The 115,343-nt window shown below is 52.8% G+C and carries 104 protein-coding genes (2 of these 104 cut by a window edge); 56 read left to right on the top strand and 48 right to left on the bottom strand.

Going from position 1 to position 115,343, the window contains the following annotated elements; translation table 11 throughout:
- The 3 genes in view from WHS46_02300 to WHS46_02290 are tightly spaced (at most 57 nt apart) and all read right to left on the bottom strand, a layout consistent with a single transcriptional unit that may run on beyond the window.
- Positions 1–324 carry the 5' portion of a rubrerythrin family protein gene (locus WHS46_02300; GenBank protein ID MEJ5347510.1) on the bottom strand. 195 nt of this gene lie to the left of the window's left edge, so only the first 324 of its 519 coding nucleotides appear in the window; the start codon lies at positions 322–324; its stop codon lies beyond the left edge, outside the window.
- 57 nt (positions 325–381) lie between these two features.
- On the bottom strand, positions 382–1,284 hold the full coding sequence (locus WHS46_02295) for a hypothetical protein (protein ID MEJ5347509.1): 903 nt from the start codon (positions 1,282–1,284) through the stop codon (positions 382–384).
- A 25-nt stretch (positions 1,285–1,309) separates the two neighbouring features.
- On the bottom strand, positions 1,310–1,642 hold the full coding sequence (locus WHS46_02290; GenBank protein ID MEJ5347508.1) for a hypothetical protein: 333 nt from the start codon (positions 1,640–1,642) through the stop codon (positions 1,310–1,312).
- Positions 1,643–1,867: 225 nt separating this feature from the next.
- Between WHS46_02290 and WHS46_02285 the strand changes: the two genes are divergently transcribed.
- The gene (locus WHS46_02285) at positions 1,868–2,161 is read left to right on the top strand and encodes a hypothetical protein (GenBank protein MEJ5347507.1); all 294 of its coding nucleotides are present in this window, start codon (positions 1,868–1,870) and stop codon (positions 2,159–2,161) included.
- Positions 2,162–3,292: 1,131 nt separating this feature from the next.
- Here WHS46_02285 and WHS46_02280 read toward each other — a convergent pair.
- The 3 genes from WHS46_02280 to WHS46_02270 all read right to left on the bottom strand — a co-directional run bounded on the left by WHS46_02280 (position 3,293) and on the right by WHS46_02270 (position 9,678).
- Complete coding sequence (locus tag WHS46_02280) at positions 3,293–6,358, bottom strand: DNA polymerase III subunit alpha (protein MEJ5347506.1); 3,066 nt, start codon at positions 6,356–6,358, stop codon at positions 3,293–3,295.
- A 3-nt stretch (positions 6,359–6,361) separates the two neighbouring features.
- Entirely contained in the window at positions 6,362–7,558 is a 1,197-nt protein-coding gene (locus WHS46_02275; GenBank protein ID MEJ5347505.1) for a hypothetical protein, read from the bottom strand.
- Between the two features lie 1,025 nt (positions 7,559–8,583).
- Positions 8,584–9,678 carry a lipocalin-like domain-containing protein gene (locus WHS46_02270; GenBank protein MEJ5347504.1) on the bottom strand — a complete coding sequence of 365 codons (1,095 nt, stop codon included), beginning with the start codon at positions 9,676–9,678 and terminating at the stop codon, positions 8,584–8,586.
- Positions 9,679–10,090: 412 nt separating this feature from the next.
- On the opposite strand from WHS46_02270, the gene WHS46_02265 reads away from it, so the two are divergent.
- On the top strand, positions 10,091–11,521 hold the full coding sequence (locus WHS46_02265; GenBank protein ID MEJ5347503.1) for an FAD-linked oxidase C-terminal domain-containing protein: 1,431 nt from the start codon (positions 10,091–10,093) through the stop codon (positions 11,519–11,521).
- A 227-nt stretch (positions 11,522–11,748) separates the two neighbouring features.
- Here the strand turns inward: WHS46_02265 and WHS46_02260 are convergent, their stop codons facing one another.
- Genes WHS46_02260 through WHS46_02250 form a run of 3 tightly spaced genes read right to left on the bottom strand, consistent with a single transcriptional unit; the run spans position 11,749 to position 16,515 of the window.
- Positions 11,749–12,966: a 4Fe-4S dicluster domain-containing protein gene (locus tag WHS46_02260; protein ID MEJ5347502.1), complete on the bottom strand. Its 1,218-nt coding sequence runs from the start codon at positions 12,964–12,966 to the stop codon at positions 11,749–11,751.
- A 41-nt stretch (positions 12,967–13,007) separates the two neighbouring features.
- A complete protein-coding gene (locus tag WHS46_02255) occupies positions 13,008–15,248 on the bottom strand; it encodes a hydrogenase iron-sulfur subunit (protein MEJ5347501.1) in 2,241 nt (746 codons plus the stop codon).
- A 4-nt stretch (positions 15,249–15,252) separates the two neighbouring features.
- The gene (locus tag WHS46_02250; GenBank protein MEJ5347500.1) at positions 15,253–16,515 is read right to left on the bottom strand and encodes a CoB--CoM heterodisulfide reductase iron-sulfur subunit A family protein; all 1,263 of its coding nucleotides are present in this window, start codon (positions 16,513–16,515) and stop codon (positions 15,253–15,255) included.
- A gap of 378 nt (positions 16,516–16,893) precedes the next feature.
- Here WHS46_02250 and WHS46_02245 point away from each other — a divergent pair, with 378 nt between their 5' ends.
- Together WHS46_02245 and WHS46_02240 are read left to right on the top strand one after the other, a co-directional pair.
- A complete protein-coding gene (locus tag WHS46_02245; GenBank protein MEJ5347499.1) occupies positions 16,894–17,091 on the top strand; it encodes a hypothetical protein in 198 nt (65 codons plus the stop codon).
- Positions 17,092–17,701: 610 nt separating this feature from the next.
- A complete protein-coding gene (locus WHS46_02240; protein ID MEJ5347498.1) occupies positions 17,702–18,865 on the top strand; it encodes a VLRF1 family aeRF1-type release factor in 1,164 nt (387 codons plus the stop codon).
- A gap of 299 nt (positions 18,866–19,164) precedes the next feature.
- On the opposite strand, the gene WHS46_02235 is transcribed toward WHS46_02240, so the two are convergent.
- Positions 19,165–20,472 (bottom strand): hypothetical protein, encoded by a 1,308-nt coding sequence (locus WHS46_02235; protein MEJ5347497.1) that lies wholly within the window; start codon positions 20,470–20,472, stop codon positions 19,165–19,167.
- Positions 20,473–20,648: 176 nt separating this feature from the next.
- Positions 20,649–22,016: a hypothetical protein gene (locus WHS46_02230; protein ID MEJ5347496.1), complete on the bottom strand. Its 1,368-nt coding sequence runs from the start codon at positions 22,014–22,016 to the stop codon at positions 20,649–20,651.
- Positions 22,017–22,307: 291 nt separating this feature from the next.
- Between WHS46_02230 and WHS46_02225 the strand changes: the two genes are divergently transcribed.
- Together WHS46_02225 and WHS46_02220 are read left to right on the top strand one after the other, a co-directional pair.
- On the top strand, positions 22,308–24,062 hold the full coding sequence (locus WHS46_02225; protein ID MEJ5347495.1) for a VCBS repeat-containing protein: 1,755 nt from the start codon (positions 22,308–22,310) through the stop codon (positions 24,060–24,062).
- 6 nt (positions 24,063–24,068) lie between these two features.
- Positions 24,069–24,917 (top strand): lysophospholipid acyltransferase family protein, encoded by an 849-nt coding sequence (locus tag WHS46_02220; protein MEJ5347494.1) that lies wholly within the window; start codon positions 24,069–24,071, stop codon positions 24,915–24,917.
- Here the strand turns inward: WHS46_02220 and WHS46_02215 are convergent.
- Complete coding sequence (locus WHS46_02215; GenBank protein MEJ5347493.1) at positions 24,914–25,324, bottom strand: hypothetical protein; 411 nt, start codon at positions 25,322–25,324, stop codon at positions 24,914–24,916. The two genes, WHS46_02220 and WHS46_02215, sit on opposite strands and share 4 nt — an antisense overlap.
- Before the next feature lie 230 nt (positions 25,325–25,554).
- Between WHS46_02215 and WHS46_02210 the strand changes: the two genes are divergently transcribed.
- From WHS46_02210 to WHS46_02195, 4 genes are all read left to right on the top strand, one after another.
- Complete coding sequence (locus WHS46_02210) at positions 25,555–26,094, top strand: biotin transporter BioY (GenBank protein MEJ5347492.1); 540 nt, start codon at positions 25,555–25,557, stop codon at positions 26,092–26,094.
- A gap of 75 nt (positions 26,095–26,169) precedes the next feature.
- Positions 26,170–26,916: an ABC transporter ATP-binding protein gene (locus WHS46_02205; GenBank protein MEJ5347491.1), complete on the top strand. Its 747-nt coding sequence runs from the start codon at positions 26,170–26,172 to the stop codon at positions 26,914–26,916.
- Complete coding sequence (locus WHS46_02200) at positions 26,901–27,725, top strand: energy-coupling factor transporter transmembrane protein EcfT (protein MEJ5347490.1); 825 nt, start codon at positions 26,901–26,903, stop codon at positions 27,723–27,725. The genes WHS46_02205 and WHS46_02200 overlap by 16 nt, the downstream gene beginning before the upstream one ends.
- 87 nt (positions 27,726–27,812) lie before the next feature.
- A complete protein-coding gene (locus WHS46_02195; GenBank protein ID MEJ5347489.1) occupies positions 27,813–29,258 on the top strand; it encodes a glycosyltransferase in 1,446 nt (481 codons plus the stop codon).
- 274 nt (positions 29,259–29,532) lie between these two features.
- Here the strand turns inward: WHS46_02195 and WHS46_02190 are convergent, their stop codons facing one another.
- Complete coding sequence (locus WHS46_02190; GenBank protein MEJ5347488.1) at positions 29,533–30,246, bottom strand: lipid-binding SYLF domain-containing protein; 714 nt, start codon at positions 30,244–30,246, stop codon at positions 29,533–29,535.
- A gap of 671 nt (positions 30,247–30,917) precedes the next feature.
- Here WHS46_02190 and WHS46_02185 point away from each other — a divergent pair.
- The 41 genes from WHS46_02185 to WHS46_01985 all read left to right on the top strand — a co-directional run bounded on the left by WHS46_02185 (position 30,918) and on the right by WHS46_01985 (position 69,779).
- Entirely contained in the window at positions 30,918–31,949 is a 1,032-nt protein-coding gene (locus WHS46_02185) for a U32 family peptidase (GenBank protein ID MEJ5347487.1), read from the top strand.
- A 460-nt stretch (positions 31,950–32,409) separates the two neighbouring features.
- Positions 32,410–34,746, top strand: coding sequence for a tetratricopeptide repeat protein (locus WHS46_02180; GenBank protein ID MEJ5347486.1), 2,337 nt, complete (start codon positions 32,410–32,412; stop codon positions 34,744–34,746).
- Between the two features lie 49 nt (positions 34,747–34,795).
- Positions 34,796–36,130 carry a sigma-54 dependent transcriptional regulator gene (locus WHS46_02175; GenBank protein ID MEJ5347485.1) on the top strand — a complete coding sequence of 445 codons (1,335 nt, stop codon included), beginning with the start codon at positions 34,796–34,798 and terminating at the stop codon, positions 36,128–36,130.
- 251 nt (positions 36,131–36,381) lie between these two features.
- A complete protein-coding gene (flgB, locus tag WHS46_02170; GenBank protein ID MEJ5347484.1) occupies positions 36,382–36,768 on the top strand; it encodes a flagellar basal body rod protein FlgB in 387 nt (128 codons plus the stop codon).
- Entirely contained in the window at positions 36,768–37,205 is a 438-nt protein-coding gene (gene flgC, locus WHS46_02165) for a flagellar basal body rod protein FlgC (protein MEJ5347483.1), read from the top strand. The genes flgB and flgC overlap by 1 nt, the downstream gene beginning before the upstream one ends.
- A gap of 23 nt (positions 37,206–37,228) precedes the next feature.
- Positions 37,229–37,525, top strand: a complete 297-nt coding sequence (gene fliE / locus WHS46_02160) for a flagellar hook-basal body complex protein FliE (GenBank protein MEJ5347482.1) — start codon at positions 37,229–37,231, stop codon at positions 37,523–37,525.
- A 26-nt stretch (positions 37,526–37,551) separates the two neighbouring features.
- Complete coding sequence (fliF, locus tag WHS46_02155) at positions 37,552–39,132, top strand: flagellar basal-body MS-ring/collar protein FliF (protein MEJ5347481.1); 1,581 nt, start codon at positions 37,552–37,554, stop codon at positions 39,130–39,132.
- Positions 39,133–39,135: 3 nt separating this feature from the next.
- Complete coding sequence (gene fliG / locus WHS46_02150; GenBank protein ID MEJ5347480.1) at positions 39,136–40,137, top strand: flagellar motor switch protein FliG; 1,002 nt, start codon at positions 39,136–39,138, stop codon at positions 40,135–40,137.
- On the top strand, positions 40,124–40,852 hold the full coding sequence (locus WHS46_02145; GenBank protein MEJ5347479.1) for a FliH/SctL family protein: 729 nt from the start codon (positions 40,124–40,126) through the stop codon (positions 40,850–40,852). The genes fliG and WHS46_02145 overlap by 14 nt, the downstream gene beginning before the upstream one ends.
- Positions 40,842–42,191 carry a FliI/YscN family ATPase gene (locus WHS46_02140; GenBank protein ID MEJ5347478.1) on the top strand — a complete coding sequence of 450 codons (1,350 nt, stop codon included), beginning with the start codon at positions 40,842–40,844 and terminating at the stop codon, positions 42,189–42,191. Before WHS46_02145 ends, WHS46_02140 begins: the two co-directional genes overlap by 11 nt.
- A gap of 15 nt (positions 42,192–42,206) precedes the next feature.
- On the top strand, positions 42,207–42,662 hold the full coding sequence (gene fliJ / locus WHS46_02135; GenBank protein ID MEJ5347477.1) for a flagellar export protein FliJ: 456 nt from the start codon (positions 42,207–42,209) through the stop codon (positions 42,660–42,662).
- Positions 42,631–43,338 carry a hypothetical protein gene (locus WHS46_02130; protein ID MEJ5347476.1) on the top strand — a complete coding sequence of 236 codons (708 nt, stop codon included), beginning with the start codon at positions 42,631–42,633 and terminating at the stop codon, positions 43,336–43,338. The genes fliJ and WHS46_02130 overlap by 32 nt, the downstream gene beginning before the upstream one ends.
- 250 nt (positions 43,339–43,588) lie before the next feature.
- Positions 43,589–45,556 (top strand): flagellar hook-length control protein FliK, encoded by a 1,968-nt coding sequence (locus tag WHS46_02125; protein MEJ5347475.1) that lies wholly within the window; start codon positions 43,589–43,591, stop codon positions 45,554–45,556.
- A 19-nt stretch (positions 45,557–45,575) separates the two neighbouring features.
- A complete protein-coding gene (locus WHS46_02120) occupies positions 45,576–46,292 on the top strand; it encodes a FlgD immunoglobulin-like domain containing protein (GenBank protein MEJ5347474.1) in 717 nt (238 codons plus the stop codon).
- Positions 46,293–46,356: 64 nt separating this feature from the next.
- Positions 46,357–47,538, top strand: a complete 1,182-nt coding sequence (locus WHS46_02115; protein MEJ5347473.1) for a flagellar hook-basal body complex protein — start codon at positions 46,357–46,359, stop codon at positions 47,536–47,538.
- A gap of 305 nt (positions 47,539–47,843) precedes the next feature.
- Positions 47,844–48,608 carry a MotA/TolQ/ExbB proton channel family protein gene (locus WHS46_02110; GenBank protein MEJ5347472.1) on the top strand — a complete coding sequence of 255 codons (765 nt, stop codon included), beginning with the start codon at positions 47,844–47,846 and terminating at the stop codon, positions 48,606–48,608.
- 32 nt (positions 48,609–48,640) lie between these two features.
- On the top strand, positions 48,641–49,156 hold the full coding sequence (locus WHS46_02105) for a flagellar basal body-associated FliL family protein (protein ID MEJ5347471.1): 516 nt from the start codon (positions 48,641–48,643) through the stop codon (positions 49,154–49,156).
- Between the two features lie 15 nt (positions 49,157–49,171).
- Complete coding sequence (gene fliM, locus WHS46_02100; protein MEJ5347470.1) at positions 49,172–50,161, top strand: flagellar motor switch protein FliM; 990 nt, start codon at positions 49,172–49,174, stop codon at positions 50,159–50,161.
- A 25-nt stretch (positions 50,162–50,186) separates the two neighbouring features.
- Positions 50,187–50,579, top strand: coding sequence for a flagellar motor switch protein FliN (gene fliN / locus WHS46_02095; GenBank protein ID MEJ5347469.1), 393 nt, complete (start codon positions 50,187–50,189; stop codon positions 50,577–50,579).
- Between the two features lie 4 nt (positions 50,580–50,583).
- Positions 50,584–50,889 carry a flagellar biosynthetic protein FliO gene (gene fliO / locus WHS46_02090; protein MEJ5347468.1) on the top strand — a complete coding sequence of 102 codons (306 nt, stop codon included), beginning with the start codon at positions 50,584–50,586 and terminating at the stop codon, positions 50,887–50,889.
- A complete protein-coding gene (gene fliP / locus WHS46_02085) occupies positions 50,886–51,656 on the top strand; it encodes a flagellar type III secretion system pore protein FliP (GenBank protein MEJ5347467.1) in 771 nt (256 codons plus the stop codon). The genes fliO and fliP overlap by 4 nt, the downstream gene beginning before the upstream one ends.
- Before the next feature lie 13 nt (positions 51,657–51,669).
- A complete protein-coding gene (fliQ, locus tag WHS46_02080; protein MEJ5347466.1) occupies positions 51,670–51,939 on the top strand; it encodes a flagellar biosynthesis protein FliQ in 270 nt (89 codons plus the stop codon).
- 44 nt (positions 51,940–51,983) lie between these two features.
- A complete protein-coding gene (gene fliR / locus WHS46_02075; GenBank protein ID MEJ5347465.1) occupies positions 51,984–52,757 on the top strand; it encodes a flagellar biosynthetic protein FliR in 774 nt (257 codons plus the stop codon).
- A gap of 66 nt (positions 52,758–52,823) precedes the next feature.
- Complete coding sequence (gene flhB, locus WHS46_02070; protein MEJ5347464.1) at positions 52,824–53,885, top strand: flagellar biosynthesis protein FlhB; 1,062 nt, start codon at positions 52,824–52,826, stop codon at positions 53,883–53,885.
- A 9-nt stretch (positions 53,886–53,894) separates the two neighbouring features.
- On the top strand, positions 53,895–55,997 hold the full coding sequence (flhA, locus tag WHS46_02065) for a flagellar biosynthesis protein FlhA (GenBank protein ID MEJ5347463.1): 2,103 nt from the start codon (positions 53,895–53,897) through the stop codon (positions 55,995–55,997).
- The gene (gene flhF, locus WHS46_02060) at positions 55,987–57,090 is read left to right on the top strand and encodes a flagellar biosynthesis protein FlhF (protein MEJ5347462.1); all 1,104 of its coding nucleotides are present in this window, start codon (positions 55,987–55,989) and stop codon (positions 57,088–57,090) included. The genes flhA and flhF overlap by 11 nt, the downstream gene beginning before the upstream one ends.
- Positions 57,091–57,105: 15 nt before the next feature.
- Entirely contained in the window at positions 57,106–57,993 is an 888-nt protein-coding gene (locus WHS46_02055) for a MinD/ParA family protein (protein ID MEJ5347461.1), read from the top strand.
- Between the two features lie 16 nt (positions 57,994–58,009).
- Positions 58,010–58,852 (top strand): FliA/WhiG family RNA polymerase sigma factor, encoded by an 843-nt coding sequence (locus tag WHS46_02050; GenBank protein ID MEJ5347460.1) that lies wholly within the window; start codon positions 58,010–58,012, stop codon positions 58,850–58,852.
- 15 nt (positions 58,853–58,867) lie between these two features.
- The gene (locus tag WHS46_02045) at positions 58,868–59,575 is read left to right on the top strand and encodes a hypothetical protein (GenBank protein ID MEJ5347459.1); all 708 of its coding nucleotides are present in this window, start codon (positions 58,868–58,870) and stop codon (positions 59,573–59,575) included.
- A 33-nt stretch (positions 59,576–59,608) separates the two neighbouring features.
- Positions 59,609–60,100: a hypothetical protein gene (locus tag WHS46_02040; protein MEJ5347458.1), complete on the top strand. Its 492-nt coding sequence runs from the start codon at positions 59,609–59,611 to the stop codon at positions 60,098–60,100.
- A gap of 325 nt (positions 60,101–60,425) precedes the next feature.
- The gene (locus WHS46_02035) at positions 60,426–61,103 is read left to right on the top strand and encodes a flagellar hook basal-body protein (GenBank protein ID MEJ5347457.1); all 678 of its coding nucleotides are present in this window, start codon (positions 60,426–60,428) and stop codon (positions 61,101–61,103) included.
- Positions 61,104–61,120: 17 nt separating this feature from the next.
- The gene (gene flgG, locus WHS46_02030) at positions 61,121–61,903 is read left to right on the top strand and encodes a flagellar basal-body rod protein FlgG (protein ID MEJ5347456.1); all 783 of its coding nucleotides are present in this window, start codon (positions 61,121–61,123) and stop codon (positions 61,901–61,903) included.
- Between the two features lie 42 nt (positions 61,904–61,945).
- On the top strand, positions 61,946–62,965 hold the full coding sequence (flgA, locus tag WHS46_02025) for a flagellar basal body P-ring formation chaperone FlgA (GenBank protein MEJ5347455.1): 1,020 nt from the start codon (positions 61,946–61,948) through the stop codon (positions 62,963–62,965).
- Between the two features lie 41 nt (positions 62,966–63,006).
- On the top strand, positions 63,007–63,774 hold the full coding sequence (locus tag WHS46_02020) for a flagellar basal body L-ring protein FlgH (GenBank protein ID MEJ5347454.1): 768 nt from the start codon (positions 63,007–63,009) through the stop codon (positions 63,772–63,774).
- Positions 63,775–63,792: 18 nt separating this feature from the next.
- Positions 63,793–64,899 (top strand): flagellar basal body P-ring protein FlgI, encoded by a 1,107-nt coding sequence (locus WHS46_02015; protein MEJ5347453.1) that lies wholly within the window; start codon positions 63,793–63,795, stop codon positions 64,897–64,899.
- Complete coding sequence (locus tag WHS46_02010; GenBank protein ID MEJ5347452.1) at positions 64,877–65,755, top strand: OmpA family protein; 879 nt, start codon at positions 64,877–64,879, stop codon at positions 65,753–65,755. The genes WHS46_02015 and WHS46_02010 overlap by 23 nt, the downstream gene beginning before the upstream one ends.
- A gap of 14 nt (positions 65,756–65,769) precedes the next feature.
- Positions 65,770–66,507, top strand: coding sequence for an OmpA family protein (locus WHS46_02005; GenBank protein MEJ5347451.1), 738 nt, complete (start codon positions 65,770–65,772; stop codon positions 66,505–66,507).
- 8 nt (positions 66,508–66,515) lie between these two features.
- Positions 66,516–66,875: a rod-binding protein gene (locus WHS46_02000; GenBank protein ID MEJ5347450.1), complete on the top strand. Its 360-nt coding sequence runs from the start codon at positions 66,516–66,518 to the stop codon at positions 66,873–66,875.
- Positions 66,876–67,110: 235 nt separating this feature from the next.
- Positions 67,111–67,530: a hypothetical protein gene (locus tag WHS46_01995; protein ID MEJ5347449.1), complete on the top strand. Its 420-nt coding sequence runs from the start codon at positions 67,111–67,113 to the stop codon at positions 67,528–67,530.
- A 2-nt stretch (positions 67,531–67,532) separates the two neighbouring features.
- Positions 67,533–68,894: a flagellar hook-associated protein FlgK gene (flgK, locus tag WHS46_01990; protein ID MEJ5347448.1), complete on the top strand. Its 1,362-nt coding sequence runs from the start codon at positions 67,533–67,535 to the stop codon at positions 68,892–68,894.
- A 15-nt stretch (positions 68,895–68,909) separates the two neighbouring features.
- Positions 68,910–69,779, top strand: a complete 870-nt coding sequence (locus WHS46_01985) for a flagellin (protein ID MEJ5347447.1) — start codon at positions 68,910–68,912, stop codon at positions 69,777–69,779.
- Positions 69,780–69,950: 171 nt separating this feature from the next.
- Here WHS46_01985 and flgM read toward each other — a convergent pair whose 3' ends face one another.
- A complete protein-coding gene (gene flgM / locus WHS46_01980) occupies positions 69,951–70,247 on the bottom strand; it encodes a flagellar biosynthesis anti-sigma factor FlgM (protein ID MEJ5347446.1) in 297 nt (98 codons plus the stop codon).
- A 56-nt stretch (positions 70,248–70,303) separates the two neighbouring features.
- Positions 70,304–70,540, bottom strand: a complete 237-nt coding sequence (locus WHS46_01975) for a DVU0524 family FlgM-associated protein (protein MEJ5347445.1) — start codon at positions 70,538–70,540, stop codon at positions 70,304–70,306.
- A gap of 448 nt (positions 70,541–70,988) precedes the next feature.
- Here WHS46_01975 and WHS46_01970 point away from each other — a divergent pair, with 448 nt between their 5' ends.
- On the top strand, positions 70,989–72,449 hold the full coding sequence (locus WHS46_01970; protein ID MEJ5347444.1) for a diguanylate cyclase: 1,461 nt from the start codon (positions 70,989–70,991) through the stop codon (positions 72,447–72,449).
- 61 nt (positions 72,450–72,510) lie between these two features.
- Here WHS46_01970 and WHS46_01965 read toward each other — a convergent pair whose 3' ends face one another.
- From WHS46_01965 to WHS46_01885, 17 genes are all read right to left on the bottom strand, one after another.
- Entirely contained in the window at positions 72,511–73,893 is a 1,383-nt protein-coding gene (locus tag WHS46_01965; GenBank protein ID MEJ5347443.1) for a protein phosphatase CheZ, read from the bottom strand.
- The gene (locus WHS46_01960) at positions 73,859–76,078 is read right to left on the bottom strand and encodes a chemotaxis protein CheA (GenBank protein ID MEJ5347442.1); all 2,220 of its coding nucleotides are present in this window, start codon (positions 76,076–76,078) and stop codon (positions 73,859–73,861) included. Before WHS46_01960 ends, WHS46_01965 begins: the two co-directional genes overlap by 35 nt.
- 14 nt (positions 76,079–76,092) lie before the next feature.
- Positions 76,093–76,476 (bottom strand): response regulator, encoded by a 384-nt coding sequence (locus WHS46_01955; protein ID MEJ5347441.1) that lies wholly within the window; start codon positions 76,474–76,476, stop codon positions 76,093–76,095.
- 114 nt (positions 76,477–76,590) lie between these two features.
- Positions 76,591–77,670, bottom strand: a complete 1,080-nt coding sequence (locus WHS46_01950) for a chemotaxis response regulator protein-glutamate methylesterase (protein ID MEJ5347440.1) — start codon at positions 77,668–77,670, stop codon at positions 76,591–76,593.
- Positions 77,671–77,680: 10 nt separating this feature from the next.
- Positions 77,681–78,124, bottom strand: a complete 444-nt coding sequence (locus WHS46_01945) for a chemotaxis protein CheX (GenBank protein ID MEJ5347439.1) — start codon at positions 78,122–78,124, stop codon at positions 77,681–77,683.
- Positions 78,081–78,503, bottom strand: coding sequence for a response regulator (locus WHS46_01940; protein ID MEJ5347438.1), 423 nt, complete (start codon positions 78,501–78,503; stop codon positions 78,081–78,083). The genes WHS46_01945 and WHS46_01940 overlap by 44 nt, the downstream gene beginning before the upstream one ends.
- Positions 78,504–78,516: 13 nt before the next feature.
- Positions 78,517–79,008 carry a chemotaxis protein CheD gene (locus WHS46_01935; GenBank protein MEJ5347437.1) on the bottom strand — a complete coding sequence of 164 codons (492 nt, stop codon included), beginning with the start codon at positions 79,006–79,008 and terminating at the stop codon, positions 78,517–78,519.
- A 47-nt stretch (positions 79,009–79,055) separates the two neighbouring features.
- On the bottom strand, positions 79,056–79,886 hold the full coding sequence (locus WHS46_01930) for a protein-glutamate O-methyltransferase (protein MEJ5347436.1): 831 nt from the start codon (positions 79,884–79,886) through the stop codon (positions 79,056–79,058).
- 217 nt (positions 79,887–80,103) lie between these two features.
- Positions 80,104–80,424 (bottom strand): hypothetical protein, encoded by a 321-nt coding sequence (locus tag WHS46_01925; protein MEJ5347435.1) that lies wholly within the window; start codon positions 80,422–80,424, stop codon positions 80,104–80,106.
- On the bottom strand, positions 80,421–80,879 hold the full coding sequence (locus WHS46_01920) for a hypothetical protein (GenBank protein MEJ5347434.1): 459 nt from the start codon (positions 80,877–80,879) through the stop codon (positions 80,421–80,423). The genes WHS46_01925 and WHS46_01920 overlap by 4 nt, the downstream gene beginning before the upstream one ends.
- A gap of 355 nt (positions 80,880–81,234) precedes the next feature.
- Positions 81,235–82,044: a HAMP domain-containing sensor histidine kinase gene (locus tag WHS46_01915; protein ID MEJ5347433.1), complete on the bottom strand. Its 810-nt coding sequence runs from the start codon at positions 82,042–82,044 to the stop codon at positions 81,235–81,237.
- Between the two features lie 4 nt (positions 82,045–82,048).
- Positions 82,049–82,675 (bottom strand): PilZ domain-containing protein, encoded by a 627-nt coding sequence (locus WHS46_01910; GenBank protein MEJ5347432.1) that lies wholly within the window; start codon positions 82,673–82,675, stop codon positions 82,049–82,051.
- Positions 82,638–84,272, bottom strand: a complete 1,635-nt coding sequence (locus WHS46_01905) for an HD domain-containing phosphohydrolase (GenBank protein ID MEJ5347431.1) — start codon at positions 84,270–84,272, stop codon at positions 82,638–82,640. The genes WHS46_01910 and WHS46_01905 overlap by 38 nt, the downstream gene beginning before the upstream one ends.
- Positions 84,269–84,985, bottom strand: coding sequence for a response regulator (locus tag WHS46_01900; protein MEJ5347430.1), 717 nt, complete (start codon positions 84,983–84,985; stop codon positions 84,269–84,271). The genes WHS46_01905 and WHS46_01900 overlap by 4 nt, the downstream gene beginning before the upstream one ends.
- 52 nt (positions 84,986–85,037) lie before the next feature.
- Complete coding sequence (locus tag WHS46_01895) at positions 85,038–85,436, bottom strand: flagellar protein FlaG (GenBank protein MEJ5347429.1); 399 nt, start codon at positions 85,434–85,436, stop codon at positions 85,038–85,040.
- Positions 85,437–85,440: 4 nt separating this feature from the next.
- Positions 85,441–86,106, bottom strand: a complete 666-nt coding sequence (locus WHS46_01890; GenBank protein ID MEJ5347428.1) for a hypothetical protein — start codon at positions 86,104–86,106, stop codon at positions 85,441–85,443.
- Between the two features lie 138 nt (positions 86,107–86,244).
- On the bottom strand, positions 86,245–87,870 hold the full coding sequence (locus WHS46_01885; protein ID MEJ5347427.1) for an ATP-binding protein: 1,626 nt from the start codon (positions 87,868–87,870) through the stop codon (positions 86,245–86,247).
- 429 nt (positions 87,871–88,299) lie between these two features.
- On the opposite strand from WHS46_01885, the gene WHS46_01880 reads away from it, so the two are divergent.
- A complete protein-coding gene (locus WHS46_01880; GenBank protein ID MEJ5347426.1) occupies positions 88,300–89,070 on the top strand; it encodes a DsbC family protein in 771 nt (256 codons plus the stop codon).
- A 222-nt stretch (positions 89,071–89,292) separates the two neighbouring features.
- A complete protein-coding gene (locus WHS46_01875; protein MEJ5347425.1) occupies positions 89,293–91,455 on the top strand; it encodes an STT3 domain-containing protein in 2,163 nt (720 codons plus the stop codon).
- A 182-nt stretch (positions 91,456–91,637) separates the two neighbouring features.
- On the opposite strand, the gene WHS46_01870 is transcribed toward WHS46_01875, so the two are convergent.
- From WHS46_01870 to WHS46_01845, 6 genes are all read right to left on the bottom strand, one after another.
- A complete protein-coding gene (locus tag WHS46_01870) occupies positions 91,638–95,339 on the bottom strand; it encodes a hypothetical protein (protein MEJ5347424.1) in 3,702 nt (1,233 codons plus the stop codon).
- A gap of 385 nt (positions 95,340–95,724) precedes the next feature.
- Positions 95,725–96,420, bottom strand: coding sequence for a pilus assembly PilX N-terminal domain-containing protein (locus tag WHS46_01865; protein MEJ5347423.1), 696 nt, complete (start codon positions 96,418–96,420; stop codon positions 95,725–95,727).
- A gap of 195 nt (positions 96,421–96,615) precedes the next feature.
- Positions 96,616–97,083 carry a hypothetical protein gene (locus tag WHS46_01860; GenBank protein ID MEJ5347422.1) on the bottom strand — a complete coding sequence of 156 codons (468 nt, stop codon included), beginning with the start codon at positions 97,081–97,083 and terminating at the stop codon, positions 96,616–96,618.
- Positions 97,070–98,257 carry a PilW family protein gene (locus tag WHS46_01855; GenBank protein ID MEJ5347421.1) on the bottom strand — a complete coding sequence of 396 codons (1,188 nt, stop codon included), beginning with the start codon at positions 98,255–98,257 and terminating at the stop codon, positions 97,070–97,072. Before WHS46_01855 ends, WHS46_01860 begins: the two co-directional genes overlap by 14 nt.
- A 1-nt stretch (position 98,258) precedes the next feature.
- The gene (locus WHS46_01850; protein ID MEJ5347420.1) at positions 98,259–98,891 is read right to left on the bottom strand and encodes a GspH/FimT family pseudopilin; all 633 of its coding nucleotides are present in this window, start codon (positions 98,889–98,891) and stop codon (positions 98,259–98,261) included.
- Positions 98,892–98,911: 20 nt separating this feature from the next.
- Positions 98,912–99,322, bottom strand: a complete 411-nt coding sequence (locus tag WHS46_01845) for a type IV pilin protein (GenBank protein MEJ5347419.1) — start codon at positions 99,320–99,322, stop codon at positions 98,912–98,914.
- Positions 99,323–99,683: 361 nt separating this feature from the next.
- Between WHS46_01845 and WHS46_01840 the strand changes: the two genes are divergently transcribed.
- Complete coding sequence (locus WHS46_01840; protein MEJ5347418.1) at positions 99,684–104,741, top strand: PilC/PilY family type IV pilus protein; 5,058 nt, start codon at positions 99,684–99,686, stop codon at positions 104,739–104,741.
- 21 nt (positions 104,742–104,762) lie between these two features.
- Here WHS46_01840 and WHS46_01835 read toward each other — a convergent pair whose 3' ends face one another.
- From WHS46_01835 to WHS46_01800, 8 genes are all read right to left on the bottom strand, one after another.
- Entirely contained in the window at positions 104,763–105,338 is a 576-nt protein-coding gene (locus WHS46_01835; protein ID MEJ5347417.1) for a hypothetical protein, read from the bottom strand.
- A 13-nt stretch (positions 105,339–105,351) separates the two neighbouring features.
- Complete coding sequence (locus WHS46_01830) at positions 105,352–106,344, bottom strand: hypothetical protein (GenBank protein ID MEJ5347416.1); 993 nt, start codon at positions 106,342–106,344, stop codon at positions 105,352–105,354.
- 76 nt (positions 106,345–106,420) lie between these two features.
- On the bottom strand, positions 106,421–106,843 hold the full coding sequence (locus tag WHS46_01825) for a prepilin-type N-terminal cleavage/methylation domain-containing protein (GenBank protein MEJ5347415.1): 423 nt from the start codon (positions 106,841–106,843) through the stop codon (positions 106,421–106,423).
- Positions 106,833–107,351 carry a GspH/FimT family pseudopilin gene (locus WHS46_01820; protein MEJ5347414.1) on the bottom strand — a complete coding sequence of 173 codons (519 nt, stop codon included), beginning with the start codon at positions 107,349–107,351 and terminating at the stop codon, positions 106,833–106,835. Before WHS46_01820 ends, WHS46_01825 begins: the two co-directional genes overlap by 11 nt.
- Complete coding sequence (locus tag WHS46_01815) at positions 107,348–107,920, bottom strand: hypothetical protein (GenBank protein ID MEJ5347413.1); 573 nt, start codon at positions 107,918–107,920, stop codon at positions 107,348–107,350. Before WHS46_01815 ends, WHS46_01820 begins: the two co-directional genes overlap by 4 nt.
- Positions 107,921–108,135: 215 nt before the next feature.
- The gene (locus WHS46_01810) at positions 108,136–108,666 is read right to left on the bottom strand and encodes a prepilin-type N-terminal cleavage/methylation domain-containing protein (GenBank protein MEJ5347412.1); all 531 of its coding nucleotides are present in this window, start codon (positions 108,664–108,666) and stop codon (positions 108,136–108,138) included.
- A 286-nt stretch (positions 108,667–108,952) separates the two neighbouring features.
- Positions 108,953–111,223, bottom strand: a complete 2,271-nt coding sequence (locus WHS46_01805; protein MEJ5347411.1) for a hypothetical protein — start codon at positions 111,221–111,223, stop codon at positions 108,953–108,955.
- Between the two features lie 208 nt (positions 111,224–111,431).
- Entirely contained in the window at positions 111,432–111,857 is a 426-nt protein-coding gene (locus tag WHS46_01800; protein ID MEJ5347410.1) for a prepilin-type N-terminal cleavage/methylation domain-containing protein, read from the bottom strand.
- Positions 111,858–112,425: 568 nt separating this feature from the next.
- On the opposite strand from WHS46_01800, the gene WHS46_01795 reads away from it, so the two are divergent.
- Entirely contained in the window at positions 112,426–113,022 is a 597-nt protein-coding gene (locus WHS46_01795; GenBank protein ID MEJ5347409.1) for a hypothetical protein, read from the top strand.
- 84 nt (positions 113,023–113,106) lie between these two features.
- On the opposite strand, the gene lspA is transcribed toward WHS46_01795, so the two are convergent.
- Positions 113,107–113,691: a signal peptidase II gene (gene lspA, locus WHS46_01790; protein ID MEJ5347408.1), complete on the bottom strand. Its 585-nt coding sequence runs from the start codon at positions 113,689–113,691 to the stop codon at positions 113,107–113,109.
- Between the two features lie 3 nt (positions 113,692–113,694).
- Positions 113,695–115,343: the 3' portion of an isoleucine--tRNA ligase gene (ileS, locus tag WHS46_01785; protein MEJ5347407.1), read on the bottom strand. It continues 1,141 nt past the right edge of the window; the window shows 1,649 of its 2,790 coding nt (coding positions 1,142–2,790); its start codon lies beyond the right edge, outside the window; its stop codon occupies positions 113,695–113,697.

Raw genomic sequence — 115,343 nt, 5'->3', positions numbered from 1 at the left:
GATGGCCGCTTTGTCATCGAGAGCCCAAGCTTCCTTGAGAAGTTTTGGGTAGGCCACCTGGTTTACAAAAGATTCAGACGCAAAAGCTGCTTGTAAGTTTTCTTCGGTGGACCGCACCTCATCCAAAAGGGATGCATGATTTCCGGCATGAACCCTTTCCGCTTCGGCAATGGCACGAAACAGGCGAGCGATCTGAGGATAGCCTTCTTCGTCCGCCTTTCGAGCGTAAGCCAAAAGCCGAAAATGGGCTCTGGCTTCCCCAAGGAAAGCTTCAAGCATCAATTCTTTGCGCTCTCGAGCCATTGTCTTTGACTCCAGTATCATTTTGTCTCTTCACGAAACCTTCATGGGTTCAGCCTTCGGTGTCCGATTTTCCCTCTTTCAAGGATGTTTTTGAAAGAGCACCACCACATGGCGCCACACGGCACCGGCAAGCAGCGGCGGCCGAAGGGCTATGGGCACAAATTGGGTCTTATACTCCATGAAGGTCGGCGGGGCGAGCTCTTTCACAAGACGTCTAAAGTTTTGAGTTTCAATTCCCTGGCATACATAAAACGCCGCGAAGCCTTTGGGAATCAAAACACGGTGCAGCGCCTGCCAGAAGGAAACCATGAATTTTCGAAAGGATCCCAGACCGAAATGCATCACATGAAAAGCTCTCAGGTATTCCACAATGTTCGACGTGTAGATGATGTGAAAAGCCTCGTTTGTGGAAATTAGGAAATCTTCAAGCGAAGAGGCGATGATGGAAAAAGGACGGTGTGCTCCTTGAACCCACAAACGGTAGAAGGCATCGCTTTTCAAACAAGGCAGCAGTCCCAGGTGAAATCTGTCTGTCGGACGCAGGAAAGCCGTGAAAGGGTTCTTTAGGTCGGAATCACGTAAAATCAGCGTATCGAGAAATTGCTGCGCCTCGAAGCTGATTTCTTCTCGAAGCTTGCCGTACAAAGCGAATCTTTGGGTGGATGTCGGGGGATCTAAGCCCCAAAGGGTCGTCCACAACTTGTTCGCTTCGGGAATGCCGTGAAAGAAAAATTCACAAAACTCCTGACGGTTCAAACGCCGATAGGCGGCTTTCTTGAGCTCTGTCAAGGCACAGGCCTGGATCGATACATCCACCACCGTTAGAGAATCGGGTTCAAAGGATGAAAAATAGACCGGAATATCACCGCTTCCCGCAACACAGAGCCCTTTTCGGCCTTGTACGGGAAGCTTTTGCAAGACTGTCCATGGGTGTTCGGTGGGCACAAGGTACGGCGTGGAACCTTCGTGAAAAACCTTCACCCCCAATTCCTTCAGCCTTCGGCCGTTAAAGCCTGATTCGCAATCTGTCCAGCATGCCGTCGGCGTATTCGATAATGTAATCGCGCTGAGCCTGCGTGGCGTAGCCGATGCATGCACAGCGCAGACTCTTTCGGCTTCGAATGAGCCATTCAAAACCCACCTGTTTTCGAGTGAGGTTTACGGCAAAGTAGTAAGGTTGGCAGTGATCGTGGTTTTTTTGAAGCTCCGTATATAACGCATCGGGAAGGTCCACATAGTAGATGCCTTCCATGGCCGCCGATTCCGCGTGGGCCGTCAGATAGTCTCGAATACGATCGTAGTCCGATTCCCGCAGCTGATCAATCACATATTGTTTCATGTGCACCTCCCAAATGCCCCGTGGATACCCCGAGTCCTTGTCGCCCGAAGACGGACGGGGTTATAAATGAATCAAAGCCTCAGAGTTTCGGGCGACCTTTTCCATATCTCTCAACTCTTTGTCAATGCTCATGCACGACCGAGGCTTTGCACGCACAAGCCGAAGGGCAGAGGGGCCCTGGTTTGAGCGGCTGTTGAACCTTAGGTCAGACAAGGAGGTGTTATCATGAAAGCCGGAATCGTTTTTACAGGCACAGGCCCCATACTGATCCTCACCAGTTATGATTCCTTTCAGGATCCCAAATTCATTGAAAAGCTCAGCGCCAAGGGGATCAAGAAGTTCATCGCACGCGAGCTGCCTCTGGAAAAGGTCAAACAAAAGTACGGTCTTCAGTACAACATCGTGCTCGGCGATCTCAATCAAACGGATGACTTGCGCGTTCTGGACTACAACGGCCATAATGTTTTTTATAATTTCTCGTTCAAGGAAATGGGAGAACCCATCTACTGCGAGCCGTAAAGAACCAAGGAGTATAAGACCCTGAGATTCATCAACATATCGTCGCCTTTGTGAGACCAAAGGGGGAACGAGCCCACACCGTTCCCCTATCTTCATATTCAGTCCCAACACATGGCTTTCTTCAGCCCATCCCTTCAAAGCGCAAAGACAAGGCGGGAAATGGTTGTTTGTCCTGGAGATGTCCTTAAGAAGCCCCCGAAGACGAGTCCTGAGGAACTGAAGAATTGTATCGACGACGCAACCAAGCTTCAGCCTTTCGCTGGTGGGTAGACTGATTCCTTGGAATCGAAAAAGAACTTTTCTTATGCAGAAAGGCCCCACCTCCAGGGTGGGCTTTTGATTTTCGACGTTGTTTGCGGTTCAGGAGGGTGCCATGAGCGAACTCAAGAGAAGTCAACTGTTGGTTCGAGTGCAGAACCGAGCCGAAAATGAATTTTTTGTCCAATGAAAGCTCTAAAAAACCCAGACGATCTGGATGCGGAAATCCTTGAAAACTGTGTGGATGATGCCACTGTGCAAAGGTATGCCTTGAATTTTCAGAAAAAAGAGTCTTAAGCTGCCTTTCATGCTTCTTTTCCTTTGGAAAAGTGTAATGAATTCCTGGCAACCGGCTGCTCTTTGACGAGATCCACTTATGTCGTGCCTAAAATTCACCTTCCATGAAACCTATCGCCGTTTGAAGCGGCTTTGTGATGAATTCCAGCCGCTTACGGTTCACCTTTAGTTCCCGGTAACCGATTCGAGAAGCGGAACGCATATGAAGCGTTTTGTCGTCTCAATCCAAAAAAACTCCACATCGTTGACGAACCCAAGCCGCGTTCTGCATTCGGGTTGAAGATACACGGATGTCTGTTCGACAATTTTGGTTTTTTTCAGCGACAGGATCGCTTTTCACGGCTCATCCCCCATTTCGGACGCCGAGACACGAAAAAGCAAAGGAGCGATACTTTGTGAAGGATCGAATGCGGTGCACGACACGCAGTCAGGGGTACGAGGGCAGTTCTTGAAGGGGTTGTCAGGTATGGTTTTTTTCCTGTTCCCGCCGTTTTTGGTCATTCAACTCAAGATTCAAATCGTGCCCGAGATCTTTAGACGTCGTGGTTTGAATTTTTCAGAAGAGTCATCAGTGTTTCATGCCACGGGTTCCAGGTGAGAGACGGAAAGGCTTACGGCCCCAAAGGATTCTTCCACCGTCCCTCTCAGAGCATAAGGCCTTTCCCAACCCAAAGTTTGGCAGAAACGACGGTACGCATCGGGGAAAAAAACCGTTTCATAAATGGCCGTCTCGTCTTCAAAAGAAACGAAAGCCATGGGATCCCCTTGCTGTGTCACCACTTCTTTACGGGTTATGGGCCATCCTTTAAGCCACAATGTTTTGCCGACCCGTTGCGGCAGCTCTTTGGCTCGAACCCATGGCCTGGGCCGTTTACGGTACGCCGCTTCATGGCATATCAAAGGATGAACGGAAAGCACAAAACCCAAGGCTTCCTGTTCATGACGCCATAACAGAGGCGCCTCTGGAGGGGGCAGATTGGGCACAAGGTTTCTGTGGGCTCCTGGAAATTTCAAGAAAGGCATGGCTCGATCCCCGCTGGAAAACCCGACAGCTCTGTTGCTCGGGTCCCGCGTTCGAGAGCCCTTTTCCCTTGAAGATAACCGATGAGCGCACGCCAAGATTTGTCTCGAGCCGCAAGGGGCGCATCGAGCATGAATCCACCATAAAAGCTGACCCCGGGGCCACGGTTCGGCCAAGGTGTCCAAGGCACCGCTTTTGGCCAGAATCAAAGCATCCTGGAGGCTTAAGGACACCCGATCGAACAAATCGTCCAAAGAGACAAAGGGGCCGTTTCGAGTCCGTTCTTCCAAAAGCCGCTCCAAGGTGTCCCGACGAACGTTTTGAAGCATCTGCAATCCTAATCGAAGGGTACGCCCCTTACCCCAACACTTCCATCGGCTCTCGTTCACATCCGGTCCCAAGACCTGCAAACCCATGCGCCGCGCTTCGGAAAGATAGGCAAAACTCGTGTAGTAGCCCCCTCCGTTGGCCACGACCGCGGCCATGAATTCGGCGGGATAATGCACCTTGAGCCACGCCGACTTGAAACTCACCAAAGCATAGGATGCCGAATGGGGTTTGCAAAAGGAATAACCGGCAAAGGATGTGAACATTTCCCAAAGAGCTTGCACCACATCCTCACTCACCCCGCGACGTCGACATCCCTCTTCAAAGCGCCGCCGATAATCCTCGATCTGTTCCTTGCTCTTCTTGCTCAAAACCTTACGCAATCCGTCGGCTTCCGCCCACTGAAATCCGGCCAGTGCCATGGCGCAGAGAACCACGTGTTCCTGATACACCAAAATCCCGTAGGTTTCTTCCAACAGGTCCTTAAGATCGGGATGCAAAGGTTCATAGGGCTTTCCATGCAATCGCTCGATGTAGGCGTGGATGTATCGGTTGGCAGCAGGCCGAATGATGGAAGAATGGATCACCAAATGTTCAAAGTCCCCACGTCGTGTTTTCTGCTGGAGTTGCCGCATGGCGGGGGATTCTACGTAAAACACCCCCATGGTATCCCCTCGAGCCAGCAAAGCTTGGGTTTGTGGATCGTCCAAGGGGTTCAAAGCGGCGTAATCCAATCGACGCCCCGTATTTTCCGCCACCATTTCCAAAGCATCTCGAATCACGCTAAGGGAACGGTTCCCCAAAAGATCGATCTTGACTAAGCCCCCTTCTTCCGCCTGATCCTTGTCCCACTGAATGATGCGTACCCCTTTGGTTGCCCGTTGCACAGGCACTCGACGATCCACGCGGTCCGGAGCCAGAACTATACCCCCACAATGAACGGACACATGTCGCGGAAGCCCTTCCAGTCGAGCAGCCAGTTGAAGAATTTCAGGCCAAGGTGGATCCAAGGAAAAACCGAGAAAAGCCGGATGAGACCGAATCCTTCGGTGAATGTCTTCCGGTCGTGTCCATCCGTTCAAACGTCGGGATATTTCCGCGATGGCGGCGGCAGGCATGCCGTACACCTTGGCCGTTTCCCGCACCGCCGCGCGCGCTCCAAATCCCACATGGTTCGCCACCATGGCAAACCGTTCGGACCCGTAGAAATTTTCCACCTCTTCCAAAAGAGCATCCCGTTCATCCCATGGAAAGTCCACATCGATGTCGGGATGGTCCTGGCGATGAGGGTTAAGAAACCGTTCAAAAACCAGCTTGTGTCTCAGCGGATCCACATGGGTGATGCCCAAAAGATAACTGACCAGACTGGCCGCGGCACTGCCTCGACCACAATGGATGGGACGACGCCCCACAATGTCGGCCACCACCAGAAAATAATCCACGTAACCCTTGGCATCAATGAGTTCCAATTCCGCAGCAAGCCGTTTTTCCAGCTCGGGAAAGCTGTGTCCATAACGCCGCCGTATCCCCTCTTCACACCGCCGAATCAGCTCATGCAAAAGATCTTCAGAGCCGTTTCCGTAATGAGGAAAAACGGTTTCAAAACGGTTCCAGCCTTTGAAGCATCGGTTTATGAGGGCTTCGGCTTCGGCCACGGCTTCCGGACAGTGCGGAAAATGACGCAAACCCTCTTCAGCCGGTTTCAGCCAAGCCTGCGAAGAAGCCAGTTCTCGAGGATTCAAAGTGCTTAAAGTGCTGTTGGTGTCGATAGCACGCACCAGCCGATGGAGGGAAAAATCTTCCGGGTCGGCAAAATAGACCGGATAGACGGCTACCGAAAGAATCCCCATTTCCTTAGCCAAGCGCAATGTTTGACGTCCCGCGGGTCCAGGAAGCACGGCCGCATAGGTTTCCACGTGGGGATGAACGGATCGCAGGAATTTTTCGTCGGCACTGACCACCACCACATGATCCCCTTGACCGGCACAGTCCCCTTCCAGGGAAAAACTGGAATCCATATGAAGCCGAGACGTCAGAACACAAAGGCTTTCATAGCCTTTGGGATCTTTGGCTATGGCCACCACGTGGCGTCCTTCATGGACGAGGTGCACCCCCACAACCGGATCCACACCGTAGCGACGGGCAGCGTTCAGGAAACGCACCAGACCGTAAAAGCCGTTGCGATCGGCGCAAAGCACCGCCTTGTGCCCCCGCTCCGCCGCTCTTTGACACAAAACTTCGGGAGAACTCACTCCTCGCATGAAAGAATAAAAAGTATGGACTACCCACAACATATGTCATCCCGACGATCGCCCCACGGATCTTGAATGCCCGTCGCATGCCACGGCCCAGACAAGAGCATGATGTCCGTAGCGGCTTCGCACGGTATCCAGAGCCGTCTGAATCCGTTGTTCTCGATCCTGCAAGAGTCCTGTTTCGGGAAACAAAACCAACTGCCGTACAGGCAGAGAGAACCGAGTCCACGTGACAGCAAGGCGCCGCAAAGCCACACGTCTTTGACAGACCGATCGAGCGAGCACGCGAACCGTCTGAAAAAGGACTCGATCCAGCACCTGTCCACAAAGCCTTATGTCCTGAGAACCCTGAGCTTCCACGCCGTCGGCATAACGCACTTCCAAAAGAAGACGACCAGGAATTCGGTTGCGACGTCTAAGCATCCAGCCACCCTCTTCCACAAGCCTTAAAAGCACGGCATCGATTTTATTCCAGTCGATTTCATCCCGTTCCAGTTCGTGCACCAGTTTCAAGGCGGTGTCCTTTTCCGACGGAACCACCGGTAGAGAATCTTCACCGCGAGCCAGCTTCACCAACCGCGAAGCATGATTGCCGAAAACGGGCAAAAGCATCTCGGGACTCAGGGCCGCCAACTGGCCCACTCGACGAATGTTTAAATCCATGAGCTGATTCGCCGTTTTGAACCCAAGGCCCGGCAAGGCTTCTACAGGAAGGCCCTGCAAAAAGGTCTTTTCTCCTCCCGGAAACACTTGGCTCACATCCCCCACATTCACGCATTCGGCAGCCACCTGGCTGACGAGCTTGTTTGCTGCGAGACCCGCACGGGTCGGCAGGCAACGGCGCCGTAACATCTCTTCTTCCACCCGGCAGGCCGTGTCTGTCGCAGGTCCCCACAAACGTCGGGTTCCTGAAAGATCCACGAAGTAGCGTCCCAAGGCGCCTGCTTCCACCACTGGAGAAAAGACCATGAGGTCCCGAACGACGATTTCATGCACCTGCCGATAAAAAGATCGATCCGGGGGTACCACCTGTAAAGCGCGGCAACGCCGTACAGCCACTGCTCTTGGCATGCCTTCTTGAATTCCTTCTCCACGTGCCAAAGCGTTCGCCGCCAACACCACAGCCCGTCCGCCGGCATCGGCCACCACCAAGGGGCGGCGTCTTCGAGACGGATCCCGCAGTTCTTCCAACACCGCACAAAAGTCGGGAACATGAAGATGCAGCACCGCCCTTTCCATAATCCATGCTCCCGGCGCCTCCTTACGGCGCCCTTACCTCAAGGGTTCGCCGGAGATGACTAAAATGACTCAGAACCGACCGACACATTGAGGGTTTCGCCGGAGGCTCTCTCACCCAAACGCCTACGGCATTCCGGCTTTGTTATGGTAAGGTGAAAAAAAGGTGAAAGTCAAGAGTCCGGACAAGGATAAGGAAAGGGTCCTACAGGGCAACAAGCTTATGAAAAGAAGGATTCTTTCCTGGAAACGCGTGCCTCCGGCTCGCCATCTGTGCGGCCGGCACACTCGCTTTTTGAGGAAAAATTTTAATATACACGCTTCAAGGGGTGAAGCGGCACATTGCCGTCTTTCTATCATCGAACGGCTGCTTTTTCCTGGCGCTAAATAAACCTTTCGGTCATGGCCTAAGAATCTATTTGAAAACCCACAACGGCCATTTCGGCTATGGATCGTGTGAACGCAAAGGGACGAGACTTATTCCGCCCCTGTGGGCCTGAAAGTAGCTTTTAGAAGAACCGTGCCTATAGCTCGGAATCTGTGTGGGCGAATGGCACGCGCCGGCAGGAAGATCGTCACAAGCATTCAATTTCGAGTAAATTGATGAAAAGCTGTGAAAATCGAAGCCGGGAAGGCCAAGCCCATGCCGATCACGAAAGGGGCCATTCACCTCAAACTGCTCCTGATCGAACGAGTTGTGAAGGCACTTCGAACGCTTGAGCCCTTGACAATCGCCAATTCGCAGAACGATTGGTGTATTCGGCCGGCGGTTGAAAAAAGCTTGCAGGTCGCCATAGAAGCCATAATCGATGTGTGTCAGAGGCTTATTTCCATTGGCGGGGTAAAGGTCCCGAGCACTGGCGCGGAGTTTATCAAAATGTGCGTGGAGCTTGTGGCTCTCGCATCCCAAGAACCTTATCGGCTCATGGTTCAGTGCCTTTCTGGAACGGGGCCGGCGGATGTCCGCGGAATTGCGCCAACATATGGTAGGGGAACCAAAAAGAGATGCATGAGTGTCCGTTAAGTTTTTACAAAGGAGCGTCAAAGGGGCGGGCGTAGCCCGTGAGTTCCACGTAGCCTAAGCCTCGCACGGATTTTCCCTGTCGAGTGCCCTCAAAGGATATGGAACCCTCCCAATAGGTGACACCTGTGCTGGCCGGGGTTTCCAACTCCTGATCGGCCAAGTTGGGACGAATGCGAAGATCCAATGCAAGACTAGGCACCTGAAGTCGCCATGCTGAAGGGTAGACGGCTTTGGATCGAGGACTTTTCCATGTCGAAAGAACTTCCACGACAACCTCGTCTCGACCCACATGGCGTGCCGCTCCCGAAGCCTCCACAAAGGTGCCGCTGGATGCGCCATGCCAGCTTCCATCCTTTTGGCGCAGCCCGAAAAGCATGAATTCTGTGCCGTCGTCAAGCTGCAGGCTGAACCAGTCCCAGCCCTGAAGACCCGGCTCCAAGGGTTCGGAACTGTATTCATGATCCATCCAGGCATAACCCGTCACAGGGAGAACTTCATTTTCTGTGCGCACTGTTCCTTGCACTTGGAGTCGTGTCCACGAATAGTAACAACTGGCACGATCCGGGCTGGATCCCTTGACGCTGTAGCCTTCGATGCCATGCAGCACAAGCGGCTTTTGGGGCTCAAGACGAAGATGTAACGAAAAACGGCTCGCCTCCGCCAGAAGCTCATGATGGTTCGGCCCGAGGCGCGCCGTCCAAGGATGCACCCAAACCCGAATGCCTTCTTCGGTCATTTCCGCACCAGCGAGACCCGCCGCTCCACGCAGAGCTTTCTCTTCGTAAAGAAAGCGCCCTTTTTCCACGTCACTCAGAGCGGCGTGAGCAAAGTACATCTGGTTTGTGCGCCATGGAGACACCGTATCGGGCCGCTTTTCGTTGGCTGCTGTGGGAACCATTTGGTATCGGAAAAAAGTCAATTGAAACCCAAACAATCGACCCGCCTCCGTTCGCACATTACCGGTATAGTACCACCACTCGGTGCGATACCCTTCATGGGCGCCATGATCTTCAGGAAAACGCAGACCGCAAGGTCCGCTCACCTTGAGAAAGGCCGGCGTTGTGTCTTGAGCCCACGCCCACTCCCAACCGCACAGCATTAAGCACAAAAGCGCTATCCTGAGTCGTCTTCCTAAAAGCTTTTTCGAGAACGGTTTTTTTCTGGGAAGCGCAGGCGTCCAGTCCGCATCTTGAGCGGGCCGGTGGCCCGCGCTGCCAAGAGAACCATGGCCTTCTCTCAACGTCGTACAAGCTCCTATGGAGCCTGTCCGAGAACTTGAGATTCCGGATCTTGCGTACTCGAATTTCAAGTCCTTAAGGTGCCGAAACCAGCCCAATTTGACACTCTTGAATGAGCTCCTATAGCCCATGTCTTATCTTTTCCCTTCCCTTCATAGCCTTATTCCCACCACTTTGCCGCAATGTCCCATGGACTCCCTTCGGCCGTTTATATTATTGTGCTATGAAACCAACGTTAACATGTGGAGACCATAGAGCGGAAAGGCGGCCCCAGTGAAAACCAGATGTCAATCTTCTTCCTTACCTCAGGAAGCTCTGCAAAGTCTTCGAGAAATCGTAGGAGAGGATCATGTTCTGACGGCTTTGGAAGATCGCGTTAGCTACGGCTACGACGCCAGCAAGCTCACCGCCCTTCCCCAAGCCGTCGTTTTTCCTGCGAACGCTTGCCAAATCTCAGAAGTGGTCCGCTTAGCCAATCGATGGCGTTTTCCCATTTACCCGCGTGGTGCCGGAAGCGGCATGGTGGGAGGTGCGGTGCCCGATCGAGGTGGTGTGGTCCTTTCCCTGGCCCGGCTGAACCGGATTCTGGAAATTCATCCCGAAGACATGGTCGCCGTGGTGGAACCGGCTGTGGTCACAGGGGTTTTTCAAAAAACGGTGGCCCAATATGGGCTTTTTTACCCCCCGGATCCGGCAAGTTTAGAATTTTCAACGATCGGCGGCAACGTGGCCACATGCGCCGGTGGACCTCGAGCCGTCAAGTACGGTGTCACAAGGGATTATGTGCTGGGGCTGGAAGCCGTGTTGCCCACAGGAGAATTGATCACCACGGGAACACGGACCATGAAAGGTGTCGTCGGCTATGATCTTACTCGTCTTCTCATCGGTTCCGAAGGGACCTTGGGTATTATCACCAAGATTGTTCTCCGTCTCATTCCGGCACCGGAAGCCGTCATGACGGTTTCAGCCGTTTTTGCCAGAATTGAAGACGCAGCCCATGCCGTCGTCGCTGTTCTTCAAGCGCGCATCATTCCGACCTGTCTCGAGTTGCTCGATGCAGCCACTCTTCGCGCCGTCTCGAAATACTCATCGTTAGAAATTCCCGAACAGGCTGAAGGCATGCTAATAGCCGAAGTGGACGGCCCCCCTGAAGTCCTTCCCCGTCACATGGCTACCATGGAAGACATTTTTCGCCAACACGAAGCCTTCCGGGTCTCGGTGGCCAAAAGTCCACAGGAAAGAGATAAACTCTGGGCCACTCGACGTGCCATATCCCCGGCCTTGGGTCGTATTCGCTCCGGAAAGATCAACGAAGACGTCACCGTTCCACGTTCCCGTATCGCCGATCTCATCAAATTCAACCAGACCCTGGCTCGAAAATATGATTTGGTTATCGTGAGCTTTGGACATGCCGGGGACGGGAATATTCATACCAACATCATGGTGGATCGCTCCAACCCGCAGGAAATGGCCCGCGCCGAAAAGGCTGTGGAAGAACTTTTCCAGGAAGTCCTTCGTCTCGGAGGAACGCTTTCAGGAGAACATGGCATCGGCCTTACCAAGAGCTGCTTTTTTCAATGGGAGGTTCACCCTGGAGCCTTTGAAGCCATGATACGCATCAAGCACGCCTTGGACCCTCACGATATTATGAACCCTGGAAAAATGTTTGCACCCAATCGTGCTTTTTTTCAGAGCTTTTCGTAATAGACCAGCTGCGTGGGACCCCGAAAGGCGGGGCTGTTCCGCTCGCATGAGAAGCAACCCGAAGACCCGCCCCACGGGAAAAGATAGGTCTCTTTGAAGGATATAGGCGAGGTTTGGCGCGGCAAGTATAAAAACCCGTGCTCAAGAAGGTGTAGGGCGGACCCATAGGTCCGCCCTTACAGATTTCTAGAGGGGCTGCCTCTGAGAGCCGTCCGCCCCGCCTCCTTCTAGGCTTCTGCCGCGGCAGGTTCCTTGGCTGGCGCTTCCCCTTCCCGGCTCTTTAATTCCTCAAAATATCTCTCTCTTACCCCTTTCAAGTAGGCCGCCATAGGTCGATAAGCCAAATGGGACCACTTGGAGAAGGGCACCTCCAGGACCAGCATGGGAACGGCGATCATCAGGTGAAGAATGTACATGGCGTACGTAGCGAATGGAATGTCCAGTAGCCGCAAAATATGCACTGAAATCCCCGTAATGACCGTCAGCTCCAGGAGAACCAGGAACATCCAGTCCGTACCGTGGGAATTCTTGTAAGGGGCTTTGCTCTTTCGAAAACGGCCGATAAGGGCGTAGGTGGCTCCGATGAGGATGGCGATGGTGGCATAGTAGCCCAAAAGACGAATGGGATGGAACAGGGAATACTCAATATCCCTTCCCAAAACCGGATCGTAGGGTCGCTGAAAACGCAGCGGTTCCCAGGTGAGTCCCAAAACAGCAAGTCCTCCGGCCAAAAGCACGGCGACCAAAATGAATGCCGTTGTGTAACCGGTCATCATGAGCAAGTGAATCACCCACTGGGTCCTGTCTTCGCATTTGGCCCATCGCTTTTGGGTGAGAAAATGAAGCACCAGCTCCTTGGCTTGACTGGCATAAATGCGCAAAGGGATTTTGGTGAGGAGATCCCCCATGGTGAATTTCATGAACCGATAGACGTTGGTGAGAAGGAAAAATGATAGGATGGACGCCATGATAAGGTCGGCGATTTCCATCCCGTGAGCCGGCCATGCCTTCTCCAATGAGGCATGCTGCCAGTCGAATTCACCGTGAATGAGCAGCATCAGCACCCCGACGATCAAGCCCGTGACAATCACGGCCATGATTTCGAACTTTTCGGACGTGTAAAACTTTCTGGAAAAACCCGTCCAGTCGTACTGGCTGGTGAGGTATCGACGCAAGGCCATCATGGTCTCGCCGGGATCGGCACCTCGAGGGCAATTGTCGGAGCAGTTACCGCAGTAATAGCACAGCCACGGCTCCGAGGATGTCAAAATCTTGTCCTTTAACCCCATCTGGGCGTACTTGACCAATTTACGCGGGAAGGGCGTCCCCGTTTCCGAAAGCGGGCACACGGCGGTGCAGTTCCCGCAATGGAAGCACTTGCTGGCGTCTTTCAACCCGAAGTGCTTCAGATCCTTCATCAAATTCGGATCCACCTTGATACTCATCCTCAAGCCTCCTCGCTTTCCTTGTCCTTACGGCGTTCCCTTTAGAATCCCTTGTAGGGGTTCGGCCCCACGCCTTCGAGAGTTTCCGCAAAATCGTCTAAAATCTTGGGCAGCTTGTCGTAATCGGAAATGGCCACCGTTTCGAATCGCACGCGATCGGATTCAAGAACAAGACGATCCAACGTCTCCTTGACCTTGCTCAAACGGATGTTGGCCAATTCGGAACCCTTCACAAAGTGGCATTGGTAGTCGTCCCCGTATTTGCAGCCCAACAGCAGAACCCCGTCAATGCCTTTAGACAGGGCATCGGCGATGAAGATAAGGTTCATGGAACCCAGACAGCGCATGGGAATCACCCGCACCCACGCGTTGTAGTTCATCCGACGAAGCCCTACCATATCCAGCGCCGGATAGGCATCGTTTTCGCAAGCGAGCACGATGATGCGTGGCTTTTCTTCGTCTTCCTCGGGGACTTCGATGGATTTGATCATGTCGCCGATCATGCCCACAGAGTAGTTCTTGAACGAAATGATTCGCTCCGGGCAAGCTCCCATACAGACACCGCATCGTCGGCAGCGCGTGGGTTGCGGCAGCGGGTTGCCCTTTTCATCTTCGTTAATGGCGCCGAACGGGCACTCTTCCGTACACCGTTTACACTGCGTGCAGCGCTGCATGAAAAATTCAGGGAAACTCATATCCCCGGCTCGAGGATGCACGGCCTTTCCTTGGCTGACCAATTCCACACATTGAATGGCCTTCATGGCCGCGCCGGCGCCGTCTTCAAAAGCCGCTGCAACACCCATGGGGCGACGCACACAGCCCGCCGCGTAGATACCGGTTCGCCTCGTCTCATAAGGGAAACAGATAAAATGGGAGTCCGGAAAACCGTAACGCAATCCGGGAAGTTCCGGTCCCTGACGGTATTCCAAATTGAGAATGTCCGAGACCAGAATGGCGTCTTGAGGAACTTCCAGCTCTTCCTCTTCCTTCTTCTGTTCCGTCTCCGCCCCTCGCATGCGTGCCCGCACCTGGGCGTAGTCTTCGCCGAAAGCCGTCACCGGCACCATGCCTGTGGCCAACACCACCAGATCCAAATCCTCCAGCAGGACCGTTTCTCCCAACAAGTCGTCCAAGGCTTCCACCGAGACTCCCGCGCCGGAAGCTTTCACCTGAGGATCCTGGCTTCGAATAAAAATGACACCTTCTTCCTGGGCCTTTCGATAAAGGTCTTCGGCCTGACCCGGTGTTCGCATTTCTTTGAACACGATGTACACATTGGCGTCGGGATTGGTTTGTTTGATGTAAATAGCCTGTTTAAGGCTTGTGGTGCAACACACCGAAGAACAGTAGGGGAGCTTTTCTGGGTCACGCTGGCCGGCACACTGCAGAAAAGCCACATTCTGCACGCCGGCTCCGTCACTGGGCCGCTTTACTCCGCCGGCCTGGACCATTTCTTCAAACTGAACATTGGTGATGATGTTGGGCGATTGCCCATAGCCCAGCTTGGGATCCAATTGCGTGGCGTCATACGGCTTCCACCCGGCGGCCATGACGATGGCCCCCACTTTGTGCTCCTTAGTGGCACCGTTTTGAGCGATGGTCACCTTGAAAACACCGGGGCCTCCTTCGGTCTTTTGAATCTTGGCACCCGTGTAAACGGTGATGTTACTGTCTTTGGTTACCTCCTGAATGAGGCTTTCCACATCATTGTCTTTGATCCCCTTGTAGGGGAAGGTGGCGATCTTGGTCACCGATCGCTGAAAACCACCAAGCTGCTTTTCTTTTTCCACCAGCACGGCTTTGTAACCGGCCTTTGACACTTCCTTGGCCGCCGTCATGCCAGCCACACCGCCGCCCACGATGAGAATATCCTTTGAGATTTCCTCTTCAGGCTTGTACGGCTCCGGAGGATCCATCTTGCCGATCTTGGCCGCGGACATGCGCAGATAATCTTCGGCCATCATCTGCGTGTCTTCATCGCCGGGCTTTTGGCTCCACGCCACCTGCTCCCTCAGATTCACGCGATCCACCAAGCATCCTTCAAAACGAAACACATCGTACATGACACGCGGAGAACAGGCGGCGATCATGAGGCAGTTAACGCCTTCATTTTGAATATCCGCCTTCAGCATGTCGACGCCTTCTTGGCTACACAGGCAAGCATGGGTTTTCACCAAGGCGGCTTTGCATTCCTTTTGAGCCACCTTGGACAGCTGCTCTATGTCCAGGGCATCGCCGATGCCGCAACCGGTACAAATATACGTGGCAAGCTTCTTATCCATTGAGCTACCTCCTCACGACGGATTGAATGGCTTTGAGAGCGGCTGCCGTGCCGTCGGCGACGGATTCGGCCACATTGCACGGGGTTCGAGTCGTGCCCGCGGCGTAAATGCCAGGCATGGCGTCCATGGACGCCACAAAACCGTATTCGTCGTAGGGAACCGGTGTGGGCACCGGGGCTTCCGACGTGTTGGGCTGCATGCCCGTGGCCAGGACCACCAGGTCCACCGGGATTTCATGAAGTTCTTCGGTCATGGTGTTTTCCACGCGGCACACTAAGTTCTTCGTGGCGCCGTCTTCGGTGATCTTGGCGACTTTACCTTTAAAAAAGATCAGCTTGTCATCGGCTTTGACCCGGTTGACAAAATCTTCCAGTCGATCTGTGGCCCGCACATCGATGTAGAAGAAATAAACGGTTGCCTCCGGAATCTGTTCTCGAACATAGGTCGCCTGCTTTAAGGAAGCCAGACAACAGATGCCGGAACAAAACGGTAGATGGTTCTGATCCCGGGATCCGGCACACTGGACGAAAGCCACGGTCTTTGGCGGTTGCCCGTCGGAAGGACGTAGAACCTTGCCTTGAGTCGGACCATTCCACGCCGCCAGTCTCTCCATCTGAACGTTGGTGATCACATTGGCGTAGGCGCCCCCGCCGTAATTATCCAGTTTCCTGATGTCATAGGGTTTCCAGCCCGTAGCCCAGACGATGCTTCCTACCTTGAGTTCCAGCATCTTTTCCGTCATATTCAGATCAATGGCATCATACGGGCAGGCTTCTTTGACCTTTTGTGCTTCCGCGCTTTTGACCAGGCTGGGATCCAAGACGTAGCGCATGGGAAAGGCCATGTCGTGAGGAAGATAAGCGGCCTTGACGGTATCCATGCCGTAATTGAAGGGGTTGTCGATCTCCAAGGAACAGGCTTCGGCGCACTTGCCGCACCCCGTGCATTTCTCATTCACATAACGCGGATTGATCTTCACCGTGACGTCAAAATCACCTTCCGTTCCGCGAATCTGAGTCACCTCCGCCATGGTAAAAACCTTCACTCTGGGATTGTCCTTGATGCGGCGGAAATTGATTTCCAGGCCGCAGTAAGGAGGGCACAACTTGGGAAAATACTGATGCAGCTGGGCCACACGCCCCCCCAGGTACGGGTTCTTTTCCACCAAAAAGACCTCGTAGCCTGCCTCGGCGGCTTCAATGGCGGCACTCATGCCGCTCATGCCGCCTCCAACCACCATGATGCTTTGTGTCACCGTGTTTGCCATGCTCATCCTCCTCGGTATATGAAAGATGTCCCGTGAACCCTCGAGAGCGTGGGCAGGGAATGCCTCCCCGGAAAGGACCGGCTCCGTCGATAGGCTCCGGCCGCATCATGTGCAACTATACACAAAGCAAGGGCCAGGAGCAAACAAAAACTTGGGAAGTCTCAACGGCTTGCCCTTCTTTCCTTCAGCGTTTTTTCAGAACTTCCTGGTTGTCAAGGCCATGGTCTGGGTGATGTTGTGAAAAAAAGGTCGAAGCTTTCGCCTTTGGGCCTTGAAAATTGCCTTCCCCTCGGGTAATAGAGGACCGAATTGAATGGAGAACAAAACCGGACGCTGAGTCCCCTGTTTTTATCACACTATCCATCGATGGAGTCGCCCATGGACGAAAGACAAGAAACCAGCAAGTGGATGGAAGTCGCGGCACGAATCGCGGTCTCTTTGGCTGTGCTTTTTCCCGTGTATGCGCTCCTTTATCTGACCTTTCCCGCATCCATCATCGCTTTTTATCTCATTTCCGCGGGGCTTTTCGCCGCCTTTGCTCCGTGGGACAAGATCAAGCAAAAATTCCTGTCCTGACCTTTGGGTCCCGCATCTTTGGAGCTTCCCATGCCTTGAGACCTGACCCAAAAGCGAGTGAATTGGTTGGGGGCGTTCCCAAGAGGGGGCGCCCCCAATTTGTTTGCTGGCACTTGTTTGATAAACATTGGTTTCGATAACACTAGGACCCTGCCCTTTCAACGACAAGACCAAGGCATTTGACGCCGTAAGTTAGAGGCGCGGCGCCGCCTCGCCCCTACACAGGCTTGAAACTGGGTCCCTTCCGCGGAACGTGAGCCTCTGGAAGGTTCATGCAACGCCTAGCCCCCGTGCTCCTGGCAAAGCCATCGCTTGTCTTTGTGGATAACGAAAAAGATTGGCGTCTCAAGCCTGAAAGGGCGGACCGACGTTTCCACCAAAAACCATTGCTGCCATCTTCCCTACTAGCTTGTTCATCTCCACAACGCCTCCTGTCCCTCAATGAACCGATTTCCTCATGCACCCCGCCGATTCCGGTTCCTTAGATGCGTCCTTGACCGCGCGTCCTCGGCAGGCGACAATTGCATGAAAGCTTCAACCGCATCCTGGAATGCCGCCTTGCCGTATAGCGGCGATTTTGGCATGCACACACCAGCCAAGGAGGATCTTCATGAAGGCGCTACATCCCAGTTCTCTGGAAAGTTTGGCCCGCCGTCATGCTCCTGAAGGTTCTTGGATTCTCAGTGTTTACCTCAACCTAGACCCACAAGTTCGCGCGAATCGACGCGGAGCTCACAAGCTCGTCCTGGATCAGATGCTTAAAGACCTGGAAGCGACCCTGGCTGATCCCGAAACCGCGGAACATTTTCGTGAAGACGCCGACTGGGTTCGTAACCAGGTGGGACTGCACATTCCTAAAGGAAAGACCCTTGTGTTTTTTTGCGATGTTTCCGAAGGGTACACGTACCTGGAAGATTTACCGGTGCGTCTGCCCAACGGGGCCTGGTATGAACGACGCCCTTATATTCGACCCTTACTGGATGCCTGGAAAGAATATGAACGTACCGCAATCGTCGTCGTAGATCGAGAAAAGGCGCGGTTTCTGGTCGCTTCCATGGGAGAAGTGGAGGAAGTAGAAGAAGCCTTTCAGACCCCTGCCGTTCGCCATCGCGTTACGGCAGGAACCGATCATATGCGCTCTCAGATGGTTTTTCAACGTCGAGCGGCCACCTGGAGCCATTGGTTTCTTAAGGAAGTCGCTGATTCTCTGCATGACATGATTGAGGAATATAGCATCGACCGAGTGGTTCTAGCAGGGCCGGAAGACGTGACCGCTGAACTTAAACGTATTCTCCCCAAAGGTGTGCTGGCTCGAGTCGCTGCCCGGGTGCGCGCCTCGGTTACGGCAAAACCCAAAGAGCTTCTCGAAACGGTGATTCCAGTCCTAGGAGAGCTGGATGCGGCTCGAGAAAACGACCTGGTCACCGAATGCATCACCGCCGCCAGAAAGGCTCAAAGTGAAACACCCAAAGCCGTCCTCGGGCTCGACGCGGTTCTAAATGCCGTGAACCAAGGCCGCGTATACCAGATCCTCGTCCCGGTAGGGTTTTCAGTTCCCGGTTGGCATTGTCCAACCTGCGACGTTCTTATGGATCATGCGCCTTCCGCCGGGACCTGTCCTTATTGCACCAACGCCTTGAACGATGTAGACGACGTGGTGTGGGCCGCTTGTGATCGCGTTCTCGCCATGGGTGGCAAGGTGGAAGAAATCGGGGCCGATGGGGCTAAGGAAATTTTGAAAAAAGACGGGCCGGTCGGGGCGTTTTTGCGTTGAACATTTTGCTGAAAAGGCCGAACGTGGTGCTTTCTTGGGCCGACACGTCGCGGCGCCTCTGTGGGGGGACGACCCATCGGTCCGACCCTCCAAGCGTCTGATGCTCCATGGTCCAGCGGTTGTCCGAGAACCAACCAGCTCCGAAAAACGAACGTCCCGGCCTTACAAAGGCCGGGATAGAAGCTCACACACTCCCAGGAAACAGCCCAATCTAGCCTTTGGAGAGGCAAGGCGGCACCTCGCCCCTTCCAAGAATGGGTAATTAAAGGCCTTGCTCCTGCGAATTCTCACCTAAATTTTTAGAAAGACCATTCCAGCATAGCGCCCAGTTCGTAGACGTCATCGTCGTCCTTAGAAGTCTTAAACGCCTCCTCGGCAAAAAGGTACGCGGCTACAAACCTCAGATTCAAGCCATCCACAACGCCTTGATCCAAATAGAAGTCAATTTCATGCCCGATACTGTCGTCTTTCTTCCCTGGAGCGCTTTCCACCTTCTCGTCAGTCCCAATATAGTAGTAGCTAAAGGTTAGTGCCGTGTCTTCCATGGCCTGCCATTTCAATCCGGCAGTGACCATCCATAGGTTGGATGGACCATCCGCGGCATAGTAAGCACCTTGGCCATAGGAGTTGTAAGTATCAAGACCTCCGGCGTTGACATCCAGAGTTCCGAGACCCAAGATTTCCGACCAGTAAAAGGAACGCCCCAGAGGATAGACAAACGCTTTGACATCGTTGTCATTCAGTTTGCTGTCCCCACTGGTGAAAAACCCACCGGCGCTCAAAACAAAATTGGACACCGTGTATTCGGCTCGGCCTTCCAACATCCAGCCTTTGTACTTTCCGGAACCCCCGCCTACGATATCGTAACTGCCGACATTCTTGACAAAATTGACGTACGCACTGACGGCATCGGTCGTATAGGCAAGATTGAGCCCCAAATCGATCAAGTCGTTACTGCAAACATCTCGCCCGTTCAGCCAGTCCACGGCCTCATCGTAGTTGTAATCCTCAAAGAGACTCGTCTTGTTGTTGTTGGCGGACTGATAAAATCCGACCAAAGTGGCAGAAAAAGGACCCTGAGCGTAGGAAAGTTCCAAGAAAAAGTCGTCGATATTTTCCGAAACATCGGTCACATTTTGGTTTTGACCAGCAATGTAGCCCAGGCGCACTTTCACCGGATCCAAAGTTTTTTCGACCACAGCTCCGGAAAAATCATCGGAAAAAATCCAACCCCCCAAAATATCTGTTCCCTGAACGCCGAGCGTCGCTGTCGCGTCAATGCCTGGAACCACCAAATCAAGGTAGACGTTTTTCATCTCCAGGTTTGTGGCATCGGCGCCGATATCCCCACCTCCGTGACGCCCTGCGCCAGGCGTCTCTCGACCCCACAAGGTATCCGCTTCCCACTTGGTGACGATTCGAAGCTTTTCGCTGCCCACAAAGGTAAAGTACATGCGCAGTCGCTGATCGAACCAATTGGCGTTGTCATCCACATCGTCGTTTCCATCCGTAAGATTATCCTGCGACTGCCACCTCATAAAGTACATGCCACCGTACTTAAAATCCACGGCATGGGCGGGATTGGCCACGGCCACAGCGACCAACATTACGAAAAAACAACCTGCAAGTCTATTCACCGTGAACCTCCGAGAGTAACCTGATGGGTTTTAAAATCCAGGAAGTTTTTCACGAGACTGCTTTGCCGAAAGCTGTAACGCCCGAGAGGTGATCTTCTCGGGCGTCCCAGATTACTACGAACGTTTCGGCTCAACAAAGAGCGCGATTAGAACTTCCACTGGAGCACAGCACCCAGCTCGTAGGCGTCGTCGTCGTCTTTGTAGATGGTGTAGGCATCCTCAGCAAAGAGATAGCCGCCCACCAGCGTAAGATTCAATTTGTCCACCAGATCCTGGCTTATATAGAGGTTGATCTCATGGCCTACGGTATTGTCCTCCTTACCCCTCGACACATCCGAAAGAACATCCTCAGCGGTTGCTACATAATAGTAGTTGAGAGTGAGTTTGGTTGTAGGCAGGGCCTTCCAGACAACCCCAGCATTCAAAGCCCACAGGTTGGAGGGAATATCCGCCGCGCGGTAGGCTCCTTGGTGTTTGGGATTCAGGTGATCCGATCCTGCAACGTTCACATCCAACAAACCTAAGCCAAGGATTTCCGACCAGTAGTAAGAAGCGCCGCGGGCATACGCAAAGGCGTCGTAGTCCTTAGCGTTGTCAAAGGCGGCTACATTGTCGTCGTCGCCGCTGGTGTAGAAGGCGCCCAGATGGAACGTCCATGCATCCCACATGAAGTCCGCCATACCTTCGAGCATCCAGCCTGTGTAATCCTGGCTGCCGCCGCCGACCAAATCATAACTTCCGAAGTTCTTGATACCGGTCAAGCCCAGGACCATCATGTCGGTCTTGTAGCCCAAGCTGAGACCGAGATTGAAAAGGTTGTTGTCTGTGACAGCCGTGGTGCTGGTTACAAAAGTACCCGTCGACATTTCGGGATAGGTACTCAGGTTCGTGTCATGCGCATATTGGTACCACCCGACAAGAGTCGCCGTGAACGGACCGTTGGCATAATCCAAAGCCAGGAAAAGGTCATCCACGTTTTCATTGGTCGTGGTGACATCATTGTTTTGAGCCGCCACATAACCCAGGGTGACTTTTACGGGATCCAGCTTGGTGGAAATCACGGCACCCGAAAAGTCATCGGCAAACATCCAGCCCTTCAAGAAAGTGGCACCCTGCACACCCAGCTTGGCTCTCATGGGGGTATTGGGCACGTTGAATTCCAGATAGACGTTCTTCATTTCCAGGTTTGTGGCGTCCGCGCCGATATCCCCACCACCGTGACGGCCGGCACCCGATGATTCACGACCCCAGAGGGTATCCGCTTCCCAGTGGGTCACCAACTGGAGGTTTTCGCTGGCCACGAAGGTGAAAAGCATGCGCAGACGTTGGTCGAACCAGTTCCCGTTGTCATCAAAACCCGGACCTTTGTCCTTGTCTTGTCCATCGGCCAGATTGTCGTTGGATTGCCAACGCAGCCGATACAAGCCGCCGTACTTGAAATCGACGGCGAAGGCCGGCATGGCGAGAGCCACAGCCGCTAAAACCGCCACAAACACGATGAAGTTCTTCTTCATCTCTTTCCTCCCTAAAAAATGTTGAAGACTCCACTAGCTAACCCTGGTTCAGCCCCTCGGTTGTCCGCTGTGCCTTTGCATCACCCCCTTTCCGTGAATGTCGCCCCGGCGCCCTTCTGCGGACGCTACCAACGTGTTTATAATGGTGTCGTGGAAGATGTCAAATAAAAATTCTCGAAGGAAGCCCTGAAAAATGTTATTGCGTGACGGTCCGCTTTGTCGTTAGTCTCATAACGAAAGCAGCACAGGAACCCCATATCTCCACTCTTTACCATTAAAGGAAGGTGCTTCATGAGGAGGATAACACTTATCAAGCAATTCGCCGCTTCCCTTCGTGCGGTTTTTGCTCTCTGCCTTTTTGTCGCCTGCCCTGCCTTGGCGCAGGATCAGCAGGTAAAAACCGTCGCTCTCATTCCCTTTCAAATGAACACCCCCAAAGAGCTCTTCTACCTTCAAGACGGCATCTGGGACATGCTGCGTTCTCGATTGGCCTGGCCCGGCAAGGTGCAGGTGCTTGACAAAGCCCTTGTCCTCGAAGCCGCAAAGAGTCCCGCCACCGTTCAAAATGTCGAAGCCGCCCGCAGCTTGGCCCACCGTCTTAAAGCCGACTACGTTCTCTACGGCAGCGTCACAGCTCTCGGAGAAGCCGTGAGCCTCGATGCCACGGTGGTTTCAGCAGTATCCAAGGAAACACCTCTCCAACTTCCCTACCAAAGCCCGAACCTCAGCCAGCTCATTCCAACGGTGAACCGGCTCGCCGAAGATGTCAACCGTCAAATCTTCAACCGATCCACAGCCACATCTACCCAACACACCACCGCCGAGAGCCCCTCCACACGTCATCCGGAACTTCTGCTTTCGGAATCCGCCATGCCCGGACAAGCTGTTTCCTATCTCAACCCGAACTTTATAGAAGTGACGCCGGAAGGGTCTTTGCGTCAACCGGGCCTGTGGCGCAGCCAGACTTTTTCTGAAGCTATTCTCTCCATCGATGTGGGCGACGTGGACGGAGACGGTCGAGACGAACTGGTGGCGCTCAGTGCTCAGCGCGTCACCGTTTACAGACGCGTCGAACAAGGTCTGCAAAACCTTGCCGAATATCGCGCCGGGAATTTAGACACTCTTAAATGGCTTGCCTTGGCGGATGTGGACGGCGATGACCGTTTGGACATTTTGGTCGCCAGCATTTTTGAAAGGAACAAGGGCCGAAATCCAGGCCCTGAAAGCATCAAGCTTTCGGATACCGAGTATGAACCGGCCTCCTTGGTCCTCAAATTTGACGGAACACGGCTACACGTTGCCGCGCAGCGTATTCCCTATTTCATTAACGCTGTCACTTTCCCGAACCGAGGCCGTGTGCCTCTGGCCCAAGCTCGAGGCCGCTACGGCGATCTCTTTGACCCTGAAATCTTTGAATGGCGCCTTCGTGGCAGCCAAGTCGTGACCACGGCCCCCGTTTCTTTGCCGCCCCAATGTAACGTCGCAAACTTTGCTCCCGGAGATTTCAACGGGGACAGTGCTTTGGAATACGCGGTCATTACAGCTGACAACAGGCTGATGATCGTAGATTCCGCCGGAAACCGCCTGTGGCGCAGCCGGCAGCAGCAGTTCGGGGCCACGACCAACTACCTGCTCGGCAAGGTGGAGGACCTGCGGTATAACAATGTGGAATACTACTATATACCATCGCCCATTCTCGTCATGGATCTGAACAAAGACGGTATTGCAGAAATCGTCGTCAACCGAAGCCCGGACACCACCAGCCGTTTTCTGCCTCAAGGCTTCAAATACTATGAAGCCGGAGAGGTGGTAAGCTTTTCCTGGGATCAGTTGGGCCTCGTGGAAAACTGGAAGACACGCGAAGTGAGCGGCATGGTCTCTTCCATTCGTCTCGGAGACTTGAACGCCGACGGCACCCCGGAACTTATCGCCAGCCTGGTCCTGGGAAAAGACCTTCTGAAACTCTGGCAGGCTCGAAGCACCCTCTTTTCCTATGACCTCAACGTGAGTCAAAAAGGTAAGTCGGAAACAGCCCGCAAACCCTAGACGAGGATGCAACGCAGAGGCGCCGAAAGCGCGGAAAAACACTGGCTGTCAAGAGCAGCGGGCGTCGCCTGGCACGCGCTGGATTGGAAACACCGCCGTACGGCGGAAGCCAATATTCGGCTGGCATTGGGCATGAACGGTGCGGCCGCCCGTGAGCTTGCTCGGGAAAATTTTCGGCACCTTACCAGGGTCTTTGCTGAATTTCCCCGCATGGCCCTCATGAACCGGCAAAACTTTCATCGGTTTGTGGAAGCCCAAGGGGAAGAGCATCTCTTACGCTCTCTGAAACAAGGTCGAGGTGTTTTGATCCTCACGGGCCATGTGGGAAACTGGGAATGGATGGCCTACAGTGCGCCTTTTTTCGTACCGGCACGACTGAATATGGTCGCTCGACCCATACGCCCGGAACCGCTCAATCGATGGGTCACTCGATTGCGAGAAGGTTCCGGAAACCGGGTCATCACCAAGCAGCACGCTCTGCTGCATGCTCTTAAAGCCCTTAAAAGAAATGAAATGGTCGGGTTCCTGCTGGATCAGAACGCGGGGAAAAAAACGGGGATTTGGGCTCCTTTTTTCGGCGGCTATGTCCTTACCCACAAAACCCTGGCCCACATTGCGCTGCGGACTCAGGCTCCTGTGCACCCCGTGTTCAATCACCGCATGCCCGACGACCGTTACCTCATAGATATCGGACCGCCGGTTCCAATGCCGCAACAGGGAAGCTTTGAAGAAAAGACGGCGGTGATGACCGCCGTCTTTAACCGTCTTCTGGAATCTTACATCCGTCGGTTTCCCGATCAGTGGTATTGGATCCATCGGCGTTTCCGCCGGTACCGTTTCGCCCTCACTTCCTAAAGTTCGTATTCACCCTCGATGTCCAGAATGTATTCACGATCCTGGGTGCCGGGCTTGACCGTGAAAGTTCCACTTCCCTTAATGGTGGCCAGCTTTCCAATCCCTCTGTAAATGGTCCAGGTGCCCTTGGTCAGTTTACTCGCCGGATCCCGCTCGCCTTCGTATTTACTGTAAATGGAGCCCTCTTCAAAATGCGTCACGGCATAACCCATCATCTTTCCGGCACCGCGAACGCGGTCATGGAAAGTGACACTTCGGCGGGAGACAAATTTTCCAGCCACCCCCACCTGATATTCGATGGGCTCCCCTTCCATCTCCACCAACATCAGGGTGTGATCGAATTCGTCATGGACATAAAGCATTTCGCGACGGGTGACCATGAGTCGATACGTGGCTTTGCGCTTCATGTGGACCTCCTACGGCAAGGGTTTTGGTGGATCGGGCGTCGTGTCCAAACGACGCATGAAAATAGCTTGTTCCCCTCTGTAGCACAGGCTGACGCTTCTGGCTAGTGCGAACCCGAGGCGGCAACCTCAACCCGTAGATTGAATCCTCCCGTATTTTTCTTGACACAAGCCATCCTTTAAGTTAACCGATCACCTGATTATGGGTTGACTATAAAAAAAGGAGCTGACCAATGCCTGTGGAAACCATTCGCCGTATGGTCCTTGTCTGTCTCATGACCGCTCTGATCGCTTTGGGTGCTCAGCTAGCCGTTCCAATCGGTCCGGTTCCTCTTGTTTTGACGAATCTTTTCGTCTTTTTGGCGGGCCTTCTTTTAGGTCCTAGGTACGGGGCCGCAGCCGTAGGACTTTACCTGCTCCTCGGGGCCGTCGGGTTGCCTGTGTTTGCCAATTTTAAGGGAGGTGCCGCTCATTTTGCCGGACCTACGGGCGGATATCTCGTAGGTTTTGTCGCAGCCGCTTGGATCACCGGTCTTTTAAGTCGTGCACCATTTCGGACGATGGATATCCTAGCGGTTCTTGTTGGACTCTTGACCGTTTACGTATTTGGTGTTCCCTGGTTAAAAATGGTAACTGGCATGAGCTGGTCCAAAGCTTTCGCCGTGGGTATGATCCCTTTTGTCTTAGGGGATATCCTTAAGGCCGCCGCGGCCGTCGTGCTGGCGTGGTCCCTTCGCCCAGCACTGGCTCGCCGGCTCCCTGTCATGGCCTAGAAGATAACACCGCAGAGACGCAGAGAGCGCGGGGTAAGCTTTTACGTGAAAGACGCTTTCCCGCTGGAATGATTCATGATTGAAGCTTCAAATTTGCATTACCGTTACCCCGATGGAACCGTCGCCCTTCGAGGCGTGACTTTTCGACTGCAAACTCCGTCCTTTGTGTTGTTGTGCGGCGCCAACGGCCAAGGAAAAACCACCCTGCTTCACATTCTCACAGGGCTCTATGAACCTTCCCTCGGTTCCGTCCGTGTCTTGGGCTTGAACCCTGCCAAGGATTCCAGGGCCTTACGTTCTCAAGTGGGGCTCGTCTTTCAAGACCCGGACCACCAGATCCTTGGGGAAACCGTGGCGGAAGATGTGGCTTTCGGTTTGGAAAACTTGGGGCTTTCCAGAGAAGAGGTGCGCGGCAGAGTCGATGCCGTCTTGAACCGATTCGGCCTGCAGGCCTTTCGAGATAAACCCTGCTATGCGCTGTCCGGCGGTGAAAAAAGAAGGGTGGCATTGGCCTCCGTTGTGGCTATGAACCCTCGAGTGATCCTGTTTGATGAGCCGTTTACCTATCTGGACTGGGCAGGAAGCCAGGCGGCTGTGGAAGCCATGTTGTCTCTGCGCGCTGAAGGACGCACGGTGGTGGTCTCAACACATGACGTGGAAAAGGTGATCGCTTACGTGGAAGACGTGCTGGTGCTTGAAAAAGGGGTTGTTGTGGATCAGGGACCGCCTTCCCAAATCGCTTTTCGGCTGGGTCGATACGGTGTGCGCCCGCCGTGTTCCCTGCTTTTTGGAAAAGGCTTGCAACCATGGCTCGCCGCCTAGCCCTTCATTATGTGCCGCGCTCTTCGCCCGTTCACCGTCTTGATGCCCGCACGAAGCTCCTAGCTCTTTTTCTTTTTTGCACCGTTCTGCTGCGCTTCAGCGCCTTCGCTTTGCTCACAATCACATCAGCGCTTGCGATCACAACGGCGGCGGCGCGTCTTCCGTGGGCTCTTTTGTGGCGAACATTCCGTTCCTGGCTTCCCTTTTTGGGAGTCATCTTTTTGGTTCAGGCCTTTTCACCGAGGCGTCTCGAGCAGACAATTCCTCTTGAAGAAGTTTTAAGAAGCGGGGATTTCCTCAGTCTCTGGTATCTTATCTTGAAGTTTTTTCCTGAAGACAACGTTTTCCAAGCGCTGATCAGCGGTTTTCGTTTGCTGCTCATGGTGTTGTGGGCGGTTGTCTTCACGGCGGTCACACCTCCTCGAGACCTTCAACATGCACTTCTCTGGATCCTTCAGCCCCTGCCTTTTCTTCCAGCCCGAAGGATCGCCGTTATGGTTTCCCTGTCACTTCGTTTTTTTACGCAGCTTCTGGATGATCTGGAACACATTCGTTTGGCCGAGAAAGCCCGATTGGGCGATGGCGGTTTTCGTCCATGGCGTCATGTGCGAACAAGCGTATCGGCTCTTTTTCGCAAAGCGTTGGGTCGTACCGAAGCCACCGCGCTGGCTCTGGCCGCTCGTGGTTATCGAGAGGATCTCATCGTGGAAATCCCTCCATGGCCCAAAAAGCATGGTCTTGTTTTAGGCCTTTTTGCGGCCGTCGTTGTCTTTTATGAAGACATGGTCTTAAGGTTCTGGCCGGGATAGCGGCACTGATGTTCCGGAAGGGGAACAGGATGGAACAAATCATCGAAGAATGGAACTTTTCGGAAGGTTCTGCTCGAGGGAATTCCTATGGACTACGGGGCGGCTTCAGAGCTTCTGGATGCCTTTCAAAGGGACATCGAGGCCGGGACGTTATGGGCCATTCAGAATGAGACGGCGCACGGCTGTCGGCGCCAAGACTTATGGGCGGCCTTGGAAGCCCTGTTGGTGTGGCATAGGCCCAGACTGGAAGCCGGGCCCGGTTTGGATTTTCCTTACAAGGTGCTTCGAAAAACAGCTTCGGTCCTTCAAAGCCAGGCCGAAAAGAGCCACGATTTGAGCAGCCGCCAGGCAGAGCTGTATCTGACCCTGCTGCCTTTTTCAGGTCAATGGCAGCGTCTTTCCGCGTTGGAAAAATCAGGTTGTGAAGAACCGGATGTGCGCGAGTTTTTTCAAAGAGAAAAGAAAAAGATTACCGAAAAGATAGCACAAAAGGGCGAAAAGACTGTGCGCGTTTCCCATTTCATGCAAGTCCTCAAAGCCCCTCGAGAGCCCCATGAAAAGGGCGTTCTTCGCATCTTTTCACTTCCGTACCTGATCCTGGACGAAGGCGTTCTCGGCGACCTTGGCCGTCGATTTGTCCTCTTCGTAGAACCGCCTATGGGTGTCATCTGGCGACACAGTTGGTGGCGACGATTCTGCTTGTCGAAAACACCTTGCCTTTTCGGACTGGCCGGTGCGGAAGACCGAAACTTTGTTGCAACACAACATAACGCCGTGCCCATTCCCTTGGCTCATGGGGATTTTTTGGAGGACTTGGCACAGCCGCCTTTGCCGAACACGAGAAAAGATTTTGATATTGTCTTCAACGCCACGTTTGATGACATGCCGCGAAAACGGCACTTACTCATGTTGGACCTTTTGCTGAAGCCGGAACTTTCCAAGAAAAAAGCTCTTTTTCTAGGTCGAGGAACCCCGGAAAACGTCGAGGCTTTTGAACGAGCTGTGAAAGAGCGGGGGTTGGAGCCCCGGGTCACTGTAAGACCGAACGTACGACGTTTGGATATCCCGGAACTGTTATCCAGATGCCGTCTCGGGGTTCATCTGTCCCTTTATGAAAACGCCAGCCGAGCGGTGATGGAATACTTTCGATCCAATATTCCTTGCGTCTTGAGTTCTTCCACGGCCGGTATGAACCTGGACATGTTCACCGATGAAACGGGTGCCGCCGTTCCCGACATTCAGCTTTCCCAGACTATCGCCTCCATTTTGGAAAACCCGCATCGTTACAGGCCAAGAAGCTGGTTTCTTAGGGAAAGTGGTAGTCTCGTCTCCACACGACGCCTGAATTCAAGGCTGAAAACCTTTTTTCATGAAAGGAACTTGCCTTGGACCCAAGACATCGTGGCACTGACCAGCAGCGGAGCCAGCCGCTATGCCTCTCCTAAGGATAAAGAACGCTTTCGCGAAGAGCATCGCTGGCTTGCTGATAGGATTCAGCCCTCCCTTCCGTTCGGGTTTCAAATCCTTCCTTAAAAGCATGTCGCAGAAAAGATTTTTCTTGGAGAGCATGGGCCTTTCGTCACGAAGGTGCAGAGATGTGCGGGCAGCAAGATCTTTCCCTGGGACCGAGATCGTTGTGTATTCATGACTAAAGGGCCAAAAGCTGACGCTTTTAGGAAATAACCCAGTTTCCGATTTGGAGGGGCGAGGCGTCGCCTCGCTCCTCCATTGAAGCGGTATTCGACGCTCCAGTCATTGTGCGTTCTCGGACTGAGCCTCATCAGTGCAAAGGATAAATATGAAGAGATCAGCGTCCCGTCGAGATGGTTTCCAGGCGTTGCTTGAGCGGTGCCGACCGTGGGTGGCTCACGGCTTTTCGAATGATGATGTCCATGGGGCCGACGGCCTGGCCGTAGTAGAGTTGGTTCCAATCACCTCGAACTTTCAGGACGGCTCCTTCCAGGGACATGCCTGCGTAGAGTCCTTTCGCTTTGGCAAAGGACAAAATATCGGCACTCAGGTTATGAGGTGTGGCGCCTTCCATACTCATACCCACGGGTCCTACAGCCACGGAGGCATCGGCGCCCAGCTTGAATGTGGACGAATAAAAGGCTTCCACGCCTCGGTCAGTACGTACCATGAGAATCAGTTCCGCAGCGCTGGCTCCGATCTGCAACCCGATGCTTGCCCCTCCCAATGTGTAAAACACCGGTTCACTCCACCGACCCGTCTGGGGCTCACGTGCCAGAAATACCCCGGAACCTCCCGATCCTCCGATAATAAAGCCCCCTTTAAGAAACTGAGGAATAATGAGGACGCCTCGAGCGTATTGAAGGTAGTTTTTAAGCCAGGAAAAATTGGGATCCGAGGTCATGCTGTCCAGGGTGACACGAGCGCGTTCCACCAGAGATTCCGGAGCACTCATGGCTCCTGCGGGTGGAACGACCAAAATGGAAACCAGAGCGGACACGAGTAAGGTCAAGACTGGAAACCATGCTTTCTTCCTCATGGCTTTGTTCATGGGCTCCTCCCAAAGTTTCGAACGTGACTTTGGCCTTACAATGTCTTTGCGCGTTCTCAAATACCCGCAATGACCACCGAACACATTCCGTCCTTATGCCATGAGTCTGGGAAGGCTCCAAGGTTTTTTAGTCGGCTCCAAAAAAGTTTTCGAGAATGGAATGGGGCCGTGTGTCGAACGATAGACTGTTTGAACCGATAGCCTTTCAGTGAACGCCTTTCTCCCTGGGAGCTGGGGCGTTCGGCCCCTCAAAATGAGCGAGCCAAAGGCCGGAATTTCCAGAACCCAAAGGTTTTCGGGCATAAGGGTACGGTGCGCCGCGCCCCTACGTTTCGGCCTGGAATCGCTCATTCTATGTTCTCGGACAAGATTCTAGGAGCTTACAGATCAGGCGGTTCGGGAGGAATGTCCCAGGGGGAGATGGGTTGGGGGCGGACACATGAGCCGGCCCCGACAGGTGTTTAGGAGAAAGCCGATGGCATGGGAAGGTGCGTCGGGGCGTGGTGGTAAAAGGATAGGATGCGCCCACGAGGCAAGGTCCAGAAAACGCTCATTACCGGAATGTCTTCTCGATCTTGCTTTTGAGAGATAATTTCATTAGGATCATGGGCAAATGTCAAATTCATTTCATGCTGGTAGAAGCGGCAGCCAAAGATCAAAGGAGGCGCCCCATGAATGAACTGCTCGCTCCAGGTGGCAGTCTTGAAATGGTGGAAGGTGTGTTGCAAAGCGGTGCCGATGCGGTCTATGTGGGATCCAAAGGGTTCAGTCGTCGCAAATGCGCTTGGGAAATGGAAGATTCCCAAATTCGGGAAGCTATCGAAGTCGCGAAACCTTTTGGGGGCAAGATTCGAGTTGCACTGAATGCGGAAATTCCCGAAGACAAACGCATGCTGGCCCTGAAAAAGATCGCCAAATACGCCGCATGGGGAGCCGAGGGGGTCATTGTGAAAACCCCGGCCGTAATGCAGATGGTTTCGGAAAACTTTCCTCAGTTGGTCATTCACGCCAGCGTCGGTTGCAATATTCAAACCCGTGCTCAGATCGCTCAGTACAAAGCTTACGGCGTGCATCAAATCGTGGCCAGCACGGAAATCAATACCGTGGAAAAACTCCGCCGCTTCAAGGCGGACGCCGATGCCGAAGGTGTAGGTACGGAAGTTCTGATCCATGGCAACCGCTGTGTGGGCGGCGTAGGAAACTGCAGTTTCCATGAGCTCATCAGCGATTCCTACATCAAGAAGACCTATTACGATGAAGACGGCAATGAAATCGTGGAATACGAAGGCTGGCCGGATCGAAGCGGCAGCTGCTTTCGTCTGTGTCTTCTGACCGATGAGCAAAGAGAAAAAGTGCTGAAAAAGCGTGGCCGAAGCGACCAGGAAATTCAAAACATCAACGACCGCATTCGCCGCCATCCCAACGTGGCTTTTGCCATCAACGGCAAGGAACTTTGGGATTACATGGATCTGGGGCTGACCACACTTAAGGTGCAAGGTCGAGAATACGCCGTCAGTCTGATCAGCCGAATGATCGCTCTGTACCGAGCCATGATCGATGCACACCGAGCGGGAAAACCCCACGACGACCCGCACCTTATTCCGCTGCAACAGGAACTGGACGCCATTGCTATGGACCGAGACCGAGCCCGCATGGAAAAAACTCGAGAACTCCACCGAAACATCAAAGGCCTTTACAGCTAGTTCCCTATAGCCGCAGGGCTCGACAAACCTGTCCGCCTTTCCCTTTCTCGAAAGCCGGTGTGCCTGTCAATCCTTTCGACATCACGCCGGCTCTTTTTTGAAAGATATCGTCAATTCTTTGACGAAAGGGCCTGTCCGTGCCTTGCTGACGTTGTCGCCTTTCTTTTGTTTGTTGCAAGCTTACCTGCCCCGCCATTTTCCCCGTTGGCATTTCGGGGTCCCATTTTTTCCAGCTGGTACGACGGTTGCTAAATCCTGGTACTGAACGACTCATAGACCAGGGAGCAGCGCCCGAGGATCCGGATGAAGGATCAGATAAGCTCTCGGGAGCGTTCCATTCTCATCCAGGCCATGGAACTTCGTGAGCCTCAAAGGACGCGGTCGTATGCGACGCAGCACAACATGCGCTCTGATTCTTTTTTTATTCAGCTGTCTTGCGGTCCCGGGGTGGAGCGCCACCATGGTTCACGGTCTTCGTCTCGGCCTGCATGCAACCCACACCCGGCTCGTTTTGGACTGTGAAGGGGATCTTCCCGCCAAAGTTTCATACGACTCACCTCGCGAATGGACTGTTTCCTTTGATAACCTGGAAAGAGATCAAGGACAAAAACTCTCAGTCCCGAGCCCTCGAGGCAAAATTCAGAAACTTCACTGGATCTTTAACGGCCGAAAAGCCGTCTTGAAGATTTCCCTCAAAGAGCCGCTTTCGCAAGCCAAGATTTTTACCATGGAAAACAATCTTCGAGGCTCGAGCGGCTATCGTTTGGTGATCGACTTCGGGCTGTCCGGGGTTTCTTCCATGGTCTTTGCCCAAAAGGATAAGGCTTCCGGGGACACCCCCCCTGAATCCGCTTCTAAAGAATCAGACTCCAAGGACAATGGGCTGTCTCCTTTGGAAAGCTCAGAGCCTCTACAACCGAAAGCGGAAAAGGAGGCGTCGGCGACGACACACCCGGCGGCGGAGCCTGCCTCCTCTCAGCCCATGAAGTCGCCATCCTCGAGAATCATTCGCCCCATACAAGCCCAATCCCTTCACGATCTGGCTGACATGACTTATGAGGAACTGCGCGATAAACTTCCCGAAACCGCTGAACAGATCATAGCCGCCTATCAGAAAGCGGTGCAGAAGGAGCCGCAACACCCTCGGCATGTTTCGGCTCTGTTACGTATGGCTGAAATCTCAGAAAAAGCCGGCGATGTGAAAAAAGCGGAACGTATCTACCAGCGAATCCTTAATGAACATCCTCAGAATCCAGACGTCGCTCCGGCGTGGATTCGTCTGGGGGAAATGCAAGCAAGCCGAAACAATCTTTTGGAAGCCCTCAAGGCTTTTCAGGAAGCTGAAAAATTTCCATTAAAGACCCCTGAAAGGCTTCGCGCGCGATGGGGTGTGGCGCAGATTTACGTCCAGACGGGAAAAGCCGGTGAAGCCTTGAGTCTCCTGCAAGGCCTTCTTGAGGAGCATCCGGAAGCCTACCTTCAAAAACCGGAAATTTATCGAACCTTGGGAGAAGCCGCCTTTGCCGTCAAGGATCTCGCCGCCAGTCGTAACTACCTTATGCGCTACATCAATTTGGCCGGCGATGTTCCCGACAAAGACATCGTCTTGGCCCGCATAGCCGAAACTTACCTGCACGAAGGCAACCGCACTCAGGCGGATAAGCTCTACGCCCACATTCAAGTCCATTACCCCGACTCTGAAGGGGACATCATCGGTCGGCTTCGCAAGGCTGAATATTATGAAACGCAGGGTCCAGAACTGCGGGAGGAGGCTTTCAAAATCTACCAGGATTTGGAATCTCGACAGAGCACAGGACCCCTGAAATATTTCATCCAGTTTAAACTGGCTTACGGCGAATTTCTGACGGGACAACATGAAAAATGTCTGGAACGGATCGACGCCGTCTTGAAATCTGCAGACAAGGCTCCCGTCTACGACGACTTACGTCTTCTTCGGCGAAAGGTTCTACAGACACTCGTAAAGAGACGTTTTGAAGCCGGGGATGTCAAAGGTGTCATTACCTTGTACACAGACGATCCTTTCGCCTTTCAAGACCAAGAGGCTGCAGAGGTTCTGGCATACGTAGCGCAATCCTATGAGTCCCTGAACCTTTTCCCGGAAGCTTTGGCTCTTTATGAAAATCTTGCCCAAAAAGATCCCAAGCCTCAGTGGCGACTGGCAATGGCCCGGATGGCTTACGAATTGGGACACCTGGAAAAGGCCCATGCCATCGTCTCCACTGTGTCCGATCCTGGTTTTATAGACGCCAAAGAAAAACTATTGATCCGTATCGCTTTTGCCATGAGGGACTGTTCGGCCGTCCTTCGCGTTGGGGAATCCTTAGCGAAACGTCACGGTGGACCAGATCAATGCCCCGTGGAAACAGCAGCCTTGGTTGCATTAAGCTTGTTTGAAACAGGCAAGGAAGAAGCCGCCATGTCCTGGGCCCAAGCCTGCTTTCGTCGCACGGACTGGCAGGATCCTTCGTTGCTTGTGGCCTTGAGCCTCAAAGCCAGCCGATACCGCCAGAAAAACCGCATGTACGATCAGGCCGTTCAGCTTCTTGACCAAGGGATCGATAAGGTCCACTCAGAAGATCTGCGTAATCAGCTCATGTATGAAAAAGCTTCGCTTTTGCTTGAACAAGGCAAACGTGAAGAAGCGGAAAAGGTGCTTTCCATCCTTCTTCAATCGCCCAAGGAACTGTGGAAAACGGCAGCAAAGCAAAAGCTCGACTACCTCAGGATGAGCCCATGGAATTCCTGGACGCCGGAAAAGGATGCCAACGCCTCATGACGGTTGACATCACTCGAAATGAGATCTTGGTAAAGGAAAGTTAAAGACGATGCATGTCGCCTTTTTGGAAAGTCGGCAGGCACTGGTTAATCCCTTACGCCATTTGGTGGAGAACCTAGGACACCGCTGCACCACGGTACGCACCGTCACCCAAGCCCTGGCTCTTCTGGAGGAAGATCCTCCCCAGGCGGCTTTCGTCCTACTCAACGGCCAGGACACGGAACCTCTGCACTTTTTGGAAAAGATCCAATCATTGGACGATCCTTTACCGGTCATTGTGCTCAGCCCCGAACCTTCCCTGGAAGACGCCGTGCAGGCCATGCAACGGGGGGCTCAGGATTTTTGGGTGCTTCCCGTCAGCCATGAACGCGTGAAGCAGACTCTACTCTGGCTTGAAGAACGCCGAAAAGCGGAAAATTTCAGGAATATGGCTGCAACGCCGGATGCAAGTGACATCATCGTCACCCGCAATCCTACCATGCTCAAGTTGAAAACCATCGCCATGAAGGTGGCGACCAGTGACGCCACGGTCTTCATCCAGGGAGAAAGCGGCACGGGCAAAGAACTTTTCGCTCGATTCATTCACCTTCATAGTCGAAGAGCGCGTGGACCTTTTCTCGCCGTCAACTGTGCGGCGCTTCCTGATAGCCTTTTGGAAAGCGAACTGTTCGGCTATGAAAAGGGTGCCTTTACGGGAGCCAATCGGTTGCGGAAAGGCAAATTTGAACTGGCTCATCAGGGAACCCTTCTTTTGGACGAAATCACGGAAATTCCTATCCACCTACAGGCCAAGCTTCTACGTGTGCTTCAAGAAGGAGAAGTGGACCGCCTTGGGGGTCGTTACCCCGTTCCCGTGGACGTGCGTGTTGTCACAACCACCAATGTGGACGTGGCGGCGGCGGTGCGAGAACAAAGGTTTCGAAAAGACCTCTACTACCGGCTCAACGTGATCCCCTTGAAAATTCCCCCCTTACGGGAACGCCTCGACGATATCCCCGTTCTGGTGGAATACTTTCTTCAAAAATTTCAAAAAAGGCACGGCGTTTCCACCATCACCACATCCCCTCAAGCCCTAAAAAAGCTCCAGGAATACCCCTGGCCCGGAAACGTTCGAGAACTGGAAAACGTCCTGCAAAGGGCCGTGCTGCTGGCGGACAAACCCGTCCTAGAACCCGAAGACCTGGAATTCGACCCGGTGGAAGTCGATCATGACGTTTCCCTTCCCTTAATGAGCCTGGAGGAGATGGAACGGCGCATGATCGAAAAAGCTTTGGCCAACACCGACGGGAACCGAACCCGAGCGGCTGAAATCTTGGGAATCAGCGTCCGCACACTGCGAAACAAACTCCACGAATACGCTCAAGACCTTCAAGACACACCCTGACATTTTTTTGACACGTTGAAGTTCACCGCAATCTTTCTGACATGAATGTTTTTGAAGCATGTCAGAAACTGAGCCCATCCCTGGAAGCTCGAAAGAGTCGCTTGAAAAGTCATGCGGGAAGCCATGTTGTGGCCTCTCTTTAACGAAATCCTCATCTATGATCAAAGGAAACGCGTCTTGTGGAATACCTGGTATGAGCCTTGCTTGGATTTTGGATTGTGGATTTCATGGAAAGACACAAGGAGGAAGTCATGGCGGAGACGCATCCCATTGACCGCACGGTAAACCTCATGAGGGATCGGCTCAACCTCAACGCCCTCACCCAAAAGGTGGTGGCAGCCAATCTGGCCAACATCAACACGCCGCGCTATGTGGCCAAGCGCCTTTCCTTTGAGGAGGCTCTCAAGGAATCGATGGAGGAGGATGGGCTTTCCTTGGTGAAAACCTCTATGGGCCATAGGGACCCCACCTCTGTGGAAGAGATCATGAAGACTCCGGAACTGGTGGAAACCGGGCCCGTGGACCTGGACGCAGAAATGGTGCTCTTGGCCCACAACAGTGTCGAGTACCAGTTCATGCTGACCATGCTCAACAAGAAGTTCAACCTGTTGCGCACGGCGATTGAAGGAGGACGCTGATGGACTTTGAAACCTCCATGAGAATCAGCGCTTCGGGGCTTCGCGCTCATCGCGCCTGGATCAATGTTCTTTCGGCCAACTTGGCCAATATCAACACAACCCGGACCTCTGAAGGAACCCCGTACCGGCGTAGAACTCTTATCTACGAAAGTGTCCCGCAGGACGATAGTTTTGATGCCATGCTTCGCGAAGCTATGGAAGGGGAATTGGAACGGGTGGAAGTGTCGGCTGTGGTTCCGGATGGACGGGACTTCAGGACAGTCTATGATCCGAACCATCCGGATGCGGACGCCAACGGAATGGTACGACTGCCAAATGTCAATCCTGTGGAAGATATGGCCAACATGCTTAATGCGGCTCGTTCTTATGAAGCTAATCTGGCCGCCTTAAACACGGCCAAGACCTTGGCTCTGCGCGCCCTGGAACTGGGCCGTTAAAGAGCCCCTAGGAGACGGGATTCATGCGTATCGAACAGACCTGGAAGCCGGTCAGCACGCCCGATGAGTTCCAGCTCGTCAAAAAGTCTTCGGCACAAGAATCTTCCTTTGCCGAAGAACTCAAGACCGCTGTGGGACAGGTGAACACTCTTCAAAACCAGGCTGAAGAAGCCATGAAAAACGGCGCGCTGCGAGGTGCGGAAAACATTCATGAAACCATGATCGCTCTTCAAGAAGCCGAAATCGGTCTCAAAATGCTGGTGCGGTTTCGAGACAAGGCCCTGGAAGCGTATCAGGAAATCATGCGCATGCAGTTTTAGCCCCGGGAAAAGGAGGCTTCTGATCCATGGACAAATTTCGGCTCCTTTTCACCAAGGCTCGAGAAAGCTTCGCGAGCCTTTCTTTGCCTCAGAAAATTCTTTCCATCGGCTCTATGGTGCTCCTTGGAGCGAGCCTCTTTTACTTGTTCTATTCTATCAATCGCGTGGACTATGCGCCCTTGTTGTCCGACTTGTCAGAAACAGACTTGGCCTCCGTCGTCAATGTGCTCAAAGAAAAGAAAATCCCGTACCAGCTCACGGGATCCCACGCCGTCTCGGTCCCCAAGGAGAAGCTCTATGAAACCCGCCTGCTCTTGGCTTCGGAAGGGCTGCCCAAAGGTTCCGGAATGGGCTTTGAGATTTTCGACCAGCAACGTCTTGGAAGCACCGAATTCGTGCAGCAGATCAACTATCAAAGAGCGCTGCAAGGAGAGCTGGGGCGTACCATCGCGCAAATGGAAGAGGTCCAGGAATGCCGAGTACACCTGACCTTGCCCGAAGAAGCCCTCTTCAAGGAAGATCAAAAACCACCTCGAGCCTCCGTGTTTTTGAAGCTTAAGCCCGGGAGCAAATTGGGCACCAAACAGTTGCATGCCGTCGCCCATCTGGTTTCCACCGCCGTCAAGGGATTGGATCCGGAAAACGTCACCATCATGAGCACGGATGGAAAGGTGTTCTTTCGCAAAGAGGGTTCTGGGGACGATCAACAGATGAACCCCGTGCACCTGGAAATCAAGAATCGCCTTGAAGACGACTTGAGGTCCAAAGTGGAGGGAATGCTGGCCCGAGTCGTCGGCGCGGACAAGGTAACGGCCCAGGTTTCCGTAGAACTGGATTTCAGTCGTATTCAAGTTGCCGAAGACATCTATGATCCGGACAGTGCCGTGGTCCGAAGTCAACAAAGAACTCTGGAAAATTCTCAAGGTGTTGCACCGCAAGCGCGAGGCAATCCTGACGCTCCCATTAACATCGAAGGCAAGGTGCTGGAAGAGGAAGCCAAGCAACAAAAAAGTTTTAATCGTCAAAAAGAAACCGTCAATTATGAGATCAATCGCGTCAGCCGTCAGATTCTTCGAGCCCCTGGAACCCTTAAAAGACTTTCGGTGGCTGTGATCGTCGACGGACCTTATCAAATGCAACCGGGACAGAATGGTGTTTCAGAAAAGGTCTTTATAGGCCGAACCCCTCAAGAAATGAAAAGCTTGGAAGAATTGGTCAAAAAGGCTGTGGGCTTTGATGAAGCTCGCGGAGACCAGGTAACGGTCTCTAATGTGGCTTTTGCCGCAGACCCGTCGGAGGTCGCTCAGCTTCCCGTGGAAAACAAGTATCTGGCATTACTGAAAAAGCATCAACAGCTTCTCTTCAACGTGCTGCTGACCGTCCTGGTTTTCGTCTTCGTGGTTCGCCCCTTTATGAAACGCTTTCAAAAGATGGGGGAACAGAGCACGGCGGCCCAACTGCCCGCCGCCCTCCCTGAAGGAGCAGCAGAAGAACTCCTTGAAGGCCCTCAAGCACTTTCTCTACGCGATCAGGTGATCAGCCTGGTTCAGGAAAACCCTGTGCAGGCAGCTCAGGTTATTCGAGCGTGGATGCGTGAGGAGGCATAGATCATGGCTAAACTAACGGGTGTGCAGAAAGCGGCTGCAGTCCTTCTTGCCTTGGGAGAAGCCGGATCCGCTCAAATCCTTAGAAACCTCACTGCTCAGGAAATTCAAAAGCTCGGTTCCCAAATCGCCCGTATGGAAAACCTGGCCAAGGAAACCGTCGATGAATTGCTCAAAGAATTCCTCCAGCACATGGAAAAGGAACCGGCCATTCAGATTCCCGGTACGGTGCTCCTTAAAAAACTCCTTCCTGCCGTGCTGCCCCCGGAAGAAGCGGGAGCGGTTTTGAGTCGCATTGAAGAAGAAAACCGGAAAATACCCTTCAAGAACCTACAGGATGTGGATGCACGAGTGCTCGCCAACTTCATCAAGAGCGAACATCCGCAAACCATCGCCATTATCTTGGTCCACCTCGAACATGAAAAGGCCAGTGAGGTTCTCTCACTTTTGCCGGAAAACCTTCAGTTCGAAGTCACCAATCGCATTGCCACTTTGGAGACGGTCCCTCCGGATTTACTGCGCGAAGTGGACGAAGTCCTGGAAAAGGAACTTCTGTCCATGTCCGATGAGGGTTACAAGGTCGTGGGTGGTGTGCAAACGGTGGCGGAATTGCTCAACCGCTGCGATCGTCGCACCAGTGACAGTATCCTTCAAGCTCTGGAAGACTACGACGCGGAACTTGCGGATAACGTTCGAAACCTCATGTTCGTCTTTGATGATCTGGTCAATGTGAACGATCAGGGAATCCGCGAACTGCTCAAGGAAATCACCAACGAGGACCTCACCTTGGCCCTCAAGACAGCCTCCGAAGAAGTCAAACAGAAAATCCTCAAGAATCTGTCTCAAAGAGCCGCCCAAATGCTTCTGGAAGACATGGAGGTCATGGGCCCGGTGCGGCTCAGCGACGTGGAAGCGGCACAGCGCAATGTCCTCAATGTGGCTCGAAAACTGGAAAAAGAAGGTCGACTGATTCTGGCCAGAGGAGACGGCGGCGATGCCCTCGTTTAAAGTGCTCAAGGGAACCGGCTCTGCCCACGTGTCCCGTTTTGCCTTTGAAGCCCTCGATACGAAGCTTTCTCGGGACCCATCGTCGATCCCTTTTGAAACCTCTCTACCTTCGGAAACACCAAAAGCACCGGATGACCCTGACCCTTTGAGTGAATTGGAAACATTGATTCGGCAGCGTCTGCTCGAAGCCGAAAGGCGTGCACAGGAACTGGAAAGGGAAGCCTACCAAAAGGGCTATGAACAGGGCCAAAAGGACGGCTACGCTTTTGGGGCCAGCAGCATTCAAAAGGTGCGGGAACGATTGGAGATTCTCGCGGATTCCTTAGAAGAAACACCCAAGGAACTCATGCGTCATTACCGCACCTGGTTGCTTGAAGCAGCCTTGAGCATCAGCCGGCATCTTTTAACAGCCGCCGTCTCCATCAACCCTTTGGTTGTGGAAAACCTGGTGGACCACATTCTTGAACACATGGATCGATCCCACACTATCACCATCGTGCTCCATCCCAAGGACCGCGATCTTTTACAGAAGCACGGAGTTTTGGCACGATGGCTTGCCACACCTTACGACGGTCATGGCTCGATTCGTGTCACGGTGGATCCTACCATGAGTCGAGGCGGCTGCCGTGTGGAAAGTGCCATCCAGGAAATAGATGCGTTGGTGGAAACACGTCTGGAAAATCTTCGGGAGGTCCTCTTCGCCCATGACTCCTGATGCGGCATCTCCCCAAAAAGAAATGGATCCTCTAAGCCTTAAAGGCGTCCTCACACGAGTGCCTCGAACACCCCGATGGAAAACCTACGGCAAGGTGTCCGCTTTAGTGGGAAATCTTATCGAAGTGGTGGGGCTGGAGGCCACGGTGGGGGATATCTGTCGTATTCATCTTAAAGGGAGTTGCGAAACCGTCATGGCCGAAACCGTGGGGTTTGTGGGACGACGCCTGAAACTGAGTCCCTTATCCCCGCTGCGGAATCTGGCTCCCGGAGATAAGGTCACCGTGGAAGCCAAATTTTCTTCCTGCCCAGTTTCCCTTCAGATGCTGGGTCGAGTCATTGACGGTATGGGACAGCCTTTGGACACTGCCGGTCCCATTGCGGAGACCGTGCTTTATCCTTTACGTCCCAGCACGCCCAATCCCCTCACGCGCCCCATCATCTCGCAACAGCTGGATGTGGGAATTCGCGCCATCAACGGCCTTCTTCCCATCGGTAAAGGACAGCGCATGGGAATTTTTGCCGGATCGGGTGTCGGGAAAAGCACCTTGCTCGGCATGATGGCCCGTTACACCTCGGCTCCCGTCAATGTGATCGCCCTCATCGGGGAACGGGGCCGTGAGGTCAACGAGTTTCTGGACAGCGAACTGGGCGAAGAGGGGTTATCTCGTTCGGTGGTGGTTGTCGCCACGTCGGACCAACCAGCCACTTTGAGGGTTAGAGCCGCCTACGTAGCCTGTGCTGTTGCGGAATTTTTTCGTGACCAAGGAATGGACGTCCTTTTCATGATGGATTCCGTGACCCGGTTCGCCATGGCGGCAAGGGAGATCGGCTTGGCCGCCGGGGAGCCCCCCGCCACCAAAGGCTACCCTCCAAGTGTTTTCGGGCTCTTGCCTCAACTTCTGGAACGGGCCGGAAGTTTTGAAAAAGCCACCATTACCGGGATCTATACCGTGCTTGTGGAAGGAGACGACCTGGATGATCCCATCGCCGACACGGTTCGCTCCATTTTGGATGGTCATATCGTCCTGGACAGAGATTTGGCGCATCGCCGCCATTACCCGGCCATCAATCCCTTAAAAAGCGTCAGTCGTTTGACGGATCGCATTCTGGATGCCGAAATCAAAACCTTGGCCACGCGTTTTATCGAGATTTTGGCGGATTATAAACGAAGCGAAGACATGATTCAAATCGGGGCTTATGTGCGAGGAAGCCATCCACCGACGGACTATGCCATTCAGATGATCGATAAACTCAACGACTATCTCAGACAACCAGTCACTCAACGCTGCACCGCCGAAGAAGCTCACCAGGCGCTGCGTAACCTTTTTGAAGCCTAAGGAGGAAGGGCACTCGTGGGTTTCGTTTACCGATTCTCTAAGCTTCTGGAACATCGTCGGCAACAGCTTCGAGAAGCCCAGGTGGATTTGGCCCGTGCGGTGGAACAGGCCGCCGAAGTTGAAAAGATCCTGGCAAGCACCGAAAAAACCTTGGAAAGTTGTCGGCTCCGTTGGCAGCAACGTACACGAGAAGGTCTGCCTTTGGGGGAACATTTAGCTTATGAGCGCTACCTCTTGGATTTGGAACACCGGTTGCTAAAGCTTAAGACAGCCAGGGACCATGCCTGGCAACTCGTTCAGGAAAAGCAAAAGCGACTTGTGGAAAGGGACCGAGAGGTCAAGAAGTTGGAACGGCTTCAAGAGGTCGATTATGAAAAGTTCCGAAAAGATCAAAAAAAGCGAGAACAAAAGAAGCTTGACGAACTCGGCGCGCGAACGGATGTCGACACCTGCGGGGAAGGCTTGTCCTAACCAAGAACCCTCTTCGGAAAAAGCTCGTGCAAGACGTTCGTGGCTTCCGGCGCTTCTGGTCCTGGTTGTTCTCTTGTCCGTAGGAAAATTGGGTGTCACAGCGCTTCGGCTTTTTCCTCATCGCCCTTTTGTTTTCGCGAAAGCTTCGTCTTCCATCAGCGTGGCGGAAGTCCACGCTCAAGAGACCGCTCAGGCGGCACCTCACAAAAAGGATTTCGGAACTGGGGACGTCGCGGCGGAATCGTCCCGCAGGGGTTCCGAGGAAATTTTTGTGAGTCCAGAAACATGGGCTGCCGTTCGAGAACAGAAAAAGGCCCTTGAAACCAAGGAAATGGAACTGAAAGAAAGGGAAGCCCGCCTTCGGGAAATGGAGCAGGAAATAGAAAACCGCTTGAAAGAGCTCATCGCCATCCAAGACAAAATCAAACAGGCTCAACAGGAAATTCAAGCGTTTCGAGAAGAACGCGAACAGGCTCGAAACGCTCAGGTTCAAGCTCTGGCCAAAATCTACGGGAACATGAAGCCCAAGGAAGCGAGCCAACTTCTGGAAACCTTGGATGAACCCCTGGCAGTCAAGGTCATCAGCCTCATGAGCCCGGATCAGGTGGCCAAAATTCTCGCTTCCATGGAAACCAAAAAAGCCGCCAAACTCTCCAGAGCCCTCACAGGACGTTGAGGGCTTTTTCCCCCACTTGGCTTTTGCCCCCTGCCGTCTTGCCCTTCGAACACCACGCTTGGCAACTCTTGCAGGACATGGTGAAAAAATTTCCTCCTTCCCTCCATGCTCAATACCACCCGTAAATATCCAAGCCATTGAAAACATTATGTTTAATGGTTTCACTCGGGCTGGCATTCGGCTTGCTCAAAGAGGGCTGCGGTACAAGTCGAAAACGCTCACTTTTGGTTCACAAAAAAAAGGGGTTTTCATGAAAGGACTTTCCATCGGCCGCGCTGAACTTGTCAGTCGTTTTGTTTGCAAGGAGAGACAAAGGCTGAGTCGCGCCACGGAATCTTCCTTGTTCGCTGCGGAAGTGCAACAACAAAGCCGGCTTCTTCTCGGGGGACTTTCACAAACCAAACAGCCTGCCGGAAATGTTTACGGGACTTCGCAAAACCTTTCCATTTTGAAGCGTGAACTTCCGCATCGTTCTCAGAAAGTCCTCGGAGGCCAAACCGGTGAAAAGCCTCACATGGAAATCGCGGACCCTTTATTGGTGCAGGAAATTCTTGCCCTCTTTCACGTAAGCGCGGATCAAACCAAAAGAGCAGCGACTCTCACAGGCGATCAAGGAGCTCTATCCCTCGAAGAATTTGTCGCCATGTTGCAACGCAGCCATGAAGATTCCTTGACCGATTTCGGGCAGGAACAGCTTTCTTTCGATGACTTTCAAAAGCTTCTGAAAGCTATTCGTTGGTCCGACACAAAGGATCAGGTCGTATCCAAGCCGAACGAAAGAGAAGGGTCTTCATCTTATGACCGCTACCAGCTTATAAATACATTAAAGAATCTCCTGGCTGTGGCGGAAGCTCCATCAGATTCTCTTGAGTCTCACAAAACCGCCACGACCCCCTTCGAGACCGTTGATGCCACAGCACCTGCCGATACCTTCGGCCCTGAAGGCATGTTTGATGCGATTCAAGAGGATTTCACAGGGCCTTGGGAGCACTCGCCGTTCAGCGTTTGGCAAGGAAGCCAAAACCAAGGCGGAACTCAAGAACCTGATTCCAAGGCATCCCTTGCCTCGAAAAAAGACGAAATGAAGGAAACGCCTGTCGGGGAGACAAACTCTTCCGAAAACTCCGCAATCCTTGAGGCCCAAAGAGCTGAGACTCTTGAAGCTCCAAACGAAGACGCTCCCCCTCTAGACCTTCTGCAGCTCCCTTCTTCGGCTTCGGCAAACGGGATTCCTCAAAAGACCGAACTTGCGTCTTTCCACCAAAACGTTTCGCAATCTTGGACCGGCAGCTTTTCAAACGAGATCGGTCAAACAGGTCCGAAGGGTCTCCATGAACCTGGAGCTTCACTCATGGAAGATACTTCGGTGTTCTCGAGCCTTTCTCCTTCCCGGGATTCTCAGGCTCATGGACAAAATTTCAGCGAAAAACCCACAGGATTGACCTTCGACCCCACGTACCGTCAGGGAAGCCAACCGGCTGCCTGGTCTCTGATTTCTTCGGAAAGCGTGGGTGAATCCATGGAAAATCCATCCCTTTTTTCAGACTCTCTGCTTACAGACACCGCCAAGGATCTTTCACAGGCAAAGCTTGCGGTCACGAGCAAGGATTCGAGCACCCTGGATTCCTCGGCAGGCGATTCTTCATCTTTCAACAATCAACCGCCACCTTCTCAAGATGGATTCGTCAACACCTCAGCCCGAGAATCTTTTTGGGGACCGGCTTCGGCCAGTATCTCGCCGTCCTCCCCAGCCCAAAACAAGGCCGCTGAAAACCTAGCGACTTTATCTCTTGTCCAACCCGAATGGCCTCACGAACTAGGCCGTAAACTGGCAGCCCTTTCCCGGAGCGGCAAGAGTGTTTTGACTCTGGAACTTCAGCCTGAAAGCCTGGGCCGGCTGGTTCTAAGGGTCGAAACCCAGGGGAATCAAGTGAGCGCTTTGGTTCAAACGGAGCATCCTGAGGTGCGTCACATTCTTCACAGCAATAGTGCATTGCTCAGAGACGTCCTTGCCAAGGAGGGTCTTCAGTTGACCCACTTTTCCGTCGATGTGCACCAGGGTAACGGCACCTTGGCTCACGAACAAAGCGCCCACTGGCTGCTCAACACCACGCCGGCCCCAATGGTGGCTTCTTCAAGCGAGGAGCCCGATAAGACCGTGAACACACTGCACGTGCTGGACTCTGTCCTGGGTGGAACTCTCAGCGTGCGGGTCTAAAGCGTGACGGAGGAAAATCATGGCCGTGGCGTCAGTGCCTGCTTTGACACAAGACGCGGTGACCGCATCGGCGGCTAACACGCTGGGCGGCAAAAATCTTTCGGACATGAACGCTTTCTTGATGCTGTTCACAACCCAGCTGCAGCATCAGGATCCCACGAACCCCATGGCGTCCTACGAAATGGCCGCCCAACTGGCACAATTCAGTACGGTGGAAAAACTCACCCAAGTCCATGCGCAGCTTCAGACCCAACAGAACTATCTGATTTCTATCAACAACTCTTTGGGCGTGCAGCTGCTTGGAAAAACCGTGGTGGCTCTGGACAATCAACTCCAACTGAAAGACGGCAACGTTTCCCGAGCCGGTTTCACTTTGGACAATGGGGCCCACGTAGAAGTTACCATCACCGACAGTGCAGGGAAAACGGTGCGCACCCTTTCTGTGGGATCCGTTGATGCCGGCCGTCATGAATTCACCTGGGACGGCAAGGACAACCAAGGAAAGCCCGTCCCTAACGGCACCTATACCTTCACCGTGAAAGCCACAAACTCTTCCGGTGAATCCGTTCCTGTGCAGCCGTTGGTCTTGGGTCAAGTGTGCGGATTCGTTATGGAGGAAGGAGTCAATTACGTGGTCTTGGAACAGCAAGGAGGTCTTCGCGTGCCGGTGAGCTTTATCACCAGCATCGAAATCACATCGGGGAGTCAAGAAACGACTCAGGACATTGCAGCATAAGGTGTGAGCGACACCGAGGTCGTTTTCACGAAGAAACGAAAGGTTTTTCCTAAGGAGGTCAATTATGGGAATCAGCCAAGCCATGAACATCGGCGTCAGTGGACTCAACGCCAGTGCCACCGCTTTGACGGTGGTCAGCGACAATATCGCCAATGTGAATACCACGGCCTTCAAGAGCAATAGTGTACGATTCGGCGATCTTGTGGCCGGGTACTATTCCACCTTGTCCCAAGATACAGACCGGGAAGGTTCCGGAACGGCCATCATGGGCATTGTCACTCAATTCTCACAAGGGCCTCTTATCAGCACCACTCGCTGGTCCGACGTCGCCATTAACGGCGAAGGGTTCTTCAGTGTGCAGGTGCCTGGGACAACCAATGTTTACTACACTCGAGACGGCAGTTTTCATATGGACAAAGACGGGTATCTGGTGAATGAATTGGGTTACCGTGTGCTGAACCGTGACGGGAACGCCATCAAGGTGGATAATCCCAGCGACCCGCGCTTCGCCAACTATTATGTGGATAGCAACGGCCAGATCTGGGGGACTCCCACGGATCCGTCCCAGGTGGTGATCTACGCTCCTAATGCCAACCAATCCCCAAAAGCCTACGGCAGTGTCTATATCAAGGATCCCGTAAATAGCGACATTACCATCGCCCTTAATGACGGCACAGAACTGGTGCTTACACTCGGTGCAGACGACTCGTTTCATCTGAAGTTCAACACAGATACCGACGGGGACGGTGAGATGGATGCCTTTGTGGGTGCCATCAACCTTTCCGAATTTTCTCTGACGGAAATCGACATCGACGGGGACGGCACCCCTGATTTGCCCGGCATCAACCCCGATGCTCAACCCGGCTACTACTCCATCGCCGAAGTCAGCGCGACTCTTGCCAGCGGGAGTGATTGGTCTGAAGAAAACTGGATGGCCACATCCAACGATCCCCAACCGGTCTTGAACGCACAGCTTCGCGTGTCCACGTTTGCCAACAACAACGGGTTGATTCGCCAGGGGAACAACCTTTTCACACAAGGACCGGAATCCAAATTCCCCATTCATGGCGTGGCAAACGATGGAATTCGAGGAAACATTTTCAGCTCCACCATTGAAGGATCCAACGTGGATATCGCTAAAGAAATGGTGAACATGATCACCTACCAGGCCAGCTACAACGCCAATTCCAAAACCATCACCACTTCCGCGGAACTCCTGAATACAGCCGTCAACATGGTGCGCTAATGAACCTCTAAGGCTTTCAACTCCCTAAGCAAACCCCGGGTTGCCGGGGTTTGCTCACATTCAAGGCACCATCAAAGACACCACGCCCAGCTCGGCCAAAGCATTCCATCCCTTTACCGTCATGATTTTGACACTCCTTTGACCGTCATCGCCTAAGATAGCGATAAAGGATGCGTTTTTCCGTTGAGCGTATCCTGGCGCGAGGATTGCTATCGCAAACCATGGCGGGGGCCGGGGGCGCACTCTTGGTCGAGAAAAAAGAATGGATGGACGAACGGTCTGAAGAACAAGGGGTTTGAAGCTTTATGGACATTGCAACGGTTGTGGGCATCGTTTCCGCATTCGCTCTTGTCGTCGTCTCCATCATGATGGGAGGAAGTCTCGGCCTTTTTATCAACATTCCTTCGATTATGATTGTTTTCGGAGGAACCCTCGGTGCCACCATGATCAATTACCCTCTCGCGGATGTTCTGAGTGTTGTGAAGGTTGTCAAAAACGTGTTTTTCACCAAGGTGTGGAGCACTCAAGAGGTGGTGGATCGCTTTGTGGAGTTTGCCAACAAATCGCGGCGAGAAGGGATTCTCGCTTTGGAATCGGAAGTTCCCAATTTAAACGATCCTTTTCTCGTCAAGGGCTTGCAACTCACCATCGACGGCATGGAACCGGATGCCATCAGAGACATTCTGGAAACCGAGATTTCTTATCTGGAAGAACGGCACAAGTCCGGGGCCGAAATTTTGACGACCATGGCCACCTTTTTTCCGGCCATGGGGATGATCGGCACCCTGATCGGTCTCGTCCAAATGCTGGCCACCATGGATGATCCCAGTACCATCGGACCTGCCATGGCTGTGGCTTTGCTCACCACCTTTTACGGGGCTGTGGCGGCCAACCTGGTATGCCTTCCGATGGCGGGAAAACTCAAAAAACGAAGCCAGGAAGAAACCTTGGTGAAGGAAATGATTATCAGCGGCATTGTGAGTGTCGCCAATGGAGAGAACCCTAGAGTGATTGAACAAAAATTGCATTCGTTCGTGGCTCCAAGCGAACGAACGAGTCGGTTTGATTAAAAAGCCTTTAGATGCATCCAAGGAGTGAGGTCATGGCGCCCAAGAAAAAAGGCAAGGATGAAAAGGCTCCCGCCACCGACGAACAACCTAAAAAGAAGTCCCCGATCCTCAAGATTCTCATCCTTGTTATTGGACTGGCTGTTTTGGGAGGAGGTGGTTTTTTTGCCTACAAGAAGTTTTTTGCCGCCTCCGACGCCCCCGAGACTACCGAAGCCAAGCCCGCAGAGGCGAAAGCTTCCGTAGCCAAGCCGGTGGTGAAAAACCTGGACACCTTTTTGGTCAATCTAGCCGACCCTGGTGGCGAACGGTACCTGAAGGTGACCATGCAGCTGAGCCTCAGCAATGAAGCGGTCTCACAAGAAATCGACAATCGCATCGGGGAACTGAGGGATTCCGTGCTCTTGCTTCTTTCCAGCAAAGAATACGACGACATTTCAAGTCTTTCCGGAAAATTGGCGCTAAAGAAGACCTTGATGACCAATCTGAACCGAGCTCTTAAACAAGGCACGGTTCAGGATATCTATTTCACCGAGTTCTTGGTGCAATAGAGGCGAGATGGGACCATGGAGCAAGTCCTTTCCCAAGACGAAGTGGATGCCCTGCTCAAAGGGTTGAGCGACGGAGAGATCGAAACGGAGTCGGCGGCGGCCGCGGCCGAAGAGCAGAGCGGCATTCGGCCGTACGATCTCACCAGCCAGGACCGCATCATACGCGGTCGCATGCCGACTCTGGAAATCATCAATGATCGGTTTGCCCGTGTCCATCGTGTCACACTTTCCGGAGCCTTGCGCAAAGTGGTGGATATCACGGTGACTCAAAAGGAAATGATCAAATTCGGGGATTTCGCTCGAACCCTGCCGGTACCTACCAGTTTGCATGTGCTTAAGATGGAACCTTTTCGAGGCCATGTGCTTTTGGTGGTGGAAAGTCGTTTGATTTTCAATCTGGTGGATTGTTTTTTCGGCGGTTCGGGTCGTAGCAGTTTCAAGATCGAAGGCCGCGATTTCACTTCCATCGAAAACCGGGTCATCAATAAAGTGGTCCGTATGGCTCTGAAAGATCTGGAACAGGCATGGAATCCGGTCACACCTGTTTCCTTCAAATTTGTGCGCTCGGAAGTCAACCCTCAGTTCGCCACCATCGTGCCGCCGACGGAATTGGTAATAGTGGTTCACTACGAACTGGAAATGGACAGCTTGATGGGCAAAATCATTTTGTGTCTGCCCTATTCGACCATTGAACCCATTCGGTCCAAGCTTTCCGCCAGTTACCAAAGTGATCAGTTGGAAGTGGATTATTCCTGGACGCGACGCTTCATTCGGCGGCTTCGAGAAATCCCTGTGCAACTGTGTGTGCATCTCGGACGCACGGAAATCAAAGGCCAAGATCTTTTAAGACTGGAAAAAGGCGACATTATCGTTTTGGACCAAGACGTGAACCATCCTTTGACCGTCAGTGTGGAAAAGGTGCCCAAATACAAAGCCTTTCCCGGAGTTCACAAAGGCAATCATGCCGTGAAAATCGTCGATTTCGTCATATCGATGCGCGAATAAGGGTCCTAGAAAGGGAGTGGTGCTGATGGCCGATCAAACCGTCGTCAAAGAATCCATTCAGTTGGAGCCCATGGAAGCTCCTCGAGTGCCCCAGGCTTCCATGGCCCCAAGGAACAGCGAAGAGTCCGAAAACGAAGAGGCTGGTCTCAAGAAAGACATTCGAGACCTGGAATTCATTCTGGATCTTCCTTTGGAAGTCTCCGTGGAATTGGGCCGAGCCAAGATGCTCATTAACGACCTTTTGCAACTGGGCCAAGGATCCGTGGTGGAATTGAACAAATTCGCCGGAGAACCTTTGGAAATTCTGGTCAACAACCGTTTGGTGGCTCGAGGGGAAGCCGTCGTCGTCAATGAAAAGTTCGGTGTCCGCATCACGGACATTGTAAGCCCCATGGAACGCGTCAAACAGCTGGGGTAGAGAGATGGAATTCCCGGTGGAAATCCTTAAAACCCTCGGAAGCCTCGTCCTGGTCTTAGGGCTGCTGCTAGGGGGGCTGTACGCACTTCGACGCTGGGGTCAAAAGTTCATCAAGGGATCCGGCACAGGGCGAATTGACATCCTAGAACGCCGCTACCTGGGACCGAAGCATTCCCTGCTGCTTGTCCGTGTCGCCGAAGAAACGTTGCTTCTGGGCTTATCCCCTCAGGGGCTCACCTATCTCACAGCGGTAGGCCTTGAGGGGACACCGACTGAGAAAACACCTTCGGTCAAGGATGAGGTTCGATGAAGCACCTAAAGGCTCTCGTGATCCTTGTCGCCTTTTTAGGCATTTTGACGGTGGTCTTGGGGAATTCCCAAGAAGCGTGGAGCGCCGATGTTAACCTTCCTGCTTTTCGGCTGCATTGGCATGAGCCTTCGGCCCCGGAACAGGTGTCCAATCTTTTGAAGATTGTTTTCGTGCTCACAGTCGTCTCCGTCGCTCCATCCATTCTCCTGCTCATGACCTGCTTCACTCGTCTCGCGGTGGTTCTGGCTTTCTTGAGGACGGCTCTGGGCACGCAGCAGTCCCCGCCGAACCAGGTCATCGTGGGACTGGCCCTTTTTTTAACCATCTCCATCATGTGGCCGGTGTGGCAGCAAATTCATCAGGAAGCGGTAATCCCTCTTCAAAACCAGGCCATTGACGGCAACACCTTTATGCAAAGGGCAGTCGAACCGCTCAAGGCTTTCATGATGAAACAAACACGCCTCAAGGACCTGAAACTCTTTGTGTCTTTGACACAACAGGAAAAACCCCAAAATCCTGAGGATGTGCCTTTGTCGGCGGTGGTACCGGCTTTTGTCATCAGCGAATTGAAAACAGCTTTCCAAATCGGTTTCTTGCTCTACATTCCTTTTCTGGTCTTGGACATGGTGGTGGCCAGCGTGCTGTTATCCATGGGGATGATGATGCTTCCTCCGGTGATGATTTCGCTTCCCTTTAAATTGATGCTCTTCGTGCTGGTGGACGGATGGAACCTACTCATCGGTTCCCTGGTCAAAAGCTTTTCCTGAAGGATTCTGGATCATGACCCAAGAATTCGTCATCGGCCTCGCCCGACAAGCTCTGGAAACCATGCTGATGGTCAGTCTGCCCGTGTTGCTTACCAGCCTTGTGGTCGGTGTCCTGATCAGTTTGTTTCAGGCGGTCACTCAGATTCAGGAAATGACCCTGACGTTCGTGCCCAAGATCATTATGACCTTTCTTTCCCTGCTGTTTTTTGGTTCATGGATGACGGGCCGTATGATTTCTTTCGCTCGCTCCCTTTTGGAAAATATGCCTTACTGGATTCGCTGACGTCTTTCAACATACAAACGATTTCGTGACGATCATGAAAAAGAATGATTTCCCTTTTCATTGACCCTCTAAGCGTCCGGATTTTCTTAAGCGTTTTCCTGCGTCTCAGCCTCGTGCTGTTTTTGCTTCCCGTTTTTCGCACACGCCAAGTCCCCGCTGCCGTCAAGGCATGGTCGGTCTGGGCTCTGGCTCTTATCATCACACCTCTAAGCGCTTCCAACGTGCCACCCCTTCCCCTGGAACCTCTCCCTCTTATGGGGATGATTCTCAGCGAGCTGATCTACGCGATCCTTTTCGCCCTTTCCATGAACATCATCTATGCCGCCTTTCATATGGCCGGTCAAATCATCTCCTTTCAGATGGGCCTAGGATTGGCGGAAGTGATCGATCCGCACACTGGAAACCAGGATGTCTTGCTCAGCCAGTGGCTGCAAATCTTGGCCACCCTTTTCTTCTTTACCATCGAGGGACATCTGGTGGTGCTTCGAACCTTCATCGAAAGCTTTCAGACCGTACCCGTAGGCAGCTTTCTCCTCACCCAAAACGTTCTACACAACATAATCCTTCTTTCAGGACGCTTGTTTCTCATCGCCCTTAAAATCGCCGCCCCCATCATGGCCGCCCAGCTGGTGCTCCAAGCCGGTTTCGCTGTCATGGCCAAATTTTCCCCTCAGATCCATATCCTCATGGTGAGCTTTCCCATCACCATAGGGGTTGGCATCTTCTTTGCCCTCCTTTCCCTTCCGGAATGGGCTGCAAGCATGGCGGACACTCTGACCTTGCTGCTCAAATTCTTTCGAGCCGTCGGGCTTTCTTAAAAACGTCGATTCATTGACCTTTAGGGCGTCAAAATTTTCCCTGTTTGGATAGGCGGGTGTCTTTTTATGGCCGGAGCTCAAGAACGGACCGAAAAACCTACCAGTAAGCGTTTGGCGGAAGCCCGTCGCAAGGGGAACGTTCCCAAAAGTCAGGAACTGACGGCCTTGACGGTGCTTGGTGTGGGATTTTTCAGCTCGATCCTTCAAATGAAAGCTTTTCCACTGTATTTTCGAGAGCTTTTGGACGGGCTGTGGGGCCAAGGGCTTTTCACTCCGGAGGCTTGGACCACCGATACATCCCTGATGATCCGCATCTTCGTTATTTTTCTTCGCATGGCTGGTCCCGTGATTTTCGCGGTTTTAATGACTGGGATCATTGTTCAGCTATGGCAGCTTAAGGGTTTGCTTTTAGCGCCCAAAGCTTTGGAACCCAAGCTGTCCAAGGTGAATCCTCTCACTGGGCTGAAACGATTCTTTCAGATGCGCATGCTCATGGAGACCGCCAAATCGTTGTTCAAGATTCTGGTGGTCAGTGTTGTGCTTTACACGGTCATGGAAAGCGAACGGCTCTCCTTTGGAGCCCTTGTGCACATGGATCTTTTCAGCATGAGTCGAGAAACGGGTCGCATCATGTTTCGGTTCCTGTGGAAAGCCGGCGTGTTTTTCTTGATCCTGGCGGTCTTGGATTTCGCCTACCAGCGTTGGCAGTACACCAAGGACCTCATGATGACCAAGCAGGAAGTCAAAGAAGAACACAAACAGGCGGAAGGCAATCCTCAGATTAAGTCGCGCATCCGTTCCATTCAAAGAGCCCTGGCACGTCAACGCATGATGTCCAAGGTCCCTAAAGCTACTGTGGTGATCACCAACCCGACCCATTACGCCGTCGCCCTTTTCTACCAAGAAGGACTAGAAGCTCCAAAGGTGGTCGCCAAAGGCATGAACTTGATCGCTCAAAACATCGTACGGATCGCTCGCGAACACAAAGTCCCGGTGGTCCAGAACCCGCCTCTGGCACGCGCCTTGTATCACCAAGTGAAGCTGGATCAGGTCATTCCCGAAACCTTGTACCGGGCCGTGGCCAAGGTTCTGGCGTATGTCTATCAACAACGTCGTCAAAGATCATAGGATGGAACCATGCCCAACTCCACATCGCCCGCAGTGTCCCGCATGCGCTGGAATTTGAAAAGCTTCAGTGATGCCGATGCCGCTCTAGGGGTTGGCGTTGTGGCCGTGCTGACGGTCATGCTTTTGCCTGTTCCCGGCCGTGTCTTGGATGTTCTTTTGGCCATCAATATCTCCTTCGGTATCCTTATTCTGCTGACCACCATCTACACGGCCCGTCCTCTGGATTTCGGCATCTTTCCCACGCTGTTGCTCATCACCACTTTGTTTCGGCTCGCCCTTAACGTGGCCAGCACCCGTCTCATTCTTCTGAAAGGAGACCAAGGAACCGACGCCGCCGGCCATATCATTCAAGCTTTCGGGCAGTTCGTGGTGGGAGGCAACTACGTCATCGGATTGGTGATTTTCGTCATTTTGGTGATCGTCAATTTCGTCGTCATCACGAAGGGTACGGAACGCATCTCCGAAGTGGCCGCCCGATTCACCCTGGACGCCATGCCCGGCAAACAAATGAGTATCGACGCCGATCTCAATGCAGGCCTCATCGATGAAAAGAAGGCTCGAGAACGCCGCCTGGAAATCATGCGGGAAGCGGACTTTTACGGAAGCATGGACGGCGCCAGCAAGTTCGTTCGAGGGGATGCCATCGCCGGCATTTTGATCACCTTGATCAACATCCTTGGAGGCTTCGCCATCGGGGTGTTGCAGCGAGGCATGGATCTGGGGGAAGCCCTCAGGAATTATACACTCCTGACCGTCGGTGACGGGCTGGTCTCTCAAATTCCTGCATTGATCATTTCCACGGCAGCCGGTGTGTTGGTCAGTCGAGCCGAATTGGACCAAGGCATGGGGGAAGCCCTTAAAAGTCAGCTGACCCTGAGTCCCAAACCCTTAGGCATCACAGGCGGGTTGCTCTGCGCTTTGGCCCTCGTGCCCGGCTTTCCCTTTGTGCCCTTGGTCCTTGTGGGCGGTGGACTTCTGGGGTTGTCTTACCAAAAAGGACAGCAACGCAAGGTTAAAGCCATGCAAGAAAAGCAGGTGGAAGCTGCCAAGAAAAAGGAGGAAAAGACCGCTTCGGCTCTACCTCCTCCCTTGGATCTTTTGGAACTGGAGGTGGGTTACGGCTTGATTCCTTTGGTTGACGGAGAACATCCTTCGGATCTTCTGGGCCGTATTCGCTCCATTCGCCAGCAGCTGGCCTTGGAATACGGTATCGTGGTGCCGTCTCTGCACGTTCGAGACAACCTGCAACTGAAACCGTCCGAATACCGACTCCTGCTCAAAGGAAACCCCATCGCTCGAGCGGAACTCATGCTGGGCCATCATCTGGCCTTGCCCACCTCTGATCGTCATCCCGCCGTGGACGGCATTCCCACCAAGGACCCAGCCTTTGGCCTCCCGGCTCTTTGGGTGCCAGATCGAAACAAAGAAGCCGCCACACGGGCAGGGTACACCTTGATCGATCTTTCGACGGTGGTCGCCACCCATTTGACGGAACTTTTCAAAAAACATGCTGATGAATTTCTTACACGTCAAACAGTCCAAAAGCTTTTGGATATGGTCGCTCAATCCCACCCCAAGCTGATCGAAGAATTGACACCCAACCCGCTGCCCCTCGGTGTCATTCAAAAAGTGCTTCAAAACCTGGTTCGAGAAAAAGTCTCCATTCGTGACCTGCAGAGCATCTGCGAAACCCTGGCCGACTATGGGCCGGTGACCAAGGATCCCGAGATTCTCACCGAATACGTCCGTCAGGCTCTCGCCCGAACGATCACTCGACCCTATGAAAAGGACGGAAGACTCCACGTCCTCACCCTGCATCCACACCTGGAAGAAAAGCTGGCGCAAAGTATTCAGAAAACGGAGCATGGATCCTTCCTGTCCATGGATCCCGAGCTTCTCAACAGGATCATTCAATCCACCACCACGGAAGTCCAACGGGCCGCCAACGCAGGCCATCACCCCGTGATTCTCACAACCCCAATGCTACGACGACACATTAAGAAACTTTTGGAACGGTTCTTGCCTGAAGTGGTGGTGATCAGTCACGGCGAATTGAGCAATTTGTCGGAAATACAGTCCGTGGGCATGATTCGAGGCTCCCATGCAAGTTAAAACCTTTACCGCCCCTACCATGCAACAGGCCTTGGAACTGGTTCGAAAAGAATTGGGACCGGAAGCCATTCTTCTGGGGAACCGAAAGTTTAAGGATACCGAAGGTAAACCGTGTATCGAGATCACCGCAGCCGTGGACCGAACCCTTCCAAAGGACCTCAACACTGAACAGGTGAAAAAAGAAACCCCTACGCCCCCTCAAGACATCATCCTTCATGAACAACTGGAAGACATTCGAGGCCTTTTGTCCTTACTCATCTCCGCCAAAGACACCTTCCTGCGCCTTCAAGGCCATGAACCTGTCTCCCAGCTCTTTCAACACCTTCTGCTTCGAGGACTGAACGAAAAAAACGCCTTCACGCTGCTTCAACACATTCTTTCCACTTTTACCGACACGAAGCCGTCCAAGAGTCAACTTTTGGACGCTCTGTCATGTCAACTCGCCGACAGAGTGAGCCTGGTGGATCCATTTTCGGGGCCTGGGCCGAGGGGGGAACGTCCCATGATGTATGTTTTTCTTGGGCCCACAGGGGTTGGAAAGACCACCACCTTGGCCAAGGTAGCCGCTTATTTGAAGGTAAAGCGCAAGCTTTCCATCGGTCTGATTTCTTTGGATACCTATCGCATAGGGGCTTTGGATCAACTGAAAACCTATGCAGACATTTTGGACGTGCCTTTGAAGGTGGCCCAAACACGCCTTGAGCTGGTTTCGGCGCGTGAGTCGCTCAAGGAAACATCGCTGGTGCTGGTGGACACAACGGGTCGCAACTACTTGAATGGGCAAAGCATTCAGGACCTCGAGGAGATTTTTCGGGATCTGGACGGTGTCTATCCTTTCTTGGTCTTGAGTGCCACGGCCAAGGACGAAGACCTGCGGCACGTCATTCAGCGATTTTGGCCTTTGGCTCCACAGAGCCTCATTTTTACGAAGATTGACGAAACATTGACTCCGGGGACCATTTTGAACCCTTTGCTGCGATTTCCCCACCCTGTGTCGTATTTGGGTGTAGGCCAGAGGGTTCCTGAGGATTTGGTGAAAGCGACCCATAAACGCATCTTGAGTTTCTTTTTTCCGCGCGGGCAGTGGCGATGAGGAGAAAGAGGAACCATGGATCAGGCGCTCGGACTTCGCAAGAAAACCTCATCTCGTGACCCCTGGAACGGCGGTCGCCCTTTGAAAGCTGCGTTTGAGGAGGCCATGGTGCGAAGCTTTTCGGTCAGTAGTGGCAAAGGGGGGGTGGGCAAGAGCAACGTGGTGGTGAATTTGGCCTTAGCACTCGATCGGTTGGGCCGGCGGGTGATGATTTTGGATGCCGATCTTGGTTTGGCCAACGTGGACGTGCTTTTGGGACTGACCCCTGCACACAACATCAGCCATGTGCTGAACGGCAGCCGCCGACTTGAAGAAGTGCTTGTCTCGGGCCCCGGAAACATTCGCATCATGCCGGCCAGCTCAGGTGTGCAGCAACTGACTCAGCTTTCCCAGGAACAAAAAATCCTTCTTGTGGATTTGATGGATGATTTGGAAGCGGAGGTGGATGTCCTGCTCATTGATACCGGTGCGGGTATTTCCGATACGGTGCTTTATTTCAACGTGGCGGCTCAAGAAAAAATCGTCGTGGTCACTCCGGAACCCACATCGCTCACCGACGCCTATGCTTTCATCAAGGTCATGTTCACACGCCACGGCGAACGTTCCTTTCGCATTCTTGCCAACGCCGTCGCGGACGAAAAGGAAGGACATGCCGTTTTTCGCAAGCTTAGCCGGGTAGCGGATCACTTTCTTGACGGTATCTCACTGGATTACCTGGGCTGGATTCCTCGGGATCCCAGTGTCCCGGAAGCCGTTCGTCGACAGAAAGCCCTTTTGGAAGTTTTTCCAGGGGCCCCGGCATCGCGCGCTTTCATGGATATCGCTCGACGTCTCAACCGTGAGGCCCCGACTATGCCCAAAGGAACGATCCAATTTTTCTGGAAGCGACTTTTGCAGGTGTAACGGAACGGAGAACATTATGAACCCTCTTGCCTCCCCGATCAGCTATGCGAGCTGTGACAAGGACGATTTCGCTCCTCTGGGGTGCGCCAGTCGAGATGAGGCCATTCTTAAATTTTATCCCCTAGTGCGCTACACGGCTTACCGCTTGGCCGCTCGGCTACCCAACACCATCGGAATGGAAGACCTGTGCGCCGCGGGGGTCATAGGCCTGATGGACGCCATCGAAAAGTACGACCCGAGTCAGTCGGTTTCCTTTGAAAACTACGCCAAGATTCGTATTCGGGGCGCCATGCTGGACGAAATACGTTCCATGGACTGGATACCCCGGTCATTACGTCAAAAATCATCGGAAATGGAAAAGGTATGCGCCTCCCTAGAAAAGAAACTTGGACGTTTTCCAGAAGATGAGGAAATCGCTGCGGAGCTGGGTCTGGATTTGGAAAGTTACTTTGAACTGCTGGACGATCTCAAGGGCATCTCTTTTCTACCGGAAGATCTCAACGAGTACATTCAGGAAAACCGGGAACCGGCCCACTTGGCCACAGACCCCGATGAGGTTTTTCACCAGATTCACAAAAGTGAACTGCAACGCCTCGTGGCCGAGTGCATTGAGACTCTCAGCGAAAAGGAAAAGCTGGTCCTTTCCCTCTATTATTTTGAAGAACTGACCATGCGAGAGGTGGGCGCCGTGATGGGTTATACGGAATCACGTATTTCCCAAATCCATACCAAAGCCGTACTCAAGCTGCGTCTTCGGCTCGCCAAGCTATTGAGTGCCGACGATCTTCCCGACGGAATGTCTGTGTTGAAAAAACAAGAAATCGAAGCCTCGACGCAGCGCACCACAGACAAAGTGTAGAAAAGGAGCATCCCCATGGCAAACATGCCCTTGGAAACCGCTCCGACGTCTGAAGCGAAGAACCCCTCCGGTCGCCAAGAAAATGTTTTCTTGGTGGAAAACACCAACATTGATCTGGGGGCGCTTTTCGCCACTATCGATAAGAAGCCAGCCCCCCAGGGAGAATCCAACCCTGCGACTACGACCAAGGAATCCTCAAAACCCGAACCCAAAACCGAAATTTCAAAGGAAACCTCAGAAACCGTCCGGGAAACGGTTCCTGAAAAAAGGGTCATGGGAAAACGCGGCGCCATTCTAGGAGCTCTTGCGGCACTGAGTATCCTTGCCATCGGGGCCACGATAGGCCATAAATTCTTCCTTTCCTCTCGACCCCGGACCCCTGTGACAAAGAATGCCTCTGTCGTGCGCCAGCACATCGCCATTCCCCACGCTCTGGAAAAAATCGAGCTCATTTTTACGGCCCAATCCAAGGAAAAGGAGGAATGGCTTTGCATGAACCTTGTGGTGCATGCGGCCCGGCCCGATGCCGAAGCTATTCTTTCGGAGATTCGTGTGGCTTTGCGAGACAGTGTTTACGGCTTTTTGATTCAACAGCGTCCGGAAAAAAACGTTCGGCGTTCTTGGGCTCCTATCGTGGAAAAAGAACTCCTTACGAAATTACAAAACCGTTTTCCCCAAGCCGGCATCGTCGCGGTTGAACTGGAAGATCTGCAAAGGATATGAATTTCTTGACCTTGAGTCTTTGAGGCGTTTTCCATGTGGGTCTGGATTCAAAACAGTGACTGGAGCACATTGCTGCAGCTCCTGCTGGACTTACTTCTCTTATTTCTGGTTATCGTTCTTCTGTGGCATCGACGTCGCCCAAGCTCCTCGGAATCTGCAGAACCTCGCCATGTGTTGGAATCCTTTGAACGCATCTTGAACGAAACGAAGGCCTTGAGCGAGGAATTCGATCGCAATCTTCGAGACCGAGGGCGTTTGATTCAAAACGTGCTGGAAGCCTTGGACGCCAAGGTGAGTGAAGCGCGAAGCGTTCTAAAAAAACTCGAGGAACTGCAAGGTCCGGCTTCCTCGGCAAGCTCTGAAGCACAAGGTGAAATACCATCCAAGACTTTGACGCAAAGAATCCTTGCTCTGGCCGACGCAGGCCATTCCCCTCAAGAAATCGCCTCCAGGATTCATCGCTCCCTTGGGGAAGTGGAACTGATCCTCGGTCTTCACAAACTCCAGCAGAAAAAATCTTTATAACTTTCGAACCGGACCCATCCTCTTTACTTCAAGAATTTTATTGTGAAACGGACACTTGGGGCCAGCCGCCACTAGGTTTTTCGCACCTTGAAGAAAACCACCCCAAAGATTCCTGGGCACCTGGTCACAAGAGAGGTTTGGGGACGGACACAGAGGTCCTCACCCACAGTTTTTTGGAATCCTGGAAGGAAGTCGTCAGGTTTGAGCTTTTCTGTGGGCCGGCACATGAGCCACCTTTACCCGGCTATGCTGGGTAGGAATCGAGCGACAGCACCATGATTTGGCACCGAGGTTGCTTCCTTCACTGGTCGAAAGGAGGTACCCCATGCGACTTAGTCCCTACACGTCGGTTCTCGGTGCCATACAACAGGAAAAACGCATGGACATCATCGCCAATAATTTGGCGAACGCTGCCACGCCAGGATTTCGCAAAGTGGGCGCGCGTTTCGAGGATTTCATGGATCTTCAAACCTATGTCCAAACGACGCAAGGTCCCGTCCATCGCACCGGAAACCCCATGGACGTAGCTATCAACGGGGAGGGGTACTTTCGTGTCCAAACCGATCGAGGGGAACGCTACACACGTGCCGGAAATTTGACAGTGGATGCCCAGGGTCGTTTGGTCACCGCCGACGGCTGGCCTGTCCTAGGGCAAGGCGGCATCATTACGCTGCAGGGCACCGATTTTCGTATCGATGCCTCAGGTCAAGTCTATGACGGAGAAACCCCGGTAGACACGCTGGATGTGGTGGCCTTTGGGCCCGAGGTGGTCTTAGTCCACGATGAACGCAACTTACTCAAGCCTTCGGACCCAAACGTGTTTCCCATGCCCGCGCAAAACTTCACCTTGGAACAAGGGGCCTTGGAGGGGGCAAATTTTTCCACGGTGCAGGAAATGACTTCCATGATCGAAACACTACGCATTTTTGAAGCCTGTCAAAAGATCATGAAAATTTCCCACCAAGAAGACAGAGAAATCATCAATCAACTGGCGAAGTCTTAAGGGAGGCACATGGAGCCATGATGCGAAGTCTTTGGACGGCCGCAACAGGCATGGATGCCCAGCAACTGAATATGGACGTGGTGGCCCATAATTTGGCCAATGCCAATACCACGGCCTTTAAGAAAAGCCGGGCGAATTTTGAGGACCTGATCTACCAGAATTTGATTCCACCCGGCGCCGAAACGGGAGCTGCCGGCAGAATACCCACAGGCATTCAGATCGGCATGGGTGTCAAGACGGCCTCAGTGCAAAAGATCTTCACACAAGGGAATTTTACGGAAACAGGAAACCAGCTGGACTTGGCCATTGAAGGCAAAGGTTTTTTCAAGATCCTTCGAGGTGCCGATGAAGTGTACACGCGTGCCGGAACCTTCAAGCTGGATGCGGAAGGTTACCTGGTGGATGTCGAAGGGAACCGTCTGCAGCCGGAGGTGAGTATTCCTCGTGAGGCCGTGACAGTGAACATTGATCCACGAGGAACCCTTAGCGCCTTTGATCAAAACGGAACCCTGCTCGCCTCCGCCAACCTCACCCTCTACGACTTTCCCAACCCGGCCGGGTTGCTAAGTCTTGGAAAGAACTATTTCGCTCCTTCCGAGGCGTCGGGAGAAGCCGTGGAGGGGCAACCGGGAACTGAAGGCTATGGCACCTTACTTCAGGGATTTCTGGAAAGTGCCAATATCAATGTGGTGGAAGAAATGGTCAACATGATCGCCGGCCAAAGGGCTTACGAGGCCAATTCAAAAGTCATTCGCACGGCGGACGAAATGCTTCGCATCGCCAACAGTGTGGCTTCGTAAAGACTCGGCCGCGTATTCGGTCGCCAAAGAGGTGATAAAGGCATGAAAGTCTTCGTGACGGTCCTTGTGGTTTTGAGCCTGGTGAGCGCAGGTTCCATGGCGGCGGCTTTGCAAGAGGAAAGTCGATCGGGATCTTTTGTGAATACGCCGCCTTCCATGATCGAGGTCCGTTCCATCGTGGAGACATCGCAGGAGACACTCACACTCTATGATCTTTTGGAAAACCCGGAAACCTTGCCGCCTCAATGGGTCCAAGCATTCCAAACCATTTCTCTGGGACAAAGCCCATCCTTAGGGTCGGAAAAGTCGGTACGCACAGACCACCTGGGCCCCTATCTCAGAAACTTGCTCGCGTCTCTGGGAGTCAACCCCGACACGGTACTCTTCTCCATTCCGGAACGGATTACTTTGCGTCGAAAGGCAGCGGCCTTGAACACCAAAGAGATTGAAGACCTTTATCGCGCCTACATTCAGAACCACGCTCCTTGGAACCCGTCGGAAATGGAAATTCGCGATATTGTCATCTCCGGGCTCGCCATGATCCCTGACGGCCGCGTAACGCATGAAATCGAGGCTCCACAGAATTCTTCCTTTGTCGGCGTAGTCCCCTTGACCATTCACTTCTTCGTGGACAGTCAAAAGGTGCGTAGCCTTCGCGTAGCCGGAAAGGTCATCGTTCGTCGCACGGTGCTTCATGCGAACCAAAATCTTCGCCGGGACACAATACTAGGGCCGGAACACTTGGAATTCCGGGAAATGATTCTAACAGACGCCGAAAAAACTTACGCCACGCGACTGGAAGATGTGGTGGGAAAAAGGCTCATTCGTCCGGTGAGCCCTCGGCAGCCCTTGGAAATGTCCTTCCTGGACAAGCCTCTGTGCATCACCTCCGGAAAACCCGTCACCATCCTCTACCACCAGGGCTCCCTCAGGGTCTCCGCCAAAGGTATTTCCAAAGACAACGGGGCGGAAGGGGACTGGATTCGAGTGGTGAACGTCACTTCCCAAAAAACGGTCAAGGCTCGCGTGATGGATGAAACCACCGTGACGGTGACTCCTTGAATGGGCTCTTTGAGGTTCCGTAAAACAAAAAGGGGAGCTTCATGGAAAAAGGATGCGCAACACTTAAAAGACTTTTGAGAAGGTTGAGCCTCTACGGCTTCCTGGGGCTCATAACCGCCGGGCTGTACGGATGCGCCACGCACGAGGCCATTGTGAGCACTCCGGCACAACACCCACAGCCTCCTTTGCCGCCCCCTCCTCCACTTCAGGAACAGTGGGCTCCTTCCCCCACGGAACTGGCCCAGCCAAAGCCGGTTCCAACGGGGTCTCTCTGGAACGCGCGTCAGGAATCCCTGTTTCAGGACATCAAGGCCCATCGTGTGGGGGACATTGTGACCATTATGGTCAGTGAGCAGTCCAAAGCGTCCAAAGAAGCCGCTACGTCCACGAGCCGCACCCGGGAGCTGAAAGGAGAAGGAAATTTCATGGGTTTAAGCACACCTTCCCAGACGATCCTTCAACCGGTCAACAAGACAGGATATGGCCTCAACTTTGACAGCACCTTTACAGGAAAAGGCAGCACCAAAAAAGCGGATTCCATGACGGCCTATATGACGGCTACCGTGACGGAGATTCTTCCCAACGGCAACCTGGTGATTCGCGGATCTCGATGGACCAAAGTCAACGATGAACTGCAACAGATTGTTCTCGAAGGCGTCGTGAGGCCCATGGACATCACACGAGACAACACCGTGCTGTCGCAAAACATTGCGGAGGCCAAAATCTTTTTCGTGGGTAAGGGTCCGGTGAGTCGCCATCAGAAGCCAGGCTGGTTGGGCCAGCTTTTGGACACCGTCTTGCCTTTTTGACCGGAGGCCTTTTTCGCCATGAAACGACTCTTCTGGAGCGCGGCCATTCTGGGGTGCTTTCTCGTCTTGGTGGCCCCTAACGTTCAAGGAGCGCGGATCAAGGATGTCGCTCGATTCATGGGCGTTCGTCCTAATGCGCTCTTCGGCTACGGGCTGGTTGTTGGCTTGAACGGCACGGGAGATAACAACAAAACCCAGTTCACCACCAGCACTCTGGCCAATTTTCTTGACCGCATGGGCATTCACGTGGATCCGGACAGTGTCAAAGTGAAAAACGTGGCTGCCGTCATGGTGACGGCTAAGTTACCGCCGTTTGCGCGGGTTGGGACCAAGCTCGACGTGCAGGTTTCATCTATCGGTGACGCCAAAAGCCTGGAAGGGGGCACCCTGTTGATGACCACTTTGCAAGGCCCGGACGGTCAAGTCTACGCCGTCGCTCAGGGCCCCGTATCCACAGGAGGCTTTTCCGCCTCCGGAGCCAGCGGGAGTTCCGTCCAGAAGAACCATCCCACCGTGGGGTATATCTCTCAAGGCGCCGTGGTGGAGCGAGAATTCCCTGTACGGATTGATGACTTGGGGCAGCTGGATCTGGTCCTGAACAATCCGGATTTCAGCACAGCGGATCAAACGGCACGCGCCATCAATTTGGCTCTAGGAGGTCCTTACGCTCGCGCCGTGGACGGGGCCACCATTCAGGTCGGGGTTCCCCCTTCCTATCGATCGGACATCGTAGGCTTGATTTCCCAGGTGGAAGCCTTGGAAATCCGTCCAGACACTCCAGCCAAGGTGGTCATCAATGAACGGACGGGCACCATTGTTCTGGGGGAAAACGTGCGCATTTCACCCGTAGCCGTCGCTCATGGGAACCTGACCGTGCAAATCAGTGAACAGCCGGCCGTCTCCCAGCCTTTGCCTTTTAGTCAGGGTCGCACAGTGGTTACGCCCCAATCCACGGTTCAGGTTCAAGAAGGCAAAGGATCCATCAATGTCCTTGGGGGAGGCAGCACCATCGGTCAAGTGGTTCAAGGTCTGAACGCCATCGGGGCCACGCCCCGTGACATTATGACCATTCTTCAAGCTATCAAGGCTTCAGGAGCCCTCCATGCCGAACTCGAAATCATCTAAAAGAGAAAAGTCTTCCGGAGACGACGGCCCTCCGGCCGACGGGTGGCTCACCACTTACTGTGATCTTTGCACCTTGTTGCTAACCTTTTTTGTGCTTCTTCTCAGCATGTCCGTCCTGGACAACACACGGCAAAAACAAGCTCTCAATTCCCTCGTGGGCGCCTTTGGCTTCCTGCCCGGAGGCCGTACAGCCATTGGAAAACCTAAAGGCATGGATATCAGTGAATTTGAAGCTCCCATGGAAGTCAAAACTCTGGATTTTGACGTACTTCGAGAAGTGACCATGAAAAACACCTTGGACAAGGAAGTCGAGATTTTAAAAAAGGAGGAAACACTTACCATCGTGCTTAATCAAAAAATCCTTTTTGAGCCAAGCTCCTTTGACTTGAAACCTGCAGCCCGCTCCTATCTTTCCCAGCTCGTGCCTTATCTGGCCAGAGATCCTCGGGAAATTGAAGTTGGAGGGCACACGGACCGGTTTGAAGCCGTCGAGACGCCTCATTGGGAAGAACACTCTTGGAGACTTTCCACCCGAAGAGCTATGGCCGTTTACCGCTTCCTTTTGTCCCAGGGATTGGAACCGAACCGCATCAGCGCACACGGGTTCAGTTACGAAAAACCCCTGGTGGACGGTATCCAGTATCCCCATCTTCGAGACAGAAACCAAAGGGTGGAAATCGTTTTGACATACAGCCGAAATCTTCCAGCGAGTCTGCTCTATGAAGATCCAAAATCAAATCCTTTTTTCAATTACAAAAACTTTTTCTTCCGGCTGTTTCCTATGCCTGAAAAAAAATCACAAGAGGCAGGAAAACCAGACGAACCTTCCCCGACGCTTGCAAACGGGCGTGGCTGATCAAGGGGCTGGGCATGGCCAGGAAAAAGAATAAGGCGGAAAATGAAGGCGGCAGCGCATCGTGGATGGTAACCTTTTCCGATTTATCCACGCTGCTTTTGACCTTTTTCGTCCTGCTATTGAGCATGTCGTCTCTCAACGAAAAAGCCATTCGAAGTACCTTTCAAAACTTCGATAAAACAAGCGGCATTCTCTTTTTCAAAGAAAGGCAAAAAGTCCGCAAGAATCCCGATATGGTCATCAACGACATCGTAAAAAGCCTCAAGAGTGTCTATATCGCCGATGTACGCCGACTGGACGAGGTTTCCAAGACACCCTGGAAAAAAGATTTCAAACTCATCGTCTCTTCGGGCAATGCCCTCATGGTCAAAAAACGATGGAATCCTGGAGACTTCTCATTCATCTTTGGCGACCAGCTGCTGTTCGAAAGCGGAAGCGCCGCTCTAAAGTCCAGTGCTTATCCGATTTTGGATACTTTCGCACGATTTCTGAACGAAGCTTCCTATAGGGCTTATATAGACGGACATACGGACAATGTTCCGGTGAAGAGCTCCCAATTTTCTTCCAACGACGATCTTTCTCTGGCTCGTGCCTATGCCGTTTTAAACTACTTGGTCACCCAGGGTAAGGTTCCTAAAGAAAAGCTGGCTTTGGGCGCCTACGGGGACACTCACCCTTTGGCAGCCAACGACACTCCTGAAGGGCGTCAATTGAACCGGCGGGTGGAGATCATCTTTGAAAAAATCAAATAGAGGGGATCATGGCATCCGTTCAGCACATTCAAGGATCAGCACCTTTCAGTCCTTCGGAAGAAATCGAAAAGCAAAAAAAAAGGCTGAAGCAGGCATGCATGGATTTCGAAAGCCTTCTGACCGCTCAATTGGTTAAATCCATGCGGGCGGCGGTGCTTCGAGATGAAGAACCCAATCATGCCATGGAAGTTTACGAGTCCATGCTGGATGAAAAGCTTGCCCAGGTGTGGAGCCATGAGGGGTCTCTGGGTATCGGACAATGGTTGTATCAGTCCCTGGAGCCTCTCGTCACGGCAGAAGAGCAGAAAACCGTGTCATCGACAAAGACATTCAAGGCTTTTCATGAAAATGCCGATAAAAACCTATGAGAAAGCTGACGGAGACTCGCTGCGTTTTGTGTCCGTCCGATAACCCGTAAGAGCGGACCCATGTATCCATAGACAAACCCGTAAGGGCGAACCGATGTGTCCGACCCTTACCGAAGAAAAAACCGGAAACGTTTTTATGCCACGGCCGAGTGAGCCGCTGTTTTCAAACAAACTATGAGCCATCACGTGGTCGTGGAAACCTAAAAGCTCCTAAGACCTTGACGGATAAAAGACCATGACATCGTTTTTAAAACCCGAAAATTCAAAAACCGTGACTCTTCGAGCCATGACTCAACGACTCCTTGAAGTGCTTCAGCAAGAAACAGATATCTTGGCACGACAGGATCACAAAGCCTTGCTGGAACTTCTCCCCGTAAAGGAGACGCTGGCTCGTCGCATTCTGGAAACCCTTGAGCCTTTGACCCAAGAGTTTCACGGCTCACCAATGTCCTTAGAGGAACAGGACGATTGGCTTCATCTTCAGGAATCGCTTCGGCGCATCGAAGCCATCAATGAAGCCAACGGGCGCTACATCGCAGACCTTTTAACGATCCACCAGGAACTTCTTTCCCTGCTGCTGCCTCACACCTACGGTCACGGGGCGCAAAAAACCCTGCCGGCCATCAAGGGATGCGGGGTCAGCACGGAGGCATAGTCATGGCCGGTCTCAACGCCGCTTTGGAAATTGGTAAAAATGCGCTTCTGAACGCCCAAGTGCAGATTCAGATCACATCCCATAACGTGGCGAATGCGGAAAACCCAGCCTACGCCCGCCAAAAAGCTGCCACTGTCACTCGAGGAGCGATTCTGGGAAGTGCTGGATGGATTGGAGCAGGAGCGCGGCTGGATCGAATCGTTCAGCAAAGAGACTCCTTTCTGGAAGGGCGATACCTGAACGCTTTTTCCCAAAAGGCTTATTACGAAACCCTTGAACGCCTCGGAAAAGCCGTAGAGACCTATCTTTCCGATGACGGAGATTCCGGTATCAACGCAGCCCTCAATGATTTTTGGAACGCGTGGAACGCGCTGGCGCAAAATCCGGAAGGCGCGGCCGAAAAGGCCTTGGTTTTGGAGTGTGGGGCCAATGTCTGCGGCAGCCTGAATCAAAAAGCCTTCCAGTTGCAACAGAGCCGCCAAGGTATTGTCACGGAACTGCAGGATAACCTCAGCACCATCAACAGCTTGCTCGAAAAGATTCGACACCTGAACCGACAGATTCAATATTCCGAAACACCGGCTTTTATGGCCAACGACCTTCGAGACCAGCGCTTTCAAGCCTTGCAGGAATTGTCCCACTACCTGCATTTCAGCGCCCAGGATGCAACTGGAGGCATGCTGAACATCTTTTTAGAAGATGGCACACCCCTGGTCCTCTTTAAAGACTATGCGGCGGAACTCAAAATGACGGGAGACACTCAGTCCTTCACCGTTGAAATCAAGGACTCGGGCAAAGTGGTCGCCGCATTTGACGCCGCAGGCGATCAGGTCGAAGACGGTCTAAAAGGGGCGACCGGAGCTCTCGTTGAAGCCATGGGGTACGTGGATGCCTGGCAGGATGCTCTGGATCAATTCGCCGAAGCCTTGGTGACAAGCTTTCAACAGGTTTACGATGACACCTCGGGAGGATCAGCAACCTCCTATTTCTTTGATACCACAGCCAAAACGGCGGCGACCATTCGACTGTCGGACGATCCCTTACCATTCACCTCCAATACTCTGGCTCGAAACGCCCTTTCACTTCAAACCCAAGGACTGGAAAGCCTCGGGGGTCTCACTCTTTCCCAGCATCTCATCCAGCTGAGTCAAAACGTGGGCCTTGCCGTGGAATCCGCTTCCTCGCAGGCTCTTTTGCAGAATGCCGTCGCTCAGCAATTGGATGCACAGAGGCAAAGTGTTTCGGGAGTCTCCCTGGACGAAGAAATGGTGGAACTCATCAAACACCAACAGCTCTATCAAGCAGCCGCCAAAGTTGTGCAACAAACAGCGGAAATGATTCAGACAGCCATCAACATGGTGTGATGAAAGGCAACAGCCATGCGAGTCACCCTGCCCCTTATGTACGGCGTTGCAACACGGGATATCCTGAGAAAGCAGGAAAACATCAACCGGCTTTCTCGAAATCTTTCAAGCGGCCTGCGTCTCCACAACCCCCATGACGACCCAGAAGCCTGGGGTCGATCCCTGAACGTTCAAGACACCCTTCATCGTATGCAACGCTATGAAAGCAACCTGGACTTTGCGACGAACATGCTTTCCATGGCCGACAGCGGCCTGAACCATGTCCATGACCTATTAATTCGAGCCAAAGAAATCGGCATGGCCGCCAACACCCCTAATTCCCAAGAAGAAAAAAAGGCCTACGTCGAAGAATTGGATCAGCTCGTGAAAGAATTGGCCCTGACGACTTCAGAACGTTACAACGGCCAAAATGTTTTCGCGGGAAAGCCCATTTGGAATGAGGGAACCCAGAGATGGGAATGGGAACCGGGACGCCCTTCAGGCGATGATTTGCAGGTGCCGTTGGAAGACGGCCTACCCCCCATGACGGTTCCTTGTGATCTGTCCGGTATCCTTCCGGATCTGATGAACGTTCTCGAGGATCTGAAAACACACATTGAAAACGAGGACTCTTCAAACATCACCACGGCGCTTGCGTCTCTGGACACCTCTATGGAACAGATTCGAGGCCTCTCTTCAACAGTCGGCGCTCGCCTGAAAAGCCTCGAAAGACGAAAAGAGACTCTCAACACATTGACCGCTCACAGACAAGAACATCTTTCGGAACTTCGAGACACCGACTTTCTGGAAGCCATCAGCTCCCTTCAGGCCAACCAAATCGCCCTGGAAGCCGCTCTGAAATCCTCGTTGGCGCTCAAAGACCTGAGCCTCGTTCGCTACCTGTAGCCGGATTCCGGAGTCTCACGGCTTTTCAAATAAGCGCACGAAAAAGCCCTTGAATCCCCTACTCGGGATTCAAGGGCTTGACAGGGCATCGAACAATTATGTCAACAAAATGACAACTCAGGGGGCCGAATGTTCGTCAAAGTCATGACAGCCCCCTCCTTTGGCCTGGCTTCAGATGATTTCATCCAACATACGGGCGGCGATTTGATGGGGATCGACGGTGTATTGACCTTCTTGAATCTGTCGACGCAACGCTTCCACCTTTTCTGTGCGGATTTCTTCCCTGTCCATGGTAACCTTGTTTCGAGCCAGTTCCAGGGCTTCTTTGGAAAATTGCACTCGGTCTTCGATGCCCTCGGCTTTCAGGCTGTTTGGGGTTTGAACCGAAGGCTCTTCGGTTCTCACCGCTTGATTTTCCAGAACATGGTTTGTTTGGGCCATGTAGGTAGCGATTTTTTTGACATCCATTTTCTCAATCCCTCGTAGTTTCCCGGGCGAAGATTTTTCGGCTTCTCTTTCCGGGGTTATGGTGCATTTGCCGGGGCGTCCAGGTTTGTTTCTTCTCTTTGTCTCTCCAGAACCTGGCTGGTCACGCGATCACGAATCAGGCGCCGTCTCGCTTCTTCCGAAATGGACACCTTGTCATCCGCAGACCGCTCCGTTCTCTCCTCGCCGCCCAAGACGGCTGCCAGGCGCGACTTCTGCAACTGGCGGGTATAAGTTCGAAGCACGCTCTGCACGTGATAATCTGTGACCACCATGACCTCTTCCTCCTTCGCTTTCTATATCGGAAGTTTTTGCCCAAAGCTTGAGAAAAAAATGCCGCCTTTGAAGCGCTATTCGTGGAATGCGTTCCAGGGGGCAGGCCGGCTTCAAAGATCTGGCATGCACCATGCTACTTGTCATGACGCAACCATAAGAATTTGGGAGAGATTAGGATCAGAGGAGGCAATGCAAAGAGCCATGGCCCCTTCAGTAGAGCACTGCAGGCCGACGGTTTATTGTCCTAAGTGCACGCATTTTGCCATGACGTGGAATCCGCACGCTCCTTATGCCTGTCGAGCCTGGGGCATACGAACTCGGGAGCATCCGAGTTTGTCTGTCTGCGCCTCCTCGGGATATCCATGTCAGCTCTTTCGAGAAAAGCAACGCGGCAATGCCCTCACCAAGGGGACGGCCTAGGCTATTTACAGAGTTGAGGAGTCGAGCATGCGTGGGTGTGCTGGTTCAGAAGGCAACGGTTCGGCTATCCAAAGGATCGAAGCTCTACGGGAACAGGTGCAGCGTATTCGAAACCAGAAAAACGACCTGATGAAAGACATCGTGGATCTTCAGCAGCAAAACCAAAAAATGACGGAGATTTTCAAACGTTGTCTACTTCACCTCATGTCCATGCTCAAGCCCATGGTGGATCCACATACCTCTGAGGCTCTGGATGGACTGAAAGAACGTCTGGTTTCAGATCCGGACTGGAATGCCCTGGACCGAGACATTCAGCAAATCAAGACCTGGTCCCTTCGAGAAGCCTGCGAAGCGGAAAGGGGGGATGCTGGAGGATCTTTCCAGCCAGTATCAGAGACTCCAATGTCCACGCCTCCTTTGCTCGATTTTCTTTCGGCCCACCGTCTCGTTTTAGACGCCCTGCGCAGCGACCTTGGCGACGGTTATCGTGAAAAGTGGGAAAATGTTTCCAGCCTGTTGGACGGGTGTCAATCTTTTACGGATCTGCTGGGAGGAGCACGCCGCTTGGCGGATCTGGCTCGAGACTTTCATGAATCTTTTTTGGAAGAAAGGTCGCGGGTCGCCAAATTTTTTACCGAAATCGGGCAAGACCTGGTGGAGATGGAAACTATGCTTCACACAACGGTGCGACATAGCCGAGAAGCCAGAGAAGCCCAGGAGGCTTTCTCGGAAACCCTGGACGGCCACATGAGGGAAATGCGCGATTCGGTCACCCTCACTCGAACCTTGGAAGAACTAAAGAGCGTCGTTGAAGCCAAACTGGCTGCCATCAAAAAATTCCTTAAGGAAAAGCGTGAAAAGGACGAAGCGAGACACCGAGAGGCCGGTCAAAACACGGAGGCCTTACAACAAGCCCTCAAGAAGATGAAACGCGAAGTCTGCACCATGCAGGAAAAGACTCGTCTTCTGGAACAGCAGGTTCTTCGTGATCCCCTTACAGGCATTCATAACCGTAGGGCTTTTGACTCTCGTCTAGAGGAAGAATTCCATCGCTTTCAACGCTATGGCCAGGTCTTTTCCCTCTTGGTCATTGATCTTGATCGTTTCAAGCACGTCAACGATGTTTATGGGCACACCACGGGGGATCAGTGTCTTAAGGAAGTGACACGCAGGATGGGGGCTGCTTTAAGAAAGTCGGATTTCTTGGCCCGGTACGGGGGCGAAGAGTTCGTGGTCATTCTTCCCGGAATCGACAAAGACGGGGCCAAAAGTGTCGGGGAAAAACTGAGGCTTTGCGTCGACAAAACGCGGTTTCTATACCAGGGGGAACGGATTCCCCTGACCATCAGCGTAGGGGTGGCCCAAATCCAGTCCAATGAAGATTCGCCCCAAAGTCTTTTTGAGCGGGCCGATGCGGCTCTTTACGAAGCGAAAAAACAAGGGCGTAACCGTGTCGCCCTTGCGGAAGAAAACACCGACAATTCGTAACGAACAGTGATTATGGGGGCAGTGATTCTAGGGGCGGCCCACTCTGCCGCCCCCGTGAAAATTAGAATCCGAATTCGGCCAAGAGGGCATCCACATCACTTTGGGAATGAAGCGCATCTTCCAAGGCTTCATGAGCTGGTCCATAGAGCTCTTCTTTTGCTTTCTTGCTCTTTTCCACCTTCACTCCGAACTTGGCGATAAGCTGAACCAGTTTAGCTTCCAAGTCCTCCAAAAGGGCCATAATCTTCATGATAATTTGACCCGTCAGATCCTGATAATCCTGTGCCGTCAAAATACGGATGAAATCTTCATGGCTTTTTTGCGTCGACACCATGAGTTCTCGGACCAAGCCCGTCGCTTCCTCCAACTTCTTTTGGGCGTTTTCGCCTAAGGGGTGCAGCCCGGTGAGAACTTCGCTGATGGCTTCCAAGCGCCCTTGATCTTTTTCATTTCTTTTCTGCAAAGCTTCCACGTGATCCAAGGTGGTGTTGGCTGCCGATTCCGTCAGCTTGATAATGTGCTCAAGGCGATTGCCCGAGTCGGGAATCTTTTCTTCCACCATTTCTCGAAGCGATGGATCCATGGTACGCACGAAATCTCGAAGCGAATTATGCAAGGCACGGGCGATACCCCCGATTTCCTTATACAGGCCAGGATGACGGTTTTCCGCAAGATTCGCCAAGATCTCTTCCGCCCGTTGAAGATCTCCATCAGACAAGGCCTGCATGAAGTCTTTGATGGCTTCCAGGACCTTAGCCGTCGCGTGACCATGCTCAGGGACCTTGAGACGTAAATCTTCAAGTTTGCCCGCGGGGTTCAATAGATCTTTGAGACGACCGAGCGTTTCCGGTGTCAAGGGCAATTCAATGCGGGCCACCGGCACTCCGTCCCCATCGAGCCCCATGGTGACGGCACCTTGGACACGTCGACAGAAATCCTCCACGACGTCCGTGCCTTGGTCCGTAGGGTCGGAAATCTGCGGCTGTTCATTCGAGTCTGCGCCCACAAGCTGGTCAATAATCGCCTCTTCGTCGACTTCCATGTCCGTTTCGATCCCTGAATCAGGTTGTTCCTTGAAAGGTTCTTCCGAATCTTTCACTATGGAAATCACTTCCCGCGGATCAATGTCTCCGGCTTCAGCCTGCGATGCCTGACGAACATGTTCCACCAATGCATTGACGGCAAACTGAAAAACAGCTGCCGCCTCCCCAAAGCCCCCCCCGTTGGACCGCACCTTTTGTTCCAAATGCGTCTCCAGGGCCTCCCCGGCCTTGGCCAGCCCTTCCATGCCCAGCATGGCGGCCGTGCTGCTGAGGGTTTTAAGAGCCTCCGCACAGCGATCCCACGGCGGCTCCGGCTGCGCCTTTGTCGTGAGAATCCTTTCCACTTCCTCCACAAGCTGCAGAAGATCATGCCACTCTTCTTTGCCGATCACCATATCCATAATGTCCACCCTCTTCGTAGCCGCTGACAATGCCTTTCACATCCAGGATCAGGGCCACCTTGCCGTCCCCGAGAATAGCCCCACCTGAGAGCCCTTTGATGTGTCGTAATCCCCCTCCAAGACTCTTGATGACCACTTCCTGACGCCCGATGATTTCATCCGCCAGCAGGCCATAGGACCTCTGATCCTCACTCACCACCAGAATCAAGGCCTCCCATGGGTTGCGAAACTTGGGTTCCACACCCAACACTTCGTGCAGGCGAATGAGTGGCATAAGCTGGTTACGGACCTTGATCATTTCTTCGGACCCATGCACCGTCAGATACGCCTCTCGTGGAGGCCTCAAGGACTCACGCAAAGCCACCGTTGGAACAACGTATCGTTCCGGTCCAACGCTGATGACCATACCGTCGATGATGGCCATGGTGAGGGGCAGTTTCAGCTCAAACCGTGTGCCTTGCCCGGGAACGCTGCTCACTTCCAGCTTGCCGCGCATTTCTTCCACACTGCGCCTCACCACATCCATGCCCACGCCTCGCCCGGAAACATCGGTGACCTCGTCTTTGGTGGAAAATCCCGGATGAAAGATGAGTTCAAACAAGGCACGTTCTTCCAGCATATCATCCGGCCCGATGAGACCGCGTTCCACAGCCTTGGCGCGTATTTTGGCCGCGTTCAGCCCTCGGCCGTCGTCACGCAGTTCGATGAGGATATTGCCTCCCTTTTGTTCGGCGCTCAGGTATATCGTCCCGCACGGATCCTTTCCCAGAGCCTTTCTTTCCTCTGGAGTTTCCAGACCGTGGTCGATGGCGTTGCGGATCATGTGCACCAAAGGTTCGTAAATCTCTTCCACCATATTTCGATCGATTTCTGTGTCTTCCCCGCGCATTTGCAGCCGCACGTCTTTGCCGGACTTTTTGGAAAGATCCCGAACCAGTCGAATCAGCTTCTGAAAGGTGCTCTTGATAGGCACCATGCGCAAGGACATGGAAATCCTCTGTAATTCGGCTGTGATACGGCGAAGTTGGACGGAATCCTTTTGAAACTTTTGGTCCTTGATGGATTGGACTTCGGGGTTCTGAAGCACCATGGACTGAGCGATAACCAATTCCCCCACCATGTCCACCAGGTTGTCCAGCTTGGCGGTATCCACGCGAACGGAAGCCGTGTTTTCTTTGAAACGGCGCTGATCGCGGAGGGCCGCACCCACATCCTGAGGACTCACGATCCCCTCTTCCACAAGCAGCTCGCCGATTTTCTTACCTCTTTCCTGAGCCTCTTCTGCAGCCTTTTGCACGTGCTCAGGTTCCACCAGACCTTTCTGGACGAGAATTTCCCCGACTTTAGGAGGAGGCGCGGACCGGTCCCTGACGACCGGCTGGTTCGGGTCAAAATTCTTCAAGGATTGCAGAAAACTCTGCACAAGCCCGGAAGACAAGGACGCTTGCGTGAAACCCAAAGCGGCTTCCAGTTCCTTGAGCAACACCTTGAGAATGTCCACGGCGCGCAACACCACATCGATGACGGCGTCGGTCACATCAATGGCGCCCGATCGAGCCTCATCCAGAAGATTTTCCACCTCATGGCTCAGGCGATGAATGGAATGCAAATTGAGGAAACCGGCAACACCTTTGATACTGTGAAAAGGACGAAAAACGGCGTTGATAGCTTCCTTGTCTGAGGGGTCTGCTTCCAGAGACATGATATTGAGCTCGATGGACGCCAAATGTTCCTTGGCTTCCTCAATGAAGTCCTTGATGAGTTCGGCGTCCTCCAAAGGCACCTGTTCTTGTTCATGAGACTCCTGGCTCCGATTCTCGGCAACCCCTTGACAGCTGAACTCCTCAGCCAAAACCTTTGTGGATTCCACATCCTCTGAGGCCGGTTCCAGGTCGTCTGAAGAACCATGACCGTTGCCCGTAAAGTTTCTAAGCGCTGCCAAGATTTCATGCCAGTCCGCCTTAGGGTCTGAAGATTCCTCCAGAATGATTCTTCGAAAGAGCCCTTTCACCGTTTCCAGCTCTTTTCTCCAGTTCTGTGGCGTGTGCGCATGGTTCTCAATGCTTTCGATCACATTGAGGCACTCCCCGATACCCATCAAGTCATCCGGCCCCGCCACAACACCGTCCGAGAGGCGCCGGAGCAACGTCTCCAGGCTGTCCGAAGGCACATGTTCCGTGGTCATGGTCCCTTCCTCAATCAGTTTTGGGGGAGAATCTTGGCGAGTTTTTCCGCCAAGACGGCGGCCGTAAACGGCTTGACGATATAGTTGCTCACCTTGGCCTTCACGGCCTCCACTACGTTTTCCTTTTGAGCTTCCGCTGTCACCATGAGAAACGGGAGATCTTTGGTCTTTTCATTGGCACGAACCCATTTCAGGAGTTCCAAGCCGGTCATTTTGGGCATGTTCCAGTCGGAAACAATGAGGTCGATGTCCTGGGATTCGAGGATCTTCACCGCGGCGGCTCCGTTTTCCGCCTCGATGATGTCCTTGAAATCCAGTTCTCTCAAAATGTTTTTGACGATGCGACGCATGGTGGCGAAATCATCCACAACCAATACTTTCATGTCCTTGTAGGCCACGGTGATACTCCTTTATTTTTCTCTCACATATTTCTGCCATTGAGTGGCGCGGCTCATCCTTTCGACACCGTAAAGCATCGGGGTGCTCGACAGGTCTTCGGCCCCCAACGGGTTCTAGGAAACCGCCCTCTCCACCGAAACCCTTTTATCTTCCAAGGCTTTGAAAATGGCCGCGGGAATAGCCTCCAAAGGCACCACGGTTTCCGCGGCTCCAAGCCGAATAGCCTCCTTGGGCATTCCAAAAACCACGCAGCTGGATTCGTCTTGAGCAATGGTACGCGCACCGTTTTGACGCATTTCCAAAAGTCCCTTGGCACCGTCTCGGCCCATGCCCGTCATGATCACGCCTACGGCATTGGCACCGGCATAACGGGCCACGGAATGGAAAAGGACGTCCACAGACGGCCTCTGATGACAAACCAATGGCCCGTCCTTGACTTCCACGTAGTAGCGGGCACCGCTCCTTTTCAAAACCATGTGCTCGTTTCCAGGAGCAATCAGCGCTAAGCCGGGGCGAACAGAATCTCCGTTTTGAGCTTCTTTCACCTGAATGGCACAGCAGCCGTCGAGACGCTTGGCAAAAGCCGTGGTAAACTTGGGAGGCATATGCTGCACGATGACGATGCCGGGACTGTTGGGAGGCATTTCCATGAGCACGGCTTTCAGGGCTTCAGTACCCCCCGTGGAAGCTCCCATGGCGATGACCTTATGAGTGGTTTGAGCAAGGGCCATGGGAGCGGGCCGAGGGGAACCCGCCTCAGTTTCTCGGCGTTCGTCCCGGCGTCTGGCCACATAACTTCGAGCTCTGGCTGCTGCACGGATTTTTTCCACAAGTTGAATGCTCATATCCCCCACGGAATAAGATCCACCCGGTTTCGCCAGCACCTCTACGGCACCGATTTCCAAAGCTTCCAAAGCCATTTCGCTGTTCTTGGGAGTTAAAGAACTGACAATGATGGTAGGTGTGGGATGATATTTCATGAGCTTTCTCAGGAAAGTGAGGCCGTCCATGCGGGGCATTTCCACATCCAAAGTGATGACGTCGGGACTGAGTCGAGCGATCTTATCGCGGGCGACGTAGGGGTCGGGAGCCGTACCCACCACTTCGATGTCCGCATACTTGCTCAGTTCCTGGGTAAAGATTTTTCGAACAATGGCTGAATCATCAACGATGAGTACGCGAATGGGTTCCATAAGCAAGCCCTCACTGTTGAACACAGGAAGCCCGGCCGACAAAAACTCCTGAAGAAACCATGGCCAAGCCGCAATCTTGTTGCGACGGATGGCAGACAGCACGATGAGCCGTCGGCAAACCCAGTCGCCAGTTTTCGGGCCCGAGAAGCAAAACGCAGCTTCCAGCCACCATGTTGGCCAATTCCTGCAAAGCGTCTCGAACCTCATCCTCGTTCAAACCGGTGGAATCCTCGCCAAGCATGTTGGCCGCCAGTTCTCGTGCAAAATCATCCAGAAAGCAGAGCCTCACGCGCCTCGAAGGCCCGGGCTCGGCTGGTCGAACGTCGATGGTCGCTTCCCACCCCGTAAAAATTTCCTGCGCAGTATCAGGCTGAAAGACCACATCTGTGAAGTACATGGTCTCCAAAACCTCAGAAATCGCAGCCTTCATCACTTCCTGCCATTTGCCATGCATTTTCCACCCCTAGAAGCTTGAGGACCAAAGATCGAAATTCTTCCGGTTGAAAGGGCTTGGAGAGACAAGCACGGGCCCCCAAGGCCATGGCCTCGCCCAGCCGTTTTTCGTTGCGCTCCGTGGTCACCAAGACCACGGGAACATCCCGCAAATCTTTATGGCTTCCAAGCCGTCGCAAAAACTCAATGCCGTCCATGACCGGCATATGAATGTCACTCAAAATCAAATCCACCCAATGCCCTTCCAGGTGCTCCAGAGCTTCCTGGCCGTTGCCGGCTTCAATAATCTCTCCGATCTCCAAGCCGCTGATTTTCAAAACTTTCTTGATCACATGCCGCATGGATTTGGAGTCGTCGACAATCATGACGTTGTAAGCCATCGTCGTCCTTCCTTCACGATGTACTCAGTTCAAACTCCCCGCGCCCCGAAACCTTGAGAAACACCCGACCTGTCGCCATTTCCAGTCGTACGGTGCGGTTCACATTGCCTCCTACGTGCTCGGCGGCAATCAACACATTGTTCTTCCAAAAGATTTTACGAAGCATCATGTAATTGCGTTTTCCAATGTTGAAGACTCCGTCTTCATCCAAAATCTGAGCTCCCCCCACCACCTTGACGATCAAACTCTTTTTTGTGGCGCCGTACTTATAGGTTTCCTTGAAAAGCAAAGGAACGCCCGTGTCCGCAAACATGGCCGGTTTCGTCTGGGCCTTAACGGGGTCAATACTGGATTCCGGAAGCATGTAGTGCAGCATGCCGCCCACACCGGCCACGGGGTCGTACAGCACCACGGCGATACAAGATCCTAGGGAGTAAGTGATGATCACATCGTTTGGATCCCGGCTTACAGCCATATCCGCCACACCGACAATCACACGATTCATGGGCTCTCTCTCAAGGCTCGCTACGGCCGTTGCGCTACGGCATTTTTTTACAACTTTTTGTATACCGCAGGTTTGACGTACTTGAGTGGGTGATGTAATCCCGTTAGACTCTCTGAATGCCCGACAAAGAAATAACCTCCATGGTGTAAATACGCGGCCATCTTTTGAATAAGGCTTTCCTGCGTTTTCTTGTCGAAATAAATCATCACGTTGCGGCAAAAGATCACATCAAACTTTCCTTTAAAAGGAAAAGAATCCATGAGATTGAGTCTTCGAAAGGCAATGATTTTTTTCAGTTCATCTCGAACCCGGTAGGTTTTGGTCGAGCCACCGTCCCGTAGGGGTTCAAAAAAACGCTGACGCAAAGCTACCGGGACATTGGCCAACTTGGATTGTTCGTAAACGCCGAGCATAGCCGTCTGAAGCACCCGCGTGGAAATATCCGTGGCCAGAACTCGAAAATCCCATCGAAAGGGTTGATCCAAGGATGTCAACACGGTCATGGCCATACTGTAGGGCTCTTCGCCCGTCGAACAGCCTGCACTCCACATGCGAATTCTGGCTGTACCGCTCTTTCGGTTTCGTTCCACAATCTCAGGAAGCGCAACGTTTTCCAGAAACTCAAAATGCTTGGGTTCTCGAAAAAAGAAAGTGAGATTGGTTGAAACGGCGTCAAAGAACCTCACGTATTCCTCACGGCCTTCTTCCGAGAGGATGAAGTCCAGGTAGGCCCGAGGACTGTCGATGCCGGTGGCGCGTAGTCTTTTGGCCAGTCGAGCTTCCAAAAGGGATTTTTTGCCGTCGTGCAGATTGATGCCCGCTTCCTGATACACCAAGGCACTGAATTTCTGAAAAAGGCCATCTGAAAGACGCTGCATCGGCTTCTTTCCTCTCCACGCCGGTTGCCACAGGATCCATCATGAAGCTGTGCCTTCAAGAACCGTAACGACCCTATCCGCTTTGTCATTTGTTTGATCGGAATTTCATCGAGCCGACTTTAGAAAAAAATGTGAAAAAAAAACGATGAAATTTACCGTGGCTCGATGGTGCAGGTTTTCCCAAGTCGACCGAATGGATGCCGTTGCCGGATGAAGGCTAAGGCTTAGGTTTTCTTTGGAAAGGGAAAGAAGAATGGGGTTCGGGAGTGTTCTTTTGTGGGGGTTCTATTTCTATGGTCAGCCGCCGAAGCATTTCCCAAGAGGCAGCTTCCTTGCGTTGCTCCTCAAGACGTTGTTCCTGAGCCCCAGGCACTTCTCGAGGGCCCGCACGGTAAAGGATCACATCGTCCGTTTCCCATTTTTCCGCACAGGAGATTCCTGGACCCCAAGGCGCCATAAGGACCTGAGGCGCTGCGTGCCATACCAACAAAGCGACCCCAAGACCCATAAGTTGTCGTGTATGTTTTGCGTCAATCACATGTAATCCCCTCGACGCCATTTAATGGATTCCACATAAGCCAGGACGGAGGCTTCCTGAGCTAATCGGCGTACAGGGTGATCATCCTGAAGGAATGACGTGCTCTGTAAAATTTCATCCGCCGTCTGACCAAGATTCGTAAGCAATTGGTTGATGGTTTGCAGATTCGCCGAGGCCTCAGAGCTTTTCGAGCACACAGCAAGCAGTTGATCCAGGGTTCCGCTTACGGCTTCGAGCAGAAGTGAGGAAGTCTGGGAACTTCCCGCCGCGATTTCCATCTCCGCGGGGAAAAGCCCTTGTGTCGGGTGAGGTTCCTGGACAGTGTCTTTAGCTTCAACTTCGGCTATTTCCTGAGAAAGCACGTGCTCAAAGGAGGACGCCTCGGATTGTTTGCATCGCGGCTTTTCCGTTTCTTGAGCTAGAGCACTCAAAGGGTCAAGAGTTTCGATTCTCATAGGATAACCCCTCTATCGGTGTACAACATTTTTCAACCGTAACAAGAGCAATCCATGTGCCAAAAACGAGTCCGTGTGAGGCGGAGACATGGGACCGCCTCTACGCCCCGATTGACAGGGTGCCTGGATCATGGGGGGACTGCCTCATAAGGGTTGGGGCTCTTAAGCGAACACATGCGTTCGCTTATATTGGGTGGTCGGAGGGCACATCCAGTGCTTCGCCCTCACGTGCTAGTCGCTTTGAACGGTTTCGTAAAATTATTGCCAAGGAATTCAAAGCACGAATGGCCCGCTTTTCGCCTGGATTCAAGACCGCACAACCTGAAAATTTTTCCGATATCCCGGGAAAAAATTTCTACTTAGGAAGGATCACCTTGGCCACCGTCCCCCCTGCCATCAGGGGTTCGAGAGATACCGTAGCATCATAGGGTTGCAACAGCCTCGCCGCCAAGGTCAGCCCGAGACCCAGGTGCCGATGGATCTTGTCCGCTCCACGAATATCGTCGGGCCATGCTGTGACAAAAGGTTCAAAAAGCTCTTGTGGGGATCGGTCTTCGGGAAGTCCGCAGCCTGTGTCTTGCACCGAGACCACCACGTGCTGTGCTGTCACTTCCGTTGCAAGAATCAGTTTTTTTTCGGAGCTCTTTCTCATGGAAAGCAGGGCGTTTTCGATAAGATGTTCCAGAGCCGGCACCAAGTGCCTGCCTCGAACCTTTAGGAGGGGAACCTTGGCGGCGGGATACCTTTCCACCGTCACATGATGCTTGCAGAACAGATCGGCACGATAAACGAGTTGAAGCTTTTCCAGAATCAGGTTGACCTCCACCTCCGATTCGTTCACTTCGATTTCGTGAAGAACCATAAAATCCCTAAGCATTTCGGAAAAAAGTCGTACCTGTTCGAGGATCCTCTGCATTCTTCCTTTCTGCGCATCGCATAAAGGACGCAGTGCAGTTACGAGGGCGTCCGCCTCGGATGATAAGTGTGCATCGATCTTGGCGTGATTTCGCTCCATAAGTTCCAAGAGCATGGAAACGTTTTGCAAGGGGCCGTTGATATTATGAATCAAGCCTCGCAACAGACGTCCCATGTGCGCCGGGCGATCCAATTCTGCCAACACATCCAGAGGGCACTCGATTCCCGCAGCCGTCGCCACCGACCTCATGCCATTATCCTCTAATCTCTTTGTTCTTTTGGCACGGATCTTCATCTATTCGGCCTGAATCCTTCCACATTCCCTGCGTGGACACGGCGCCTGTCGCCCGTTGTTCCTTTTCCTTTCTCTGCATTTGAAACACCAGTCGAATGATAGCTTGCCGGTCTGCTTCATCGATCTCCACAAACTTAACCCCCACATGATGGGCTATGTTATTGTCTTTTTCCGGCGCCGGTTCTAACCAGCAGATTTTTCCCACGGCATAGATGGGTCGAGGATCCCCTACTTCAGGAATCAGGCACAATTCCAAGTAGCTTCCCACCGAATGCAAGCTAAGCGTGGCAAAGGAGAACCCCCCTCCACTGATATCCACAACGCGACCTTGATGGGCATAGGCAGGTTTAGGTGTCCCTTGCCTTTCCAGATAGCCAAGAATGCGATCCACCTTGGATTCCAAGTTGGCCAGAGCCTCCAAAATGGCGGAGACGACGGGATCTTCCACGGGCCCTTCCCTCTCCACAGATGGTTCCTTACGGGGCCCGAATCCCAGGAAGAAAGGCGGGCCTGAGCCGGCCGGGAGTTCGTTGTACAGAACGGATAACTCAGGAATGCGTACCCGCAAATACTCTCTGTTGTTCATGGCGTCTCCGCGAATGCTTTTTATAATAACTCGAAAGGAAGGCATCCACCACGTTGGGATCAAACTGTTTATTCCGGTTATTGATCAACTCAGCCACCGCTTTTTCCACAGGCAGGGAATCACGGTAAGCCCTCTTTGAGGTCATGGCGTCAAAAGCGTCCGCCACCGCTACAATCCGAGCCAGCAAAGGAATTTCTTCCCCTGCCAAGCCATCCGGGTAACCCGAGCCGTCCCATCGCTCATGATGGTGACGAATAATGGCTCTTTCCTCAGCCCCAAGCCCCAGATCTTTGATGATGGATTCTCCAATGACCGGATGCTTTTTGACAACCTCGTATTCTTCTCCAGTCAACGCCCCGGGTTTGTTGAGAATCTCATCAGGCATACCGATCTTGCCGATGTCGTGCAGGTATCCGACGGTGTTCAGAATTTCGATGTAGGTGTCCCCGACGGACATTTCTTTGGCCAGTTCCACCGCAATAAGTGTGACCCGCTCCGAATGCTTGCCTGTGTAAGGGTCTTTGGCTTCCAAGGCGTTCACCAAGGAACGTAAAATACCATAGAAGTTATTGATCAGGCTCTCGTAAAGAGCCATGTTTTCCACGGCGAGAGCCGCTTTTTTGACCAGAAAATCCAACAATGCTTCCTCGTCGCCGCCCGTTGGCCTTTCCTTCTCGTCATGTAAAAGGGCCAGAAATCCGAAAAGTTCTCCTCGAATCCACAGAGGCCATAAACTGCAAGGGTCGTGTAAGACGCCGCCCATGGAAAGCGACGATGGAAGGTCGCTCACATTTCCCGAAACCAGGCTGACGCCTTCCCCTATCTGTCTGGAACCGTTGTCCTTCAAGATTGCCTGTCCAGGATTGACGATCACCTTCAAGGGAACTCGAACAGGGCATTTTCCTTGCGCCAAAAGGGTTTTCAGGCTCCGGTCGGAGACAGGAAGCATTCTGGGCAGATGCCCGTTGGAAAAACCTTTTTGGGAAATCAGAGCCACACGGTGAAGATCCGGAAGATAGATAAAAAAGCCAACCTTTTTTCCGGGAGTCACCGAAGCTGCAAGATCGGCGATGGCGGCATAAAGGTCATCACTGGAACGAGTTTCATCAATAACTTGAGAAATATGAAACAGTTTATCGTTGAATCGTATCTTCTTTTGCAGTTCTTTGTTGACCACTTTGAGCTGCTCCTGGGCCTGGCATTCCAGTTTAAGACTCAGGTTTTCCAGCAGCAGCGCTCTTTCTTTCATCACGCGTTCCATGGCCAGAGCCAAGTCCTGAAGCGTGAACGGCTTGGTGAGAAAGTCCGAAGCCCCAAGCCTCATGGCACGAATGGTGGCATCCATGGTAGGATAGCCGCTCATCATAATCACGGGCAGGGTGCGGTCTTTATCCTTAAGGCGCCCCAGAAGCTGGACACCGTCCATGTCCGGAAGCTTGAGGTCGATAAAGGCGCAATCGAATCTGTGGTGATCGAAAGCCTGCAGAGCTTCCGTCGCTCGAGCAAACACCAGCACCTCTTCGTGGCCCAGTTGAAGTAAGTAATCCCGCAGGATCTCCCCGAGAAGCTGATCATCTTCCACGATAAAGATATTCATCGGATTCCATCCACACGGCGGAGAATCTGCCTTTTAAGCCGCTCAAACTCGGCGTCGTCCACAATACGTTCACGTCGCAGGTCCTTGAGGCGTTCCAGATCGGTTAGAACCTTAGCCATGGGATCTTTAGGTCCTTCGAGCATATCCAGGGGCAGGGTTTGTCCGGGAACCAGCAGCATGGAAGATCGCTCCCGAAAGTCTCCAGCCGAAAAGCTTCCGGACGCCTCGTTCGAGCCTTCCTCATGCCGCCCGTGCTTTCGAGCCTCCCCCTCAAGTTGTTGCAAACGAAGGTAGGCTTTTTCCAATTCCTGCAAAAGCCTCTGACGTTCCCGAAGCATTCGTACCCTGTCGATGGCATTGCGTGTGGAAACCGCGACTTCATCGATACGAAAAGGTTTCTGAATGTAGTCGTAGGCTCCGCTGCGTATAGCCTCCACGGCAGATTCGAGACTGCCGTACCCCGTGATAATCAAGGCGAGAATGTCGGGATACAACTGGCGGGCCCTTTTGAGGAGCGTCAGGCCGTCGATGCCGGGCATGTTCAGGTCCGTGATCAATATGTCAAAAGGAGCTCGCTCCAGAAGCTCCACGGCTTCTTCGCCGCTCGCCGCCAAGGACAATTCCGTGTCCTCATCCGCGATGGCGTCTTTAAGCACGTCGCGATACACTTCATCGTCATCGACAATCAAAATTTTCACCGGCAATTTTTCCACGTTCTATCCTCAATGTGGCCTCAAACCTTACCGCCCCTCAACTCCCTGTGGCTCACACCTTGCCGTTGAGCAACACCCCTGTCAACTCTTCCAACTTTTCCCTGAGTTTTAACATTTCTTCCGGAGGAATCTGGCGGATAACTTCCCCCGTATCCTTGTCCAAAACTCGGACCACCAAGTCCCCGGTCTTGTCATGGACCTCGAAGCTTAACCGAATGCCCTGCTGAAGCAAATACTGCTGCACATCCTCCAGCACATCCTGAACGTCCTTCTTGCTAACAAGATCCGTGCCGAAATCCCGTTGTTCCCCCTCGGCTCTTTCTGCATTGAGCCTGGACGTGTCCTGGGAAGATTCTACAGGGGTAATCACCGTTTGAGGCTTCCACTGAGGGTCCTCTCGAACCCACAGGTCCGTCGCCACCGCTGTTACATTATTGACTTTGACTTCCATATCCTTACCCTCCTTCCACACCTGGGGCTTCCTGCCCCGCTGTGCCGGTCTCCTTGTCGCCCTTGAGAAAGAACGCAAGCTGCCATGCCAAGTACCGAGCTGTTTTTCGATGGTCTGCGGATCCTGGGCCCGAGATCACGTGCCAGAAAAGATCCACATCCGGAGATGGAAATGATCGAGCTTCTTGAATCACCTCCCAGAGGCACGTCTTGTGGCGAGCATCCACAATGCGAACGGTCACTCCAAGAACTGTGGGAAGAGCCCCGGACCCCACGTGAATGTGGTCAACGGTTCCCGTGAGCACAAGGTCGCACGGGTCGGGAACCCCGTTGGTGTCAAAGTGCTCCATCGAGCCGTGCTGTTTGGATGCTGACATTGAAGGAGCTGAAAACACCTGTTCCTGCGTCAGAACCTGTCGGTACGTATCGGCAAGGCTTCTTCCTAGGCCTTCCATCCCCTGAGGCTCTTCAAACGGAACGACACAGAGTCGCCGAAATGCGTAAGGCTCGTACGGCCTCCAGGAGATCACTTCCATTGGGGAAAGCTGCACCGGGCGGGATCTTTGAAAATCCGGTCCTGTCGCACAGGACACCAGGATCCCCAGGAGCATCCAACCCAGAACGACCCTCAAAACCCTACCGCGATCATGCAACCGCTGAGAAAACCTCATGGCATGTGTCCTTTTCCGCAGCGCCAAAGGCCACGAAACTCTGCACACACGGTACCTATGGTCTATTCCACTCTTTTAATCGGCAGAAACGGGGAAAGGCATGAAGAATTTCTGCAAGGGTCTTTAAAGGCTTCCAGGTCAAGAACAAAAACGGTCTATGAGCTCTAAAAGCTTCTGATAACTCAAAGGCTTGGAACAGACACAGCGCACACCGCGATCACTCAAATCCTCGTCTTCATACTGCGCCCCCCAGCCACTGACCAAAACGACCGGAACCTTCGGCTGATGCTTTCTGGCACACGCGGCAACCTCCCAGCCGTTCACATCGGGCATGGCGAGATCCGTAAGCACCAGATCAAAAGTGTGGGTCGAAAGGGCCTCAAGGGCCTTGCGCGGATCATGAAACGCTGTGACAGAATGGCCCATAAGGCGAAGCATGTCCCCTAGCAGGCCTAAAACCTCTTGATCATCATCCACGACGAGCAACCGCTTTCGCGATACCTGCTTCGAAGAAAAGTTCTCTGCCGCCGGCCGGCAGGCTTCGGTTCGAGACGCCGGCAATGTCAGCGTAAACGTGGTCCCTTGCCCGGGGACACTCCTTACCCCAAGATGCCCGGACCAGCGCTGAATAAGACCGGCACAGACACTGAGTCCCAGACCTGAGTTTCCGGCTCCCTTGGTGGTAAAAAAAGGATCAAAGATCTTCTTCTGGGTTTCTTCGTCCATACCCACGCCCGTATCCGTCACCTCCACAACAATTTGGTCTTCATGCTGATAAGAACTGAAGCGTAACGATCCGCCTAAAGGCATGGCATCAATGGCGTTAAAAACCAAGTTTGTCAGCACCTCTCGAAAATCAGAAGGATTGATGGCCGCGCATAAAGTCGGCGACACAGCGTTGATGATCTCCACACGGCGCCCTTGCTTTTCAAGAGCGTTTTTCCACCGCGGTCGAGTCAGCTCAAGAACATCCCTTACAGCTTCATGGATTCGAGTCTTTTCCTCTCCCTTAGAAGGTCCGGTATCCTTTCCCGTAAACACTTGAAGTCTTCGGACCACATGGGCGCCGTCCAGTACCGCTTGTTCGATGTTCTGGAGTCTTTGCCGTACCTGAGGAGACGCCTCGGACAATTCTTTATTCAGCAGTTGGGTGTTTCCAAGAATGGTCATCAGGATGTTGTTGAAATCATGAGCCACACCGCCGGCCATGGTTCCGAGGGAAGCCAATTTTTCCGTACGAAGAAGCTGTTGAGAATAGGCCTTTTTCTCACTGATATCTTCCATGATGAGAAGAAACCATGGGCTCGGCCCCTCAGGCGCATCAATGTGAGACAGGGTCACACTGACAAAAAAACGACGCCCCTGAAGGTCCACGACCGTCACGTCCGGTTCTTGAGCACTGCCGAGACGTTGCGCTTGCTGAAGAAGGCGTCGCACTGTCTCGGAATCTTCAAAAAGATCTTCCACCTGACCCCTGACGGCCTCCTTTTCGGGATCGGTCAGCCAGCCTTCCAACACCTCGTTGGCCACCACAAGGCGTCCTCGAACATCCAAAACCCCGATACCGTAAGGACTCAAACGAAACACTTCGGAAAGAACACGGCGCGATACTTCCGGATCCACCTGCGGGACAGGCTCAGGACCGGCTTCGTGAGGGGTTTCTTGCAACGATCTGAAAGGGGCCGCTCGATCGCTGACGGAAGCTTCCGAGGGAAAGTTGGGATGAAACGTGTGGTCCGAATCCTGAACCTCAGAGGGACCCAACAGTGCTCTTCCTTTGAAACCATCCAAAGAGTGACGGGATCGACCGGGGAGAGGTGTGCTCGATCCGCTCGGCATCCAAGGCCCTCGCGATTCCCCACTCGACATGAAAATACGACACTCACGTCGAGATTCATCCATACGGCTCCCCCCCTCGCTGCCTCTGGGTCCTGTCAGCTTCATGACTCCCTTTACAACAAATCGTCCATTTGGAGCCCGAAGCATAAGAAAAAAAACCCATTAAACGTCTCGCTTTTTTATGCCATCATAAACAAGGCTCTACAACGAAAAAATTGTCACAAGACGGTGTCTTTTTGAATGAGCATTGTGTCGGCACGCATCTTGCGCTAACGTGAAGCGGTTTGAGTGGGCCCAACCATTGGAGGATCTGTTCTTTGGGCACGAGATGGAACCCTTAGGAAGGAGCACAAGATGAACCACAGAAGAAGCTGGGTGTTTTTTTTCTCCAGTATTGGCATACTTTTCGGTTTCGGGTTTCTTTGGACCATGAAACCTTTTGCCGCTTCATGCCCGGAACTTGCCCTCGTCCAGCAAAAGGTTTCAGAATCCTTGGCCGGACGCAATGTTATTGTCAAAAATGTCGACCCCTCCCCTCTGCCTAACGTCTGCCAGGTTCATGTGGTGGTCGGTGACAAGAATCAACTCCTTTACACGGATACCTCGGGCCGATACCTCATATTTGGACAAATTCTTGACACCCAGGACAAAAAAAATCTGACCCAAGCCACTTTGGAAGAACTGAACCGTCTCACCGCCAAGGACATGCAAACCCTGGAAAGTCTGGTGGCTTTTACCTTGGGTTCCCCGAAAGCCTCTCAAAAAGTGTACTTTGTGACGGATCCTCAATGCCCCTATTGCAAACAAGCGGAAACCACGTTGGAAGCCATGGCTTCTGAGGGTATCCTTGAAGTTCGCTATGTTCTTTACCCTCTCCCCATGCATCCCGGAGCTCGAGAATCGTGCATCGCTTTGATTTGTGACAAGAAAGGTCATGAAGAATTTAAGGCACACTATAAGTCGGACAATCAATGCCAGGAGGGAACAGACAAGATAGAGGCCGTCATGAAGTTCATGCAAGCCCATGGCATCGGGGGAACCCCCACCTACATTTTTCCGGACGGAACGTTTCGCTCGGGTGTCATGGATCGCTCCAGCCTGGAAAACAAGTTGAAAAAGCCATGACCCATGGCTTCCAGGAACATGTTCGAGAACTCAAAACACCATTGCCCCTAATCCATGAGGAGGTTGGGGTGAGGCGTCGCCTCGCCCCCACAAACTCGAAACTAGGCTTTTCCCTGGGAACGCGGGCGTCTCCCCCGTATCATGATTAGGCCGCAGGTCAGCGCTTCCAAGAAAAGCATCACCTTTTCTCAACGTCAGACAAGCTCCAAGGGTAGGTTTGCAATGAGCTTTCAAAACCTATGGCACCGGGAACGGCTTGCGATCATGGCAGGGTTTTTGGCCGTGATCGCTGTAGGTTTTTGGGTAAGGTTTGCACCTTACGGGGCATGGAAGCAGTACCCGGAACGATGTTTTGTGAATGGAGAGCCTCTTCCCACCACCTTCGATGCGCCCTACTACATGCGCCTAGCTCGAGACCTTGTTGAAGGCACTTACGAAAATCGAGATCTTTTCCGCGCTGTCCCTGACGGTGTGGAACGACCTCGACCGGCCCCCCTTCTGAGCGTCCTTACGGCGGGACTTCACCACGTGACCGGAATCCCTATTCCTTGGATTGCCTTGGTGTTACCAGCCGTCTTAGGGGCTGTTTCGGCCTTGAGCCTGTATCCTTTGGCACGGTTGTTCATGGGCCCTTTAGGTGCCGTGATCGCTTGCGGCTTTTTCGTGCTTTCTCCCTTTTTGGTCCATCGCACAAACCTGGGACGATTGGACACAGACAGTCTCAACGTCGGTCTCCCCTTGATTGTCGTCGCGTGTTTCGTGGCCTGGACGCAGGCGAAACACCGTGCAGGTTTTTGGCTTGCAGGGGCTCTTGCAGCCGTGTTGCTGCACACCTGGTGGTGGGATCAAAGTCCTCAAACGCCCTTTCTTCTCGCCGCATTCCCCATGGGCACTGCTCTTTTCTTAAGATTTCGTGCCGGGGACCGAAAATCCCTGTGGATCATTCTGGGCCTCGTTTTGACTGTCATCTTGGCGGTCCTGATCTTCAAGGGCACAACACCTTTTCTGGAAGCGTCAAGACGAGCCTGGGGACAGCTTTCCTACATGTTGATGAAACAGGCCCCTGGAGATTTTCCCAACATCGGTCTTTCCATAAGCGAACAGGTGCGGCCGACTTTTCAAGAATTCGGCCGCACGACGGCAGGCCATGAAGCCGTTTTAGGAATCGGAGCCATCGGGCTTTTGTGGCTCTTCGTTCGCCGTCCACGATCCCTGTTTTTTTTAACGCCTTTATTGCTTTTGGGTTCTGGAGGGATCTTCCTTGCGCAACGCCTGTGCGTCTACGCCGCTCCTCTTGTGGGTCTTGGGCTGGGAAATCTGGTGGACCGACTCCAGCATCGGCTTGGTTCTTCCCGCCTGGCTCTGGTCGGTCCCTTGGCCGCAGGTATCCTTTTGCTTCTCCCGGCTTTTTTCAAGGTGGTGCAGACCGTGCGCTGGCCTTCGGAAAGCGCTCCCGTGGTTCAAGGAATGACGGAAGCTGCTCGACGCACTCCGGAAAACGCCATCCTTTGGGCCTGGTGGGATCATGGGTATCACATTCAATACTGGGCAAGGCGTGGAACTTTGGCCGACGGCGAAATCCACGGTGGAGATCTGGTGGTGCCCCTGGCGATTCCATTGGCAAGTACGGATGATCATTTTGCCGCGGATTTCATGATCTTTTTCAGCACTCGAGGGCTTTCGGGAATGCGAGCCTTTTTCCAGGCCAACAATCTTTCTGCAGCTCAAGGGCTTAAAGCCCTCAAAGCCGTGCTCTCAGCCGGCCCCGACGGTTGTGAAGAAAAGGCTCGAGAACTGGAACTTCACCACATTCCGCACGAAAACTCCTGGCATGCCTTTTTCTACCCCGACCCGCCCCGTCCGGTTTATCTTTTCCTGGATCAACTGCTCCTGAACACCGCGTATTGGTGGTATTGGTTCGGCACCTGGGATCCGGCCAAAAAGGACGGCGTCCACCCGGCCTATCGCCCCCTCTACCCCGTAGCACTTTGGAATGATTCTTCCATCTCGGCTCCGGGCGCCACGGGCGTTTTTCTTCAGCGAGGTGAACTGCAATTCAGCGATCGCAAAATCCCTCTGGCCTCCCTCGGCCTCATCGGCCCCGACGGCACTCGAACACTTCTTCACTATCGTCAAGGCGAAGGACCACACCTAGATGTGCACCGAACCATCGGTATGGGAGCTCTGATGCAAGGAGCACCCATCGGAGAATCCTTGTTTCATCGCCTGTTTTTCGTCAATGCTTCGCCTTCAAGCGGCCGGTTTCGGCGCATCGCGCATCGGCCCTTTGTGTACCAACTCTGGGAAGTGTTACCAAACCCTCAAGGCAGCTTTCCCGAAAGCAGCACTTCGCTCGGTGGGCCTCGTGTCCCGCCCGCATCATGAGCTGGTAAAAGCCCAAGCTTCCAAAAAACACGGTTTTAAACTTGTGGAGTCGAAACGGCGCCTCGCCCCCTACTTTGAAACAGCATGGGATGCAACAATCGATGGAATGCCTCGGACAGACTCACGGCGGGAAACAAGGTCATGAAGATCACTCTTGGGGATCCCAAAAGCGTTGTTCCTCTTTATTTTTCTAAAATGCGACGCCAGGAACCTTTGACCGCCTTTGTCACATAGCTTGTTCCTAAAAGGGTTTCGTTGTTAAAGACGCCTTCGCCCACCACCTGCACGCGTGATCCCGCATCCCTGAGGTGTACTCTGGCATAAAGGTGCTGATCTTCCACAAAAAGTGCCGTGACATTTCCGCCTGTCTCCGCCATCAGCCTAGGTTCCTTTTGAAAATCCAAAGCCGAAAGATCCACCGCATACACTTTACCGCCTTTACTCTCATCATCTTGAGGTGGAGAACATGGATCTGTCGTCTCGGTCACCGCCGTGCCGAAATACACCATACCGGCCGCTGCAACCGCTTCCGCCCAGATTCGATGACCTGCCGGAAGATTCCATACCCACTCGGCCTCGGCTTCTGATTTCATGCCCTGAGAAGAGCAGATCTGACCGTTGTTATCTCGAAGGACGCCGGCCGTCCAATCCATGCGGCACGAATCGTCGAAGACATAAAATTTATAGGCCGTGGGGACACGAGGGTTGTCCCTTCGTGCTGGATCATCCCCAATTCCAAACATGATCTTCACGTGCGCTTGATCGATGCCACCATCCGGCTTGTAGGTATGGGCGATATAAACCGCCGGTGTCGCATAGATGGACGAGGACACCTTCACAAAAAGGCTCACGCGAATTTTTGCCGGGTCCCAGGCCATATCGGCACGATCGGGAAAGTCTAGACGAACCACATGACCTTTGCTGTCCGCCACATAAAGTCGATCCACATACCCGTTTCCGTCGGTATCCACCGCTGCAGCGCTTCCGCTCAAAACGGCGCCTCTGTTGGACGCCCCCAAATCCAGGAAAATCTTTCTGAGAAGCTTTCCCGAAGCGGCATCGAAAAGAAACAGGGAAGGTGATTCGGACAAATCGGTTTGTCCCGAACTCACGAAAACCACCCAGACCGGCGAGCCTGCATCCTGAAGCCGACCGATCTTGGCCATGGCCGGAGCAGCCCCGCTTCGGTACAGCGCCGGGTCACTGTAGTGCCATAGAAAAGAGGGCTTTTGCGGATCGGTCACATCCAGGGCCAGAACCGTGTCGCCTCCGGTACCCTGAGCTGAAACAAGCACGGTCCGGAAAGTCCCACCCGTTTCAGTTCGAACCGCAATGTCTTGAACACAGGGCGAGGCATTGACCACAGGCGGATACAGCCACGGTTCAGGTTTCAGCAGGGATTTGAGCCGTGAAAGATGGCTTGAAGGAATATAGGCCCACAGCTCGCTTCCATCTCCGTATTCTCCCGGCAAAAAGTAGCCCCGATTTTCTTTGACAGTGGTTCGCGGATCATCCCCGTGTTGATAGGATCCGGCATGAAAGGCATGGATCATGCCCCCGAGACTTCCTGCGTAAGCGATGGTTGGTCGATGGGCCATCGTTTCCGATTGCCGAAAATGATCATAGGCTTCTCGTTCCTCTTCGGAGGTTTGGGTGCCGAAATACCACGGAGGCAACCCCGGAGGGCCTACGACGGCGGGCGTGCTGTGATCGATTCCGTTCAGAGGCCAAGGTCTTTCATGGGTGCCCTTGTCAAACCCAAGAACCCATCGTATAAGATGCCGTCGATCTTCGGAGTCATACCGAGCGTCTCTGTTGAGATCCCAATGGAACCCTTCTCCGTGTATCACAGCATCGCTCAAACCCAACATAACATCCGTGATGGTTGTTTCCGAAAACGATCGAAAGGAGGATGTCGAAATGGCATAAGCATATTCTGCCGTCACAGGACATCCCTTGCAGGGTGGAAAAAGAAACTCCAAAGTATAAGCGCCTTCAGAGCGGTGGAGCCTTCCAGAGCCGTCCCCTGTCAAAACGCCGATTCCATTATCACGCAAAACCATAGGAATTCCTGACGAAGATAGAGACCGAAAAAGCATGGTACCGGAAAGGACATCTTTGTGTTGCAGCGTTCCCTGAAAACGCCGAGTGGTCCCATCGCCAATTGCAACGTTTTCTCGAACCGAACAGGCTTCCGCGACAGCGGTACCAATGGTTCGAGGGTCTGCCTGAAGTGATCGTTCGGCCAGGGCTTGGCCTGCATCCCACAGAGGCTGAAAAAGGGGTGTGGCCGGATTTGATGGATCGTAGATAAGATAGGAGAAAAGGTGACCACGAAAAGAAGCCTCAGGGAGCGTCGATTTCGATGGAAGTTCCAATCCTGCGGAATAAAGAGCATTTCCGAGCACCACCGGATCGGATCGAGAAAAAGTCCCTTGGTCTGAAGCCGTAAAGTCCAATCGCACATCCATGATTGCCGGTGAAAGACATCGCGTGTTGACCGTTTCCAAGAGGGCTTTCCATCTCAGGGTTCGACCCGCACGGCCGAGACTAATCAGGTCCAGATGCGCTTTTCGAGTTTGAGAACCGTCTTCGTGGTCTTGAACTTCCTCCCACCGATCCACGGGAATCCATGTCGTCCCGTTGTCCAGGCTGACACTATAGCTAACATTCCCATTGGAAAAGGAACCGGAATCAAGAAAAAACCCTGTGTCCAAACCTTCGCATGGGGCTCTGCGGTCTCGCACTTCAAGATCCACAGCCGTAATTACAGGCTTTTCCTGCAAAGGATCTGTGGAACTTATATCCTTCGAAACTACACGACCCACTGCTTTGATGGCCACGGCAAAAACCAGATCGTTATGGTCCGTATCGCCCCCTTCCACATCTTCTTCCCACGCTAGAATGCGAACACCGGGAACATCAGGGGTTGAAGTCACAAGCGCATGAGGAAATTTTTTTCCCGTTTGTAATGAAAGGGCTATTTCATGATCTGGATCAAATTCAAGGCCGAAGCTTTGTCGAAGCCGTGCCAATGCCTGTTGAGGAAGCCATGGGGACACGGCGGCGCAGGTTCCATTATCATGAGCCGTTAGACCCACCTGGTATTTCTTGGGCGTCGCCCCCGAGGCGAAAGTGGTTGTGCAAGGCTCCTTTCCCCTGTAAACATCTGAATTCCAAGAAGCTTCGGTCAAATAGGTATCCTGGAAACGGCCTTGAGGCACAAGAAAAAAGATAATTTCTTGCCCTTCTCCAATGATACCCAGGCTTTTGGTCATATCGCGAACGGTCAAACGGCCGTCCCCATCGGGGACGAAAGGCAGCCCCGTGCCATCATCTATAGCGCCGAGGATTTCTTCCGTCTCGGCAAAATCAACGCCGCTTGCCGACGCTTCCGAAAAGGATCGCAAGCACCCTGCCCCGTAGGGTTTGTCCAGAATACCGTTATGGTTATCGTCTCGAAGACAAGTCCAGAGGTAATGAAATGTTTCCTTGTCATAGGATGCTGTGTCGGTAAAGTCTATGGCCTTCACAAAAGCCGATCGATCCAAAGTTCCATCACTTTTCACATAGCCTTTCTTTTCCGCTGAAGACCTGAGGAAATAGCCTAGATGATGCCCTGAAGCTTCGGACCCCCGAAAGATGAAGGTCACGCGCACTTCCTGGGGCATGGCTGTGACAAAACGCGTCACAGATTCGTCATGCCCCCCTGCATGCAGCACGAGATGCCCGCTTTTGTCGTCAATAACAACGGATGGATCCAGCACACTGAAATCTTCGCTTTGCCAGGATCCTTCGTAGTGGACGGACCGTGACGGTTCACAAACATTGAGCGAGGCCGCAGGAGATCCCCAGAGGACACTGGTCAAAAAGGCTGCCGTCATCAGGCCTAGCCAAGCCTTCGGCTTTCTCCGTTTTCTTTTTTGACCGTACTCTGAGGTGCTTTTCATTGAAATGTCTTCTCCGGCAAAAAACACATTTTCAGGTTTGTAAGGGCGAGGCGCCGCCTCGCCCCCACACCTTGACATGGCCCTGCCCAAAGAGGTTCTTTTTCAATTCTCGGACACGCTTCTACGACCTTATTCGAGAACTAAGAATGAGCCATTTCGCCTAAGGCGCAAGGGTACGATACGCCGTGCTCCTAAATCCCAAAGCCTTTGTTTTCGTGGCGGCGCGGGTCTTCGGCCCGCTTTCCATGCGGGCGCGACTCCCGCGCTCCCAAAAAGAAATGCTTTCTCGAACAAGCTTCAAGGAACCTTGGCACTGCTTTCAGGGCACCACAGCCAGCGGTTGACCCGTGGCCCTCACGGCGTTCTTGTCCCTCATGTTCACATGACTCGGCACGGAACCCAATCCCTCCTGCGCATAGGCAAAGGCCGGAGAAGGTTCCGCGACGGCTTCCACCATCATTTCGGTTTCCTGTTGGGATCCGGCCGGCCCGAACCCGACACTTCGAAGCACCAGGCGCGTGTTTTCACCGAACAGATCCTGAAAAGCATCGTCCTTTCGGTCTTCCGGAATTCTGGCAAAGACCTTGAACCGATGATCCCATCCCAGGTCCAACTTCACTTCATCGTAAAGGTCTTTTCGGTTGTTTGACCCTGTGTAGGGTGTAGCGTTTAGAAAGAGGAAATCCCAATCCGGAAGCGTGGCGCTTCCCGTCCGTTGACGCTGCAGGTTCATGGGATCGGTGGCAAACCATCGAGCTAACCTTTCCTGGGCCACGGCCAGCCCTGATTCAGCGTTGCGAAAGGCTGTTTCGGCCGCTTTACGGTTTCCGGCAAGACGCATTTCAATGGCCTGATCCAGAGCCAGCCCCACCGTCAAGACAGCCAAAGCCGCAATGATCACCAAGACCAAGGTGAGGGCCATGCCATCCTTTCGCTTCCAGATCCGCCAATCCCAGCTTCCAAACACCCCTGGAAGACGCTCCGGCACTTGTGAAGACTTTTTTCTGTATTGCACGACCCCCTTCCCCGAAACCCTTAAGGGCACATCCATTTTTCCGCCCACCATCACCAACCCCCGCGGGAGCGGATCGACATGTTCGGCCCACAGCCATCGAATCCCGTCGCGACGGCCCGACGTGTCAGCCCCTTCAAAGATCATGTTATTAAAGTATCTCCAAGCACGCTTCCTCTTAGGCTTGTTCCCCGCGTTTTATCTTGGCCTATAGAACACACTTTCCAGGTTCACATGGGGCGCCGATGGTCGGTTAAAATCGCACGTGGCCGCTGACGGGAGCGGCTTTTGAGGTTCCTTCCAGCACACCATGACCCGAACCGTCATCAGATGGGGTCCGGGAACACCTCTTAGCACTTCCCATCGCCTGGCCAAAGGGATTCCGGAACCCGTCATCACCGCTTCCTCCACGAATCCTGAATCAGCCAGGATTTCCCCATCCACACCGATTCGGTCTTCACTTGAAATTGACACTTGTTCGAGAAAATCCGTTGCGGCATTTAGGGCCGTGGAAGACATTCGAGCATGAACTCGGGTTCGAACCCCGAGAGTTTGCAGAGCGAAAAAAGCCACAAAAACAAAAACCGCCACCACAACGGCCACCAACACTTCCACCAAGGTATATCCCCACGGCCTTCTCGACTTCCATCCGTCACGGCATGGCATTGCGAATTCCTATGGTTTTCATCATGTGCAGACGACGATAGGCGTCCGAGGCCGCCCCGGAAGCCTTTCGATCCGCAAAAGCATAAACGGTTGTATCCGTGTAGCCTTTAAAGGGTCTTCGGGTTCGCCCGAGAATGTGACACCGAACGGCATGGACTCTCTCCCAATCCCGCAGGCCGCTTCCCGAAAACGTCTCTGGTATGGCATCGGCCGAAACCCACGCATCCACCAAACCGTCCGGCACGGGGCTGGAATCCACGCCCCATTCCACCTGAAAATCTTCCACGTTTTCAGCAAGGGTTCGTGGGGTGGAAAAGACATAGTTCCCCGTGGTATCAGGACCTCCTTCAATCCACTGGAAGTCACCCGATTTGCTCACTCGAAAAAAACCCACCTTCACGGGATGCAGCCACGAAATACCTCTTCGAAAGCCGGTTCCCGCTGCCGAACACTCGACGTCGCCGACGCATGTGGTGCCTCCGTCATCACATCGAAGACACCGTGTGGTATTTCCGGGACTCAAGACGTCGGGATCATGCTGTAACAGGGTATCCCCGTCGGTAAAGACGTTAGTGATCTGAAAAAGAGCACTTTGGCGACAATCAGTCAAGAAGACGATCTGGCCTTTTTTGAGGCTTCCGGTCGCCTTGTTCTTGACTAGCCGAAGCGGGTCTCTAGGAAGGACTTGGTCATGAGCGAGCGGTCCGTCAAAGGCGGGGTCGATCAGGCTGTATCCCAATATATCGGTACCTTCTCGAGTCTGTTTATCAACGAAAGGATCTGTGGTAGCGGTGACGTTGTTGAATCCCATAACCGCCTGGGTGTGAAATAGGCCCTCGGAACTTTTGAGTGTGCTTTTCACGCCTTGCGCACCTATGCGAACAGCTCGAGCCTCCACACACCTCCAGTACCCTGCCTGGTGCACCACCTGAACGACCATATCCAGCGCAAGTCGTAGGTTTTGCTGCAGCTCCAGGATCTGCTGTTCCTGACCGTAAAGTCTCCGGTGCGCCGAAAAACCGCCGTAGATGAAAACAAGCACCACAGAAGTCACCGTCACGGCCACCAAAAGCTCTACCAAGGTCATACCTTGCAGCCTGGGACTTTGTCCTCTTTCATCGGACACTATCTTTTGCCGATGTGCTTCCAGTGAGACCCACTCTTTCCAGGCCATCTTATCGGTCTTCCCAGGCCGGGCCTCCTTTGGGGAAAAATCTCAAATAAGCCCTGCCGCTGTTATTCATCACAAGAGCATAGGTTCCCGCCTCGGGATTTTTGGGTACATGCATATAGACGGATCCCGACGAGGACGTGCCGTCAGGGTTGAAATTGATGCGGTTTCCGGAAAAACTGACACCGTCTTCGGGAATGGTTCCCCCTTCTCGAGGCGCTCCCGTGGTGGGACCTCCCACAGAAGGCGGTGCCGCTCCCAAGGTCGGGCGGTGGCTCAAGGATCCTGGTGGCCTCAGAAGAGCTTTTGAAACCAGAACGATGTCTCGATCCTTTTGAAAGGAAGGAGATCCCGATCCCGAATCCATACAGACCCATAGAACGACATTGTCTAACACGCCGTTGTCGTCGGCATCGAAATCCAGGTAGACATTTTTATTGCATCTCACGGCTTCCAGGCGCGCTTGCTGCAGGATGGAGCGAAGACTGAAAACGGCCGATTTCAGCCGGTAAGAAGCGCTATGAATGCGGATCGATAGAAGAGCCATGAGGAAGGCGATGAGGCCGAGGACGACCATAAGTTCCACCAGGGTCATCCCTCGATGGCATGTTGCGGCGCCGCACCCTTTTCCAGCCACGGCGCACCTCCTGAACGCCTTCAGTCAAAAATCCAGTGAAAAAGAGACCAGCCCAGGGCCTTCGGAGTATCCACCACCGGGGTTGTTTCGTTATCGGCGATATGAAGCTTGTCCCCTAGGTCAGGCCGCACGGCCTCGATACGATAACGCTGAGCGTCAGCAAAGATTTGCAGCTGCAGGATGTATTTCCCTTGAGTCGCGCTTTCGAAAGATGGAAGAAGCTGCAACCTGTCCGGATATTGATGATGATCGGCCCAATACGCCTCCATCTCCAGGCGCGCCCGCAAAAGAGCCTCCACCGCCTGCGCCTGCTGCGAGCGCCTCACATGGTTCACATAAGCCGGCACAGCCACGGCAGCCAAAACAGCCACAACGGCCACCGTGACCATCAGTTCCACCAAAGTGAAACCCTCGTTCTGCCGCATCGACATGAGAGCCTTCTTTGGGCACTTCCTTTGCCTCGGTTCACCCGAAGGAGACTTTCGGCCGAATCGGCGATAAAGGCCTTTCGGTGATCGCATGGCACACTCCAAAGCTTAGAAACCCACAAGCTTTGGCCTTTCATTTTTGATAACATACAAAACCCGAACATCCAAAAAATTTTTCATCCGGAAAAGGGACGAAAAAATTCTAAACTTTTAAAAAGAAGTTGCCGATAAAAGAAGTGAGGTTCTTTTGAAAAGCATTCATCATTCAGACCAGCCGGGCTCAGGGCTGCTTTTTTCTCTGTTTGTTGGATAAGAATTTGAGAGGTTTCTGCACCTCAGACGTCAAGACACAGGGGGAACGGCCATGGTAAGAAACACGTTTTTTTTAGTCTTTCTCTCTTTTTTGATTTTGTCACCGGCTCAGGCTTATACGCCCTCTTGCGACCCTCCTCCTTTTGTTTCCGCCGGTGCCAATCCCATGGTGATGATGGTTATGGAAAGAGATCATAAATTATACTATGAAGCCTACAACGATGCTCAAGATTTAGATGGTGACGGGAAATTGGATGTCGGCTACAAACACTCTATAGATTTAGATTATTTCGGGTATTTTGATCCCTATAAATGCTACAGGTACGAAACAACAGGACAAGCCAGGTTTGTCCCTACTCGATATACGAGCACAAAATATTGTGGAGGGACGAACGAATGGAGCGGGAATTTCCTCAATTGGCTTTCCATGTCCCGTATAGATGTGCTGCGGCGGGTGCTCTACGGGGGACATCGTTCTACCGATAGCGCTAGTGAAACCGTTCTCGAAGGCGCTTATATACCTCAAGATGCGCATAGCTGGGGTAAAGAATACAGCGGCAGTGACACTAAGAAGTTGACACCGTTCGATCCACCTTCCCCAGGAAAGCGCCATTTGTTTTGCGTGACCAGCACAGCAAAGGGGGAGGCTCACAAAATTCGTGTCGCTTTGAATGACGAACATCGAATATGGGAATGGGCCACGACGGAGCGTGCCGTCTGTAGCGGCCCCGAAACCCCTTCAGGTTATCGGCGTGGACCTGTCGGTACGAGAAACGACATCCAGGACTATTTCGTTCGAGTTCAGGTGTGCAGTACAGATTGGAATAAGGGGGAAGAGAAGAACTACTGTAAACTCTATCCCGGGGGTGGGACCACGCCTAAGCCTGTCGGTCTTCTTCAGAAGTACGGCGAAGGGGACGGATCCAAAATGTGTTCCAAGACCTATAAAGCCTGTCAGACAGACAACGACTGCGGAGCCAACGATGGACTCTGTGTGTTTCGAAGCCCACTCTACATGGGCCTTCTCACGGGATCCTACAGGAAAAACTTGAGCGGCGGGGTTCTTAGAAAAAACATCTGGACGGTCATGGACGAAATCAACTCGCAGTCCGGAATTTTTCAGACTTCTGAAAACGTGCAAGGAAACATTATACTCACTCTTGACCGCATGAGTCCCGTGGGATTTCGCTATTCTGACTTTTCTTACCAGGACCAGGACGGTGGAACCTGCGGCTGGATCACGGGTGCTCCTCTTGCGGAAAGCCAATGCCGCATGTGGGGAAACCCCGTGGCTGAAATGATGTATGAAGCTTTCCGCTTCATAACCGGAAAGGGAAGTCCAACAAGCGCTTTTGAATATAGTGAAAATAACGACGCCGGCCTGAATCTTCCCAAGCCGGATTGGTATATCAAGAAAGGAAACAACAATTTACACCCATTTGACCTTTTCCCTGATTGCACCAATCCAAACCTTCTCGTTCTAAGCGATATCAATCCGAGTTACGATTCCGACCAGATACCTGGGACTTACTTCGGTAGCTTTTCAGGGGATCTGACGGATTTGAACGTAGCGTCTCTCGCCAACGTCATTGGAACTCAGGAGAAGCTCAATAACAACAAATTCTTTATAGGCCGAAGCGGCGATATCTACGACTTTATTTGCTCGTCCAAAACCCTGGCCAACCTCAGCTCTGTTCGAGGACTTTGCCCGGAAGAGCCCACGAAGCAAGGAAGCTTTTACTCAGCTGCTGTAGCCTACTACGGTAAGGAATACATCCAAGAAAAAGAGGGAATACCTAAGGTGACCACTTATGTGGTGGCGATGTCATCTCCTATTCCTGATATTCGAGTCAAAGTAGGCAATCAACATGTGCAGCTGGTTCCCGTCGGCAAAAGCGTCAGCGGAACCCATGACGTCTACACGGCGTGTGCCGCCAAATGTAAGCTGACAAAACCCAATGACGTTCTGGAAATCGATAACTGCACCTCAGGTGCGTATTGCCCCTCCAACCAGATTGTCGATTTTTATGTGGACAACGCCACGTACGACAACGCGTCCAACTTGATCAAAGCGAAGTTTCGCGTGAATTTTGAAGACGTCGAGCAGGGTGCCGATCACGATATGGACGCTATTGTTTTTTATGAAATTGAAGCTGTCGTGCCGAATAAGGTGAAGGTTAAGCTCACGTCTGATTACGCCGCCGGCAGCATTGATCAAGTTTTGGGCTTCGTCATTTCAGGAACAGACCGAGACGGTCTTTATCTGGTCGTAAAAGATAAAGATGTTCCGAACTCGGCGGACAGCAACACACCGGCTGCTGTGGCTGGTATGCCTCTCACCTGGGAAAAAGAGTTCACCGTGACAGGAAACGCCTCGCAAATACTTAAAAATCCCCTCTGGTACGCGGCCAAATGGGGTGGATTTGATGATCTTAACGGAAACCGTATGCCCGATGATAATAACACGAATGAATGGGACAAAGACCAAAATGGTGTGCCGGATAACTACTTCTTTGTGGACAATCCTCTGGAACTCGAAAAAAAACTGGAAAAGGCAATGTTAGCGATTCTTACCAAGGCCGGGAGTGCTGGAGCCGTGGCGACAGTGACTCAGGAAGTGCTTGGGCAAGATCTGGTTATTCGAGGCGCCTTTACCGCTTATGAAGACAACCCCAACATCTATGCATGGAAAGGCCATCTGGAAGCTTATTGGCCTTATGACGGTTGTAAGGATTTCACAGATAACGCAACATGTAATAGCTATTCCGGTTGTCAGTGGTATCTCGGTCAGTGTCGTGGCAGCCTTTATAGTTTCCAAAAGTCTCTAAACAAAGGAAAATTTTGCTCCGATCCAGGTTTTGTGGACGGATATTGCTGGGATGCCGGAAAAATATTGAGCATCCCAGATCCGAAAAACCGCTGCATCTTTACCATGGACAAAGGGACCATGCTACGACTTGACAATGGCACCTCCTCTTGCAATGCTCCTTTTTATTCCTCGCTGCCGTCCAAATGGTCGGTTATTAAAACCAGTTTGGCAAACACCATCGATTTCGACAAGAATGGCTCCCAAACGGAAGAAGATGCCAAAGCTTTGGTTCAATGGGTGCGCGGTGAATGGAACGATTCGTGGTCTGCAGTCGCTCGAGATCGCAAAGGATGGTCTTTGGGGGACATTGTGTATTCCACACCCGTCGTTGTCGGCCCTCCATCCGTTAGCTCTGTGGATCCGCACATCGCCGGCGATTGTTCTTGCACGTGCAGTGGCACCGAAATGGATAACTGTTCCAAGAAGTGCTTTTATTGCTTTCGCCAAAAACACACCACCAGAAAAAAAATGGTTTATGTGGGCGCTAACGATGGCATGCTTCACGCCTTCGTTGTGGGTGTTTGGGATAATAACACCTCTACCTGGGTCTATGATCCGAAAAATAGCACTCATGGAAGTTCAATAGGCAAGGAACTCTGGGCGTACGTACCCAGTAACCTACTTCCAGAACTTAAACATTTGGCGAAACCCGACTACGGTCATCCTTCGGCATGTGCCCATCGCACCATGGTGGATCTTTCTCCTGTGGCCTGGGATGTTTTTATCGACCATGATGGTAACGGAACCCGCGAATGGCGAACGGTTCTTCTTGGAGGAGAACGGGGAGGGGGCGACGTCTATTTTGCCGTTGATGTGACGGATCCTGATAAACCCAAAGTTCTTTGGGAATACGCTGTTCTTAGGAACCTCGTTATAGATAATTCCACAGCGGACATGCCTTTTTTGGACAATGCCACCTACTCTCAAGTGGCCACCATGCCTGTATCCTGGACGGTTCCCTACGTGGGATATCTGAATACTCCAGAGGCGGTGTGTTTCATGGCAAAAGAGAGAGTCGAACCATTAGAAGGCGGGGCACCTTCCCTCTCTTCGTCGTGCCGTGGTTCCAATGATCTAAGTGGCTGGTTTGCTTTTCTTGGAGCCAGCCCGCATACATTCAAGCCCGAGGTGGATCTTCCTGGATCCCTGACTGACAATCAGAAATTGGCCTTCCTGAGGCCTAACCTGTTGGCGATCGACATTGAAAAAGGGGTGAACATTTTTCAGTACCTTTGGCCTAAAATTACCAATACATGGGGAACAAATTGGCCGAAGGTCACCAACGGTTCCAACACGATTCCTTATGCCATAGGAGATCCGGTAGCCGTTGACCTGTGGAACTCCCAAGGCCAAGCGGCCCAAGACGGCCAGGTGGACTATATCGCCTTCGGCGATCTCAACGGCAATTTCTACACCCTTAAGTTCAACCTCTTTGCTTCACAACCAGGTATTCATTTGACCGTTAGAAAGTCGAAAACCGCGCCTACAACTACAAATATCTACCGATCCGGGCGTCAACCCATCACTGTCATGCCCGTCGTCACACTAGATCCCTACAAGAACCCTTGGGTGTATTGCGGCACGGGTAAATACGACAACGTGGTCGGCGGACTGGACGATCGCACCGACACGGCAACCATGTCTTTTTACGCCATTCGGGATAATGCGACGCGACCCTCTGTTTTTCCAGCAGGTTTTTCTTACAACGGCCTCAGTGTCTCCGCACAATTCCTGTGTGCTTCTTCAAGCTTCAGCAGCAACTGCGCGTGGGTGAAAAGTGATGGAAGCCCAGACTGTTGTGAAACCTCATGTAACAATTCCTGCTGGACGTGCGTTAAGGACCTAAGCATTCCAGGGGAGCGGGTGGTGGATTCGGCTTTGATCGCAGGGGGTGTGGTTTTCTTTACAAGCTTTGTTCCAAAAGAAGATCCCTGTGCGGCAGGAGGCGACGCTTATCTGTACGCGGTGGATTACATGTGCCGCCCCATGAATTTCGACCCGTTCAAGAACTCCGGCTTTACCAAAGTCAACAAGACACCTGATCAGTTGGGCGAAGGTGAGTACGCTCAAATAAGCAACACCGGCTACGTGTTGAAGTTGGGGGAAGGCATGCCCAGCCGACCTGTGATGGATTCCTCCGGTGAATATCTTTTTATTCAGACGAGCAACGGGGTCATTCACCGGCTCAAAGTGGATCTGCCGCCTCCTGTGGAAAAAAGCGGCTGGAAGCAGCGTCAGTAGACAACTGGAAGACAAGGGAACTTAGCGGGAAGAAACCTGCCCGATCTTTTGAACGACCATCACCACGTGAGATCGGGCAGGTCCACCCTTTTGGTCGGGAAGATCTTCCCGCCCCTCTCCCTGGGCCAGATAATAATAGCCTCGAAATTTGGACATATCCCATCCAGGAACGGTTGCAGTCTCCAGAAACATGAGGCGCGGCGTAAGAGTCCGTGAAGCTTTGGTCTGATTGTCGACCGATTGGTTGGGCTTCATATAAGAAACAATTCCGGGTGCCGGGGTCACGTCTTGTTTTTTTCTAAGATCCTTAAGAATTTTTTCGTTGGACTCCGTTTGAAGGCAGCGCCAACTGAGCTGAAGGGCGCCTTCGGCCAAATTGAAAGTGCTCTCCCGACGCTCCAGAGACTGGGTCATTCGGTGTGTCGATCCACTCTGGACCACAAGCCACACACCCAGAAGACTCAGCAAAGCCACGGCGGAAAGTGTCAGCACCATGGCAGTACCTTGATTGTCTTTCAAGGGGCTCTTACAAATGCTGCCCTGGGATCCTCCAGGGCTTGACAATTGCACTTTCACAGGTGGTTTTGCCTTGCTCATAGTCGCCTGTCCTTTAGGTGTTTCGAGGGTAGATCAGGACGGTATAAACTTTATACTGGTAACCGCACTCATGGGGCCCTGTCCCCGCTGATCGATTTTCTACAGCCGGACGGCAAAAGGCGGGATCTGCCAAACGGTCCTTGTCTTTGGTCGGGCTTCGAACCACCGCGCTCAGACGAATCAGCTTAATACGGCTGGGTTCAAAAGGTCTTCGCTCGCAAAACCCAGAGCCGACACCTGAGCCGGAACAGCCGGTCTGACCGTACCAGTTTCCAGAATCATCCTGGTAGGCCACCTGTAGATCCACCACATTATCTGCGATGGGCAGGGCTTTGCCCTTAGTGCTACGATCATTTCGACGTAGGACAAAAGTCTCTTGAGCGCCGGACGGATGGCATGGGGCTGACCCACCGTCCACGCAGTAATAAATGGCGGGAGCCACCAAAGTCCCTTTCAGGGAAGAACTGTCAATCCCTACACTCGTGCCGGATAGGCTCACCACGCGACCCGTTTTATTATCCAAACCCGTAGCATCACTGATGAGATAAGTGCCGATGTCAATATCTGTCTTGTTGTCTGGTGGCTTGATGTCTCCGTCGATATCCAAAACATAATTCGGGTTGGTGGAAGGTTCCCACGGATCTTCCAAAGCTATTGTCGAACCCGAAATGGAGCTCACTTTCAGGCACCCAGGACATGCAGCCGCCTTCACAAGCCTTTCCGCATCGTCTACGGGATCGATCAGGTCCACATCATTGATGTAAATTTCATCCGATGAGTTGTCCCCGCCGTCTCGAATGAGAAAAGCCATGTTGGGCGCAACGGCCCATCCCGCCTCAAGAAGGTCCCTTTGCAGGACTCTGAGGACATCCACGGTATCTTGAAAAACCTCTTTTTCCGACCGATCTCGCACATAGTTTCGATGCTGGGCGGAAAAAATACTCACGGCCGCCGCCATGACCAAAGCGGTCACGGCCAGAGAGACCATGAGTTCCACAAGGGTCATGCCCTCGCTCCACCCCCGGGGCGGAAATTTCCTGAAACCATCCCTGATAACAGGAGCAGCCTCAGGAGAGTGCCTACTAGGGCACCACGATGGTTTGAAGCACCACTTGGCCTTGGCCACCTCTTTGCTCCTTCCACTGCACAGAAACAGTGACATTTCTCTTCCAGCTGTATAGAGGATCGAGGACCGACGTTGTTGTCCTGGTGTAGACGACTTTATCTTGCGTTAGTGTTTCTGTCCCATTGGGGTTATAAGTTTTATTGTCCGCTATGGCCTGTCTATAGGCTTCCAGTTTTTCATTGGCAAGAAGCAGGGCCCTCGCTTCTCTTTTGGAATTCATGTTGACATGGCGCGAAGTCCAGTGAAATCCCCATAAAGACATGAGCGCAACCCCCAGAACCAAAAGGGAAACCAGGACTTCCACCAAGGTAAATCCCTTGTCCTTTGAATCGATCGGCCTAGTGTAACGTGTAGAGTCGGCCCGAAACCTAGTCCACATGAACCCACCCCATGGCATTGATCGTTGCTGTCGCCTGCGACCCGGACGTTCCAATAAACTGCACCTTTCCACCTGAACCTTTTACCAAACGACCATCGCTTCTAAAGGCAAGACAGACCTTGCCCTCAGAATTTTTCGGCAAGCTGCTTTCAAGAATCATTGAAACCCGAGACGAAAGTTCCGCGCTTCGTATCCAGGGCTCGTTGTCATTATCCCTACGGCAATTTCCGTCGTCGGGTTCCGTCTTGTTATCGTCTCCGTCGTCGTCGCGAAAAAGCTTGTAGCCTTTGGATTCAAAGACCAGCGAATACACCGCGCCCTTTTCATAGGCTAGGGTCTTGGCTTCCTGAATAACGGTTTCCAGGCGACGCGCCGCCATGCGCACATCTTCGTACTCTGTCACGCCGGCCAAGCCCCATCCAACAAACTTGAGAAGCAAAGCCACAATGGCGACCGTGACCATCAATTCCACCAAAGTGAAACCTCTATCCGTCCTCAACGTTTTCATTGCCGCTCACTACCTGCAAACAGTTCATTTTTTCCGGAACCGGTAACTGTGACGTCAAAGTCAAAACGGCACACATTGCTCAAAGAATCCTTACCCTCTAGCACGACTTGAAAGGTACCGCCAATTTGGTCGGAAGAAGGCCGCCATCGAAGTGTTTTGGCCGCTTCGTCCAAAACCATGCCTTCAGGTGCCTCCACGAGTTTCAAAACCACCTCGTCCTGCTCCGGATCTTCCATCTGGATCACCGCCACGTACTCTCCCCCATTGACCGTTTCCTGAAGAAGGCCGATCGTGGGGGGAGCATTTCCAACAAGAACCGATGTGGAAAGAACCTGAGGCCTTCCATCGAAGGAAATCAGCTCGGCCGTAGCTGTCACGGAGTCGCCGTAGCGCAAGCGGTGTTCCAAAACGATGCCTGTCGTTTCCAGGTCCTTGCCATTGACGTTCCAGCGGATATGCACGGCCTTTTCATCGACGTTTGCGCCTTCCACGTTTACAACAGCCCGCAGAGTGTCCCCCGTAACAGGGCGGGAAGGGTCCAGCTCGAGCGAAACCAGGCGCCCCTCCACGGTGTCGCCTTCGCCTTGAGTTCGCCCTCGATCTAAGCCACGATCTGGAGCCTCGAAGACCTTTCTCGCCGACGAACCAGAGGGCCTCTCCTGCCGTTCTTTTTCACGAGATTCTTGGACATCCCCGGTGGAACATGAAAGCATGGAAAACCACACGAAAATTCCGAGGCCCGCCAGGCAGATTCCTTTTAAGCACTTTCCCTTCATCTGGACCCTCAATCGAAAATCCATTTGAAAATCGAAAAGGCAATGGCGTCAGGGTGAAGCACCTTCGGAGCCGAATCCGACGTGTTCGCCGTCACGTAAAGTTCGATGATATCGGTAGACGCGTAGGGATAGACCTTTTTGTACGCTTGGGCTCGAAAGGTGCTCGCCCCTGCTTGCGTGATTTTGACCCTGTAGCCGCTTGCGGTCACGCGCGACGTACCCGCCGAACAGGTATTTCCGAACGAGGAAAGACAGCCGATGGTTCCGGCGTACCGGCTGTGATCGTCCCAGAAAATTTCTTGGTCCATCTTGACGTTCATCAGAGCCAGAATAGCCTCACTTTGCCGAGCCCGATTCACGTAGTTGACATAGGCGGGAACGGCCACAGCCGCTAGGATGGCCAAGATAGCTACTGTCACCATAAGTTCGACCAGCGTAAACCCGCCCGTCCGCTTTTTTCTTTGCGTCACCAAGGGAGCCAAGACTTTGACGCCGGAAGCTTTTCCTCTTTTTTCTTTTCGCTGGGATGCCCTGATCACTGTGCGCTCCTTGCTCAGTGTCTTTTCAGATGCTCGAACTTTCGTCCCTCCACTTCTAAAGAGCGGCCTCTAAAGGGACACAGACCTTTCATTGTACTATTCGGCAGCTGTTCACGATTTCTTTAAGGAAATCAGAAAAGATCACGAGACCGCAAAAAGAAAACGCCGTGAGTCGACGGCGAAAAGTAGGCGCTTCAACGCACCGCCTCGGTTGAGGTTCCAGGTTAAAACACGGGACAAAACGTAAGGCCTGGGCACCCCGAAACACGCGCCCTGCCGGATGAGCCTAATAGGTGAAAGAACCTTCCTGCCCCTCTTCGGTTTCCGTCCGCATGGAGATCACCGATTCGGGACCAGCCATTTGAGAAGCCTCAAGCTGAGCCATCAGCACCTTCAGCACTTCCCGCTTGGGGTAACCCGGATAAAGCTCCAGGGTGTGCTGAAAAGCCGTCAATGCCTGTTCAAGCCCACCTGCCTGTTGCTCAAAGAATCCTAGGGCAATCCATGCCTTGGCCCATTGAGGCGCCAACGCAATGGCCAGCTTCGCTTGACTGACAGCCTCTCCATAGCGCCCTCGGTGGAATTCGTACCAGCCTTGAAGCAAATGGGCAGCGGCATCGTACGGATCTTTCTTGAGTCTATGCTCGATGATTCGCTCGCCCAAGCTCATGAAAACATCATGGGATAAGTGTTTACTTATAAAAAAAGCGACCTTTATAAGGAATGAAGCATCATCAAACTCCCACTGCGCTTTTTGGGCAGCCGTGCGCTGTTCAAGAAGATCAATCGTTTTCACAAGATGTTGAGCATCAACACCGTCTGTTGTCCCCTTCTGAGCGAAGTAGCGCGCGCCTTCCCAATCACCGAAGGCAAACAGTGCGTGCGCGATTTTCTCGTCAAGACAAAGATCATTCTCCAACGTATTGTCCAGCACCACCCCCTTCTTTTCTGCGTCTGCAAATAAATTTACAAGCACTCTGTAAAGGTGCTGTCGTTCGACTCGAAGATACGGATATTGTCGAATAACATCTATAGCCTTTTGAGCATACATATATGCTTTGGAATAATCTTCAATTTGCCGATAGCATTCAGCCAATCTTAGTAAGAAAACAACCATGGAATCAGCATCGGCCCTTCCATGAGATTTCGCTAAGAGCTTTTCTCCCTCTGCAATTGCCTTCTGCCAATCCTTCCGCTCCATGTAAACGGCCACAACAGTCACAGCGGAAACCACATCTTCTTCGAAATTTTGACGTCCTAAATCGATCGCTTTCTCCGCTTCCACCAGGGCTTCTTCATGGAAACCGGCTAGATACAAAGACACGGCATAATTCGCATGCGCTCTCGGATTTCGCGGCGCTTTCCGTACCGCGTCGGCATGAATGGTGACGGGGTCTCTCCAGTCTTCGTTCCTTAAAAAGGTTATGAGGGACAAAAAGGAGCACACCACGGCCATCAAAGACCAGGCTAATTTTTTCTTTTCGCTCTCGGAATAGTGTTTCCCGACCCTGCCAAGGGATTGCCTTAAAGCAACAAAGCCGGCCAGCACAAGGCCCACGGAAGGAAGATACATACGGTGGTCGAACATGAGTTCCAAAGGTACAATCGACGATTCAATACTCAAGGTGGTAAAAAACCATAGAATTCCAAAGGTAATGACGGGTTGTCTCTTCCTTGCGGCAACAGCATAGAAGAGGGCCGCCCCAATGGCGCACATTGACAACAGTGTGGTTATGGGTGAGAAAATCGAGGTCGACAGTTCTACATCATGCTCCAAAGAAAGACTTCCGGGACGAGGTATCAATATCGCCCCTACGTATCGCAGAATCACACGACTTTCGGTGAGAAGCCTTTCCGTCATCGTAAAATGGCGGCCGGAATACCCTTTTGACAAATGATCCATGACAAAGTAGGTTCCAAGCATGACGACAACAGTACACGCCAAAAGAACCACTTTGCCCAAACGCTTTTGAAAACAATTGATCAGGGGCTGCAAGATACGGCGGACCATTCGCCCATCGAAGAACCATGTGTCGATGACAAGAATCACCAGCGGAAGAACGGCCGAATTTTCCTTGGAAAGAAACGCCCCTAGAGCGGCCAGCCCAAGAACGACACCCCAGGAGATGAACCTTTTTCTTTCACCGTTCAGCAAGGCTAAACGTGCTTTAACGTAGGCGGTGGTCGCTCCGAGGAAAAACATTCCCTGCAACGACGCCATGCGCTGCACCAGGTAGGTCACGGCACTGGTTTGCACAGGATGAAGCGCCCAAAGAGAGCCTACAGCCAAGGCTACAAAGAGACGACTTTGAGGCGATTGGACACGAATACTCGGAATGCAAAAAAGACTGTAGATAAAGGAAATGCATAACAAATAGGCGATGATGTGAATAGCCAGGTTCGTGACGTGATAGGCGTATATTTCCCCTTTGCCCCATAAATAGTCCAGACTAAAGGTTAACATCGGCACGAATCGATAGATACCGAACCTTGTTTTGGCAAGATTGATGAATTTTTCACTATCAAACCGCTCAATATGAGTATCGGCATTTTTCACGAAACTATGGAAGTCGTCCAAAACAAATGGGCCATAAAACGTATTAGAATAACTGACGATGAGAAGTGTAAGCCCAACGAATAGGGGTAACATGCGAAGGTATGGTTTTCGCATTGGCACCGGTCAGCCTCCGGTATGGACGATTGACTGCATCTTCAAGTGTCACGAAAAAAAAGGGGGGCCATGCCCCCCACATAAAGTGGAATGATTATTTAAGACCAAGCTCGTCCGCTAGAGTGCCACCCAATTCCCAGGTAGTGATCTTACCGCCGCTTGTTTTAGCCGTAGCCGTAAGAGTTTTACCATCCAGCTGTTTGAGAGCGGTCCGACCGTTTATAATAATGGTAAGCTTCCCTTGGTTACCATCAAAGGTTGCGTTGTCAATATAGCTCATGTCGGCATCCGCCGTCATGCCCGATATGGAATTCGGAAAACTATTCCTTACAGCGTAAAAGGCTGCGATGTTGGTCTCGATGGAGTGGAGTGCGGGAAAAACGAGAGAGGTGAGTCGTGATTTTTGAACATAGCGCTGATAAAAGGGCACCGCCACGGCGGCCAGGATGCCGATGATGGCCACCACAATCATGAGTTCCACCAAGGTGAAGCCTTTGTTTTCTCTCATCTTGATCAACATGATTGTCCTCCTGTTGTGTGATTGAGCCCGACCCCAGGGTCGGTATCCGGTTTCTTCAGGGAGCCTGATCCCCCGCCGTCGGTCGTCTCTCCCCCCTTTCTTCGGCATCATTGGGGATAACCCATCCTTAAGTGTTCTCGAACCCCCCGCCTGAAACTAAAGCAAAGGTTGTGCCAGGAAACCCAAAAACTTTTTTTGTGATTCTTCTCAAACGATTAGGAGCAACTGCCGAGGAACAATGCCCCCGATACTTGCGGGGAAGTGACAAACTTTGTCGGTTAAGTGACAATAATTGTCAGGATTCAAGGAAGCGAGGGGGATTGACGATAAGATTTCTAGATTCATGGAAGGATCTTTTTGTTGAATCGTAAAGAATTTGGTGCCAAAAAGGGCCATGGGAAAGGATCTCGAAGTGGAAAATGGTCCTTGGTTGCCTGCATTTAAAGGGCATGGCTCATGTGGAGCGAGGGGAAGGGGTGCTGAGATGATCAGAAAACGGCACGCGCACACAAAGAGAGGGCAGGCGGGTAAATCTTCCAGGGCTTGGAAGGGCTTGAGAAAAAATTCGGTGTTTGCGGTTTCTGCCATGCTGTTTTTTGTGATGCTGGGCTTCGGTATGGCAACGCCGACGGATTCCACCTCTGCGGCGCCGACACCCAAAGAGCCTGCGGCGGTATCTTCCGGACAAGCTTTCGAAGACATGGAGATCAGCCCCGAACAGGCTCTTGTCCTTCGAGGGCAAATGCATCAGGCTGTTCTAAGCGATGAGTTTCGTTATCGCCCTTTGGGGCTGCTGGATCCCTTTGTCCCCTTTGTCAAACCCGGAGTGACGGTCACCGAGACCTATCCCGAAAGCGAAAGGGAGCCCCCGCCTGTTCCATCAGCCGGATTTCCTTTGACACCTTTGCAAAAGATGAGCCTAGGCGAAATCGAGAGAGGGCTCAAGGCTATCCTTTGGGGGGATATGGGATCTCGTGCCCTTATCGAAGACGCTGCAGGCCGAGGCTACATCGTCAGGGAGGGAACACCTGTGACCCCGGACGGCCTGGTGGAACGCATTTACAAGGACGCCTTGGTGGTTCGCCAATATGTTTGGAATGCCAAAGAAAATCAGTGGGTACCGGATTTTGTCACCGTGCAGTTGAAGAAGGAAAAGGAGAAATAGGGTGGAAGGGATCGGTGAATTCCTAGGAGTGATGGAAGAAAGCATGGGGTAATGGTGTCGGGTGTGGGACACGAGTATTCTGGTTTAGGTTTTTGTGGATGATGACGCGGGGTTTTTTTCAAAGGGTGGATGAGTTTTTTTTTCGGTGCGCAGCACAGTGAACAGTAAAAGGGCGGCTCCGGTCGTCACAGCCATATCGGCCACATTGAAGGCCGGCCAGTGATAGGGTCCGATGTAAAAGTCCAGAAAATCCACAACGTTTCCAAACCGTAGGCGGTCCACCACATTGCCGAGGGCTCCTCCGGCGATAAGTCCTAAAGCCACGCGTCTTGCCTTTTCTTCAGAACCGGTTTGGCGATACAGAAAGAAAATCACCACCAAGGCCATGAAGGTCAGGCCCGAAAGCCCGTACACCCGCCATGGGCTTTCGCTTCCTGCAAAAAAGCTGAAAGCCACTCCCGTGTTTCGAACATGCACCAGGTTAAAAAAACCGGAAATGATTTCCTTCTGACTGTAAAGCGGCAAGGCGGCAAGCACCCACGCCTTGGTGGCCTGGTCCACCACGAAAACACCCAGCACCACCAAGGCGAGTAAAAGGTACGCCGAAGGCCGTGCGTCAGCCGTACTCCCGCTTTCAAGAAGCATAAAAAGCTTTCGAAACCCCTTCACGAATCACCCGCTCGCACTCAGAACGTCGTGGCAACGACCGCAAATGGTAGGATGATCCGAAAAAGCGCCCACGGTCTTGGCAACCACCCAGCAACGTTCGCATTTTTCTCCAGATGCCGGTTCCACCAAAACCTTGAGGCCCGAAACCTCCTGACCTTCCTTGACCCCGGGCTGATCGTCCAGCTTTTCCAGCCGGACCTCTGACACGATAAACACCGTGCGCAACAGTTCGGCATCTTGACCCAAAACTTGGCGCCATTCTTCAGGAAGATCCAATCGGACGCAGGCATCCAGAGGATGTCCGATGGTTTTGGCCTGTCGAGCCGCTTCCAGGGCACGGCTCACATCGGCACGTAGACGAAGAATCCGTTCCCATCGTTCTTCTAAAGCTTCATCGAGAAGAGATTCGTCCACCTCAGGAAAGGCTTCCAAATGCACGGACGGTCCGTGATCCCCGGGCAGGTGGGCCCACGCTTCTTCCGCCGTAAAGGACAAGATGGGCGCCATGAGTTTGAGCAGCGTGGTAAGAATACGATACAAGGCCGTCTGCGCCGATCGGCGCTTAACACTGGCCGGCGGTGCCGTGTAGAGGCGATCCTTAAGGATATCCAGATAAAAGGCGCTGAGGTCCACCGCGCAGTAGTTATGGACGGCATGATACACACGGTGAAATTCAAACCGGTCGTAAGCACGTCGCACCTTACCGACCAGCTTTTGCAGCGTGTGCAAAGCGTAGCGATCCAGTTCAAGCATGGCTTCGGCAGGCACACTGTCTTGAGTCGGCTTGAAATCGTGCAGGTTCCCCAGCAGAAACCTCCAAGTGTTTCGAATCCTTCGGTAGGTTTCACTCAAACGCTGCAGAATATCCTGGGATATACGAATGTCGTCCCGATAGTCTTCGGCGGAAACCCACAAACGTAAAATTTCCGCTCCGAACTTCTCGATGATTTCATCGGGCGCAATGACGTTTCCCAAGGACTTGGACATCTTGTAGCCTTGTCCGTCCACCACGAAACCATGGGTCAGCACCGCTTTGTAAGGAGCTCGATCCCGCGTGCCCACCGATGCCAAAAGGGACGAATGGAACCAGCCTCGATGCTGGTCACTGCCTTCCAAGTAAAGATCGGCGGGGGATCGCAAATAGGGACGCCGTTCCAAAACCGCCGCATGTGACACTCCGGAATCGAACCACACATCCAGAATGTCCATTTCCTTTTCAAAATCGGTCCCGCCGCAGCCGCGACACACAGCTCCTTCCGGAAGGAGTTCCGAGGCTTCCCTTTCAAACCAGCAGTCGGCCCCTTCTTTCTCAAAAAGTGCCGTCACCTTTTCAAAAACTTCAGGTGAAGCCAGAATTTCTCCGCATTTTCGGCAGATAAAAACCGTGATGGGCACTCCCCACGAGCGCTGTCGAGAAATACACCAGTCGGGACGGTTTTCGATCATCTGATAGATACGATCCCGGCCCCATGACGGCACCCATTGCACTTCATCGATCGCTTTCAGAGCCTTCTTGCGAAGGTCATTGCGTTCCATGGAAATGAACCACTGTTCGGTGGCTCGAAAGATGACAGGTTTCTTGCAGCGCCAACAGTGAGGATAACTGTGAGAAACGTTGGTTTCCAGAACCAGGGCGCCCAAATCCCTGAGCT

Source organism: Desulfosoma sp. (assembly GCA_037481875.1).
Taxonomy (GTDB): domain Bacteria; phylum Desulfobacterota; class Syntrophobacteria; order Syntrophobacterales; family DSM-9756; genus Desulfosoma.
Note: the sequence above shows the minus strand (reverse complement) of the source record. Positions and strands in the feature narration are given on the sequence as shown.

Bases quoted from the DNA above. Each gene is read 5' to 3' on its own strand.
- WHS46_02195 (MEJ5347489.1), top strand. From the start codon at position 27,813: ATGGACTACGGGGCGGCTTCAGAGCTTCTGGATGCCTTTCAAAGGGAC.
- WHS46_02215 (MEJ5347493.1), bottom strand. From the start codon at position 25,324: ATGAAGCGCAAAGCCACGTATCGACTCATGGTCACCCGTCGCGAAATG.
- WHS46_02180 (MEJ5347486.1), top strand. From the start codon at position 32,410: ATGGTTCACGGTCTTCGTCTCGGCCTGCATGCAACCCACACCCGGCTC.
- WHS46_02200 (MEJ5347490.1), top strand. From the start codon at position 26,901: ATGGCTCGCCGCCTAGCCCTTCATTATGTGCCGCGCTCTTCGCCCGTT.
- fliF (MEJ5347481.1), top strand. From the start codon at position 37,552: ATGGACAAATTTCGGCTCCTTTTCACCAAGGCTCGAGAAAGCTTCGCG.
- WHS46_01875 (MEJ5347425.1), top strand. From the start codon at position 89,293: ATGAGCTTTCAAAACCTATGGCACCGGGAACGGCTTGCGATCATGGCA.
- WHS46_02005 (MEJ5347451.1), top strand. From the start codon at position 65,770: ATGGCCAGGAAAAAGAATAAGGCGGAAAATGAAGGCGGCAGCGCATCG.
- WHS46_01930 (MEJ5347436.1), bottom strand. From the start codon at position 79,886: ATGCAGCGTCTTTCAGATGGCCTTTTTCAGAAATTCAGTGCCTTGGTG.
- fliM (MEJ5347470.1), top strand. From the start codon at position 49,172: ATGGAGCAAGTCCTTTCCCAAGACGAAGTGGATGCCCTGCTCAAAGGG.
- WHS46_01820 (MEJ5347414.1), bottom strand. From the start codon at position 107,351: ATGAAAACGTTGAGGACGGATAGAGGTTTCACTTTGGTGGAATTGATG.
- flgM (MEJ5347446.1), bottom strand. From the start codon at position 70,247: ATGGATGTCAAAAAAATCGCTACCTACATGGCCCAAACAAACCATGTT.
- WHS46_01920 (MEJ5347434.1), bottom strand. From the start codon at position 80,879: ATGAGAATCGAAACTCTTGACCCTTTGAGTGCTCTAGCTCAAGAAACG.
- fliE (MEJ5347482.1), top strand. From the start codon at position 37,229: ATGCGTATCGAACAGACCTGGAAGCCGGTCAGCACGCCCGATGAGTTC.
- WHS46_01995 (MEJ5347449.1), top strand. From the start codon at position 67,111: ATGACATCGTTTTTAAAACCCGAAAATTCAAAAACCGTGACTCTTCGA.
- WHS46_02250 (MEJ5347500.1), bottom strand. From the start codon at position 16,515: ATGGCAAACACGGTGACACAAAGCATCATGGTGGTTGGAGGCGGCATG.
- WHS46_02050 (MEJ5347460.1), top strand. From the start codon at position 58,010: ATGAACCCTCTTGCCTCCCCGATCAGCTATGCGAGCTGTGACAAGGAC.
- fliO (MEJ5347468.1), top strand. From the start codon at position 50,584: ATGGAATTCCCGGTGGAAATCCTTAAAACCCTCGGAAGCCTCGTCCTG.
- WHS46_02175 (MEJ5347485.1), top strand. From the start codon at position 34,796: ATGCATGTCGCCTTTTTGGAAAGTCGGCAGGCACTGGTTAATCCCTTA.
- WHS46_01830 (MEJ5347416.1), bottom strand. From the start codon at position 106,344: ATGACCCTTGTGGAACTCATGGTCTCTCTGGCCGTGACCGCTTTGGTC.
- WHS46_02285 (MEJ5347507.1), top strand. From the start codon at position 1,868: ATGAAAGCCGGAATCGTTTTTACAGGCACAGGCCCCATACTGATCCTC.
- WHS46_02255 (MEJ5347501.1), bottom strand. From the start codon at position 15,248: ATGGATAAGAAGCTTGCCACGTATATTTGTACCGGTTGCGGCATCGGC.
- fliQ (MEJ5347466.1), top strand. From the start codon at position 51,670: ATGACCCAAGAATTCGTCATCGGCCTCGCCCGACAAGCTCTGGAAACC.
- flgG (MEJ5347456.1), top strand. From the start codon at position 61,121: ATGATGCGAAGTCTTTGGACGGCCGCAACAGGCATGGATGCCCAGCAA.
- WHS46_02020 (MEJ5347454.1), top strand. From the start codon at position 63,007: ATGGAAAAAGGATGCGCAACACTTAAAAGACTTTTGAGAAGGTTGAGC.
- WHS46_01880 (MEJ5347426.1), top strand. From the start codon at position 88,300: ATGAACCACAGAAGAAGCTGGGTGTTTTTTTTCTCCAGTATTGGCATA.
- WHS46_01895 (MEJ5347429.1), bottom strand. From the start codon at position 85,436: ATGGAAGTCAAAGTCAATAATGTAACAGCGGTGGCGACGGACCTGTGG.
- WHS46_02035 (MEJ5347457.1), top strand. From the start codon at position 60,426: ATGCGACTTAGTCCCTACACGTCGGTTCTCGGTGCCATACAACAGGAA.
- WHS46_02230 (MEJ5347496.1), bottom strand. From the start codon at position 22,016: ATGAAGAAGAACTTCATCGTGTTTGTGGCGGTTTTAGCGGCTGTGGCT.
- WHS46_02110 (MEJ5347472.1), top strand. From the start codon at position 47,844: ATGGACATTGCAACGGTTGTGGGCATCGTTTCCGCATTCGCTCTTGTC.
- WHS46_02140 (MEJ5347478.1), top strand. From the start codon at position 40,842: ATGACTCCTGATGCGGCATCTCCCCAAAAAGAAATGGATCCTCTAAGC.
- WHS46_02040 (MEJ5347458.1), top strand. From the start codon at position 59,609: ATGTGGGTCTGGATTCAAAACAGTGACTGGAGCACATTGCTGCAGCTC.
- WHS46_01800 (MEJ5347410.1), bottom strand. From the start codon at position 111,857: ATGTTGATCAAGATGAGAGAAAACAAAGGCTTCACCTTGGTGGAACTC.
- WHS46_01835 (MEJ5347417.1), bottom strand. From the start codon at position 105,338: ATGAGCAAGGCAAAACCACCTGTGAAAGTGCAATTGTCAAGCCCTGGA.
- WHS46_02010 (MEJ5347452.1), top strand. From the start codon at position 64,877: ATGCCGAACTCGAAATCATCTAAAAGAGAAAAGTCTTCCGGAGACGAC.
- WHS46_02225 (MEJ5347495.1), top strand. From the start codon at position 22,308: ATGAGGAGGATAACACTTATCAAGCAATTCGCCGCTTCCCTTCGTGCG.
- WHS46_02125 (MEJ5347475.1), top strand. From the start codon at position 43,589: ATGAAAGGACTTTCCATCGGCCGCGCTGAACTTGTCAGTCGTTTTGTT.
- WHS46_01855 (MEJ5347421.1), bottom strand. From the start codon at position 98,257: ATGGCCTGGAAAGAGTGGGTCTCACTGGAAGCACATCGGCAAAAGATA.
- WHS46_01870 (MEJ5347424.1), bottom strand. From the start codon at position 95,339: ATGACGGCAGCCTTTTTGACCAGTGTCCTCTGGGGATCTCCTGCGGCC.
- WHS46_02235 (MEJ5347497.1), bottom strand. From the start codon at position 20,472: ATGTTGGTCGCTGTGGCCGTGGCCAATCCCGCCCATGCCGTGGATTTT.
- WHS46_02045 (MEJ5347459.1), top strand. From the start codon at position 58,868: ATGGCAAACATGCCCTTGGAAACCGCTCCGACGTCTGAAGCGAAGAAC.
- WHS46_02120 (MEJ5347474.1), top strand. From the start codon at position 45,576: ATGGCCGTGGCGTCAGTGCCTGCTTTGACACAAGACGCGGTGACCGCA.
- fliR (MEJ5347465.1), top strand. From the start codon at position 51,984: ATGATTTCCCTTTTCATTGACCCTCTAAGCGTCCGGATTTTCTTAAGC.
- WHS46_01825 (MEJ5347415.1), bottom strand. From the start codon at position 106,843: ATGTGGACTAGGTTTCGGGCCGACTCTACACGTTACACTAGGCCGATC.
- WHS46_02185 (MEJ5347487.1), top strand. From the start codon at position 30,918: ATGAATGAACTGCTCGCTCCAGGTGGCAGTCTTGAAATGGTGGAAGGT.
- flhA (MEJ5347463.1), top strand. From the start codon at position 53,895: ATGCCCAACTCCACATCGCCCGCAGTGTCCCGCATGCGCTGGAATTTG.
- WHS46_01915 (MEJ5347433.1), bottom strand. From the start codon at position 82,044: ATGAGGTCGGTGGCGACGGCTGCGGGAATCGAGTGCCCTCTGGATGTG.
- fliP (MEJ5347467.1), top strand. From the start codon at position 50,886: ATGAAGCACCTAAAGGCTCTCGTGATCCTTGTCGCCTTTTTAGGCATT.
- WHS46_02115 (MEJ5347473.1), top strand. From the start codon at position 46,357: ATGGGAATCAGCCAAGCCATGAACATCGGCGTCAGTGGACTCAACGCC.
- flhF (MEJ5347462.1), top strand. From the start codon at position 55,987: ATGCAAGTTAAAACCTTTACCGCCCCTACCATGCAACAGGCCTTGGAA.
- WHS46_01935 (MEJ5347437.1), bottom strand. From the start codon at position 79,008: ATGAATCGTGTGATTGTCGGTGTGGCGGATATGGCTGTAAGCCGGGAT.
- WHS46_02270 (MEJ5347504.1), bottom strand. From the start codon at position 9,678: ATGCTGTGCGGTTGGGAGTGGGCGTGGGCTCAAGACACAACGCCGGCC.
- WHS46_02210 (MEJ5347492.1), top strand. From the start codon at position 25,555: ATGCCTGTGGAAACCATTCGCCGTATGGTCCTTGTCTGTCTCATGACC.
- WHS46_02015 (MEJ5347453.1), top strand. From the start codon at position 63,793: ATGAAACGACTCTTCTGGAGCGCGGCCATTCTGGGGTGCTTTCTCGTC.
- fliN (MEJ5347469.1), top strand. From the start codon at position 50,187: ATGGCCGATCAAACCGTCGTCAAAGAATCCATTCAGTTGGAGCCCATG.
- WHS46_02105 (MEJ5347471.1), top strand. From the start codon at position 48,641: ATGGCGCCCAAGAAAAAAGGCAAGGATGAAAAGGCTCCCGCCACCGAC.
- WHS46_02245 (MEJ5347499.1), top strand. From the start codon at position 16,894: ATGGACGAAAGACAAGAAACCAGCAAGTGGATGGAAGTCGCGGCACGA.
- flgB (MEJ5347484.1), top strand. From the start codon at position 36,382: ATGGCGGAGACGCATCCCATTGACCGCACGGTAAACCTCATGAGGGAT.
- WHS46_01965 (MEJ5347443.1), bottom strand. From the start codon at position 73,893: ATGGATATGGTGATCGGCAAAGAAGAGTGGCATGATCTTCTGCAGCTT.
- fliG (MEJ5347480.1), top strand. From the start codon at position 39,136: ATGGCTAAACTAACGGGTGTGCAGAAAGCGGCTGCAGTCCTTCTTGCC.
- WHS46_01840 (MEJ5347418.1), top strand. From the start codon at position 99,684: ATGGTAAGAAACACGTTTTTTTTAGTCTTTCTCTCTTTTTTGATTTTG.
- WHS46_01860 (MEJ5347422.1), bottom strand. From the start codon at position 97,083: ATGCCATGCCGTGACGGATGGAAGTCGAGAAGGCCGTGGGGATATACC.
- WHS46_01945 (MEJ5347439.1), bottom strand. From the start codon at position 78,124: ATGCATGGCAAATGGCAGGAAGTGATGAAGGCTGCGATTTCTGAGGTT.
- WHS46_02280 (MEJ5347506.1), bottom strand. From the start codon at position 6,358: ATGTTGTGGGTAGTCCATACTTTTTATTCTTTCATGCGAGGAGTGAGT.
- WHS46_02190 (MEJ5347488.1), bottom strand. From the start codon at position 30,246: ATGAACAAAGCCATGAGGAAGAAAGCATGGTTTCCAGTCTTGACCTTA.
- WHS46_02000 (MEJ5347450.1), top strand. From the start codon at position 66,516: ATGGCATCCGTTCAGCACATTCAAGGATCAGCACCTTTCAGTCCTTCG.
- WHS46_01975 (MEJ5347445.1), bottom strand. From the start codon at position 70,540: ATGGTGGTCACAGATTATCACGTGCAGAGCGTGCTTCGAACTTATACC.
- WHS46_02290 (MEJ5347508.1), bottom strand. From the start codon at position 1,642: ATGAAACAATATGTGATTGATCAGCTGCGGGAATCGGACTACGATCGT.
- WHS46_02220 (MEJ5347494.1), top strand. From the start codon at position 24,069: ATGCAACGCAGAGGCGCCGAAAGCGCGGAAAAACACTGGCTGTCAAGA.
- WHS46_01950 (MEJ5347440.1), bottom strand. From the start codon at position 77,670: ATGGAACCCATTCGCGTACTCATCGTTGATGATTCAGCCATTGTTCGA.
- WHS46_01890 (MEJ5347428.1), bottom strand. From the start codon at position 86,106: ATGAGGTTTTCTCAGCGGTTGCATGATCGCGGTAGGGTTTTGAGGGTC.
- flgC (MEJ5347483.1), top strand. From the start codon at position 36,768: ATGGACTTTGAAACCTCCATGAGAATCAGCGCTTCGGGGCTTCGCGCT.
- WHS46_01985 (MEJ5347447.1), top strand. From the start codon at position 68,910: ATGCGAGTCACCCTGCCCCTTATGTACGGCGTTGCAACACGGGATATC.
- WHS46_02240 (MEJ5347498.1), top strand. From the start codon at position 17,702: ATGAAGGCGCTACATCCCAGTTCTCTGGAAAGTTTGGCCCGCCGTCAT.
- flhB (MEJ5347464.1), top strand. From the start codon at position 52,824: ATGGCCGGAGCTCAAGAACGGACCGAAAAACCTACCAGTAAGCGTTTG.
- WHS46_01905 (MEJ5347431.1), bottom strand. From the start codon at position 84,272: ATGAATATCTTTATCGTGGAAGATGATCAGCTTCTCGGGGAGATCCTG.
- WHS46_02145 (MEJ5347479.1), top strand. From the start codon at position 40,124: ATGCCCTCGTTTAAAGTGCTCAAGGGAACCGGCTCTGCCCACGTGTCC.
- WHS46_01960 (MEJ5347442.1), bottom strand. From the start codon at position 76,078: ATGACCACGGAACATGTGCCTTCGGACAGCCTGGAGACGTTGCTCCGG.
- WHS46_01940 (MEJ5347438.1), bottom strand. From the start codon at position 78,503: ATGGCTTACAACGTCATGATTGTCGACGACTCCAAATCCATGCGGCAT.
- WHS46_02130 (MEJ5347476.1), top strand. From the start codon at position 42,631: ATGTCGACACCTGCGGGGAAGGCTTGTCCTAACCAAGAACCCTCTTCG.
- WHS46_02055 (MEJ5347461.1), top strand. From the start codon at position 57,106: ATGGATCAGGCGCTCGGACTTCGCAAGAAAACCTCATCTCGTGACCCC.
- WHS46_02275 (MEJ5347505.1), bottom strand. From the start codon at position 7,558: ATGGAAAGGGCGGTGCTGCATCTTCATGTTCCCGACTTTTGTGCGGTG.
- flgK (MEJ5347448.1), top strand. From the start codon at position 67,533: ATGGCCGGTCTCAACGCCGCTTTGGAAATTGGTAAAAATGCGCTTCTG.
- WHS46_02205 (MEJ5347491.1), top strand. From the start codon at position 26,170: ATGATTGAAGCTTCAAATTTGCATTACCGTTACCCCGATGGAACCGTC.
- WHS46_01845 (MEJ5347419.1), bottom strand. From the start codon at position 99,322: ATGTCGATGCGGCAGAACGAGGGTTTCACTTTGGTGGAACTGATGGTC.
- WHS46_01970 (MEJ5347444.1), top strand. From the start codon at position 70,989: ATGCGTGGGTGTGCTGGTTCAGAAGGCAACGGTTCGGCTATCCAAAGG.
- WHS46_02260 (MEJ5347502.1), bottom strand. From the start codon at position 12,966: ATGAGTATCAAGGTGGATCCGAATTTGATGAAGGATCTGAAGCACTTC.
- flgA (MEJ5347455.1), top strand. From the start codon at position 61,946: ATGAAAGTCTTCGTGACGGTCCTTGTGGTTTTGAGCCTGGTGAGCGCA.
- WHS46_01910 (MEJ5347432.1), bottom strand. From the start codon at position 82,675: ATGAACAACAGAGAGTATTTGCGGGTACGCATTCCTGAGTTATCCGTT.